Source organism: Nocardia sp. NPDC058244, from assembly GCF_042882065.1.
Lineage (GTDB): Bacteria > Actinomycetota > Actinomycetes > Mycobacteriales > Mycobacteriaceae > Nocardia.
The window spans coordinates 764,051-879,393 of record NZ_JBHVWX010000001.1 but is presented as its reverse complement, the minus strand read 5'-3'; the positions used below and the strand labels follow the sequence as shown (position 1 = coordinate 879,393).

94 protein-coding genes and 1 pseudogene (2 of these 95 running past the window's edge) are annotated in these 115,343 nt (G+C 70.1%); 41 read left to right on the top strand and 54 right to left on the bottom strand.

The genetic code is table 11. The features are described 5' to 3' along the window. Both cobM and ACFVW6_RS04260 read right to left on the bottom strand, forming a co-directional pair. Positions 1-597: the 5' portion of a precorrin-4 C(11)-methyltransferase gene (gene cobM / locus ACFVW6_RS04265; RefSeq protein WP_378823754.1), read on the bottom strand. 174 nt of this gene lie to the left of the window's left edge; 597 of the gene's 771 nt are visible here — the first part of the coding sequence; the start codon lies at positions 595-597; its stop codon lies off the left edge, out of view. Between the two features lie 211 nt (positions 598-808). Further along, positions 809-4,276 (bottom strand): Ig-like domain repeat protein, encoded by a 3,468-nt coding sequence (locus tag ACFVW6_RS04260; RefSeq protein ID WP_378823756.1) that lies wholly within the window; start codon positions 4,274-4,276, stop codon positions 809-811. 209 nt (positions 4,277-4,485) lie between these two features. Between ACFVW6_RS04260 and ACFVW6_RS04255 the strand changes: the two genes are divergently transcribed. After that, positions 4,486-5,217 (top strand): DUF3105 domain-containing protein, encoded by a 732-nt coding sequence (locus ACFVW6_RS04255; RefSeq protein WP_378823759.1) that lies wholly within the window; start codon positions 4,486-4,488, stop codon positions 5,215-5,217. Here ACFVW6_RS04255 and ACFVW6_RS04250 read toward each other — a convergent pair. Genes ACFVW6_RS04250 through ACFVW6_RS04240 form a run of 3 tightly spaced genes read right to left on the bottom strand, consistent with a single transcriptional unit; the run spans position 5,189 to position 7,509 of the window. Continuing rightward, a complete protein-coding gene (locus ACFVW6_RS04250; protein WP_365008204.1) occupies positions 5,189-5,614 on the bottom strand; it encodes a PPOX class F420-dependent oxidoreductase in 426 nt (141 codons plus the stop codon). The genes ACFVW6_RS04255 and ACFVW6_RS04250 overlap by 29 nt on opposite strands. A 51-nt stretch (positions 5,615-5,665) precedes the next feature. Continuing rightward, the gene (locus tag ACFVW6_RS04245; protein WP_357342696.1) at positions 5,666-6,283 is read right to left on the bottom strand and encodes a response regulator transcription factor; all 618 of its coding nucleotides are present in this window, start codon (positions 6,281-6,283) and stop codon (positions 5,666-5,668) included. Then, positions 6,280-7,509 (bottom strand): sensor histidine kinase, encoded by a 1,230-nt coding sequence (locus ACFVW6_RS04240; RefSeq protein ID WP_378823762.1) that lies wholly within the window; start codon positions 7,507-7,509, stop codon positions 6,280-6,282. Before ACFVW6_RS04240 ends, ACFVW6_RS04245 begins: the two co-directional genes overlap by 4 nt. Before the next feature lie 129 nt (positions 7,510-7,638). Here ACFVW6_RS04240 and ACFVW6_RS04235 point away from each other — a divergent pair, with 129 nt between their 5' ends. The 3 genes from ACFVW6_RS04235 to ACFVW6_RS04225 are packed head-to-tail and all read left to right on the top strand — an operon-like array spanning position 7,639 to position 9,856. Further along, the gene (locus ACFVW6_RS04235) at positions 7,639-8,691 is read left to right on the top strand and encodes an ABC transporter permease (protein WP_378823764.1); all 1,053 of its coding nucleotides are present in this window, start codon (positions 7,639-7,641) and stop codon (positions 8,689-8,691) included. Between the two features lie 11 nt (positions 8,692-8,702). Further along, entirely contained in the window at positions 8,703-9,413 is a 711-nt protein-coding gene (locus tag ACFVW6_RS04230; RefSeq protein ID WP_378823765.1) for an ABC transporter ATP-binding protein, read from the top strand. 50 nt (positions 9,414-9,463) lie between these two features. Beyond that, on the top strand, positions 9,464-9,856 hold the full coding sequence (locus tag ACFVW6_RS04225; RefSeq protein WP_357342688.1) for an NYN domain-containing protein: 393 nt from the start codon (positions 9,464-9,466) through the stop codon (positions 9,854-9,856). A gap of 20 nt (positions 9,857-9,876) precedes the next feature. Here ACFVW6_RS04225 and ACFVW6_RS04220 read toward each other — a convergent pair whose 3' ends face one another. Beyond that, positions 9,877-10,440 (bottom strand): helix-turn-helix domain-containing protein, encoded by a 564-nt coding sequence (locus ACFVW6_RS04220; RefSeq protein WP_355274630.1) that lies wholly within the window; start codon positions 10,438-10,440, stop codon positions 9,877-9,879. 137 nt (positions 10,441-10,577) lie between these two features. On the opposite strand from ACFVW6_RS04220, the gene ACFVW6_RS04215 reads away from it, so the two are divergent. The 10 genes from ACFVW6_RS04215 (at position 10,578) to ACFVW6_RS04170 (ending at position 23,133) form a co-directional block, all read left to right on the top strand. Continuing rightward, positions 10,578-12,185, top strand: a complete 1,608-nt coding sequence (locus tag ACFVW6_RS04215; RefSeq protein ID WP_355273643.1) for a carboxyl transferase domain-containing protein — start codon at positions 10,578-10,580, stop codon at positions 12,183-12,185. A 5-nt stretch (positions 12,186-12,190) separates the two neighbouring features. Beyond that, entirely contained in the window at positions 12,191-14,230 is a 2,040-nt protein-coding gene (locus ACFVW6_RS04210) for a biotin carboxylase N-terminal domain-containing protein (protein ID WP_378823768.1), read from the top strand. Then, positions 14,227-15,387 carry an acyl-CoA dehydrogenase family protein gene (locus ACFVW6_RS04205; RefSeq protein WP_355273648.1) on the top strand — a complete coding sequence of 387 codons (1,161 nt, stop codon included), beginning with the start codon at positions 14,227-14,229 and terminating at the stop codon, positions 15,385-15,387. Before ACFVW6_RS04210 ends, ACFVW6_RS04205 begins: the two co-directional genes overlap by 4 nt. Beyond that, positions 15,384-15,863, top strand: a complete 480-nt coding sequence (locus ACFVW6_RS04200; RefSeq protein ID WP_365008221.1) for a MaoC family dehydratase — start codon at positions 15,384-15,386, stop codon at positions 15,861-15,863. The genes ACFVW6_RS04205 and ACFVW6_RS04200 overlap by 4 nt, the downstream gene beginning before the upstream one ends. A gap of 71 nt (positions 15,864-15,934) precedes the next feature. Continuing rightward, a complete protein-coding gene (locus tag ACFVW6_RS04195) occupies positions 15,935-16,774 on the top strand; it encodes an HpcH/HpaI aldolase/citrate lyase family protein (protein ID WP_378823770.1) in 840 nt (279 codons plus the stop codon). A 97-nt stretch (positions 16,775-16,871) separates the two neighbouring features. Then, a complete protein-coding gene (locus tag ACFVW6_RS04190) occupies positions 16,872-18,815 on the top strand; it encodes an acetoacetate--CoA ligase (protein ID WP_378823772.1) in 1,944 nt (647 codons plus the stop codon). Positions 18,816-18,827: 12 nt separating this feature from the next. Next, on the top strand, positions 18,828-20,054 hold the full coding sequence (locus ACFVW6_RS04185; RefSeq protein ID WP_355273659.1) for a TetR/AcrR family transcriptional regulator: 1,227 nt from the start codon (positions 18,828-18,830) through the stop codon (positions 20,052-20,054). A gap of 102 nt (positions 20,055-20,156) precedes the next feature. Continuing rightward, positions 20,157-20,396: a helix-turn-helix domain-containing protein gene (locus ACFVW6_RS04180; protein WP_378823774.1), complete on the top strand. Its 240-nt coding sequence runs from the start codon at positions 20,157-20,159 to the stop codon at positions 20,394-20,396. Next, on the top strand, positions 20,389-21,621 hold the full coding sequence (locus ACFVW6_RS04175; protein WP_378823776.1) for a type II toxin-antitoxin system HipA family toxin: 1,233 nt from the start codon (positions 20,389-20,391) through the stop codon (positions 21,619-21,621). The genes ACFVW6_RS04180 and ACFVW6_RS04175 overlap by 8 nt, the downstream gene beginning before the upstream one ends. 204 nt (positions 21,622-21,825) lie before the next feature. Continuing rightward, on the top strand, positions 21,826-23,133 hold the full coding sequence (locus ACFVW6_RS04170) for a DUF1254 domain-containing protein (protein ID WP_378823778.1): 1,308 nt from the start codon (positions 21,826-21,828) through the stop codon (positions 23,131-23,133). Positions 23,134-23,143: 10 nt separating this feature from the next. On the opposite strand, the gene ACFVW6_RS04165 is transcribed toward ACFVW6_RS04170, so the two are convergent. From ACFVW6_RS04165 to mftA, 9 genes are all read right to left on the bottom strand, one after another. After that, complete coding sequence (locus tag ACFVW6_RS04165; RefSeq protein WP_378823779.1) at positions 23,144-24,007, bottom strand: hypothetical protein; 864 nt, start codon at positions 24,005-24,007, stop codon at positions 23,144-23,146. Between the two features lie 24 nt (positions 24,008-24,031). Further along, positions 24,032-24,247 carry an MbtH family protein gene (locus ACFVW6_RS04160; protein ID WP_218719668.1) on the bottom strand — a complete coding sequence of 72 codons (216 nt, stop codon included), beginning with the start codon at positions 24,245-24,247 and terminating at the stop codon, positions 24,032-24,034. 27 nt (positions 24,248-24,274) lie between these two features. Then, positions 24,275-27,373 (bottom strand): AMP-binding protein, encoded by a 3,099-nt coding sequence (locus ACFVW6_RS04155; protein WP_378823780.1) that lies wholly within the window; start codon positions 27,371-27,373, stop codon positions 24,275-24,277. Further along, on the bottom strand, positions 27,373-45,153 hold the full coding sequence (locus ACFVW6_RS04150) for a non-ribosomal peptide synthase/polyketide synthase (RefSeq protein ID WP_378823781.1): 17,781 nt from the start codon (positions 45,151-45,153) through the stop codon (positions 27,373-27,375). The genes ACFVW6_RS04155 and ACFVW6_RS04150 overlap by 1 nt, the downstream gene beginning before the upstream one ends. A gap of 469 nt (positions 45,154-45,622) precedes the next feature. After that, positions 45,623-46,720 (bottom strand): GAF domain-containing protein, encoded by a 1,098-nt coding sequence (locus tag ACFVW6_RS04145; RefSeq protein ID WP_357342664.1) that lies wholly within the window; start codon positions 46,718-46,720, stop codon positions 45,623-45,625. A 384-nt stretch (positions 46,721-47,104) separates the two neighbouring features. Beyond that, positions 47,105-48,559, bottom strand: a complete 1,455-nt coding sequence (gene mftG / locus ACFVW6_RS04140; protein ID WP_378823782.1) for a mycofactocin system GMC family oxidoreductase MftG — start codon at positions 48,557-48,559, stop codon at positions 47,105-47,107. A gap of 10 nt (positions 48,560-48,569) precedes the next feature. After that, a complete protein-coding gene (mftF, locus tag ACFVW6_RS04135) occupies positions 48,570-49,967 on the bottom strand; it encodes a mycofactocin biosynthesis glycosyltransferase MftF (protein ID WP_355273679.1) in 1,398 nt (465 codons plus the stop codon). 139 nt (positions 49,968-50,106) lie between these two features. Beyond that, a complete protein-coding gene (mftC, locus tag ACFVW6_RS04130; protein WP_378825588.1) occupies positions 50,107-51,600 on the bottom strand; it encodes a mycofactocin radical SAM maturase in 1,494 nt (497 codons plus the stop codon). Positions 51,601-51,602: 2 nt separating this feature from the next. Beyond that, the gene (gene mftA / locus ACFVW6_RS04125; RefSeq protein WP_355273682.1) at positions 51,603-51,707 is read right to left on the bottom strand and encodes a mycofactocin precursor MftA; all 105 of its coding nucleotides are present in this window, start codon (positions 51,705-51,707) and stop codon (positions 51,603-51,605) included. A 174-nt stretch (positions 51,708-51,881) separates the two neighbouring features. On the opposite strand from mftA, the gene mftR2 reads away from it, so the two are divergent. Both mftR2 and ACFVW6_RS04115 read left to right on the top strand, forming a co-directional pair. After that, the gene (gene mftR2 / locus ACFVW6_RS04120) at positions 51,882-52,520 is read left to right on the top strand and encodes a mycofactocin system transcriptional regulator MftR2 (protein WP_218719662.1); all 639 of its coding nucleotides are present in this window, start codon (positions 51,882-51,884) and stop codon (positions 52,518-52,520) included. A 37-nt stretch (positions 52,521-52,557) separates the two neighbouring features. Next, positions 52,558-53,613: a 2Fe-2S iron-sulfur cluster-binding protein gene (locus ACFVW6_RS04115; protein WP_378823784.1), complete on the top strand. Its 1,056-nt coding sequence runs from the start codon at positions 52,558-52,560 to the stop codon at positions 53,611-53,613. A 13-nt stretch (positions 53,614-53,626) separates the two neighbouring features. Here the strand turns inward: ACFVW6_RS04115 and ACFVW6_RS04110 are convergent, their stop codons facing one another. From ACFVW6_RS04110 to ACFVW6_RS04095, 4 genes are all read right to left on the bottom strand, one after another. After that, positions 53,627-54,367 (bottom strand): DNA alkylation repair protein, encoded by a 741-nt coding sequence (locus ACFVW6_RS04110; protein ID WP_378823786.1) that lies wholly within the window; start codon positions 54,365-54,367, stop codon positions 53,627-53,629. Between the two features lie 116 nt (positions 54,368-54,483). Further along, positions 54,484-55,248, bottom strand: a complete 765-nt coding sequence (locus ACFVW6_RS04105; protein ID WP_378823787.1) for a glutamate racemase — start codon at positions 55,246-55,248, stop codon at positions 54,484-54,486. A 58-nt stretch (positions 55,249-55,306) separates the two neighbouring features. Then, positions 55,307-55,516, bottom strand: coding sequence for a hypothetical protein (locus ACFVW6_RS04100; RefSeq protein WP_355273697.1), 210 nt, complete (start codon positions 55,514-55,516; stop codon positions 55,307-55,309). 100 nt (positions 55,517-55,616) lie between these two features. Next, positions 55,617-56,816 carry an NAD(P)/FAD-dependent oxidoreductase gene (locus ACFVW6_RS04095; protein ID WP_378823789.1) on the bottom strand — a complete coding sequence of 400 codons (1,200 nt, stop codon included), beginning with the start codon at positions 56,814-56,816 and terminating at the stop codon, positions 55,617-55,619. Positions 56,817-57,065: 249 nt separating this feature from the next. Between ACFVW6_RS04095 and ACFVW6_RS04090 the strand changes: the two genes are divergently transcribed. After that, positions 57,066-57,422, top strand: coding sequence for an SPW repeat protein (locus ACFVW6_RS04090; protein ID WP_355273703.1), 357 nt, complete (start codon positions 57,066-57,068; stop codon positions 57,420-57,422). Continuing rightward, the gene (locus ACFVW6_RS04085) at positions 57,422-58,039 is read left to right on the top strand and encodes a TetR/AcrR family transcriptional regulator (RefSeq protein WP_357342652.1); all 618 of its coding nucleotides are present in this window, start codon (positions 57,422-57,424) and stop codon (positions 58,037-58,039) included. The genes ACFVW6_RS04090 and ACFVW6_RS04085 overlap by 1 nt, the downstream gene beginning before the upstream one ends. A 9-nt stretch (positions 58,040-58,048) precedes the next feature. On the opposite strand, the gene ACFVW6_RS04080 is transcribed toward ACFVW6_RS04085, so the two are convergent. Next, positions 58,049-59,551 carry an MFS transporter gene (locus ACFVW6_RS04080; RefSeq protein ID WP_378823792.1) on the bottom strand — a complete coding sequence of 501 codons (1,503 nt, stop codon included), beginning with the start codon at positions 59,549-59,551 and terminating at the stop codon, positions 58,049-58,051. Positions 59,552-59,653: 102 nt separating this feature from the next. Between ACFVW6_RS04080 and ACFVW6_RS04075 the strand changes: the two genes are divergently transcribed. Continuing rightward, on the top strand, positions 59,654-60,604 hold the full coding sequence (locus tag ACFVW6_RS04075) for a helix-turn-helix transcriptional regulator (protein ID WP_378823795.1): 951 nt from the start codon (positions 59,654-59,656) through the stop codon (positions 60,602-60,604). Here ACFVW6_RS04075 and fusA (ACFVW6_RS04070) read toward each other — a convergent pair. Beyond that, complete coding sequence (fusA, locus tag ACFVW6_RS04070; RefSeq protein ID WP_378823796.1) at positions 60,553-62,637, bottom strand: elongation factor G; 2,085 nt, start codon at positions 62,635-62,637, stop codon at positions 60,553-60,555. The two genes, ACFVW6_RS04075 and fusA (ACFVW6_RS04070), sit on opposite strands and share 52 nt — an antisense overlap. Positions 62,638-62,954: 317 nt before the next feature. Here fusA (ACFVW6_RS04070) and ACFVW6_RS04065 point away from each other — a divergent pair, with 317 nt between their 5' ends. Together ACFVW6_RS04065 and ACFVW6_RS04060 are read left to right on the top strand one after the other, a co-directional pair. Next, the gene (locus ACFVW6_RS04065) at positions 62,955-63,383 is read left to right on the top strand and encodes a PPOX class F420-dependent oxidoreductase (protein WP_365008261.1); all 429 of its coding nucleotides are present in this window, start codon (positions 62,955-62,957) and stop codon (positions 63,381-63,383) included. Positions 63,384-63,529: 146 nt separating this feature from the next. Continuing rightward, the gene (locus tag ACFVW6_RS04060) at positions 63,530-63,844 is read left to right on the top strand and encodes a nitroreductase/quinone reductase family protein (protein ID WP_378825591.1); all 315 of its coding nucleotides are present in this window, start codon (positions 63,530-63,532) and stop codon (positions 63,842-63,844) included. Between the two features lie 9 nt (positions 63,845-63,853). Here ACFVW6_RS04060 and ACFVW6_RS04055 read toward each other — a convergent pair whose 3' ends face one another. Further along, positions 63,854-64,669, bottom strand: coding sequence for an alpha/beta fold hydrolase (locus ACFVW6_RS04055; protein WP_378823798.1), 816 nt, complete (start codon positions 64,667-64,669; stop codon positions 63,854-63,856). A gap of 260 nt (positions 64,670-64,929) precedes the next feature. Here ACFVW6_RS04055 and ACFVW6_RS04050 point away from each other — a divergent pair, with 260 nt between their 5' ends. Next, complete coding sequence (locus tag ACFVW6_RS04050; RefSeq protein ID WP_378823801.1) at positions 64,930-65,445, top strand: carbohydrate-binding protein; 516 nt, start codon at positions 64,930-64,932, stop codon at positions 65,443-65,445. Between the two features lie 81 nt (positions 65,446-65,526). Here the strand turns inward: ACFVW6_RS04050 and tuf are convergent, their stop codons facing one another. From tuf to hppD, 7 genes are all read right to left on the bottom strand, one after another. After that, entirely contained in the window at positions 65,527-66,717 is a 1,191-nt protein-coding gene (tuf, locus tag ACFVW6_RS04045) for an elongation factor Tu (RefSeq protein ID WP_355273724.1), read from the bottom strand. 114 nt (positions 66,718-66,831) lie between these two features. Beyond that, on the bottom strand, positions 66,832-68,934 hold the full coding sequence (gene fusA, locus ACFVW6_RS04040) for an elongation factor G (RefSeq protein ID WP_378823804.1): 2,103 nt from the start codon (positions 68,932-68,934) through the stop codon (positions 66,832-66,834). A gap of 150 nt (positions 68,935-69,084) precedes the next feature. Further along, complete coding sequence (gene rpsG / locus ACFVW6_RS04035) at positions 69,085-69,555, bottom strand: 30S ribosomal protein S7 (protein ID WP_019049358.1); 471 nt, start codon at positions 69,553-69,555, stop codon at positions 69,085-69,087. Position 69,556: 1 nt separating this feature from the next. Further along, the gene (gene rpsL / locus ACFVW6_RS04030) at positions 69,557-69,931 is read right to left on the bottom strand and encodes a 30S ribosomal protein S12 (protein WP_019049359.1); all 375 of its coding nucleotides are present in this window, start codon (positions 69,929-69,931) and stop codon (positions 69,557-69,559) included. 273 nt (positions 69,932-70,204) lie between these two features. Next, on the bottom strand, positions 70,205-70,759 hold the full coding sequence (locus tag ACFVW6_RS04025) for a DUF3558 domain-containing protein (protein ID WP_378823806.1): 555 nt from the start codon (positions 70,757-70,759) through the stop codon (positions 70,205-70,207). Continuing rightward, on the bottom strand, positions 70,756-71,283 hold the full coding sequence (locus ACFVW6_RS04020) for a DUF3558 domain-containing protein (RefSeq protein ID WP_378823808.1): 528 nt from the start codon (positions 71,281-71,283) through the stop codon (positions 70,756-70,758). Before ACFVW6_RS04020 ends, ACFVW6_RS04025 begins: the two co-directional genes overlap by 4 nt. A gap of 31 nt (positions 71,284-71,314) precedes the next feature. Next, on the bottom strand, positions 71,315-72,460 hold the full coding sequence (gene hppD / locus ACFVW6_RS04015) for a 4-hydroxyphenylpyruvate dioxygenase (protein ID WP_355273736.1): 1,146 nt from the start codon (positions 72,458-72,460) through the stop codon (positions 71,315-71,317). Positions 72,461-72,602: 142 nt separating this feature from the next. Here hppD and ACFVW6_RS04010 point away from each other — a divergent pair, with 142 nt between their 5' ends. Next, positions 72,603-73,118 carry an Lrp/AsnC ligand binding domain-containing protein gene (locus ACFVW6_RS04010; protein ID WP_355273739.1) on the top strand — a complete coding sequence of 172 codons (516 nt, stop codon included), beginning with the start codon at positions 72,603-72,605 and terminating at the stop codon, positions 73,116-73,118. A 4-nt stretch (positions 73,119-73,122) separates the two neighbouring features. Here the strand turns inward: ACFVW6_RS04010 and ACFVW6_RS04005 are convergent, their stop codons facing one another. From ACFVW6_RS04005 to ACFVW6_RS03965, 9 genes are all read right to left on the bottom strand, one after another. Continuing rightward, positions 73,123-73,758 carry a GntR family transcriptional regulator gene (locus tag ACFVW6_RS04005; protein ID WP_378823811.1) on the bottom strand — a complete coding sequence of 212 codons (636 nt, stop codon included), beginning with the start codon at positions 73,756-73,758 and terminating at the stop codon, positions 73,123-73,125. Positions 73,759-73,765: 7 nt separating this feature from the next. Beyond that, positions 73,766-74,758, bottom strand: a complete 993-nt coding sequence (locus ACFVW6_RS04000; protein ID WP_378823813.1) for an isopenicillin N synthase family dioxygenase — start codon at positions 74,756-74,758, stop codon at positions 73,766-73,768. An 11-nt stretch (positions 74,759-74,769) separates the two neighbouring features. After that, complete coding sequence (locus ACFVW6_RS03995; RefSeq protein WP_378823815.1) at positions 74,770-75,939, bottom strand: nitrate ABC transporter substrate-binding protein; 1,170 nt, start codon at positions 75,937-75,939, stop codon at positions 74,770-74,772. A 27-nt stretch (positions 75,940-75,966) separates the two neighbouring features. Further along, positions 75,967-76,815, bottom strand: a complete 849-nt coding sequence (locus ACFVW6_RS03990) for an ABC transporter permease (RefSeq protein WP_378823817.1) — start codon at positions 76,813-76,815, stop codon at positions 75,967-75,969. Further along, positions 76,815-77,600: an ABC transporter ATP-binding protein gene (locus ACFVW6_RS03985; protein WP_355273754.1), complete on the bottom strand. Its 786-nt coding sequence runs from the start codon at positions 77,598-77,600 to the stop codon at positions 76,815-76,817. The genes ACFVW6_RS03990 and ACFVW6_RS03985 overlap by 1 nt, the downstream gene beginning before the upstream one ends. 112 nt (positions 77,601-77,712) lie before the next feature. Then, positions 77,713-79,026: an amidohydrolase family protein gene (locus ACFVW6_RS03980; protein ID WP_378823819.1), complete on the bottom strand. Its 1,314-nt coding sequence runs from the start codon at positions 79,024-79,026 to the stop codon at positions 77,713-77,715. Positions 79,027-79,154: 128 nt separating this feature from the next. After that, complete coding sequence (locus tag ACFVW6_RS03975; protein ID WP_378823820.1) at positions 79,155-80,267, bottom strand: winged helix DNA-binding domain-containing protein; 1,113 nt, start codon at positions 80,265-80,267, stop codon at positions 79,155-79,157. 59 nt (positions 80,268-80,326) lie between these two features. Further along, positions 80,327-81,301, bottom strand: a complete 975-nt coding sequence (locus tag ACFVW6_RS03970) for an NADPH:quinone oxidoreductase family protein (RefSeq protein WP_355273763.1) — start codon at positions 81,299-81,301, stop codon at positions 80,327-80,329. A 56-nt stretch (positions 81,302-81,357) separates the two neighbouring features. Beyond that, positions 81,358-83,016 carry a protein kinase gene (locus ACFVW6_RS03965; protein ID WP_378823823.1) on the bottom strand — a complete coding sequence of 553 codons (1,659 nt, stop codon included), beginning with the start codon at positions 83,014-83,016 and terminating at the stop codon, positions 81,358-81,360. Between the two features lie 142 nt (positions 83,017-83,158). On the opposite strand from ACFVW6_RS03965, the gene ACFVW6_RS03960 reads away from it, so the two are divergent. After that, positions 83,159-83,932 (top strand): acyl-ACP thioesterase domain-containing protein, encoded by a 774-nt coding sequence (locus tag ACFVW6_RS03960; RefSeq protein ID WP_355273769.1) that lies wholly within the window; start codon positions 83,159-83,161, stop codon positions 83,930-83,932. A gap of 33 nt (positions 83,933-83,965) precedes the next feature. On the opposite strand, the gene ACFVW6_RS03955 is transcribed toward ACFVW6_RS03960, so the two are convergent. Beyond that, positions 83,966-85,633 (bottom strand): FAD-dependent oxidoreductase, encoded by a 1,668-nt coding sequence (locus tag ACFVW6_RS03955; protein WP_378823825.1) that lies wholly within the window; start codon positions 85,631-85,633, stop codon positions 83,966-83,968. A gap of 158 nt (positions 85,634-85,791) precedes the next feature. On the opposite strand from ACFVW6_RS03955, the gene ACFVW6_RS03950 reads away from it, so the two are divergent. Next, on the top strand, positions 85,792-86,283 hold the full coding sequence (locus ACFVW6_RS03950; protein WP_355273775.1) for a histidine phosphatase family protein: 492 nt from the start codon (positions 85,792-85,794) through the stop codon (positions 86,281-86,283). 11 nt (positions 86,284-86,294) lie between these two features. Here ACFVW6_RS03950 and ACFVW6_RS03945 read toward each other — a convergent pair whose 3' ends face one another. Then, complete coding sequence (locus tag ACFVW6_RS03945; RefSeq protein ID WP_355273778.1) at positions 86,295-86,498, bottom strand: hypothetical protein; 204 nt, start codon at positions 86,496-86,498, stop codon at positions 86,295-86,297. 48 nt (positions 86,499-86,546) lie between these two features. Here ACFVW6_RS03945 and ACFVW6_RS03940 point away from each other — a divergent pair, with 48 nt between their 5' ends. The 6 genes and pseudogenes from ACFVW6_RS03940 to ACFVW6_RS03915 all read left to right on the top strand — a co-directional run bounded on the left by ACFVW6_RS03940 (position 86,547) and on the right by ACFVW6_RS03915 (position 90,333). Further along, positions 86,547-86,915, top strand: coding sequence for a VOC family protein (locus tag ACFVW6_RS03940; RefSeq protein ID WP_218719632.1), 369 nt, complete (start codon positions 86,547-86,549; stop codon positions 86,913-86,915). 89 nt (positions 86,916-87,004) lie between these two features. After that, positions 87,005-87,472, top strand: coding sequence for a MerR family transcriptional regulator (locus ACFVW6_RS03935; RefSeq protein ID WP_378823830.1), 468 nt, complete (start codon positions 87,005-87,007; stop codon positions 87,470-87,472). After that, positions 87,469-88,485 (top strand): aldo/keto reductase, encoded by a 1,017-nt coding sequence (locus ACFVW6_RS03930; RefSeq protein WP_378823831.1) that lies wholly within the window; start codon positions 87,469-87,471, stop codon positions 88,483-88,485. The genes ACFVW6_RS03935 and ACFVW6_RS03930 overlap by 4 nt, the downstream gene beginning before the upstream one ends. A gap of 55 nt (positions 88,486-88,540) precedes the next feature. Then, positions 88,541-89,002, top strand: a pseudogene (locus tag ACFVW6_RS03925) (carboxymuconolactone decarboxylase family protein); the annotation flags it as partial. A 15-nt stretch (positions 89,003-89,017) separates the two neighbouring features. Further along, positions 89,018-89,347, top strand: a complete 330-nt coding sequence (locus ACFVW6_RS03920; RefSeq protein WP_378825593.1) for a GNAT family N-acetyltransferase — start codon at positions 89,018-89,020, stop codon at positions 89,345-89,347. A gap of 5 nt (positions 89,348-89,352) precedes the next feature. Next, entirely contained in the window at positions 89,353-90,333 is a 981-nt protein-coding gene (locus ACFVW6_RS03915) for a pirin family protein (RefSeq protein ID WP_378825595.1), read from the top strand. A 37-nt stretch (positions 90,334-90,370) separates the two neighbouring features. Here ACFVW6_RS03915 and ACFVW6_RS03910 read toward each other — a convergent pair whose 3' ends face one another. After that, a complete protein-coding gene (locus tag ACFVW6_RS03910) occupies positions 90,371-90,850 on the bottom strand; it encodes an SRPBCC family protein (protein ID WP_355273790.1) in 480 nt (159 codons plus the stop codon). Beyond that, positions 90,847-91,179, bottom strand: a complete 333-nt coding sequence (locus ACFVW6_RS03905; RefSeq protein WP_357342625.1) for a metalloregulator ArsR/SmtB family transcription factor — start codon at positions 91,177-91,179, stop codon at positions 90,847-90,849. The genes ACFVW6_RS03910 and ACFVW6_RS03905 overlap by 4 nt, the downstream gene beginning before the upstream one ends. Before the next feature lie 125 nt (positions 91,180-91,304). Between ACFVW6_RS03905 and ACFVW6_RS03900 the strand changes: the two genes are divergently transcribed. Beyond that, the gene (locus tag ACFVW6_RS03900) at positions 91,305-92,558 is read left to right on the top strand and encodes an FAD-dependent oxidoreductase (RefSeq protein ID WP_378823834.1); all 1,254 of its coding nucleotides are present in this window, start codon (positions 91,305-91,307) and stop codon (positions 92,556-92,558) included. Between the two features lie 122 nt (positions 92,559-92,680). Then, positions 92,681-93,301, top strand: a complete 621-nt coding sequence (locus tag ACFVW6_RS03895) for a hypothetical protein (RefSeq protein WP_378823835.1) — start codon at positions 92,681-92,683, stop codon at positions 93,299-93,301. A 4-nt stretch (positions 93,302-93,305) separates the two neighbouring features. On the opposite strand, the gene ACFVW6_RS03890 is transcribed toward ACFVW6_RS03895, so the two are convergent. Then, positions 93,306-94,148, bottom strand: a complete 843-nt coding sequence (locus ACFVW6_RS03890) for a helix-turn-helix transcriptional regulator (protein ID WP_355273800.1) — start codon at positions 94,146-94,148, stop codon at positions 93,306-93,308. Between the two features lie 101 nt (positions 94,149-94,249). Here ACFVW6_RS03890 and ACFVW6_RS03885 point away from each other — a divergent pair, with 101 nt between their 5' ends. After that, complete coding sequence (locus ACFVW6_RS03885) at positions 94,250-95,266, top strand: aldo/keto reductase (RefSeq protein ID WP_378823837.1); 1,017 nt, start codon at positions 94,250-94,252, stop codon at positions 95,264-95,266. Positions 95,267-95,327: 61 nt separating this feature from the next. Further along, on the top strand, positions 95,328-96,014 hold the full coding sequence (locus ACFVW6_RS03880; RefSeq protein ID WP_378823839.1) for a hypothetical protein: 687 nt from the start codon (positions 95,328-95,330) through the stop codon (positions 96,012-96,014). Here the strand turns inward: ACFVW6_RS03880 and ACFVW6_RS03875 are convergent. Then, a complete protein-coding gene (locus tag ACFVW6_RS03875) occupies positions 96,011-96,541 on the bottom strand; it encodes a CGNR zinc finger domain-containing protein (RefSeq protein WP_378823840.1) in 531 nt (176 codons plus the stop codon). The two genes, ACFVW6_RS03880 and ACFVW6_RS03875, sit on opposite strands and share 4 nt — an antisense overlap. 38 nt (positions 96,542-96,579) lie before the next feature. On the opposite strand from ACFVW6_RS03875, the gene ACFVW6_RS03870 reads away from it, so the two are divergent. Together ACFVW6_RS03870 and ACFVW6_RS03865 are read left to right on the top strand one after the other, a co-directional pair. Next, entirely contained in the window at positions 96,580-97,572 is a 993-nt protein-coding gene (locus ACFVW6_RS03870) for a DMT family transporter (RefSeq protein WP_378823842.1), read from the top strand. Positions 97,573-97,730: 158 nt separating this feature from the next. Next, on the top strand, positions 97,731-97,979 hold the full coding sequence (locus ACFVW6_RS03865) for a hypothetical protein (RefSeq protein ID WP_378823845.1): 249 nt from the start codon (positions 97,731-97,733) through the stop codon (positions 97,977-97,979). A 21-nt stretch (positions 97,980-98,000) separates the two neighbouring features. On the opposite strand, the gene cynS is transcribed toward ACFVW6_RS03865, so the two are convergent. Further along, positions 98,001-98,450 (bottom strand): cyanase, encoded by a 450-nt coding sequence (gene cynS / locus ACFVW6_RS03860; protein WP_378823846.1) that lies wholly within the window; start codon positions 98,448-98,450, stop codon positions 98,001-98,003. A gap of 156 nt (positions 98,451-98,606) precedes the next feature. On the opposite strand from cynS, the gene ACFVW6_RS03855 reads away from it, so the two are divergent. Genes ACFVW6_RS03855 through ACFVW6_RS03845 form a run of 3 tightly spaced genes read left to right on the top strand, consistent with a single transcriptional unit; the run spans position 98,607 to position 100,181 of the window. Continuing rightward, entirely contained in the window at positions 98,607-99,434 is an 828-nt protein-coding gene (locus tag ACFVW6_RS03855) for a formate/nitrite transporter family protein (RefSeq protein WP_378823848.1), read from the top strand. Between the two features lie 49 nt (positions 99,435-99,483). Further along, the gene (locus tag ACFVW6_RS03850) at positions 99,484-99,855 is read left to right on the top strand and encodes a type II toxin-antitoxin system RelE/ParE family toxin (protein ID WP_378823850.1); all 372 of its coding nucleotides are present in this window, start codon (positions 99,484-99,486) and stop codon (positions 99,853-99,855) included. Beyond that, positions 99,852-100,181: a helix-turn-helix transcriptional regulator gene (locus ACFVW6_RS03845; RefSeq protein WP_357342615.1), complete on the top strand. Its 330-nt coding sequence runs from the start codon at positions 99,852-99,854 to the stop codon at positions 100,179-100,181. Before ACFVW6_RS03850 ends, ACFVW6_RS03845 begins: the two co-directional genes overlap by 4 nt. A 51-nt stretch (positions 100,182-100,232) precedes the next feature. On the opposite strand, the gene ACFVW6_RS03840 is transcribed toward ACFVW6_RS03845, so the two are convergent. From ACFVW6_RS03840 to rplJ, 6 genes are all read right to left on the bottom strand, one after another. Beyond that, on the bottom strand, positions 100,233-100,766 hold the full coding sequence (locus tag ACFVW6_RS03840) for a hypothetical protein (RefSeq protein WP_378823852.1): 534 nt from the start codon (positions 100,764-100,766) through the stop codon (positions 100,233-100,235). A 105-nt stretch (positions 100,767-100,871) separates the two neighbouring features. Next, entirely contained in the window at positions 100,872-104,825 is a 3,954-nt protein-coding gene (locus ACFVW6_RS03835; protein ID WP_365008327.1) for a DNA-directed RNA polymerase subunit beta', read from the bottom strand. Between the two features lie 100 nt (positions 104,826-104,925). Beyond that, positions 104,926-108,426 carry a DNA-directed RNA polymerase subunit beta gene (locus ACFVW6_RS03830; RefSeq protein WP_355273827.1) on the bottom strand — a complete coding sequence of 1,167 codons (3,501 nt, stop codon included), beginning with the start codon at positions 108,424-108,426 and terminating at the stop codon, positions 104,926-104,928. 531 nt (positions 108,427-108,957) lie between these two features. Then, positions 108,958-110,028, bottom strand: a complete 1,071-nt coding sequence (locus tag ACFVW6_RS03825; RefSeq protein ID WP_355273829.1) for an ABC transporter ATP-binding protein — start codon at positions 110,026-110,028, stop codon at positions 108,958-108,960. Positions 110,029-110,271: 243 nt separating this feature from the next. Then, positions 110,272-110,658, bottom strand: a complete 387-nt coding sequence (gene rplL, locus ACFVW6_RS03820) for a 50S ribosomal protein L7/L12 (RefSeq protein WP_355273832.1) — start codon at positions 110,656-110,658, stop codon at positions 110,272-110,274. Positions 110,659-110,718: 60 nt separating this feature from the next. After that, entirely contained in the window at positions 110,719-111,249 is a 531-nt protein-coding gene (rplJ, locus tag ACFVW6_RS03815) for a 50S ribosomal protein L10 (RefSeq protein WP_218719611.1), read from the bottom strand. 402 nt (positions 111,250-111,651) lie between these two features. Between rplJ and ACFVW6_RS03810 the strand changes: the two genes are divergently transcribed. Further along, the gene (locus ACFVW6_RS03810) at positions 111,652-113,262 is read left to right on the top strand and encodes an MFS transporter (RefSeq protein ID WP_378823858.1); all 1,611 of its coding nucleotides are present in this window, start codon (positions 111,652-111,654) and stop codon (positions 113,260-113,262) included. A 78-nt stretch (positions 113,263-113,340) separates the two neighbouring features. Here ACFVW6_RS03810 and rplA read toward each other — a convergent pair whose 3' ends face one another. The 3 genes from rplA to nusG all read right to left on the bottom strand — a co-directional run. After that, positions 113,341-114,054 carry a 50S ribosomal protein L1 gene (gene rplA, locus ACFVW6_RS03805; protein WP_336084266.1) on the bottom strand — a complete coding sequence of 238 codons (714 nt, stop codon included), beginning with the start codon at positions 114,052-114,054 and terminating at the stop codon, positions 113,341-113,343. An 80-nt stretch (positions 114,055-114,134) separates the two neighbouring features. Then, positions 114,135-114,569 carry a 50S ribosomal protein L11 gene (gene rplK / locus ACFVW6_RS03800; protein WP_019049397.1) on the bottom strand — a complete coding sequence of 145 codons (435 nt, stop codon included), beginning with the start codon at positions 114,567-114,569 and terminating at the stop codon, positions 114,135-114,137. A gap of 239 nt (positions 114,570-114,808) precedes the next feature. Then, on the bottom strand, positions 114,809-115,343 hold the 3' portion of the coding sequence (gene nusG / locus ACFVW6_RS03795; RefSeq protein WP_355273838.1) for a transcription termination/antitermination protein NusG. Its footprint extends 260 nt past the window's final position; only the last 535 of its 795 coding nucleotides appear in the window; the start codon falls outside the window, past its right edge; the stop codon is at positions 114,809-114,811.

Here is a 115,343-nt window from a genome sequence, read left to right as displayed (position 1 = left end):
CAGCTGTTCGGGCTGGCTGGCGCGGTAGACGACGGCGACCGGGCAGTCGGGGCCGTACTCGTCGATCAGTTCCTTCGCGAGGACGCGGACGCGGGTGATCGCGAGGTGCAGGACCAGGGTGGCGCCGGTGGCGGCGAAGGCGGCCAGGGCCTCGCCCGCGGGCATCGCGGTCGAGCGGGCCTGGGTGCGGGTGAGGACGACCGATTGGACGACCTCGGGGACCGTCAGCTCGGTGCCCAGCGCGGCGGCCGCGGCGGCGTAGGCGGGGACGCCGGGGGTGATGTCCCAGGGGACGCCGACGGCGTCGAGGCGGCGGATCTGCTCGGTGAGGGCCGAGTAGATCGACGGGTCGCCCGAGCAGAGCCGGGCGACGTCGTGCCCCGCCCGGTGGGCGCGCACGAGGTGGCCGGTGATCTCGTCCAGGTCGAGGCGCTGGGTGTCGATCAGCTCGGTGCCGGGCGCGCAGTGGGCCAGCACCTCGGGGTCGAGGTAGGTGCCCGCGTACAGGCAGACCGGGCTGTCGCGCAGCAGGCTCACCGCGCGCACCGTGAGCAGGTCGGCCGCGCCGGGGCCCGCCCCGATGAAGTGCACCGTCATGCCAGCAGCGTAGATCGCGGGCCGCCGGTTCCCGCCCGCGGTACCGGGCCGTGCGCGACCGTGGGACGTCGGCCGGTGGGTCGGTGGGCAGGCCCGGCCCGGCGCTGTCGGCCACGCGGTCCGGTCCACCGCCGCCGGCCCGACCCGTGGCCCACGGTAGGCGGCCGATGCGGTCGCCCGGTTCACCCGAATCGGAGGAACCGCGGCACGGTCAGCGCGCCCCCGGCCGCACGAAGGTCGACGCGAGCTGCAGATTGTTCCTCGGGTTCAGGTCGGTGCCGGTGCTCGACACGTGCAGGAACGAGGTGATCAGCGCCAGCCGCCGTGGTGCCTCCAGCACGACGGTGAAGGTCCTGGTCTCGCCCGCCTCCAGGGTGGCGAGGCGGAACCGGACGTGGGTCGGCTGCGTCTCGCCGCCGCCGGGATCGATCAACCTGCTCCAGCCCTGGGTCGACAATCTGGCCTCGACGCCGGTCGCCTGCCGACCGCCGACATTGCTGACGGTGACCGTCGCCGTCACCCGCTCGCCCGGGTCGGCGGTGCGCGGCACGTCGAGGCGGACGGCGACATCGCCGGGATGGTCGCCCGGTGACTGGCCCGCTCGCAGCACCCACAGCGTCGTCGTGCCGCGGCTCGGCGCGACGCCGGTGGCCGCGTCGCCGGAGTAGTCGGCGGTGACCAGGTGGGTGCCGAAGCCGAGGTGGGAGACGTCGACATCGCGGGCGATCGCGCGGCCGTTGTCGACGGGAACCGGCGCGCCGAGCGGCTTTCCGTCGGCGGCGAACTGGACGGTGCCGGTGTCGACCTCGCCCGCGGGGTCACGGGCGACGGTCGCGGTGAGGTCGAGCTGTTCGAAGAAGGTGACCGGGTTGTGGTTCGCGGTCACCGTGGTCGTCGAGGTCGCGGTGTAGACGGTGAGGTCGGCCTCGGTCCGCGACTGGGCGTAGACGTCGTCGCCGAGATAGTGCGCCTCGACCGTGCCCGCACCGGCGCGCAGCGGCGGTGAACCCGCCGTGCCGTCGGCGGCGAGGGTGACCGGGTCACCGAGCGGCGCACCGTTCTGGGCGAACTGGATGGCGCCGGTGGGGGTCGGCGCGTCCGGCTGCGGCGTCGGCACGGTGACCGTCGCGCCGACGACCGCACCCGCCAGCACCGGTGGCGGCGGCAGCGTCAGATGGATCTCGGTGGGTACCTTCACCGACTGCACCAGCAGGCCGACGCTGCCGAACACCGGCGCGAAGACCCTGGTCGGGTCGTCGGCGAGGTAGGTCGCCAGCACGTGGTGGGTGCCCGGTGACAAGCCGCTGATCGCGGGCAGCGTCACCACCCCGTCGACCAGCTCGATCGGTCCCGGTGTCGCGACACCGTCGATCTCGAAGCGCACATGCCCGGCCGGTGTGCCGAAGGCCGGTGTGGTGCCCGGCCGCTGGCCGACCTTCGCGCTGAAGCTCACCGGCTCACCGACCTGCGAGATCTGGTCGGGCGCGCTCGTGGTCACCTCGATCTCGGTCGGCACCTGGTCGTCGTGCAAGCGGAACACGGTGCCGCCGATCAGGTGGGCCGGGTCGTCGGTGGCCGCGGCCTGGACCAGGAAGCCGCCGGTCAGCTCGCCCTGCTGGGCGGCGGGCAGCGCGGTCAGGTTCACCTCGGCGAAGCCGTCGGCGTCGGTGCTCACCCGGGTGCTCTCGCCGCCGTCGGCGAAGACCGCGGCGCGCGGTTGCCCGGCGGGCATCGAGAAGGTGATCGACTTGCCCGCCTGCGGTCCGTGGATCGCGTCGACGAACCGCACCCGCAGCGGCTCGGCGAACGGCTGCCCCGAGTACGCGCTCTGGCTGTTGCCCGAGATCAGTTCCACCCGGCTGCGTTTCGACGGGATCGGGACGATCAGCTGCACCTTGCCGTCGTTGAGCCGGTCGCGATTGCCATAGCTGCCGTCGGGACCGTTGTAGAAGTGCGGCCGCTGCCCGGCGACCGGGACGACCATCGACTGGCCGCCCCCGCCACCACCGCCACCGCCGTCGTTCCCGTCCTGGGCGCCGTGCCCCTTGCCGCCGCCGTGGCTGCCGCCCCCGCCGCCACCGCCGCCACCACCGGTGGAACTGCCGGTCGCGTGGCCGCCGTCGACGCCGCGCTCACTGCCGCCCTCGCCGCCGAAGCCGCCACCGAAGCCGCCGCTGGTGCCGTCGCCGGGGCGCGGACCGCCGCTGCCACCGTCACCGCCGCCTGCGCTGAAGCCGTCACCGCCGCCACCGCCGCCGCCACCCGCGACGACGACGGGCTCGCTCTCGCGCGACGGCCTGGTCCCGCACTCGGCCGCGTTCTGGCTCACCGCCGACGCCCCGCCGCCGCCCGCGCCGCTGTAGGAGGCGCTGGAGTCGGCGGTGCCGCGCGCGCCGCCCTTGCCGTATCCCCAGCCGCCGCCCGACCCGCCGTAGCGACCGACGTCGATCTTCAGTTGCTTGCGTTCCTGCACGGCGATGACCGCCTGCACGCCGCTGCCGGCGCCGCCGGTGCCGACATCGCCGTAGTCGTGGCCGCCGCCCGCGCCCGCCGCGCCGAGCACGTCGGCGAAGATCTCGTCGACGCCGTCACCGACGCAGTAGTACTGCGCGGCATCGCCGTGCACTCCGAAGGTCGTCGTCCGGACGCCGTCGGCGGAGGTGAGGAACAGGACGTAGCCGTCGCCGGAGACCGAGGCCGTGGTCACGCTCGCCTTCGACAGGCTCGATGACGCGTAGGACGTCCCGCCACCACCGCCCGCGCCACCCGCACCCGGCGCCGCGTGCGGGCCGTGCGAGATCGGGGTCTGCGGCCCCGCGGCACCACCGCAGCCGCCGCCCTGACCGTCGCCACCCTGGTAACCGCCACCGCCACCACCGCCGCCCCCACCGCCGCCGGTCGTGTCGAAGGTGTGGCCGGCGCCGCCCGCGCGGGGACCGCCGCAGGTGAGGCCGCTCGGTGTCGTGCCCGCCGGATTGTTCTCGCCCGCACCGCCGGTCCAGGGCGACCCTTCCTGCCAGCCGACCGCCGCGCTGCCGTCGCCGCCGTTCCCGCCGTCGCGCCGGGAGCCGCCACCGCAGTAGAAGAAGGTCGAATCCTGCACCGGCGACACCGAATAGCAGTCGGGCGCGTTGCCGCCAGCGCCGCCGCCACCGCCCGCGACCAGCACCGGCGTGTTGTCGGCGCCGAGCACCGCCGAGGCGCCACCGCCACCGCCGCCGTCCCAGCCGCTCGAATACACCGTCCCGAAGTTGGTGACCTGATCGACCGCCTCGCCCCTGGCCCCACCCGAGGCGTACGGCGAGAACCCACCGTTCGCCCCGCCCGCGCACCCGACCTGGACCTGGAACTCCTGCTCCGGCGTCACCCGCAGACCACCGCTGACCTGACCGCCGAGCCCACCGATCCCGGTGAAATTCGGGTTCGGCGTCTGCCCCTGACCGCCGACCGCCTCGATATAGAGGCTCGTCGTCCCGGCGGGCACCCGGTAGGTCTGCGACCGCGCGCTGCAATAGAACACGTCGATCGCGAGTCCGGACTCGGGATCGTCGAAGTGCTCGGACGCGCGCTCGACGGGCGGACCGGGCGGCTGCGACTGCGCGAGTGTCGCGGTGCCGACGACCAGCACCGCGCCGAGGGTCGCGGCCAGCCAGGCCCGTGTCGCAGTTCGTCCGGCCATGCCAGAGCTCCGTTCGCCAGCGCCGTTGCCTACGAAACTTGACGAAACGGTAGCGGTGGTGCTGGCCTCGACCCGGCAGCGACGCGCGTTTTTCCGCTGGTCATCGGGGTTGTCGACGGCGCGATCCGGCAGGCGGGCGGTGCCGCGAGCGGCGGGCAAGTAAGTTCGGACCCGACGGCGACGGCCGACACGACGACAGGGGAACCGCGGTGCGGAATTCGGACACGACCACCGGCGCGCGCCGCGCCGCCACGGCGGGCATCGCGGTCGCCGCGCTCCTCGTCGCCGGCTGCGCGACCGCCGACAAACTCGACGGCACCGCCGTCGCCGCGACGGATGCCTTCGTGCCGAGCGCGGACAACCAGGATCCGTCCCGCGAGATCCCCGGTGTCGAGATCACCGAGTTCCCGCCCGGGCTGCACGTGACCAGCACGCAGCGGGTCGCCTATCCCGTGATCCCGCCGCTGGGCGGTCCACACGACAGCCGGTGGGCGGCCTGCGACGGCGTCGTCTACGCGACGGGTGTGCGCACCGAGAACGTGGTGCACTCGATGGAGCACGGCGCGGTGTGGATCGCCTACAACCCGGACAGGGTGAGCGCCGAGGACCGCGCCGCGCTCGCCGCGCGGGTGACCGGCAAGCCGTACACCCTGATGTCCCCGATCCCCGGCATGGCCCATCCGATCTCGCTGCAATCGTGGGGCCATCAGCTCGAGCCCGACAGCGCCGCCGATCCCCGGATCGACCAGTTCATCCTCGCCCTGCGCGAGAACCCCTACACCACCCCGGAACCGGGCGCGACCTGTTCGTCCCCGCTCTTCGACCGCACCAACCCGCCGCCGTTCGACCCCACCGCGCCCGGCCCCGACGCCGTCGACCCGAACAGCGACGGCGGCACGGCCCCCGGCCTGCCTACGCCGTCACCTGGAAGTGGGCGATGATCTTGGTCGGCCGCACCCGCACGACCAGCTCCCCCGCCACCCCGTTCCGCTTGCCGAACTCCTCGGCCTGATCCGGACCCATGTAGCGCGCCGCGATCTCGGTCGCGGTGCGCACCAGCTCGTCGAGGTCCTCGGACAATGTCACCGTCCCCTGCACCTCCACCAGCGCGTACGGCGGTTCCTCCAGATCCACGCACAGCGCCACCCGCGGATCCCGCGCGAACGCCCGCCCCTTGGCCGTGTTCTTCCCGGTGTTGAAGACCAGCTCGTCCCCCTCGACGATGAACCACACCGGCGTCACCAGCGGCCGCCCGTCGGCACCGGTGAACGCCACCTTGCCGGTTCGTGTGCCCTGGGAAAGGAATGCGCGCACCTGGGGATCAGCGAGTGAGGCCATGCGATCAGGGTAGGCGGATGTCCGGGCGAACTCGGGCTGCGACCGCGCGTGTCAGATGGCGCCCTGTTCGCGGGCCGTGGCGACGGCCGAGGTGCGGGACTTGACGCCGAGTTTGGCGTAGATGTGGACCAGGTGGGATTTGACCGTGGTCTCGCTGAGGAACAGCTGTTTGGCGATGTCGCGGTTGGACAGGCCAGCGGCGACCAGCCGCAGGACCTCGACCTCGCGGGGGCTCAGGGTGGTGTCGGCGCGGCGGACACGGGTCATCAGGCGGGAGGCGACCGTCGGGGACAGGACGCTCTCGCCCGCGGCGGCCGCGCGGACGGCGGCGAGCAGTTCGGCAGGCGGGGTGTCCTTGAGGAGGTAGCCGACGGCGCCCGCTTCGATGGCGCCGAGGATGTCGGCGTCGGTGTCGTAGTTGGTGACCACCAGGACGTTCGGCGGGGTGGGCAGGGCGCGCAGATCGGCGGTGGCGGCGGCGCCGGAGCGGCCGTCGCCGAAGCGCAGGTCCATCAGGACCAGGTCGACGGGGTCGGCCGCGCAGAACGCCACGGCCGCCTCCGCGTCGGCGACATCGCCGACCACGGTGATGTCATCGGCCGACTCGAGCAGGGCGCGCAGCCCGGCCCGCACGATCGCGTGGTCGTCGGCGAGCAGCAGCCGGATCACGCGACCGCTCCCAGCGGGAAGGACACGGTGACCGCGGTGTGGCCCGGCTCGGATTCGATCGTCATCCGGCCGCCCTGCTGCTCGACGCGGCTGCGCATGGCCGCCAGGCCGAACGCCCCGGCGCGGGGTCCGGCCAGCACGGCGGGGTCGATGCCGACGCCGTCGTCGACGATGTCGAGATGCACGTCGGTGTCGTCGTAGGTGAGGGTGACCCGCATGCGCCCGGCCCCGGCGTGCTGGACGACGTTGGCGACGGCGCTCTGCGCGATCCGCACCAGCGCCGCCTCCACCGGCATCGGCAGCCGCTCCGGCTCGCCCTCGACGAGCAGCTGGGTCGACAGCGCGGCCGACCGCGCGCGCTCGCAGATCCGGTCCAGCGCTTCGGCCAGCGACTGCCCGTCCAGCGCGGCGGGCGACAATTCGTCGATGAGCCTGCGGGTTTCGGCCAGGTCCTCGGCGGCGGTCTCGCGCGCGAGCCGGATCCGGTCCAGCGCAGGATGATCCGGCGCCGCCTGCTCGGCCGCGTGCAACAGCAGCTGGATACTGCTGAGCCCCTGCGCGACGGTGTCGTGGATCTCCTTGGCCAGCCGTTCGCGTTCGGCCAGTTTGCCCGCGGTGCGTTCCTGTTCGGCGAGAATCGCTCTGGTGCCGAGCAATTCGTCGATCAGCCGCTCGCGCTCCACCGCTTCGCGATACAGCGCCTGATAGCCCAGCCCGATGCCGATGGCGACCAGCGCGCCGAGCACCGGCCCGACCACCGCGCCCACCGACCAGCCCCGGTGCGCCGCGAATCCGACGACACCGACCGCCGTCGCCAGCACCACCGCGAGCAGATTCCACGGCCGCGGCAGCAGATGCAGGTAGAGGAAGAACAGGCCGAAGGCGAGATACACCGCGTCCGGCGTGAGCCCGAGCAGCGCCAGCCACAGCACGGTCAGCGCGGCCAGCCACACCCCCACCACCCGCGAATCCCAGCCGGCCGCGTCGGCGGCGCGGACCGAGGCGGGGACGCCGGCGGCGACCCGATCCCCCGCACGCCGGGGCAGCTCGGTGCCCGCGAAGTAGACGGCCAGCCAGACCACGGTCAGCACGACGACTCCCACACCGTGCCCACCCCCGCCGGGTAGCAGCGCCCGCACCGCGACCACCACACCCAGCACCGTCACCAGCACATGCAGGCCGAGCCGCAGCGTGGTGACCACCGGGGTCAGGGGGGACGAGTGCACCCGACCAGCTTATGTGCGGCTACCGGACCGGCATCCATCGAAAGGTGTAAACGCGGACAGACCTTGGGTGGAGCGCGTTTCGTGCGCCGGTGCGATGGCGGGACGGCCGTCGACGGCGAGAGTGGAGGCATGTTCGTCGCACTCCGAGACCTGCGCGCCGCCCGCGGCCGCTTCCTGCTGATCACCACCGTCGTCCTGCTGGTGGCGGTGCTGGTCAGTTTCCTGAGTGGGCTCACCGCCGGGCTGGCGCACCAGAACATCTCCGCGGTGCAGGGCCTGCGCGCCGACCAGGTGGTCTTCGCCGAGACCGGCGCCGATCCCTCCTTCGATTCCTCGGTGCTCACCGAGGAGCAGATCGCGCAGTGGCGCGCGCTGGGCGGGATCGAGGTCACCCCGGTGGGCATCTCCCGGGCCCGTGCCGAGCACGCGGGCGCGAGCCCGGAGCAGGTCGCGCTGTTCGGCGGCGACCCATCGGCGTTCAGCAATCACCCTGCTACCGCACCGGGCGCGGTAGTGCTGAGTTCCGGCGCCGCCCGCGAACTCGCCGCGGGCACCGGCGACACCGTGGTGCTGGCCGGGCACGAGTTCACCGTCGCCGACGTCGCGGGCGACGAGTGGTACAGCCACACCCCGGTGATCTGGACGAGCATGGCCGACTGGCAAGCCGCCAGCCCCCGGGCCGGCGCGGCGACCGTGCTCGCCGTGCTCGGCAACGACCCGCGCAACGGCATCGACGCCGAAGCCGGGACGCACACGGTGCCCGCGGCGAACGCGGTCGAGGCGATCGGTTCCTACCAGGCCGAGAACAGCTCGCTGACCCTGATGACGGTGCTGCTGTTCGCCATCTCCGCGCTGGTGATCGGCGCCTTCTTCACCGTGTGGACGGTGCAGCGCCAACCCGACATCGCCACCTTGAAGGCGCTCGGCGCGACCACCGGGTCACTGGCCCGCGACGCGCTGGCCCAGGCGGCGATCGTGCTCGTCACCGGGGTCGCGCTCGGGCTCGGCATCACCACGGTGGCCTCGCTGTTCCTCGGTGACGCCATGCCGTTCGTGCTGTCGCTGTCGACGACCCTGGTGCCCGCGGCGGCCCTGATCGCGCTCGGCCTCGTCGGCGCCGCGGTCGCGCTGCGCTTCCTGTTCACCACCGATCCGCTGACCGCGCTCGGCGCGACCCGCTGAAGGACCTCCCCATGGCACTCACCCTCACCGACGTCACCCTCACCTACCCCGACGGCGCGGGCAGGCTCACCGCCCTCGACCGGGTGAACCTGCACGTCCCCGGCGGCACCATCGCCGCCGTCACCGGCCCGTCCGGCTCGGGCAAGTCGAGCCTGCTGGCGGTGGCGGCGACGCTGATCCGGCCCGACGCGGGCGCCGTCGTCCTCGACACCGACACGGGCAGCACCGATCTCGCGACGCTGAGCAGGCGCGCGGCGTCGACGGTCCGCCGCACCGCGATGGGCATCGTCTTCCAGCAGCCGAACCTCATTCCCGCGCTGACCGCCCTCGAACAGCTGGAGGTCACCGCGCATCTGGGCGGCAAGCGGCGGACCAGCCGGGCCGAAACCAGAACGCGCGCCACCGAACTGCTCGCCGCGGTCGGTCTCGCCGAGCACGCGGGCAAGCGGCCCGCCCAGCTCTCCGGTGGCCAGCGCCAGCGCGTCAACATCGCCCGCGCGCTGATGAACGACCCGGCTCTGCTCGTCGTCGACGAACCGACCAGCGCCCTGGACACCGAACGCGGCGCCGCCGTCCTCGACCTGATCACCACCATCGCCCGCGCGCACCGGGCCGCGACGATCCTGGTCACCCACGACCCCACCCACCTGCACCGGATGGACGCGGTCTACCGGATGACCGACGGACGCCTGCGCCCGGTCGAGGTGCCCGCGACCGCCTGATCCGGCGCGCCCGGCGAGCGCCGATCGCCCGCCGGGGGCAGACTGGACCGATGAGCGATCCGACCCAGCTGATCGTGGTCGACGCGGCCAATGTCATCGGCGCCAACGCCGACGGTTGGTGGCGCGACCGCGCGGGCGCCGCCCGGCGGCTGCTGTCGAGCATCGCGGACCTGACCACCCGGCTCCCGGCGTCGACCGCGGTGACTGTCGTCCTCGAGGGCGCCGCCAAGGCGGCCGCCGACGGCGCCGAACCGACCGCCCCTCGGCTGACCGTCGTGCTGGCCGACCGCTCCGGCGACGACAAGATCGTCGACGTGGTCGCCGAGGCCACCGGCTACGACCGGGTCACCGTGGTCACCGCCGATCGGGAACTGCGCCGCCGGGCCGACGCCTACGGCGCGGATTCGGTCGGCCCGCACTGGCTGCTGCGCCAATTCGACTGACCGGCGGGCTGTTCCACCGATCAGACCGGTGACGGCGCCAGCGCGGCCAGCGCCATCTGCCGTAGCACCGGCCTGGCCTTGCTCGCCCGCGCCGGCGCGGCGCTGTGCGGGGTGGAGTTGATCAGCCCGAAGGCCGCGTGGGCCTGCACGCGGGCGGTGTCCTCGGCCAGGCCGGGATGCACCTCGCGCAGCACCTGCACCCACACCTCGACGTACTGCCGCTGCGTGCGGCGCAGGGTGCGGCGGTCGGTGGCGGGGACGTTGTCGAGGTCGCGGTCCTGGATGCGGATGAGCTCGGGATCGTCGAAGGCGAAGTCGAGGTGGAAGTCGACCAGCCCGACCAGCGCTTCGGCGGGCGACGCCGCCGCGGCCACGACCGCGCGCCCACCGGCGAGCAGCCGCTCACTGACCCCCACCAGCAGCTCGACCAGCAGCGCTTCCTTGTTGGCGAAGTGCCGGTAGACAGCGGGTCCGCTGATCCCCACGGCCGCGCCGAGATCGTCGAGGCGCACGCCGAAGAAACCGCGATCGGCGATCAACCGGGCGCCCGCGTCGAGCAACTGCTCGCGACGCTGGGCTTTCATCAGTTCGCGCCGGGTCACCGGGGCGGGCTCGACCGTGGCCAACCTCGACTCCCTTCCACCGGGTCTGGACAACTTGGTTAGTCAAGATTAACCTGAATTTCAGTTATTGGCGATTAACCGGATGGCAGGATGGCGGGATGACGGTTACGCACGACCTCGACAACGGCCCCACGACCGCGACAAGCAACCGGGACGCGCACCGCGCCCTGGTCGACGAGCTGCGCGAGCGGCTGGCGACGACGGCGCTCGGCGGCCCGCAGAAGTCGCGCGAGCGGCACGTGGCCAGGGGCAAGCTGCTCCCCCGCGAGCGGGTCGACCAGCTGCTCGACCCGGGCAGCCCGTTCCTCGAGCTGTCCCCGCTGGCGGGCAACGGCATGTACGGCGACGAGTGCCCCGGCGCGGGCGTGATCGCCGGCATCGGCCGCATCGCGGGCCGCGAGTGCCTGGTGCTGGCCAACGACGCGACGGTCAAGGGCGGCACCTACTACCCGATCTCGGTGAAGAAGCACCTGCGCGCGCAGGAGGTGGCCGCGCAGAACAACCTGCCGTGCGTGTACCTGGTGGACTCCGGCGGCGCCTTCCTGCCGCGCCAGGACGAGGTGTTCCCCGACCGCGAGCACTTCGGCCGCATCTTCTACAACCAGGCCAACATGAGCGCCAAGGGCATCGCCCAGATCGCGGCGGTGATGGGCTCGTGCACCGCGGGCGGCGCCTACGTGCCGGCGATGGCCGACGAGGCCGTCATCGTGCGCGACCAGGGCACCATCTTCCTCGGCGGCCCGCCGCTGGTGAAGGCGGCGACCGGCGAGGTCGTCACGGCCGAGGAGCTCGGCGGCGGCCTGCTGCATTCGCGCACCTCCGGCGTCACCGACCATCTGGCCGACGACGACCGCGACGCGCTGCGCATCGTCCGCAAGATCGTCGGCACGCTCGGCCCGAAGCCCGAGGCGCCGTGGGAGGTGCTGCCGAGCACCCCGCCCGCCAAGCCGGAGGACGAGCTCTACGACGTGGTCCCGGTCGACCCGCGCACCCCCTACGACGTGCGCGAGGTGATCGACCGGATCGTCGACGGCGAGGCCGGCTTCCACGAGTTCAAGGCCGAATACGGTAAGACCCTGGTCACCGGGTTCGCCCGGATCCACGGCCACCCGGTCGGCATCGTCGCCAACAACGGCGTGCTGTTCGCCGAATCCGCCATGAAGGGCGCGCATTTCATCGAGCTGTGCGACAAGCGCAAGATCCCGCTGCTGTTCCTGCAGAACATCACCGGCTTCATGGTCGGCCGCGACTACGAGGCGGGCGGCATCGCCAAGCACGGCGCGAAGATGGTCACCGCGGTGGCCTGCGCGCGGGTGCCGAAGCTGACCGTGGTGATCGGCGGCTCCTACGGCGCGGGCAACTACTCCATGTGCGGACGCGCGTATTCGCCGCGCTTCCTGTGGATGTGGCCGAACGCGCGGATCTCGGTGATGGGTGGCGAGCAGGCCGCCTCGGTGCTGTCGACCGTGCGCGGCGAGCAGCTCGACAGCGCGGGCAAGCCGTGGTCGGACGAGGACCAGGAGGCCTTCAAGGCCCCGATCCGGGAGCAGTACGAGACCCAGGGCAACCCGTACTACGCGACGGCGCGGATCTGGGACGACGGCGTCATCGCGCCCACCGACACCAGAACCGCGCTCGGCCTTGCCCTCTCGGTGTGCGCGCAGGCGCCGCTCGAGCCCGTTTCCTACGGCGTCTTCCGGATGTGAGCGACATGCTGAACAAATCCCACCCCGTCGACTTCGACACCGTCCTGGTCGCCAATCGCGGCGAGATCGCGGTGCGCGTCATCAAGACCTTGCGCGCCATGGGTATTCGCTCGGTCGCGGTGTACAGCGACGCCGACGCGGGCGCCCGCCACGTGCGCGAGGCCGATGTTGCGGTGCGCCTCGGGCCCGCCCCGGCCCGCGAGAGCTACCTGTCGATCGAGAAGGTCGTCGACGCCGCGATCCGCTCGGGCGCCCAGGCGGTGCACCCCGGTTACGGCTTCCTGTCGGAGAATTCGGCGTTCGCCGCCGCGCTGGCCGACGCGGGCATCGTGTTCCTCGGCCCGCCGGCCAAGGCGATCGAGGTGATGGGCGACAAGATCACCGCCAAGAACACCGTCACCGCGTTCGGCGTCCCGGTGGTCCCCGGCATCGCCGAGCCCGGCCTGACCGACGAGCAGTTGATCACCGCCGCGGCCGAGGTCGGCTACCCGGTGCTGGTGAAGCCGTCCGCCGGTGGTGGTGGCAAGGGCATGCGCCGGGTCGACCGGGCCGAGGACCTGCCCGCGGCGCTGGTCAGCGCGCGGCGCGAGGCGGGCGCGGCCTTCGGCGACGACACGCTGTTCCTGGAGCGCTTCGTCACCCGGCCCCGGCACATCGAGGTGCAGGTCCTGGCCGACAAGTTCGGCAATGTGGTGCACCTGGGCGAGCGCGAGTGCAGCTTGCAGCGCAGGCATCAGAAGGTGATCGAGGAGGCGCCCTCGCCGCTGCTCGACGCCGCGACCAGGGCCAGGATCGGCACCGCGGCCTGCAATACGGCGCGCAGTGTCGACTACGTCGGCGCGGGCACCGTGGAGTTCATCGTCTCCGCCGACCGGCCCGACGAGTTCTTCTTCATGGAGATGAACACCCGCCTGCAGGTGGAGCATCCGGTGACCGAGCTGGTCACCGGGGTCGACCTGGTGGAATGCCAGGTCCGGGTGGCCGCGGGCCAGAAACTGGGCCGGAGCCAGGACGAGATCCACCTGGTCGGGCACGCGATCGAGGCGCGCGTCTACGCCGAGGATCCGGGCCGCGGCTTCCTGCCCACCGGCGGCACCGTGCTCGCGCTCGCCGAGCCGAGCGGCCCCGGCGTTCGGGTCGACTCGGGTCTGTCCGAGGGCACCGTGGTCGGCAGCGACTACGACCCGATGCTGTCGAAGGTGATCGCCCGCGGCACCACCCGCGCCGACGCCCTCGGCGCGCTCGACCGCGCGCTGGAACAGACCGTGCTGCTCGGCGTGACGAGCAATATCGAGTTCCTGCGGTTCCTGCTCGCCGACGAGGACGTGCAGGCGGGCCGCCTCGACACCGCGCTGCTGGACCGCCGGGTGAGCGATTTCCGGCCCGCCGCGGTGACCGACGACGAGTTCGTCGCCGCCGCGGCCCATCACTGGCTGCGCCGCTGGCCCGCATCCGGCGGCGACCCGTGGTCGACCCCGTCGGGCTGGCGGCTCGGCGCGCAGGCCCCGACCTCGATCCGGCTCGCGGCCGGTGACCAGGTGCGCCACGTCTTCCTCACCGGCACACCGGAATCGGCGACGGTCCGGATCGACGACGACGAGCCGCGGTCGCTGTCGGCCGCGCCGAGCCCCGACGGCCTCGTCCTCACCCTGGACGGGCTGCGCCGCGCGTTCCGCGTGGCCGAGGCCGACGACCAGCTGTGGGTCGGTCACGCGGGCAGTGTCGCCGTGCTGCGGGAAGTCGCCGAGGCGAGTGTGCGCGGCGACGCCGCCCATGTCGGCGACGCCGAGATCCGCAGTCCCATGCCGGGTTCGGTGATCGCGGCCCCGGTCGCCGACGGCGCGACCGTCGCGGTCGGTGATCCGGTGATCGTCATCGAGGCCATGAAGATGGAGCACGCGCTCACCGCCCCCGTCGCGGGCACCGTCGAGGTGCTGGTGGCGCCGGGCGCCCAGGTGAAGCTGGACCAGGTGCTGGTCCGCGTCGTCGCCCACCCTGTCGAAACCGCTGTCGAAGAGACCGAGCGCGAAGGAACCAACGCATGACCGACTACCTGTCCACCGGCTCGCTGCCGGACGAATACCGCCAGCTCGCCCTGACCGTGCGCGACTTCGCCCAGCAGGTCGTCGCGCCGGTCTCGGCGAAACACGATGCCGAGCACAGCTTCCCGTACGAGGTCGTCGCTGGCATGGCCGACATGGGCCTGTTCGGCCTGCCGTTCCCCGAGGAGTTCGGCGGCATGGGCGGCGACTACTTCGCCCTGTGCCTGGCGCTCGAGGAGCTCGGCAAGGTCGACCAGAGCGTGGCCATCACCCTCGAGGCCGGCGTCTCGCTGGGCGCGATGCCGATCTACCGCTTCGGTGACGACAAGCAGAAGAACGAGTGGCTGCCCCAGCTCACCAGCGGACGCGCGCTGGCCGGCTTCGGCCTCACCGAACCCGACGCGGGCAGCGACGCGGGCGGCACCCGCACCACCGCCGTCGAGGACGGCGAGAGCTGGGTGATCAACGGCGCCAAGCAGTTCATCACCAACTCCGGCACCGACATCACCCGGCTGGTCACCGTCACCGCGGTGACCGGGCAGACCGGCGGCAAGAAGGAGATCTCCACCATCCTGGTGCCGACCTCCACCCCCGGCTTCGTCGCCGAACCGGCCTACAACAAGGTCGGCTGGAACGCCTCCGACACCCACCCGCTGAGCTTCACCGACGTGCGGGTGCCGACAGAGAACCTGCTCGGCGAGCGCGGCCGCGGCTACGCCAACTTCCTGCGCATCCTCGACGAGGGCCGCATCGCCATCGCCGCGCTGGCGGTCGGCGCCGCGCAGGGCTGCGTGGACGAGAGCGTGCGCTACGCCGGTGAGCGGCAGGCGTTCGGGCAGGCCATCGGCCGCAACCAGGCCATCGCGTTCAAGATCGCCCGGATGGAGGCGCGCGCCCACGTCGCCCGGACCGCCTACTACGACGCGGCCGCGCTGATGCTGGCGGGCAAGCCGTTCAAGAAGGCCGCCTCGATCGCCAAGATGGTCGCCAGCGAGGCCGCGATGGACAACGCGCGCGACGCCACCCAGATCTTCGGCGGCAACGGCTTCATGAACGAATACCCGGTGTCCAGGCACTACCGTGACAGCAAGATCCTGGAAATCGGTGAGGGCACGACGGAGGTGCAGCTGATGCTGATCGCTCGGGAGCTGGGTCTGTGACCGAACGCAGAGTCGTCCAGCGGGGGCTGTGGTTCGAGGAGTTCGAGATCGGCACGATCTACGAGCACCGGCCCGGCCGCACCATCACCGAGGCCGACAACGTCCTGTTCACCACGCTGACCATGAACACCCAGGCGCTGCACCTGGACGCGAACTTCGCCGACGCGCAGCCGCCGTTCAACCAGCGGCTGGTGAACTCGATGTTCACCCTGTCGACGCTGGTCGGCCTCTCGGTCGCCCAGCTCACCCAGGGCACCCTGGTGGCCAATCTCGGGTTCTCCGAGATGTCGCTGCCGGCCCCGCTGTTCCACGGCGACACCATGTACGCCGAAACGCTGGTCACCGACAAGCGCGAATCCAAGAGCCGCCCGGGTGAGGGCATCGTCGGCCTCACCCACACCGCGCGCAACCAGGACGGCGTGATCGTGGCGAAGGCCGTGCGGCAGACCCTGGTCCGGAAGGCACCGACGGCATGAGCGGTCGGCGCCCGGAGGAACTGCCGTGCCGCACCATCCCCGGGCGCCCCGGCCCACCGGAAGGACACAGCATGACGATGACCGGAGACAGCGTGAACCCCTGGGAGCCGACCGGACCGGCCTGGCTGTTCTGTCCGGCCGACCGGCCCGAGCGCTTCGCCAAGGCCGCCGCGGTGGCCGATGTGGTGATCCTCGATCTCGAGGACGGCGTCGCCGCGGGTGACAAGGCCGCCGCCAGAAAGGCGCTGATCGAGACCCCACTCGACCCGCGGCACACCGTGATCCGCGTCAACGCGGTCGAGACCGAGGAGTACGCGGCCGACCTGGCCGCCCTCGCGCAGACCGCCTACCGGCGGATCATGCTGCCCAAATGCGAGTCGGCCGAGCAGGTCAGGAGCCTGGCGGGCTACGAGGTGATCGTGCTGATCGAGTCGCCGCTGGGCGCGGTGCGGGTGGCCGAGTCGGTCGCCGCCGAGAACGCCATCGGCGTGATGTGGGGCGCCGAGGACCTGGTCGCCGGACTCGGCGGCAATTCGAGCAGGCACGCCGACGGCAGCTACCGCGACATCGCCCGGCACGTGCGCTCGACGAGCCTGCTGGCGGCCAAGGCCTTCGGCCGGTTCGCCCTGGATTCGGTGTTCCTCGACATCAAGGATCTGGAAGGGCTCGCGGTGGAGACGCTGGACGCGGTGGCCGTCGGCTTCGACGCCAAGGTGGCCATCCATCCCAGCCAGGTCGCGGTGATCCGCGAGGGCTACGCGCCCGATCCGGAGGAGATCGGCTGGGCGCGCCGCGTGCTCGCCGAGGTGCCGAACCACCGCGGGGTCTTCGCCTTCGAGGGCCGCATGGTCGACGCACCGGTGCTGCGGCACGCGGAGCGGATCGTCCGCCGGGCCGAACTGCCCGGCTGAGCAGCACCCGGCGCGCGGGACGAATATCGCCCGACGCGCCGGGGTAATCATCGGCCGGACCGCCCCCGGCCCGCGCCAATCCACAGGAGGACCTCCGATGCAACCGCAATGGGAACCGACCGCCCAGGACATCGCGTCGGCACGGATCACCGACTTCGCCGCGTTCGTCAGCGGCCGGACCGGCGAGCAGTACCCCGACTACCAGGCGCTGTGGCAGTGGTCGGTCGACGACATCGCCGGCTTCTGGCAGGCGCTGTGGGACTACTTCGAGCTCGGCCCGATCGCCGACGGCGTGCTCGGCGACCGGGCGATGCCCGGCGCGCGGTGGTTCCCGGGGACGCGGCTGAACTATGTCGACCAGGTCGTCCGGCAGGCGCGGTTCGATCGGCCCGCCGTGCTCGCGCTGAGCGAGGACGCCGAGCCGCGCGAGATCTCGTGGAGCGAGCTGATCGAGCAGGTCACCGCGTTCGCGGCCACCCTGCGGGCCCAGGGCGTCGAGGCGGGCGACCGGGTGATCGGCTACCTGCCGAACATCCCGGAGGCCATCGTCGCCTTCCTCGCCACCGCGAGCATCGGCGCGGTGTGGAGCGCGTGCGGCCAGGACTACTCGGCCAAGGCGGCGCTGGACCGGCTCGGCCAGCTCGAGCCGACCGTGCTGGTCACCGCCGACGGCTACCGGTTCGGCGGCAAGCAGCACGACAAGCGCGCCGACATCGCCGCCGTGCGGGACGGGCTGCCCGGGTTGCGCGCGACGATCGCGGTGTCGCAGCTCGGACTCGAGGTGCCCGGCGCGGTCGCGTGGTCGGACGCGGTCGCCGATCCAGGGCAGGGCGTGATCGAGACGACCGCGGTCGACTTCGATCATCCGCTGTGGATCGTGTTCTCCTCCGGCACCACCGGCCTGCCCAAGGGCATCGTGCACGGACACGGCGGCGTGCTGCTGGAACATCTGAAAGCCGTTGCCCTGCAATCCGATATCGGGCCCGACGACGTCTTCTTCTGGTACACCAGCCCCAGCTGGATGATGTGGAACTTCCAGATCGCCGGCCTGCTCACCGGCGCGACCGTGGTGACCTACGACGGCAGCCCGACCGCGGGTGGCCCGGACGCGCTGTGGCGCCTGGCCGCCCAGGTCAGCGCCACCGTGCTCGGGACCAGTCCCGGGTATGTCCTCGGGTGTATCAAGGCGGGGTCGGTGCCGCGGACCGACCACGATCTGTCGGCGCTGCGCAGTGTCGGGATCACCGGGTCGGCGCTGCCGGAGTCGAGCGCGCTGTGGCTGAACGAGAACGCGGGCGAGCACGTCCAGGTGAACTCGATCAGCGGCGGCACCGACGTGGTGTCGGCGTTCATCGGCGGCGTGCCCACCGTGCCGGTGTGGCCGGGCGAGCTGTCGGCGCCGTATCTCGGGGTCGCGCTGGACGCCTTCGACGAGGCGGGCGCGCCGGTGCGCGGTGCGGTCGGCGAGCTGGTGGTGACCGAGCCGATGCCGTCGATGCCGGTGCGCTTCTGGCGCGACGAGGACGGAAAGCGCTACCACGACGCCTATTTCGACACCTACCCCGGCGTGTGGCGGCACGGCGACTGGATCACCCTGACCGAACGCGGCAGCGTCGTCGTGCACGGCCGTTCCGACTCCACCCTCAACCGGCACGGCATCCGGATGGGCAGCGCCGACATCTACCAGGTCGTCGAGCAGTTCCCGGAGATCGCCGAGGCCCTGGTGATCGGCGCCGAACAACCCAACGGCGGCTACTGGATGCCGCTGTTCGTCGTCCTCGCCCCCGGCGCCGCCCTCACCGACGACCTGAAGACCCGGATCGGCACCGCGATTCGCACCGAGGTCTCGCCCCGCCACGTCCCCGACGAGATCCGCGAGGCCCCCGGCATCCCGCACACCCGCACCGGCAAAAAGCTGGAAGTCCCGATCAAGAAGCTCTTCCAGGGCGCGGACGCGGCCCGCGTCGTCGAACGCAGCGCCGTCGACGACCCGTCCCTGCTCGACTGGTATGCCCGGATCACCCCACCCCACAAGGCCTAATACACTTCTGGCATGAATGTCGGCGAGTCTCGTGGTGCGCGTGGATCGGTAGTCGGCGGAGCGAAGGACGGTGTGCGACGGCGGCCGAAGAATCGGCGCGCGCAGATCGCGGCGACCTCGGCGATGGCGTTCGGCGCGGCCGGCTATCACGGGGTGAGCATGGAGGACATCGCCGCCGGGCTGGGGATCAGTTCGGCGGCGCTGTACCGGCACTACCCCAGTAAGTACGCGCTGTTCCGGGAGGAACTGCTGCGGGTCGGGGAGGCGTTCACCGCCTCGATCACGGTGTCCGATGACGGGTCACCGATCGCGGCGGAACGGTTGCGGCACATGCTGACCGGGCTCATCGGCGCGACGGTGGAGAACCGCGGCACGGTCACCCTGGTGCGCTGGGAGAGCCGCTATCTCGAGCCCGCCGACCGGCTGGTGCTCGACGAGCAGCGGGCCTCGGTGCTGGTCGCCCTGGACGAGCAGCTGGCGGTGCTGCGGCCGGAGCTGACCGCACCGGATCTGCGGATGCTGTCCACCGCCATGTTCGGCGTGATCACCAGCATCGCCGACCATCACGCCGCGCTGCCCGCCCGCACGCTGAACCGGCTGCTGAGCGCGGCCTGTCTCGCGCTGGCCGGGGACGAATTGCCGCCCGCGGCAGCGGTTTCCGAACAGGCGACCCAGGTCGAGATCCCGGAGTCGTTCAAACACGAACTGCTGCTGCGCAAAGCGGTCGAGCTGTTCCACGAGCGCGGCTACCCGAACGTGAGCGTCGAGGACATCGCCTCGGCCGCGGGTCTGTCCGCGGCCTCGGCGGTGTACCGGTTCTACCGCGGCAAGAGCGACATCCTCGCCGCCGCGTTCCGCCGCGCGGCCGACCGGGTCTCCGGCGCGATCGGCCCCGCCGTCGCGGGCACCCCCGACAGCGGCGCCGCGCTGGACGTGCTGATCGCCCAGTTCGTCTCCGACACCTTCGACGAGCGCGCGCTGGCGGTCGTCTACTACGCCGAGTTCGGCCACGTCCCCGCCGAGGAACGCGCGGTCCTGCGCAATATCCAGCGCCTCAGCGTCCAGGAGTGGGCCCGCCTGGTCCGCGAGGTGCGCCCCGAACTCTCCGCCGCCGAAGCCCGCTTCCTGGTCCACGCCGCCTTCGCCCTCGTCATCGACCTGAGCCAGATCTACGGCCCCGACCCGATCGCCTGCCGAGCCCGCGTAGCCCACCTCATGCACCGAACCCTCCTCGGCTGACCCAGCCGAAGCGGCCTGTTGACTACCAAAACGTAGTCAACAGAGAGAACTACGATAAGGTAGTCGATGGGATTGACTACCGAATCGTAGTCGGGAGGCAGCATGGCGTACACCGGCAAAGTCACCGGCCCGGAATCACTGGGCCGCATCTTGCAGCAGGCACGCCTGCTCAGCGGCCTGAGCCAGCGCGAACTCGCCGAACGGCTCGGGACCAGCCAGCGCTACATCTGGGAGATGGAGGCAGGTAAACCGTCGATCTACACCGACCGATTGTTCGCCATGATGCGCGAGACCGGCATGCACCTCACCGCCACGATCGACCCGGCGGCCGCGGATGACTGACCTCGTCGTCGAGCTCTACGGCACCCGGATCGGCACACTGACCGGCAGCCATCAGGATTTCGAGTTCGTGGCCGATCCCGCGGCGGTCACCGCTTTCGGCCTCGACAGCACCATCCTGTCGCAGGCCATCCCCTTCGCGATCGTCCCGACACGCTCGGGAAAGGGCCGACGCCAGAACTTCTTTCGCGAACTGCTCCCGGAAGGCCGGATGCTCACCCGGCTGGCACAGGAAGCCGGTCTCGCCGAGCGGGACACCATCGGACTTCTGCGCCGCTACGGTCGCGACGTGGCGGGCGCGCTGCAGATCTGGGATCCGGAGGTCCCCGGTGAGCCGAAAGAACCTGGACTCGAGGCGCTGTCCGATGCCGGTGTGGCACACCTGCTCACTCATGTCGGCGACTACCCGCTGGGGAACAAGCCCATCGGCGGCAAGACCTCCCTGGCCGGAGTGCAGGACAAGATCGTGCTCGCGCGCACGGATTCAGGGTGGCATCGAGTCGTCGACGGCTACCCGTCGACCCACATCCTGAAGCCGGGATCCCGCGACTACCCGACATCGATCTATGACGAGGAGTACGGCGCCAGGATCGTCCGGGCAGCCGGGCTCGCCGAGTTCCACACCTGGATAGCGGAATTCGACGAAGTTCCGGCGTTGGTGGTCGAACGTTACGACCGTGCCGACGACGCGCCCGGAGGCCGGATCCACCAGGAGGACTTCAACCAGGTTCTCGGCGCGACGGGCGACCAGAAGTACCAGCGGTTCGGCGGCCGGGTGTCCCTCGCCCGGATAGCGAAGGTCTTGTCGACCACTGTCGGCCGCGAATCGGTCGTCCGGCTGCTGCGCATGACAACGGCCGCTGTGGCCGTGGGGAATCTGGATATGCACGCCAAGAACATCTCGCTGTTGCACCCACCCGGCGGTGCCGCCGAGCTGGCCCCGGCCTACGACTTCGTGCCGCAGGTCCACCTTCCGAACGACGGAGAGATGGCATTGGCCATCGATCAGGAGTACCGGCACCAGGCGATCACGCGGGCGCACCTGGTCGCCGAAGGACGGCAGTGGGGATTGCGGGATGCAGATGAGCATGTCGCTCGAGCGCTGGACGACGTCCTCGCGACCGTCGAGACCGAGCGGCCACACCCCCGCGCCTTCCCCGGCGTGCGGTCGGAGATCAGCCGATTCACCGACAACCTCCGCGCGGGCCGCGCCGCGGGTGACCGCTGACCTGCGGAATTCACCCGTTGTGTGTGAGGGCGGGGGGTGGTGGGGTGTTTACGGTGGGCGTTCGAGGTGTCGGACGGAGCGTGTATGGGTGGTCGGGCAGGTGGCGAGGGTGGGCTGAGTCGGCGGCGCTTGCTGGGGTTGGGGGCGGCGGTGGGGGTGGCGGCGGTGGTGCCCGGGTGCGGGGGTGGGGAGCCGGTGCGCTCGGTGGTCACGTCGACGGGGGCGCCGGATGTGCTGGAGCTGGCGACCGAGGCGTATGTGTTCGGCTATCCGATGATCATGCTGGACATGATGCGGGCGGCGAGTGGGCCGACCAACACCTTCGATCACAGCGTGCTGCCCGATCCGCTGGATCGCGGGGTGGCCCGGCTCAGCCATGACATGGTGTATTCGCAGGCGTGGCTGAATCTGGCGGACGAGCCGCTGGTGCTGCAGATCCCGGGGATGGAACCGGACCGGTACTGGCTGTTCCAGCTGCTCGACGGGTGGGGCAACACCGTGCACGATCTGAGCAGCGAGCAGCCGCGCACGGGGGCCGACGCCGAGGGACCGCCGTACACCTATGTCATCGCTGGTCCGCGCTGGACCGGGTCGCTGCCGCCACACACCACCCTGCTGCACATGCCGTCGGAGCTGGCGACGATCGTCGGCCGGATCCAGATCGACGGCGTCGCCGACGCGCCGCGGGTCAACCACTGGCAGGAGCAGATCCGGCTGGTGCCCGCGGGCGCCTGGCAGCGCCGCGAGTACGACGCGACGATCAGCAGGGTGCACCCGATCGACCGCGGGCCGGAGCCGCCGGTCAAGCGGATCGCCGCGCTGGACGGACGCACCTATCTCAATCGGCTGTGCCGGTTGATGGTCGCCGATCCGCCCGCGGCCGCCGACGCGCCGCTGATGGATCAGCTGGCCGCGATCGGGGTGGTCCCCGGCGGCACCGTCGACAACGAACCCGTCGACGTGCTCGACGAGGCGGCCCGCCGGGCCCACCGCCGGATCGCGGGCTGGACCGATCCGAACGCGCGCCGCGTCAACGGGTGGGAGATCCCCGTCGACCTGGGCACCTTCGGCACCGACTACCTGCGCCGCGCGGCGACGACGATGCGCTCACCGGGCAAGGCACCCCTGCGCGACGTGCTCTACGCCGAACTCTGGGCCCCGACCACCGACGACGCGGGACGACCCCGCCGCTACCGCATCCGCTTCGAGCCCGGCCGGTGGCCGCCGGTGGCCGCCTTCGCCGCGATCACCGCCTACGACCCCCAGGGCTTCCTGGTCCCCAACCCGGCCGCGATCTACTCGGTCGGCCACGCCCCGCCGGTGGTGGCGGGCCCGGACGGCACGGTGGAGATCGCCGTCCAGCACGCGGACCCGCGCCCCGGCACACCCACCGGGAACTGGCTCCCGATCCCGGACTCCGGCGAGTTCTCCCTGACGATGCGCCTGTACGCGCCCCGCGCGGCCGCGATCGACGGCGACTGGGAACCGCCACCGATGACCCCGGTGGCGTGATCGCGGCACCTCAGCCGATGGTGGCCCGCACCGGGACGGACGCAGCCGGGGCCGTGAACACCGCGACGTAGTAGTCCGGGACGACGCAGACGACCGGTTCGGTCGCGGTCAGCACCGGGCGCAACCGTTCCGCCGAAAAGGCAAGGTAGGCACCGTCGTTGTGGCATCCGGTGAGGACGAAGGCGAACGCGCGATCACGCGCGGCGCGCTGCGACACCACCGAGTTCACCCGATGGGCCACGGTGGCATCGAGCCCGGCGGTGAACGCGGCGAGCTGATCCGGCTGCGAGACTTCCACACCGCGCGGCGCGGCGCCGAGCGTGATGCGCTCGAGATGGGCGAGGGTCGCGGGACCGGGCGGATCGGGACGATCACCGCCGAGCCGGGTGTTCGCGGGCACCTCGTCCTTCGGTAGCGCGAACACCGCCAGAATGTCCCAGGGCGCCGCGCATTCCGGCGGCGGATTGTCCGCGCCGGTCAGCCGGACGGAGTAGTCCGCGGTGCCCTGGGTGGTCAGCTTGGCGCCGTCACCGGGCGAACACCCCGCGCCCCAGGAGAAGGCGAGCAGCGCTTCGGTCCCGAGGTCGCGGCGCGACAGCTGATCCGCGAGCCGACCGGACCCGTCACCGGGGAACCGCCCGACGAACTGGTCGATATCGGCCTGCGACCGCAGAATCGTGTGAACATCGGGCAGTCCCCGGTCGGACTCGAACACCACCGGTTCGGCGTGCTCGACATCGCGGGCGGTGGACGTGCGCCGTCGCGGATCGGAGTCCGCCGACGACGCGAACAGCGCCCCCAGGTACCCGCCTGCCAGCAGTCCCACCAGCAGCGCCACCACGATTCCGGTCCGGTTGTTCGTCGTACTCCCCATACCCCACTGTACGTAGGGCGGCGGTCAGCCCTCGTTGGCCATCGCGGCGATGAGGGAATTGGGGCGCATGTCGAGCCAGTGGGATTCGACGTACTGGAGACAGGAGGTGCGGGTGGCGGCGCCGAAGGCGACGGTCCAGCCGCCGGGCACCGCGGCGAAGGTGGGCCAGAGGGAGTGCTCCCCCTCGGCATTGACCAGCACGTAGAACTGGGCGTTCTCGTCGTCGAACGGATTGCTCATCGGATTGCCTTCCTGAGGGGGTGGGGGTCAGCTCGCGGCGCGCTCGGCGGGGGTGCTGAGGTCGAACGAGTCGCTCGGGGCGTCGGGGTCGCCGGTGAGCAGACCCAGGGCGCGGGAGAAGCGGCGCAGCAGGGTCGCGGCGGCGCGGTCGTCGAAACGGTCTGTGCTGTATTCGAGTTCGAGGCCGAGATTGCCGTCGGGGTCGGCATGGGTGGAGACGATGAAGTGCACGCCGTCGGCCACCGTCGGCCCGTCGAAACGCAGGGCGGTGAGTTCGAGGCCGGGAACGCCGAACGCCTCGGCGCCGGTGTCGAGGTAGCTCAAGGTCACCGCGCCGAGCGGCCCGGCCAGCGCGCACGACTCGCTGGTCGCCGCGGTGGCCGAGGACACCACGGGATCCGGTTCGGCGCACAGGATCTCGGACAGCGTGGTCGCGCCCGCGACGGCCGTGCCCGCCTGCCAGGCCAGCAGCACCGTCATCGCGGCCCGGACGACCGCGAACGGCGGAACCGCGTGCCGCCGCGACAGTTCGGTGATCCGCGCGCCGATCCCGGCGCCGATCCTGGCCCGCATGCTCGCACCGTGGCCGAGCAGCGATTCCAGCGCGCCCACGGTCGCCGCGCCGGCGGCGCCGAGGCGGACGAGCGCGGCGGTGGTGCCGTCGATCTCCCAGCGCGCCAGCTCCCCGGTGCGGAACATCCGCTCCCCCGGGATGCCGAACGGGTTGGCGACGAACCGGTCCGAGGTGGCGCGCGGATCGTCGCGATAGCCGCGAGCCAGCTGCGCGCCGGACAGGTACAGCTCACCGGCGACGCCGGGACTGGTCGGGCGCAGCCGCGCGTCGAGCACGTAGACCCGGCGATTCCATTCCCTGACCCGCACCGGCGGGGGCTCCGGGGTGTCCGCGCCGGGCGCGGCGGGATAGGTAAGGGTGACCGTGGCCTCGGCCCTGCCGTAATCGTGGTGCAGCCGAGCGCCGGTCACCGCGCCGAAGGCACGCACCTCGGCCGCGCTGAGCGGCGCGCCGAGGACGACGACGCTGCGCAGCGAGCCGATCGCGGCGCGCAGGCCCGCGCGGTGCACGTGGTCGGTGAACGCGGCCAGCCGCGGCGGCGTGAAATCGGCGGCGGTGACGCCGTAGTCGGCGACCAGGCTCGCTAACCGCACGGGGTCGGGCGGTTCGGTCAGGACGACGGTGGCACCGACCCGCAACGGCAGCACGTAGCCGTGCCATTCGGTCACCTCGCCGATGGCGGCCTGGTGCAGGTACACATCGCGCCCGGTGAAGCCGTGCCTGCCCTGCATGCCGGTCAGCCGGTGCACGGCGGCGATGTGGCTGATGGTGATGCCCTGGGTCGCGCCGTGCGGGTACAGCACGAAGGCCGGGTGTTCCGGCAGCACCGGGGTGCGCCGTTCGGCCCTGGTGATCGGCTCGTCGGAATAGTCGGCGAGCGCCACATCGTCGATCACGACGGACGGAATGTCGTACACCGCACCGTGATCGCGCGAGCGCACGGTGAGCACCAGCGCCGGGTTCGCGACCGGCGGCAGCACGGCGGGACTGCTCGCGGTGTCGACCGGCACCACGGCGCCACCGGCCTTGAGCACGGCGTACATCGCCACCACCAGTTCGACCGAGCGCGGAACATCGACCAGCACAGCCGATTCCGGCCCGACTCCGAGCGCGTTCAGGTGCCGGGCCAGCTGGTTGGTGCGCCGGTCCAGGTCACCGTAGGTGATGATCGAGGCCGCGCCGCCCGTGCTCGGGGCGTGCACGACCGCCGGGTCGAAAGGGGTCGCGGCGGCCTGCGCTTCGAACTCGTCGAGCAGCAGCTCGCCGGGCAGTCCACCGTGCGGCGCCGCGGTGACCTCGTCGGGGTCGACGCGGCCGACGAACTCGAGTTCGGCGGTCCAGCCGTCGCCCGGCGGCCTGCGCCGCACGAGGTCGCCGGTGGCGAACATCCGGTCGTCCACCGGGCCGATCGGGTTGGCCAGGAAGGTGGCGGCGGTCGCCTGCCGCCCGAGGTACCCGCGCGCCAATTGCACACCGGAGACGTAGAGTTCGCCGATCTCGCCGTCGGGGACCGGGCACAGCTGCTCGTCGAGGATCAGCAGCTCGACATCGTCGGCGGCCGAGCCGAGCGGGACCGACTCGAGGTCGGCGCCGGTCACCTCGTGCGCGACGACCTCGCCCGCGGTCTCCGGCCTGCCGTAGACGTGCCAGAGGGTCGCGCCGCTCACCGCGCGCAGGGCGGCCGCGGTCTTCGCGGGCAGCGGGGCGCCGCAGCTCAGGACGATTCGCAGCGAGTCGAGCCGTTCCTCGGCGTCGGGCAGCGCGGCGAGCGCGGCGAGCTGCTCGGGGGCGAAACAGGCCGCGGTGGCGCCGGTCTCGGCGATCGAGCGGGACAGCGTGTCGCTCGTCGGCAGCACCAGGGTGGCGCCGGTCTGCAGGGCGAGCAGCAGCTCCCCCACGCTCGCCTGCTCGCTCAGCGGCGCGTGCCAGAGCACCGCGTCGCCGGGGCCGAGACCGCAGAGGCGCTGGCGCCACACCGAATTCGCCTGGGCGGCACGGTGTCCGACGACCACAGCGCTCGCGCCCGACACGTCGACGATCAGGTAGGCCGGATTGTCCGCGCCGGGCCCTGGCAGGTCGTCGGCGCTGAGGTCGGCGGCGGGCTCGGCGTCGATCCCCAGGACCGGGACGCCGGCGGGATGGGCCACCTCCGGCGCGGTGATCACCAGGACCGGCGCGGCCAGGGCGACGGTGCGCTGCCGCACGTCGGCGGGGGCGTCCGGATCGAGCAGGACGAACGCGCCGCCCGCCGCGATCACCGCGTGCACGGCGACGACCAGGTCGGCCGATCGCGGCAGCGCCACCGCGACCGTGGTCTCCGGCCCGACCCCGCGGGCGGCCAGGCAGACCGCCAGCGCGTCGACCCGTTCGCCCAGCTCGCCGTAGCTGAGCTCGGTCGCGCCGTCGCGCACCGCGACGGCATCGGGATCCTGGCGGATCTGGGTGGTGAAGGCGGCGAGCAAGGTGGCGGGATCACGCCTGCGCTCGTCCGCCGGGTCACGCAGCAGCGCGTCGAGCGAGACAGCCGCCGTGACCGAATCCGTGTGCGACATCAGAGTTGTCCTTCCGAGTCGTCAGCCGACCCCGACCGGGCGATCACCGCGGCGGCATCGGTCACCAGTGTTTGCAGAGTGGTGGTGAGTCCGGACGCGCCGAGTGCGGCGAGCACGCCGGGCACCAGCCCGGCCAGCGCGACGTTCACCAGCGCTTCGGGTTTCATCGCGGCGCCCATCGCCTTGCTCACCGCGGTGAGCTTGGCGTCGAGCGTTCCGAACGAGATGGCGTGCTCGCCGTGGGCGAATGCCACGGTCGCCGGCGCGAGCCGAGCCGCCGAGCCGACGAGGCCCGGGAGATCGGCGATGGTGTACGTGCGCGGACGCGGGGTCTTCTCCGCGTCGGTGCGCACATCGATCGCCCGCACGGGGACGGCCGGGTCGGCCGCGACGGCCGCGAGGACCTTGCGGAGCCGCTCGGCCAGAATCCGGACGGTCGAGGCGTCGAAAAGGTCGGTGGCGTACCCGAAGTGCACGTCGAGCCCGTCGAGCGCACCGGCCGCGTCGTAGCGCTGCAACGCGGTCAGGTGCAGGTCGAACTTGGCTTCGCCGAGTCCGGGGTCCAGGGTCCGCACGTGCAGGCCGGGGAGTGCGATGCCACCGGGCGGCATGTTCTGGAAGGTGAGCATCACCTGGAACAGCGGGGTGTAGGCGGCCGAGCGGGTCCGGCCCATGGCGTCGACGACCTGCTCGAACGGCACGTCGGCGTGCGCGAGAGCGGCGAGGTCGCGCCGCCTGGCCTGGGCCAGCAGATCGGTGAACGGCGCCCGCGAGTCCACCTCGGTGCGCAGGACGACGGTGTTGACGAACATGCCGACCAGGTCGTCGAGTTCGCGGGCACCGCGCCCGGCCACCGGCGCGCCGATGGTGATGTCGGCGCTGCCGGACTGCTTGGCCAGCAGCACCGCCAGCGCGCTGTGCACCAGGGTGAACAGCGTGGTGCCGTGCTCGCGTGCGACCTCGTCGAGGCGCCGGGTCAGCGTCGCGTCGATCTCGAACTGCTCTGCCGCGCCGCGCATCTCGCGCCGGGTGGCGCGGGGTCGGTCGGTGGGCAGCGCGAGCAGTTCGGGTGCGCCGGACAGTTCCCTGGTCCAGTAGGTCAGCTGCTGGGTGAGCACGCTGTCCGGGTCGGCGTCGGTGCCGAGCAGCTCGTGCTGCCAGGCGCTGAAGTCGCCGTACTGGATCTCCAATGGGGCCCAGCCGGGTTCGCGGCCCTCGCTGCGATCGACGTAGGCGCGCACCAGGTCCCGGGTGAGCGGCGCGATCGAGTAGCCGTCGGCGCTGATGTGGTGCACCACGACGACGAGGACGTGGTCGTCCGCGCCGAGCCCGTAGAGCGCCACCCGCACCGGCGGCGCGGCGGTGATGTCGAACGGCTGGGACACCAGGGCGGTGATCCTGGCCTCGACGTCCGCGGCGGCGACCGGGATCGGGGTCAGTTCGACCGCGGCGGACCAGGCGGGCAGCACCTGCTGGACCGGCCCCGCCGCCGTGTCGGGGTAGCGGGTGCGCAGGGTGTCGTGCCGCGACAGCAGGTCGCCGACCGCCGATTGCAGGGCGGGCAGGTCGAGTTCACCGGTCAGCCGGATGGCGGCCGGGATGTGATAGGCCGCCGACTGCGGTGCCAGCTGGTGCAGCACCCACATGCGTTGCTGCGCGGGCGAGAGGACCGCGGGTCCGTCGCCGGTGCGCCGGGTCAGCGGCGGGCGGGCGAGCGAGCGGTCCAGGCCGCCGAGCCGCTCGGCCAGCGCGGCCACGGTCGGGGCGTCGAACACCTCGGCCACCGGCACCTGCGCGCCGAGCGCGGCACCGAGCCGGGCGGCCAGCCTGGTCGCCATCAGCGAGTTGCCGCCGAGGGCGAAGAAGTCGTCGTCCAGGCCCGCGCTCGCGCAGCCGATCACCTCGGCGAAGGTCCGCGCGACCAGCTGTTCGGCCGCGGTGACCGGCGCGCGGAAGACCGCGTCGCCGAACTCCGGCTCGGGCAGCCTGGCCCGGTCGACCTTGCCGTTGGCATTGAGCGGCAACGACTCCAGCACCACCAGGGCAGCGGGCACCATGTACGCGGGCAGTTCGGCGGCGAGTTCACCGCGCAGTTCCGCCGCGATCGCCTGCTCGTCGCCGGGGGTGAGATCGGCGACCGCGGCATAGGCGATCAGCCGCGCCCCGGCCCGCTCGTCGGTCTTGGCCACGGCGACCGCCGCGCGCACGCCTTCGCACCGCAGCAGCGCGGTCTCGACCTCGCCGAGCTCGATCCGGAAGCCACCGATCTTCACCTGGAAGTCGGCCCGCTCGAGGTACTCCAGGGTGCCGTCGGCGCGCCACCGGACGATGTCGCCGGTGCGGTACATGCGGGAGCCGGACCGACCTGTCGCCGCGAAGGTTCCGAAGGGGTTGGCGACGAAGCGATCTGCGGTCAGCGCTTGGCGACCGTAGTAGCCACGGGCGAGCTGGTCACCCGCGAGGTACAGCTCACCGGCCACACCGACGGGGACCGGCCGCAGGCGGGCGTCGAGGACGTAGAGCGCGCTGTTCCAGGCCGGAGTGCCGATCGGCACGACGTGCGAGGGATCCTGCGCCACTTCGTATTCGGTGATCGAGACGGCAGCCTCGGTCGGCCCGTACAGGTTGTGCAGGCGGGCACCGGTAGCGCGGGCCCGGAACTCGGTGGCCGTGGCGGCGGGCAGCGCCTCACCGATGGCCAAGACCGCGCGCAGCGACTCCGGCAGGGCCGGTGTGGCCTCGGCGGCCAGCAGCATGCCGACCAGCGACGGCACCGCGTGCAACACGGTGACGCCGTGCCGGGTCATGGTGTCGCGCAGCCGATCCGGATCGCGTTCGTCGCCGGGCCGGGTGACGACCAGCGCCCCGCCGGAGGTCAGCGGCGACCAGAACTCCCAGACCGACAGGTCGAAGGTGGCCGGGGTCTTGAGCAGCACCCGGTCCGCGCCGGTCATCGCGAAGCGGTCGTGCAGCCAGGCGAGCTGGTTGACGATCGCCGCGTGCGGCACCGCGACACCCTTGGGCAGGCCGGTCGACCCCGACGTGAAGATCACGTACGCGGGATGGGCGGGCCGCAGTGGCGCGATGCGCTCGGCATCGGTCACCGGTGCGTCCGAAAGCTCCGACAGCGCAGTGTGATCCAGCTCGAACACCGGCACGTCCACGGTGATCGGCAACCCGTCGGCGGCGGTGGTGAGCACGCACAGCGGTGCCGCCGTCTCGACGATGTAGGCGATCCGGTCGACCGGATGATCGGGGTCGATCGGCACGTACGCGCCGCCGGCCCGCACCACGGCGTGCATGGCGATCACCAGGTCCGGCCCGCGCCGCATGGCCAGCACGACCGTGCGTTCCGGGCCGACGCCCTCGGCGATCAGCAGCCGGGCGATCCGGTTCACCCGCGCGTCGAAGGCGGCGTAGTCCAGCGACGTGCCGGTCGCGGCGTCGACCAGGGCGAGCGCGCCGGGGGTGGCGGCCGCCTGCCGCGCGCCGAGCTCGGCCAGGGTGACCGGCTCCACCGGATGCGCGGTGGCGTTCCAGGTGTCGAGCAGCAGCGCGCGGTCGGCACCGAGCAGATCGAGATCGCCGACCACGGTTTCCGGTGCGACGGTGACGGATTCGAGGATGCGGCGCAGCTGAGCGGCGAACCGCTCGGCGGTGCTCGCGTCGAACAGGTCGCTCGCGTAGCCGAGCGCCATCTCGATGCCCGCGGGCGCGCCGTCGGCCGTGTAGTGGTCGAGGGCGAACAGGTGCAGGTCGAATTGCGCGACACCGGAATCGAATTCGATGTCCGAGATGGTCAGGCCGGGCAGCTCGAGCTGCCCGCGCTCGTGGTTCTGGAACGAGTAGCCGACCTGGAACAGTGGGTGCCTGGCGGTGGAGCGAGCGGGGTTGAGCACCTCCACCAGGCGCTCGAACGGGACGTCGGCGTGCGAGAACGCGGCGATGTCGGCGGTGCGGGCGGCGGCGAGCAGGTCGGTGAACGGCGCGTCGCCGGCGACCGGCGTGCGCAGCACCAGCGTGTTGACGAACATGCCGATGACCTCGTCGAGTTCGGCTTCGCCTCGGCCCGCGTTCGGCGTGCCGACAGCGATGTCGGCGGTCCCCGAGAGCCGGGCCAGCAGGGCGGCGAAGGCCGCGTGCACCACCATGAACAGCGTGGCGCCGTTGCCACGGCCGAGGGCGACCAGGGCGGCGTGCAGATCGGCGTCGACGGTGAAGCTCACCTTGTCGCCGCGCAGGCTCTGCCGGGCCGGTCGGGGCCGGTCGGTCGGCAGGGTCAGCTGGTCGGGCAGCCCGGCCAGCTGGGCCTGCCAGTAGCCGACCTGCTGGGCGGCCACGGAGTCCGGGTCGGCCTCGTCACCGAGCAGCTCCCGCTGCCACAGCGCGTAGTCGGCGAACTGCACGGCGGGCGGCGTCCAGCCGGGCGCGGTGTCGGCCAGCCGCGCGGTGTAGGCGCGCATCAGGTCCGCGACGAACGGCGCGATCGACGAGCCGTCGGCGGCGATGTGGTGCAGGACCGCGGCGAGCACGAACTCGTGCTCGGCCGCGGCTCCCACCTGGAACAGGCGCAGCCGGACCGGGATCTCGGCGGTGACATCGAAGGTGGTGGCGGCCAGCTCGGCGATCGCGCCGGGCAGGTCGGCCGCGGTGACGGCGACCGGCTCGAGCACCGGAACCGCCTGTGCGGCAGGGCTGATCGCCTGTACCGGCGCGCCGTCGACCTCCGGGTACACCGTCCGCAGCGATTCGTGGCGGGCGACCAGATCGGTCACCGCCGCCCGCAGCGCGGCGACATCGAGGTCACCGGACAGGCGCAGCGCGAACGGGATGTTGTAGGCGACCGAGGCGCGGTCGAAGCGGTTGAGGAACCACATCCGCTGCTGGGCGGGCGAGAGCGGCAGCTGCTCCGGGCGGGCCCGACCGACCAGCGCGGGCCGGTCGACCTTCGCCTGCGCGTCCACCGCGGCCGCCAGCTCGCCGACGCGCGGCGCCTCGAACAGCGTGCGCACACCGACCCGGCGATCCAGCGCGGCGCCGATCCGGGCGACCGCCTTCGCGGCGAGCAGCGAGCTGCCGCCCAGCGCGAAGAAATCGTCGTCGGCGCCGACCGGCTGATCGTCGGCGCCGGTGCGGCCGAGCACCTCGGCGTACACCGCGGCGATGATCTCCTCGGTGACCGTGGCCGGCTTGCGGTAGACGGTGGTCTCGAAGACCGGCGCGGGCAGCGCGGCCCGGTCCAGCTTGCCGTTGACGGTCAGCGGGATCCGCTCGACCGGCACGACCGCCGCCGGGAGCATGTGCTCGGGCAGCGTGCGGGCCAGTTCCTGGCGGATGGCCGCCGCGTCGATCCGGCCGGTGTCGGGACCGGCGACCAGGTAGGCCACGATCCGCGGCTCGTCGACCAGATCGGTGCGCACCAGCACCGCGACCTCGCGCGGCGCCACCGAGCTGTGCAGCAGCGCGGCCTCGATCTCGCCGAGCTCGACGCGGAAGCCGCGCAGGTTGACCTGCTGATCGGCCCGGCCCAGGTATTCCAGATCGCCGTCGGCGGTCCAGCGGGCCAGGTCACCCGAGCGGTAGGCGATGCTGCCGGGGGCGCCGTAGGCATCGGCGACGAACCGGCTCGCGGTGAGGTCGGGCCGGGCCAGGTAGCCGCGCGCCAATTGCGCGCCGGAGACGTAGATCTCGCCGGGCACGCCGACCGGCACCGGCCGCAGGCGCGAATCCAGCACGCGCACCGTCAATCCCGCGAGGGCGCCGCCGATGACGCTGGCCGACCCGGTCTCCGGGGTGATCTCCCGGTAGGAGGCGTGCACCGTGGTCTCGGTGATGCCGTACATGTTCACCAGCCGCGGCGAGCGCGGGTACCTGGCGAACCAGCCGGTCAGCCGCTGCGGTTCCAGCGCCTCACCACCGAAGATCACCGTGCGCAGGGCGTAGTCACCCGGCGTGGTGGCCAGGTCGGCGGCGATGAGCTGGTAGAACGCGGACGGGGTCTGGTTGAGCACGGTCACCCGCTCCGCCAGCAGCAGCTCGCGGAACTGCTCGGGCGAGCGCGAGGTGTAGTAGTCGACCAGCACGATCGAGCCGCCGGTCAGCAGCGCGCCCCACAGTTCCCAGACCGAGAAGTCGAAGGCGTAGGAGTGGAACATCGTCCACACGTCCGACGGGCCGAAGCCGAAGTGGCGCTCGCTGTTGTCCAGCAGCGCGAGCACGTTCGCGTGCGGGATCACCACGCCCTTGGGGCGGCCGGTGGAGCCGGAGGTGTAGATGACGTACGCGGTGTTCGCGGGGACCAGCGGCGCGCGCCGGTCGGTCGCCGCCAGCGGCGTGGCCGCGAAGCCGGTCAAGTTCTCGGCGGCGGGGTCGATCACCGGGCCGCCGAACCAGTCCCTGGCCAGCCCGGTGGCCGTGTTCGCGATCGCGCACAGCGGGCGGGCGTCGTCGAGCACGTACTCGATGCGGTCGGCCGGGTAGTTCGGGTCGATCGGCAGGTAGCCGCCGCCCGCCTTGAGCACGGCCAGCAGCGCGACAGCCAGTTCCACCGAACGCGGAAGGGCGACGGCCACCAGGGTTTCCGGGCCGACACCGGCCCCGGCGAGGCGCCGGGCCAGCCGGTTGGACCAGGCGTCGAGCTGGTCGTAGGTGAGCGTGGCGCCCGCGGCCTTCACCGCGACGGCGTGCGGGTGGCGCGCGGCGATCGCGGCGAACCGGTCCAGCATGGTCTCGGCACCGGTGGCGACCGCGTCGCCGGTGGTGGCCCAGTCGTGCAGCATGCGCTGCTGCTCCTCGGCGCTGAGCAGCTGGATGTCACCGACGACGACGGTCGGATCGGCGACCACCGCGGCCAGCACCTGGGTGAACCGGCGGGCCAGCACGGCGATGCTGCCCGCGTCGAACAGGTCGGTGGCGTAGGCGATCTCGATGACCATGCCGTCGGCGCGGCCGTCGACGTCACCGGCTTCGGTGAGGGTGAACTGCAGGTCGAACTTCGCCACCGCGGCGTCGATGTCGATCGGCGCGACCCGCAGCCCGGCGGCGGTCAGCGCGGGCACGGTGAAGTTCTGCAGCACCAGTGCCACCTGGAACAGCGGGTGGCGGTTGCGCGCCCGCGCCGGATCGACGGCGTCGACGATCTGCTCGAACGGGACGTCCGCGTGCGAGAGCGCGTCGAGGTCGCCCGCGCGCACGGCGTCGAGGGTGGTCTCGAACGCGGCGCGCGGGTCGATCTGGCTGCGCAGCACCAGGGTGTTGACGAACATGCCGATGAGCCCGTCGAGGGCGGCCTCGCCGCGGCCGGCGACCGGGGTGCCGATGGCGATGTCGCTGCCGCCGGAGAGCCGGGCCAGCAGCACGGCCAGCGCGGCGTGCACGGTGCTGAACAGGGTGGCCTCGTGCTTGCGGGCCAGCTCGCGCAGCTCGCTGTGCAGATCGGAGTCGATCTGGAAGCGGTGCACCCCGCCGTGGAAGCTGGACTCGGCCGGGCGGTGCCGGTCGGTCGGCAGCTCCAGCTGCTCCGGCAGACCGGCGAGGCCGCGCCGCCAGAAGGCCAGCTGCGCGTGCGCCAGGGAGTCGGGATCGGCCGCGTCGCCGAGGTTCTCGTCCTGCCAGAGCGCGTAATCGGCGTACTGGATCGGCAGCGGCGCCCAGTCCGGGGCGCTGCCGGTGCGGCGGGCGGCGTAGGCGGTCATCAGGTCGGCGGCCAGCGGACCGAGGGAGAAGCCGTCGGCGGCGATGTGGTGCACCACCAGCACGAGCACGTGCTCGTCGTCGACCGCGAACAGCGCCGCGCGCAGCGGGATCTCGGCGGTGAGATCGAACCGCACCGCCGCGCGGGACCGCAGCAGCGCGGGCAGTTCGGCCGCGCTGACCGGCTCGGGCCGCAGCGCGACGGGCGCGGCGTCGGCGATCAGCTGGGCGGCGCCGTCGGGGCCGTCCGGGTAGCTGGTGCGCAGGGTCTCGTGCCTGCCGATCAGATCGGCGAGCGCCGCCTCGAGCGCGGTGATGTCGAGCTCGCCGGTCAGCCGCAGGGCGACCGGGATGTTGTTCACGGCATCGCCCGAGCCGTCGGCGTCGGCGAGGTAACGGTTGAGGAACCACATCCGGCGCTGCGCGGCCGAGAGCGGAATCCGCTGCGGGCGTTCACGGGTGGTGAGCTCGACCCGTCGCCCGGTGCCGCGCAGCGCGGTGCAGCGGGCGGCCAGCTCGACGACGGTCGGCGCGTCGAAGAGCAGCCGCACCGGCACCTGGGTGTCGAGCGCGGCGCCGAGGCGGGCCGCCACCTGGGTGGCGTTGAGCGAGTTGCCGCCGAGGGCGAAGAAGTCGTCGTCGAGGCCGACCTCCCGGTCGGCGGGGAAGCCGAGGACCGCGGCGAAGACCCCGGCCACGATCTGCTCCACCTCGGTGACCGGGGCGCGGAAGACCGCGGCCGCGAACACCGGTGCGGGCAGCGCCTTGCGATCCAGCTTGCCGGAGGCGTTGAGCGGGAACTCGTCGAGTTCGACGAAGGCGGCCGGGACCATGTAGGCCGGGAGCGTGCGGGTGAGCGAGGCGCGCACCCCGTCGACGTCGAGGTCGGCGGCGGGAACCAGGTAGGCCACCAGCAGGTCGTCGCGGACGACGACCGCCGCCTGCCCGACCTCGGTCAGCCCACCGAGCGCGGCCTCGATCTCGCCGAGCTCGATCCGCAGACCGCGCAGCTTCACCTGGAAGTCGGTGCGGCCCAGATACTCCAGCTCACCGTCGGCGGTCCAGGTGACCAGGTCACCGGTGCGGTACATGCGCTCGCCCGAGGCGAACGGGTCGGCGACGAAGCGGTCGGCGGTCAGGTCGACCCGGCCCGCGTACCCGCGCGCCAGCTGGGCACCGGCCAGATACAGCTCGCCGGGAACGCCGACCGGCACCGGCCGCAGCCTGCCGTCGAGGACGTAGACGCGGGTGTTGTGGACGGGCTCGCCGATCGGCACCGAGACGACATCGGCCGGGGTCACCTCGTGGAAGGTGACGTCGACGGCGGCCTCGGTCGGCCCGTAGAGGTTGTGCACCGTGGCCCCGGTCAGGGCGTGCAGCCGGTGGGCGGGAGCGGGCGGCAGCGCCTCACCGGAGGCGAACACCATGCGCAGCGCGGCGCACCGGTGATCACTCGCCGACGCACCGTCGATGGCCGCGACGAACACCGACAGCATCGACGGAACGAAGTGCGCGACGGTCACCGACTCGGCGTCGATCAGCTCGGCCAGGTAGGCCGGATCGCGATGTCCGTCGGGGCGGGCCAGCACCAGCCGGGCACCGATCTGCAAGGGCCAGAAGAACTCCCACACCGACACGTCGAAGGTGGCCGGGGTCTTCTGCACCACGGTGTCGGCCGCGGTGAGCCGGTAGGCGTCCTGCATCCACACCAGGCGGTTGACGATCGCGGCGTGCGAGACCACGACGCCCTTGGGCCTGCCGGTCGAACCGGAGGTGAAGATCAGGTAGGCGGCGTTGGCCGGGGTCAGGGTGGCGAGCCGGTCGGCGTCGGTGATCGGCGCGGCCGGGTAGTCGGTGGTGTCGAGCTGTTCGAGCTCGAGCACCGCGACGGAACTCGTCTCGGGGAGGTCGAGTCCGTCGACCGCGCGGGTGAGCACGCACACCGGCGCGGCCGCGTCGATGACGTGCGCGAGGCGCTCGGCCGGGTGCTCGGGGTCCAGTGGCACGTAGGCGCCGCCCGCGGCGAGCACGGCGTACATCGCGACGACCAGGTCGGTCGAGCGGCGGATGCCGAGGGCGACCGTGCGATCGGGCCGCACGCCGATCGAGATCAGCAGGCGGGCCAGGCGATGCACCCGCTCGGCGAACTCGCCGTAGGTGAGGGACTCACCCTCGAAGGTCAGCGCGGTCGCGCCCGGGGTGCGCGCGGCCTGCGCCGTGAACAGCGAGACCAGCGTCATCGTCTCGTCGACCGGGTACGCGGTGGCGTTCCAGGTGTCGAGGATCCGGGTGCGCTCGGCGGCGCCGAGCAGGTCGATGTCGCCGATCACGACGCTGGGATCGGCGGTCACCGCTTCCAGCACCCGCAGCAGGCGGGTACCGAAATCTGTGATGGTCTGCGCGTCGAACAGGTCGGTCGCGTACTCGAAGCGGGCGAGCAGGCCGTCGGTGGTCTCGCGCAGCGTCAGCTGCAGGTCGAATTTGGCGGTGTGGGTGTCGATCTCGATCTCGGCGGCGGTCAGGCCGGCCAGTTCGAGCTCGGTCCTGGTGTTGTTCTGGAAGTCGAGCATCACCTGGAACAGCGGGTGCCGGGCGGTGGAGCGCTCGGGGTTGAGCGCCTCGACCAGCCGGTCGAAGGTGACATCGGTGGCGGCCAGCGCGCGCAGATCGCCGTCGCGGACCGTGCCGACGAGGTCGGCGAAGGTGGCGGCCGGGTCGACCTGGGTGCGCAGCACCAGGGTGTTGACGAACATGCCGACCAGCTCGTCGAGCGCCTGGTCGCCGCGACCGGCCACCGGCGTGCCGATCGAGATGTCCTGCTGCCCCGACAGTTTCCCCAGGGTGGCGGCGAACGCGGCGTGCAGCACCATGAACAGCGAGGCGTTGGCCTCGGCGGCGACGGCGCGCAGCCGCTCGGTGAGCGCGGCGGACACCGCGAAGGTGTGCCGGGCACCGCGACCCGAAGCGACAGCGGGGCGGGGGCGATCGGCGGGCAGCGCGAGCAGATCCGGCAGATCGGCGAGTTCCGCTGTCCAGAAATCGATCTGGCGCGACATCGGCGAATCCGGGTCGTCCTCGGCGCCGAGGGCGGCGCGCTGCCACAGCGCGAAGTCGGCGTACTGCACGGGCAGTGGCGTCCATCCCGGCTCGGCACCGGACAGGTGGGCGGCGTAGGCCACCATCACATCGCGGGTGAGCGGCGCGACCGACCAGCCGTCGGCCGCGATGTGGTGCAGCACCAGCACGAGGACGTGCTGCTCGGCGCCGAGGCGCAGCAGGTGCAGGCGGACCGGCGGTTCCTGGTCCACCGCGAACGGCACCGCGGCGAGGGCGCGGACGCGGTCGTCGAGCGCGGCCGGGTCGACGGCCTCGGGCTCGAGCGCGATGGTCAGCTGCTCGGCGTCGAGCACCTGCTGGAAGGGGATGCCGTCGACGGCCGGGTAGCGGGTGCGCAGCGCCTCGTGGCGGGCGAAGACGGCGGCGACCGCGGCGGTCATGGCGGCGTGGTCGATGGTGCCGGTCAGCCGGATCGCGGCGGCGATGTTGTCGGCGACGGAGTCGGCGTCGAACTGGTTGAGGAACCACATGCGCTGCTGCGCGTAGGACAGCGGAATCCGGTGCGGCCGTTCCCCCGCCACCAGCGGCGGGCGGATCGCGGTGGTCTCGGCCGAGCCGAGCGCGGCCGCGAGGCCGGTGACGGTCGGTGCTTCGAACAGCGTCTTCAGCGACACCGCGCGGCCGAGCGCGGCGCCGAGCCGGGAGGCCACCTGGGTGGCGACCAGCGAGTTGCCGCCGAGGGCGAAGAAATCGTCGTCGGCACCCACCCGCTCGACACCGAGCACTTCGCCGAAGACCTGCGCCACCACGGTCTCGACGCCGCCGGCGGGCGCCCGGAAGGCGCGCGCGGCGAAGACGGGTTCGGGCAGCGCGCGGCGGTCGAGCTTGCCGTTCGGGGTGAGCGGCAGCGCGTCGAGCAGCACGAACGCCGACGGCACCATGTGCGCGGCGAGGCTGCCGCGCAGGGTCGCGGTCAGTTCGGCGCCGAGGTCGGCCGATGCCGCGTCCGGCACCACGTAGGCCACCAGCTGGTCTCCGCGATGCGCGTCGGCCCGCACCAGGACGACGGCCTGGCGCACCGACGGCTGGGCCAGCAGCGCGGCCTCGATCTCGCCGAGCTCGATCCGGAAACCGCGCAGCTTCACCTGGTCGTCGTTGCGGCCCAGGTACTCCAGGGTGCCCGCGTCGGTCCAGCGGACCAGGTCACCGGTGCGGTACATGCGCGCGCCCGGCTCCCACGGGCAGGCGACGAAGCGGCCCGCGGTGAGCGCGGCCCGGCTGCGGTAGCCGCGGGCCACCTGCGCGCCGGCGACGTACAGCTCACCGGCGACACCGGCGGGCACCGGCTGCAACCGGTCGTCGAGCACCCACTGCGCGATGCCGCGCAGCGGCGTGCCCAGGGTCAGCGGCGAACCCGCGGTCAGCGGGGCGCTGATATTGGTCGCGACGGTCGTCTCGGACGGGCCGTAGGCGTTGACGAACGCGCGGGGCACGGTGCCGCCGGTCCAGCGGGCGACCAGATCGGGCGGGCACGCCTCGCCACCGACCATTACCATCCGCAGGTCGTCGAGCTGTTCGGGATCGAGCACCGCCAGACCGGAGGGGGTCATCAGCGCGTGGGTGACGCGCTCCGCGGCCAGCAGCTGCGCCAGTTCGGCGCCGACGTGGCGGCCCATCGGCGCGATCACCAGCGTGGCGGCCGAATTCACCGCGAGCAGCAGCTCCATCACCGAGATGTCGAACGACGGCGACCCGACCTGCAGCACCCGCGCGTCGGCGGTGCCGAACATGCGCGCGGACTCCTCGGCGGCGAACCCGGCGATACCGGCCTGGGTCACCAGCACGCCCTTGGGCAGGCCGGTGGAACCGGAGGTGTAGATGACGTAGGCCAGGTGCGCGGCGCGCAGCGGGCGCACCCGATCGGCGTCGGTGATCGGATCGCTGGAGCGGGCGGCGCACTCGGCCATCAGCTTCAGCTCGTCGAGCACCAGCCAGTCGGTGGGGCCGGGCAGCGCGGACTGCGCCTCGGACACCGTAAGACCGACTCGCGCGCCGGAATCGGTCACCATATGGGTGATCCGATCGAGCGGGTAGCTCGGATCGACGGGCAGCCAGGCCGCGCCGGCCTTGGCGATCGCCCACACGGCGAGCACCGATTCGACGGAGCGCGGAATCCCGACCGCGACGATGTCGTCGGGGCCGACCCCACCGTCCACCAGCACCCTGGCCAGGCGCGAGGACGCCCGGTCGAGTTCCCGGTAGGTGAGGGCACGGTCGCCGTCGGTGACCGCGATCCGGTCCTGGTCGGCCGCGACGGCGGCGGCGAGCAGGTCGGGCAGCAGGCCGGTCGCGGTGACGGGCGCGCCGCGCATGCCGGTGAGGCGGGCGTACTCGGCCCGCGACAGCAGCGGCAGTTCGCCGACGGGAGTGGCGGGCGCGGCGACGGCCGCGGCGAGTAGTCGGGTGAACCGCGCGCCCAGCTCGACGATCTCGGCGTCGTCGAACAGGTCGGTGGCGTAGAGGACGACGGCGTCGATGCCCGCGGGTTCGCCTGCCGCGCCGCGCCTTTCGTCGAGGGTGAACTGCAGGTCGAACTTGGTGATGTCGAGCTCGATCTCCCGCACCGACACCGGCGAGCCGCCCAGCTCGAAGCTGGTGTCCAGGCCGGCCTGGAAGTTCAGCGCCACCTGGAACAGCGGATGCCTGGCCTGCGAGCGCGCCGGGTTGACCACGTCGACCAGCCGGTCGAACGGGACGGTGGCGTGCGCGAAGGCCGCCAGGTCGGTCTCGCGGGTGTGCTCGAGCGCGGCGGTGAAACTCGCGGCCGGGTCGATCTCGGTGCGCAGCACGAGGGTGTTGACGAACATGCCGATCAGATCGTCGATCGCCCGGTCGCCGCGGCCCGCGACGCCGGTGCCGATGGCGATGTCGGTGCCGCCGCCGATCCGGGCCAGCAGCACGGCCAGCGCCGTGTGCAGCACCATGAACAGCGACGCGCCCGCCTCGGTGGCCAGCTCGGCCAGCTGCCGGTGCAGGCCGGCACCGATGGTGAAGCCGGTCCGCGCGCCGCGCAGGCTCGGCGTCACCGGCCGCTGGCGGGCCGACGGCAGTTCCAGCTGATCCGGCAGACCCGCCAGTGTCCTTTCCCAGAAGGCGATTTCGCGCGACGCCAGCGACTGCGGATCGGTCTCCGCGCCCAGCAGTTCACGCTGCCACAGGGCGTAGTCGGCGTATTGGACGCTCAACGGCGCCCAGCCGGGCTCGAGCCCGACGGCCGCCGCCTGGTACGCGGCGAGGACATCGCGCACCAGGACCCGGAGCGACACACCGTCGGCCGCGATGTGGTGCAGCACGACCGCCAGCGCGCACTCGCCCGCCGGGTCGGCCGCCTCGCCCGCGACGACGAAGATGCGCGCCCGGAACGGCGCCTCGTGTTCGAGATCGAAACCGGCGGCAGCGAATCGGGCGAGCTCGGCGTCCAGCTCCGCGGCGGCCACCGTGGTCGGCTCGTCGATGCGGACGATCCCGGCGTCGCGCACGACCTGTTCGGCCACCTCGCCACCGGGCACGTCCACCGCGGGGAACACGGTGCGCAGCGCCTCGTGCCGGTCGACGACCGCGTGCAGCGCCGCGACCAGCGCGGACAGATTCGCGGTGCCGCGCATCCGCACCACGAACGGCATGTTGTAGCCGGGGGCGGAAGGATCGAAGCGATTGAGGAACCAGATCCGCTGCTGCGCGGGCGAGAGCGGGATCAGCGCCGGGCGCGGGCCCGCCGCGAGCACCGGCAGCTGAGCGGTGACACCGGCGTCGGCGCGCTCGGCGACCGCGGCGGCCAGCCGGGCAGGTGTGGTCGCGCCGAACAGGTCGCGGACACCGAGCCGGAGACCGAGATCGGCACCGAGGCGGGCCGCCACCTGGGTGGCGACCAGGCTGTTGCCGCCCAGGGCGAAGAAGTCGTCGTCGCGGCCGACCCGGTCCAGGCCGAGCACCTCGCCGAACACCCTGGCCACCGACTGTTCGACCGGCCCGACGGGTTCGGCGTAGGCGACGACGACGCGGGCGGGCGCGGGCAACGCCTTGCGGTCGAGCTTGCCGGAGGCGTTCACCGGCAGCGCGTCGAGCAGCACGAACGCGGCGGGCACCATGTACGCGGGCAGCGCGCGCAGCGCGGCCTCGCGCAGCAGGTCCACCGCGACCGCGCCCGGCTCGGCCTCCACCACATAGGCGACCAGCTGTTCGCCGACACCCGCGTCGTCGCGCACGACGACGACGGCGCGCACCGCGCCCTCGACCCCTTCGAGCACGGCCTCGATCTCGCCGAGCTCGATCCGCAGGCCGCGCAACTTCACCTGGAAATCGGTGCGGCCCAGGTATTCCAGTTCACCGTGGGTGGTCCAGCGGACCAGGTCGCCGGTGCGGTACATCCGCTCGCCCGGCGCGCCGAGATCGGCGACGAACCGCCCGGCGGTGAGCTCGGGCCGTCCGACGTAACCCCGGGCGAGCTGTACCCCCGACAGATACAGCTCACCCGGAGCCCCGACCGGTACCGGCCGCAGCCGCGAGTCGAGAACATGGAGCCGGGTGTTGAACACCGGCGCGCCGATCGGCACCGTGGTCCGGTCCGCGTCGTTCACCTCGTGGAAGGTGACGTCGACCGCGGCCTCGGTCGGGCCGTAGAGATTGTGCAGCCGCGCGCCGGTGAGCAGCCGCAGCCGCTGCGCCAGGGCGGCGGGCAGCGCCTCGCCGGAAGCGAAGACCAGCCGCAGCGAGGTGCGCTCGGCGATCTCCTGCTGCGCCAGAAAGGCTTCCAGCATCGAGGGCACGAAATGGGCGACGGTGACGCCGTACTCGGCGATCACACCGCGCAGGTAGCCGGGATCGCGATGGCCGTCCGGCTCGGCGAGCAGCAGCGTCGCGCCGATCTGCAAGGGCCAGAAGAACTCCCACACCGAGACATCGAAGGTCATCGGGGTCTTCTGCAACACCACGTCGACCCCGTGCAGCCGGTAGATCTGCTGCATCCACACCAGCCGGTTGACGATCGCGGCGTGCTCGACCGCGACGCCCTTGGGCAGGCCGGTGGAGCCGGAGGTGAAGATGACGTAGGCGGGATGCCCCGGACGCAGCGGCGCGGTGCGCTCGGCGTCGGTCAGCGGCGCGTCGGCGTAACCGGTGAGGTCGAGCGCGTCCACGGCCAGCACCGGCAGCGCGTCGGCGCCGGGCGCGCCGTCGCGCGTGGTGGTGAGGACCACGGCCGGGGCGGCGGTAGCCAGGATGTGCGCGATCCGCTCGGCCGGGTGATCCGGGTCGATCGGAACGTAGGCCGCGCCGGCGGCGAGCACCGCGTACATGGCGACGACCAGCTCCGGCGACCGCCGGATGCTCAGCGCCACCAGTGCTTCCGGGCCGATCCCGTCGGCGCGCAGCCGCCGGGCGAGCCGGTTGACCCGCTGCGCGAGCTCGCGGTAGGTCAGGGTCGCGGTGTCGTCACCGGCCATCCGCACGGCGACCTCGTCGGGGGTGCGGGCGACCTGGGCCTCGAACAGCGCGGGCAGCGTCGCGGCCGGCACCGCGCGCTCGGCCAGCGCGGCGGCGACGTCGAAGCCGGTCGCGTTCCAGATCTTGGTGCTGACCTGCAGTTCCAGCTCGGTCGCGACCTCGATCGCGCCGATCGCGGTGTCCAGGTCGGCGGCGGCGAGACGCTCGAGGAAACCGAGGAAGCGGGAGTGGTGCCGGGCCAGCGTGTCCGGGTCGTAGAGGTGCGGGTTGGCCTCGAAGTCGACGTGCACGCGATCGCGGTCGCCGTAGTAGACGTTGAGGCTCAGGTCCTCGATCGGGCCGGTGGACAGCACCCGGTAGCGGCCGGTGGTGGTGCCGAGGGTGAGGTCGCTGCGGAAGAGCATGAAGTTGGCGAGCGGGCCGAACAGCGCGCGCCGGGCGGGACGGCCGTCGTCCTCGGCGTCGCGGCGGATGTCCTCGGCGCGGTAGCGCTGATGCCGCAGCGCGCCCGCCACCTCGACGCGGGCCGCGCGCAGCAGTTCGCCCCAGGTGGTGGCCGCGCCCGCCGCGCCGGTGGGCAGGCGCAGCGGGACGATATTGGACAGCATGCCCGCCGAGCGGCGCATCACCGCGGTGGTGCGCGCGGTGACGGGCAGGCTGAGCACCGCGTCCGGGCGGTCGGTGAGCCGGCCGAGGTAGGCCGCGAAGGCCGCGAGCAGCACCGCGGAGATGGTCGAATCATCGCTGGCGGCAATGGTTTCCAGCCGGTCGACAAGCTTCTCCGAGAGCCGTCCACCGGTCACCAGGTTGATCGCGGCGCGGGGCGCGGTACGGCTGTCGAGGCTGGTCGGGCTGTCCAGGCCGGCGATGCGCTCGGCCCAGTGCTCGCGGTCGTTGGCGAAGCGGGTGCTCTCGCGGTAGCGCTGTTCGCCGTCGACGAGCTCGGCCAGGTCGCCGGGAACCGCCGCCTTGGCCTCGGTCCCCAGGATCCGGGCGGTGTAGAGCTCGGCGATGCGCTGGGAGTTGGTGAAGGCGCCGTAGCCGTCGAGCACGATGTGATGTCCGCGCAGGTACCAGAACCAGCGGGCCTCGCCGACGCGCAGCACCGCGCCCGCCACCAGGCGGTCGGTGAGCAGGTCGAGCGGCGCGCCGAACTCCGCGCGCATCCACTCGTGCGCGGCGGCGACGGGGTCGTCGTGGTGGCGCAGATCGATCAGCGGCAGTTCGCTCTCGACCGGGATGGTGTGGTCGACGACCTGGTAAGGGACACCGTCGGATTCGCCGATGCGCACCAGTGGGGAACCGTAGGCGTGCGCGGCCTCGGCCGTGACCTGTTGCAGCACAGCCGCATCCAGTTCACCGGTGATGTCGACGTACTGGGCGATGGTGATCGGGACCTCGGGGTCGAGCAGCTGCGCGTACCAGACTCCCAGCTGGGCCGGTGTCAGCGGGAACGGTGCCGACGCCGTGGCGGCGACCTCCGCTTCCTGCGGTCGCGCGCTGAACCCACCCAACTCCGTACCGTGCACCAGAGCCTCCTCGAATCGCGAAAAAAAGCAGAGGCGAACCGTTTTCGGGCAGCACGAAGACACCTTGGTACTCCGTGGAGCGAGAAATTCGCCTATGAGCGCGGTGGGCGCAACCGCCCCGCTCGCGCAGGATCCCCGACAGATCATGTGGACGAGATCGACGGTCCTCCTGGACCGCCGGCGCGACGAACCGGTCTGTCCGTCGCGGGGTGCCTAGCTGTTGATCGTTCCTCCAACATCGCGGCCGCGGCCCGAACCTCGCGCCTCGGCTATGTCACTTACATCACATGGCTGCCTGTCCATGCATTGCAGACACTAGGCGGTCAGTTAATAAAAAGGAACTTTTTCCGATAAAAAACTCGGACAAACGTCCAGTCTCTCCGGGGAGGTTGCCACGACCTGGGCATCAGTGTGTGCCACACCACATCTTCGGCAGATGTGTGAGCTACCACACTTTCAGAACGGGAGACTATGAGCCGAAACGTTGCATCTGCGTTGCATCGGTACCCAGGCGCCGATCGAGCACCCGGATCTTGGCCTCGATCTGCGCATACAGGGGCGAATCGCGGTCGACGGTGGACCGGTACGCGGCCCACGCGGCGGCGTCGTCGCGGCCTTCCGGGCCCGCGGTCCACCGGCGCAGCACGCCGGGATCGGCGGAAGCGAGCACCGCGGTGCGCAACCGCACCCGAAGCTCGTCGCGGATGTCGCAGATGCCCGGAGCCGACGATCTCGGGAGCACCGGACCGGCGTACAAGCGCAATGCGGATTCGATATCACCGGAGTCGAGCGCGGCCCGCAGGGCCTCCACATCGGTTGCGACATGGACGCGCAGACGGTAGGGGCGCGATCCGACGACCGACGCGCCGATCACCGACCGCAGGCGCGACATCGCCGCGCGGATGGTGCCGTTGTCCAAATCGGTGTCGTCGAGCAGCAGCGCCAGATGATCGGCGCCGAGCCCCTCGGGATGTTCGGTGAGCAACAGCAGGATCTCGGCGTGCCGCTGGGACAGCGACACCCGCTCCCCCGCCACCGTCAATTGCGGCTGGCCGAGTCCGAGGACCTCGAGTCCGAGCCGGGCCGGTTCGCTATCGGCGGCCTGCTGGCCGGCGCGGCCGGGCTCGGCCGCGGGCACCCCGCGACCCGCCCGCATCGCCCGCAGCACCAGGTCCATCTCGGCCGCCGTCGCCGCGGCCTTGACCAGAGCGAGGATTTCAGGCTTGGCCACCCGCATCCCGCCGGCAATCATCAGCACGCCGATCAACCGGCCGTCCGGCTCGTGCACTGGGGCCGCCGCGCCGGTGATCTGATGCATGCGATGGAGGAAATGTTCGGGTCCGTGAATCCACGTCGCCCGGCCGGTGCGCACGACGAGACCGACCGCGTTCGTCCCGATCCGGCGCTCGCTCAGATCGTCGCCTTCGCGCACGCCGATCTCGGCGGCGGCGGCGACCTGTTCCGGATGACCGTGCACCGACAGCACCCGGCCGAACTGGTCGGCGACCGTCACGATCAGTCCAGCCCGCGCCGCGTCCTGGACCAGCAGTTTGTCGATGAGTGGCATCAGCGCGGCAATGGGATGAGCATCCCGGTAACGCACCAGATCGGCACCACGAAGACCGCGACCGTCGAGTATGTCCGTCGGATCGATTCCACCACGCGTACTGCGCAACCAGGACTCGAGAACGAGCGGACGCAACAGGCCGGCCAGCTGGGTCAGCTGGTCACCACCGGCACTGAGAAAACCATGGGCCTGTGCGGCATAGGCTTCCAGAGCTCCGAGCTGTGCGCCCGACTCTGCCGCCTGCCGTGGGGGCCGCCCACCTGCGAGATTGCTGACCATTTGCCTTTCTTTCCCGCTACAAACTGTACCGGTGAGTTATCGGCAGTCTCGTCAGAAGTGTGGGTTTGTCCCGCAGGTCACATTGTGGTAGCAGATGTCACTTCGTCACACCCGGTGTCGACGGGCTATCACTGTGGCGAGCAGCACTGTCGCGGCCTGTGGGCCGCGGCCCAACGGGACGGGCACGATCGACAGATCGGCCACGGTCAGGCCCGCGATGCCGTGTACCCGGCCGAGGTCGTCGACCACGGCGCGCGGGTCGTCGGCGGGGCCCATCCGGCAGGTGCCCGAAAGGTGCTGGGACGTCCCCAGATGCGAGCGTAGCCAGGCGTCGTCGATGGTGCCGAGCGGCCGCTCGAGGATCCGCGCGGCGACCTCGACCCCGGCGCGCAGCCGGTCGCGGTCGGCGGCGGTGCGCAGATAGCCCTGGTCGATCCGGGCGGGCACGGCCGGGTCGGCGGAGCCGAGGGTGAGCGTGCCGGTCGACTCCGGACGCATCAGCGCGACGCCGAGCCTGCGCAGGCCCGGCGTGAACATCGGGGTATACGGACGCAGTTCGAGGTCGCCGAGTTCCAGGACGTATTCGAGGGCGACCGCGCTCGTCGCCGGCGCGGGGCCCGGGTACTCGACGCCGATCTCCGGATGGTCGGTGCACCACCGCCCCACCGGCGCGGGCAGCACCACCGGCACGCCGAGCGAACGCAGCAGTGGTTCCGGACCGATGCCCGAGCGGAGCAGCAGCGCGGCCGATTCCACCGCGCCCGCGCACAGGATCACCCGGTCGGCGTAGGCCGTGCCGCGTTCGCGACCGCGCGCCCACTCGACGCCGACCACCTCGGCGCCGCGCACCACCAGACGGGTCACCATCGTCGCGCCCGCGATCGTGAGGTTCGGGCGGGCGAGCGCGGGATAGAGATGGGTGAACGCGGGGCCCGCTCGGCGACCGTCCGTGATCGCCAGCGGCACGCGTCCGAAGCCCACCGCACCCGGTGGGTGACCGGGAATCTCGACCCCGGCGGCGCGAGCTTCCCGGCCCGGGGGGCGCGCTTCGGGGCGGGCGTTCAGGTCGGCGATCTCCGTGAAACCCATCGCCGCGCACCGCGCAGCGAAGTCCACGCTGACCGGAGCCGGGTCGGCCGTGCGGCGGATCGGGATCGGGCCCGTGGCGCCATGACCGGGCGCGGCGCCGAAATCGTGGTCGGTCTCCACGTCGCGGAGAAAGGGCAGCACGGCGTCGAACGACCAGCGCGCGCTCCCGGCCGCCGCGCTCCACGCCGCGAAGTCGGCGGCGGACGGACGGACGAAGTAGCTGCCGTTGATCGCGCCCGAACCGCCGATCAGCTTGCCCCGCACGATATCTCCCGGGTACCGCCACACCACGGCGGATTCCGGGCCGACCGGCAGGTGCCCCGGATCGAGCAGCCGAACGGGTACCTCGGCGGCCGAGGCCCAGACCGGTCCGGCCTCCAGCACCCGCACCGTCCGCGCGGGGTCGGCGCTGAGCTCGGCCGCGACCACACAGCCCGCCGACCCGGCGCCGACGACGAGAGTGTCCGTCACGCGGGCGAACTCAGCGCGGCGGCACGCTCGGCTTGAGCGCCTCGAAGCTGCGGGCCCTGATCACGCCGAGCCACAGGCCGCTGCCGTAGGCCACGTCGTCGAGCCGCTTGTAGGCGACGTACCGCACCGGGTCGAGGCCGCCCGCGTCGCGGTGGGTGAACCAGTCGGCCAGACCGTCGGCCAGCGCCATGGTGATCGCGATCTTGCGGATCCGCCGCGAGGCGAGCACCGCGATCAGGGTCACCGGCCAGTAGTCCCGGCACATCGCCGAAGCCAGCCGCCACATCCCGGCGAAGTAGCCGCGCGCCAGATACACCGCCGCGATGCGCGTCGGATTGTCCAGTTCGGTGAACACCCGCCGCATCCGGACGAGCGCGGTGGCCAGCGTGACCAGCCCGCCGAGCAGGCCCCACTTGGACAGCGTCGCGAACAGGATGCTCGCCAGCACCGTCCAGGTCGGCACCGACAGCGGCGTGACCATGCCCGCGTGCCGCTTGCTCAGCGGCGCGGCGCCGGTGCCGTAGAACAGCCTGCGGCCGAACCAGGCCCGGAAGGCCACCCGGTGATCGTGGGCGACGTGCGCGGCGGGCTCGTAGCGCAGCCGCCAGCCCGTCCGTTCCAGCCGCCAGCACAGGTCGACGTCCTCGGCCACCTGCATCGACTCGTCGAAGCCGCCCTCGCCGAGCAGCGCGGCGCGCCGGGTCAGCAGGGCCGCGCTCGGGACGTAGGACACGACACCGCGCGCGTGCACCGCGGACTCGCGCCTGCCCAGATCGAGCGAGGACCGGGTGTGCTCGTAGCGGGCCAGCGCGTTGGATTCCTTGTCCAGCGCGACGATCCGCGGCGCGACCAGCGCTACCTGCGGATCACTGAAGTGCCCGAGCATGACCTCGAGCCAGCCGCTGCGCGGCACCACGTCGGAGTCCAGGAACGCGACGAAGCCCGTTGTCGCCGCCCGTAATCCGGCATTGCGGGCGGCGGCCGGGCCGAGCGGGGACTCGTGCCGCAGCACGGTCACCTGCCCGCGGCCCTGCCGGGGCGGGATCAGCACCGGCTCGTCGGAACCGTCGTCGACGACGATCACGTTGTGCCCACGCAGGGTGGCCAGCAGCCGCATCAGCCCGTCGGCGTTGTTGTACAGCGGGATGACGACGGTGACGTCGTCGAGCGAGGGCAGCAGTCGCGGCCGCGGGTTCGCCACGCCGGAATCGAGCAGCCGGCGGGCGACGATCGCGGACTTGGTGTCGGTCACCTCCAGGTACCCGTCGCCGATCAGCTCGGCGGCCTCCGGGGCCAGGCGCATGATCCGCGCGGGCGATCCACCGATCAGGATCCGACCCCCGGAAAATGCGCGTACCCGTGGATCGATCCGTACCCCGAAGCCGTCGGGCAGACGATCATGGCGCATTCCTCGCATGCTATTCGCACTCGAGCTCGCAGACATCATCACCCCACAAAAAAGGAGGAAAGTCCGCCAGAAATGCCGCCGTGACCGAAAACCGGGCGCGTCAACAAGATCGGCAGCGCACTTTCGGCAACCGGCCTGTCTATCCGAGTGGACTCTCGTTGCACGCCTTGGCAGGAGCGCGCTTGACCGTCAACGGCAGCGAGACCCGACCACGGGTACGAACCGGGCGCGAATGGTCGACCGCGGGTCGCGGAATCGTGCGCCCCGGCATCGACAGCGCCGCTTCGCCGTAGCCCTGCACGCATTCCGGGTCGGGACCGTTGGCGGGCAGGCCGGTGAAGAACTTGGCCGCCATGCAGCCGCCACGGCACGCGTCGTAGTGCGAGCACTTGGTGCACGCGCCACCGTCGACCGGCTCGCGCAGCTCGGCGAACAGTTCAGAGGTAGTCCACACCGCGTCGAAACCACCGTAGGCGACGATGTTTCCGGCCTTGAACCGGTCGTGAATGGCGAACGGGCAGGCGTAGACGTCACCGACCGGATCGACCAGGCACACCACCCGGCCCGCGCCACACATGTTCAGGCCGGGCAGCGCGGAACCGAACGCGGACAGGTGGAAGAACGAGTCGCCGGTGAGCACGCCCTCGCCGTTGGCGACGAGCCAGTCGTAGAGCTCGCGCTGCTGTTCGGGCAGCGGGTGCAGTTCGTCCCAGACGTCGGCGCCGCGGCCGGACGGACGCAGCCGGGTCAGCCGCAGGGTCGCGCCGTAACGGTCGGCGATGGCCTTGAATTCGTCGAGCTGGGCGATGTTGTGCCGGGTCGCGACGACCGAGAGCTTCGCGTCCTCGAAGCCCGCGTTGTGCAGGTTCTCCAGGGCGCGGATCGCGGTGTCGTAGGAGCCGGGACCGCGCACGGCGTCGTTGACCGCGGCGTCGGCGCCGTCGAGCGAGATCTGCACGTCGACGTAGTCGCTGGCGGCCAGCCGCGCGGCGACCTCCTCGTTGATGCGAACGCCGTTGGTGGAGAACTTGACCCCGACGTGGTGGGCGGTCGCGTAGTCGACCAGTTCCCAGAAGTCGGGCCGCACCGTCGGCTCACCGCCGCCGATGTTGACGTAGAAGATCTGCATGCGCTCGAACTCGTCGATGAGCGCCTTGCACTGCTCGGTGGTCAGCTCGTTCGGATCGCGGCGACCCGACGAGGACAGGCAGTGCACGCAGGACAGGTTGCACGCGTAGGTGAGTTCCCAGGTGAGACAGATCGGCGCCGCCAGACCGGATTCGAACCGGTCGATCAGCTTGCCGCCCTGGGTGGTGTCCGTGGAGGCAGGCAGGCTCACCGGCGTGACCGGCGTGACCGGGCCCGGCGCGGGCACGATCATGTCGGTGTCGGCCAGCTGTGCCAGCGCCTTGATGTGCGCGTCGGACACGCCGACGCCCTTGGCTCGCAGCGCGTCCCGCACCGAGGCGTGGGCCGGCAGCGACTGCACCACGTCGACCAGATCGCGGCTCTTGAGGAACGAGAGCTTGCGGGTGCCGAAGTGGTACAGCAGCGCACCGAAGGACTCCGGGCGCAGCGAGACGCGCGGATGCAGCGCCCAGCGGGTGTCGAGATCGAGCACGCCTGCCTCCATGGTCAGTACACGCCGCACATGCCGTCGATGCTGACCTCTTCGATCAGCGTCTCGGTGACCAGGTCGGCGTCGGATTCGACGGTCGCAGGCGTTGCGTTCTCGGGCATGACTACCTCCATTGTGTTGCCGGTCACCGCCGACTTTAACGTCAGTGACTGCCATAAAGGGCGGAATTCGAAAATCTCGATGGCCGCGAGCGCCTCGGCGCACCCCTCTAGACTTCCGGGAGCAGGACGGGAACGGGCCGATGAGCCCGGTGGCAGTAGAGGTGAGGCGGAAGCTTGCGTAACCACGGAGGGGCAGGGAGCGGCGCGCATTCCACACTCTCGGAGTCGGAGATCGTCGAGGCGGCGCTGCGCGTCGTGCGCGAGGACGGCGTGGAGAAATTGTCGATGCGCAGACTCTCCCGCGAGCTCGGCGTCTCGCCGATGGCGCCGTACTACTACGTCGCCGACAAGCGGGAACTGCTCGATCTGGTGGCCAGCGCGGCGCTGCTCGGGGTGCGCAAGCCCACCCGCGAGTCGGGGCCGTGGCAGGAGCGCCTGCGCGACCTCATCGATCAGATAGACGATAAACTGCGCAGGCATCCCGGCCTGGGCGACATCCTGCTCGAGCAGATGCTCGGCAAGCAGCTCGACCTGATCGACGCGGTGATGGAGATCCTGTTCGACGCGGGCTTCAGCGACCGCAACGTGCTGGCCGCGTATGCGACCATCCACACCTACCTGTTCGGGCGCAGCCGGGTGAATCCGCGCGACCGCTCCGCCCCCGCGGACGTGCTGTTGCCCGAGGCGGTGGCGCGGGCCACGAAGTACATGGCGGACCTGCGCGGCAAGTACTCCTACGACTTCGGGATGGAGGTGCTGGTCGCCGGTCTCGAGGCACAGCTTGCCCTGCAGGCGCGTCCCGACCTAGCATGAAACTGAAACACGTTCTAGTTTTGTTCGAGAGGACGACATGACCACAGTCGAGGTTCCGCACGGTTCGCGCTCGGTGGTGCTGCGGGTCGCCGCGGTGATCACCGAAACGGCCGACACCCACTCCGTGGTCTTCGAGGTGCCCGCCGACCTCCGCGAACGCATGGCCTACACCCCGGGCCAGTTCCTGACCCTGCGCATCCCCAGCGACCAGACCGGCTCGGTCGCGCGCTGCTACTCGCTGGCCAGCTCGCCGTTCACCGACGATCTGCCCAAGGTGACGGTCAAGCGCACCGAGGGCGGCTACGGCTCGAACTGGCTGTGCGACAACATCTCCGCCGGTGACGAACTCGAGGTGCTGCCGCCCTCGGGCGTGTTCACCCCCAAGAACCTCGACGAGGACCTGCTGCTGTTCGGCGCGGGCAGCGGCATCACCCCGGTGATGTCGATCCTGAAGTCGGCGTTGTCGCAGGGCAACGGCAAGATCGTGCTCGTCTACGCCAACCGCGACGCCGACTCGGTGATCTTCGCCGACGAACTGCGCGACCTGGTCGGCAAGCACCCCCAGCGGCTGTCGGTCATCCACTGGCTGGAACCGCTGCTCGGCCTGCCCACCGCCGACATGCTGGCCACCCTGGTCGCCCCCTACACCGCCTACGAGGCGTTCATGTGCGGCCCGAAGCCGTTCATGGACCTGGTCCACGACGCGCTGGCCACCCTCGAGGTGCCGCGTGCCCGCACCCACGCCGAGGTGTTCAACTCGCTGGCGGGCGATCCGTTCGCCGACCACGCCCCCGTGGAGATCTCCGACGAGGAGGCCGCCGACGCCGCGACCGTCGAGGTGGAGCTCGACGGGCAGGTGCACGAGCTGTCCTGGCCGCGCAAGCAGACCCTCGTCGACATCATGCTCGACAAGGGCCTGGACGTGCCGTACTCCTGCCAGGAGGGCGAGTGCGGCTCCTGCGCCTGCACCGTGCTCGAGGGCAAGGTCGAGATGGGCAACGCCGAGATCCTCGACCCCGAGGACATCGAGAACGGCTACATCCTGGGCTGCCAGGCCCGGCCGGTCACCGACCACCTCAAGATCCAGTTCTGAGCGGGCGGGCCGCCTAGCGCATCGCGCGGTAGGCGGCGCGTTCCTCCGGGGTCAGGTGCTCGACGGCGTAGCTCAGCGCGGTCCGGCCCATCCGGGCGGCATTCGCGTCGAGGAAGCCGGTGAGGACCGCGGGATCGACGCGTTTGCCGATCTCGCGCAGCATCCAGCCGAGCGCCTTCTGGATGAGGTCGCGGCGGTCGTCGAGCAACTCGCTCGCCAGTTCCAGCGTGGTGCTCGGATCGCCCGCCTTGATGAAGGCGAAGGTGGACAGCAGCGCCACCCGGCGCTCCCACAGCGAGTCCCGCCGCGCCAGGTCGAACAGCAGGGCGCGGTCCTTGTCGAGCAGCCACGGGCCGACGATGTTCTCGGCGGAGGCGTCGACCAGATCCCAGTTGTTCACCCGGCCCCGGCGCACCGCGTCCAGGTAGAACTCGACCATCTCCGCGCGCGCCGCGTCGTCGCGGGTGCGCGGTTTCGACGCCGCGGCGAAGCGGGCGTTCAGGACGAACAGCGCGGCCAGGCGTTCCTCGTGCACCGGGCTGTCGAGCAGATCGCCGATCTGCTTCAGCGCAAGCGTGCCGAACTGTTTGGCGACCTTGCGCGTGGCGGGGACACGGACGCCGAGGAAGACATCACCCTCGCCGTACTCGCCCGCACCGGTCTTGAAGAACCGTTGCAGGTGGATGGCATCGGCGGGGTCGGCTTGCTCGGCGAGCGCCGCCCGCACCTGCGCGGCAGTGGGGAGCTCGGACACAGGGCACCTCCGGCGTCGGGGAATTCCCTCGCATTCAACACCGGTAGGCCGACAGATCCGCACCGACATCCGGCAGGCGTCGGCGTCTTCCGTCACCGGCGCTCGTGGGGATGGCTTCAGCCGGGCAGCGCGCCGACGACGCGGCCGGACTCGAAAGTGGCGGCGCTGCTGGGCAATTCCCCCGGCCTGCCGCTGGTGCGTACCGTGACGCTGCCGCTGCCGGTGGTCGGGCGACCCAGTTCGTCCATCTTGCGGATCGTCTGGGCGGCGACGGCCTGGGCACTGTCGAACAGGCGGACACCGTCCGGTAGCGCGCCGATGATGGCATCGATGACCAGCGGATAGTGCGTACAGCCGAGGACGACACCCTCCACGTCGGCGGGTGTGCGGGCGGCGGCGTCGGCGATGGAATCGGCGATGGCCGGCAGGTCGCCGCGGTCGATGGCGTCGGCCAGGCCGTGGCAGGCCACCCCGACCACCTTCGCGTCACCGGCGAACCGGGCGATCAGATCGGCCTGATAGCGGCTGGCGGTGGTCGCCGCGGTGGCCCACACGGCCACCGACCGGCACTGGGCCGCCGCGGGCTTGATCGCGGGCACGGTCCCGATCACCGGCACCGCATCGCCCACCTCGGCCCGCACGTGCGCCAGCGCCGTCACGCTCGCGGTGTTGCACGGCAGCACGATCACTTCGGCGCCGAGTTCGAGCGCCTGCCGCGCCGCGCCGAGCACCCGCTCGACCACCCAGTCCTCCGGCTTGGGCCCCCAGGGCGCGCCGTCGGGGTCGAGCAGGAGCAGCAGATCCACGTCGGGACGCATTGTGCGCAACCACGCCGCCGTCGGCAGCAGGCCGAGGCCGGAATCGATAAGCGCGACGATCACGGGGTCCACCGTATTACAGGCCGCCGAATCGCCCTGTCGCGCCCGTATCCCCGCCCGGCTACACCAGTTCGATCTCGTCGAACCCCACCGTCAGGGTGTGCCGCCGTTCCCGCAGGACACCGCCTTCGCGGTGCACGCTCCCCTCCGCGAATTCCAGCCGCACCGTGGCGCGGCGGACATCGACCTCCTTGACCACACCGCAGACACCGCTGAACGGGCCCTCCGGGAAATAGACGACATCACCGGCCGAGTACTCGGTAAACCCCACGGCGCCACAGTAATCCAGGCCGGTGACAAGTTCGGCGGCCTCGGCCGGTTCTGTGCCGCCGTCCCGACGAATCGGCGGGGCGGCTGTGAACCTTGCCGGATCAGCCCGCGGCGGCGAGCAGATCGGCGACCGGGGTGTCGGTGGCCAGCTTGGCGCGCAGCTTCATCACCTGACCGGTCAGGCCGGCGCCGAGCACGGCGGTGAGGATGCCGTCGCGGGAGTAGTAGACGAGGAACTTGCGGCCGTCGTCGCTGACCACGGTGACGTCGTCGGCGGGCGACGGGGTGCCCAGCGCCTGGATCTTGACGTCGTACTGGTCGCTCCAGAAGTACGGCACCCGCGCCGCGGTCGGGGCCGCACCGCCGAGCATCGCGGTGACCAGCAGCTTCGCCTGCTCACCCGCGCTGGTCCAGTGCTCGACGCGCTTGCGGACGCCGGTGTCGTGCTGCCAGGCGGCGACGTCGCCGACCGCCCAGACGGCCTCGGCGGAGGTGCGGCCCACCTCGTCGGCGAGCACGCCGCCGCCGGCGGACGGCTCGGCCAGTTCGATGCCGGAATCGGCCAGCCAGTCGGTCACCGGGACCGAACCGACCCCGATCACCACCAGATCGGCCTCGACCTCGGTGCCGTCGGTGAGCAGCGCGCCGCGCACCCGGCCGGAGTCGTCGGACCGCAGCGTGTCGACGCCGACGCCACAGCGCAGGTCGACGCCCTCGGCGCGGTGCATGCGACCCACCAGGCCGCCGATCTGCTCGCCGAGCACCGAGGCCAGCGGGGTCGGCTGCGGCTCGACGAGGGTCACCTCGATCCCCGCGGCACGGAAGCTGGCGGCCAGTTCACAGCCGATGAAGCCGGCGCCGATGATCAGCGCCCGGTTCGCGCCGTCCAGTTCGGCGCGCAGGGTCTGCGCGTCCTCGTGCGCGCGCAGCACGTGCACGCCCGCCACCTCGGGCAGCCCGGGCAGCCTGCGCGGCCGCAGACCGGTCGCGATGATCAGCTGGTCGTAGCCGAGCGCGCTGCCGTCGGCGAGGGCGATCGTGCGGGCGGCGGTGTCGACACCGGTGACCGCGGTCCCGAGGCGCAGCTCGATGTCCTTCTCCGCGAAGAACTCCGGCGGACGCAGGGTGGTGTCGTCGGTCTCGCCGCGCACGAACTGCTTCGACAGCGGCGGGCGGTCGTACGGCGGGCGCGACTCGTCGCCGAGCAGCAGCACGCCGCCCTCGTACCCGGCCCGGCGCAGTTCCTCCGCCGTGCGCAGACCTGCCAGACCCGCTCCGACGATCACGATGGGCGCGCTCATACCTGTGTCCTCTCGGCATGTGCGGCGCCCGCCGCGCTCACGCGAGCCACCGCCGCCGGGAGCGACCGCCCATGCCATGTCCTTGTGTCGCGGGCCACTACGGCCCCCCGAATGTTTGTACCAGTGCGCCCCGCCACAGGTGATACCCACGTCGCAACGCAACCGTGCCGGTACCGATATCGACCGGGCGGTCAATCAGGAGTAGACCGAGGTCAGAAGTATTTTTCGTCTCTCGAGGAGGCAGTTCCCATGTTCACAGACAGCCGCGCACAGGATCTTCTCGCCGTCGTGCTCGGCGCATTCACCGCGCTGTCGCCCCTGTGGGTCGACACCAACGACAACGCCCGCTGGACCCTCATCGTGCTCGGCGTCCTCATCGCCGCGGCCGGACTGGTCCAGATGGCACGGGCGAGCATGACCGGCGCCGACTACGCGATGGGCCTGTTCGGCGTCCTGCTGTTCATCTCGCCGTGGGCGATGGACTTCACCGCGTTCAGCGGCGCATCCTGGACCGCATGGGTGGTCGGGGTAGTGACGGCGGTGGTGGCGGTCGCCGCGCTGCCGGCGATGAACGAGCGCCTGCACAAGATGGCTCCGCATCACTGATGCCGGGCCGACGCGTCGGGCGCCGCAACGCGAAACGCGATGGCGACGCCCGGCAACTCATTCTGGATGCCGCCGAGAACCTGTTCGCCGCACAGGGATTCGACGCCACCCCGACCGCGGCGCTGGCCGCGGCCGCCGGTGTGCCCAAGGGCCTGGTCTTCTACTACTTCCCCACCAAGAACGCGATCCTGTCCGCGCTGATGCGCGAACGCGTTCCCACCCAGCCGCTCGACGACCTCGACGCCGTCGTCGCCCCCGGTGATCCCGCCACCAGCCTGGTCAACCTCGACACCGCGATCAATCTGCGCGATCACCACTCCTCGGTCCTGCGCGTGATCATGTGGCGCGAGGCCGACACCCACCCCGACGTCCGGCGCACCCTGCGCAACCTGCGCGACCAGCTCCTCGACGCCACCGCCCGCGTCCTGCAGGCCAGCGTGCCGACACCGGTGCGCCCGAGCACCCTGCACGCGTGCGCCTCGGCCTGGGTCTCGGCCATGTTCGCCATCGCCAGCACCGACCGCCTGCACGCCCTGGACGGCGTCCCCGTGCCGACCCCCGACGATCTGCTCGATGTCGCCCAGGTGGTGGCGGCGGGGATGACCCAGCTGGGCTGAGGATCGTCCTCAGCCCAGCGCGGCCACCCGCTCGTCACCGGTCACCCCGACCGTGTCCCTCCTGCCCCGCAGGACCCGCACGGCCACCACACCCAGCACTACGTGCAGGATCGCCGCGACCGACGCGACCGCGCGTAGTCCCGTGACGAATGCGCCGCGCGCGTCTTCAAGTACCGGGGCACCGATCCCGGCCAGCCGCACTGTCTCGCCGAGCGTCGGCGCGAGATCGGGTCCGGCCAACCGGAACACCAGCGCGGCCAGCGAGCCGAAGACCGCGATCCCGAACGCGTTGCCCAGTTCGTTGCCGGTCTCGGCGAGCGCCGCGGCCGACCCGGCCCGCTCGGGCGGCACCGCCGCGACGGCGATCTCGGCCACCACACTGAACGAGATCCCGTAGCCGATACCGGCGACGGCGGTCGCGGCGATGTACCAGCCGCTGCCGCCCGTGTCGTCGGCGAGCAGCAACAGCGCCAGCCCCGCCGCGATGCAGAAATGCGCGCTGATCAGCGCGTTCGACGGGCCGATCCGGGCGACCACGGCCGGTGTCACGACCGCGGCCACGGTGAGCACGACAGCGCCGGGCACCGCGAGTGCCGCGGCGTGGGAGACCGTGAGCCCGAGCACGGATTGCAGGTAGGTGCTGGCGAGATAGGCGGTCGCCGACCACGCCGCCAACGGCAGGAACCCGGTGACGATCGCGATCGCGAACACCGGATTGCGGAACAGCCCGAAGTCGACGAGCGGGTGCGCGAGCCGGAACTGCCTGCGCGCGAACCATCCGAGCAGCACCACACCCGCCACCCCGGCCACCGCTGCGGCCACCGACGGACCGGCCGCGGCCGCGTGCTTCACCGCGTACATGGTGAGCAGCAGCCCGGCCGCCGAGGCGAGCACACTCGCCACGTCGACCCGGCCGGTCGACGGTGCCCGCACCTCGCGCAGCAGGATCGGCGCCAGCAGCAGGAACACCAGCAGCACCGGCAGATTGAGCAACAGCACCGAACCCCACCAGAATCTGGTGAGGAGTTGCCCGGCCACGATCGGCCCGATCGCGAAGCCCGCGGCGAAGGTGGCGGCGAAGATCCCGATGGCCTGCGCCCGCGCGCGTGGATCGGCGAACAGGGTGCTCAGAATGGCCAGCGCCGACGGCAACAGCGTCGCCCCGGCCACGCCCATCAGCACGCGCAAGCCGATCAGGATCTCCGCGCTCGGCGCGAAAGCCGCTGCCGCCGAGGCGATGCCGAAGACCGCCGCGCCCACCAGCAACAGCCGCAACCGGCCGTACCCGTCACCGATCGCGCCGAAGGCGATCAGCAGCGAGCCGACCGCGAAGCCGTAACTGTCCAGGATCCACAGGGATTGGTCCGCGGACGGGGTGAGCGCGTCGGTGATCGCGGGCATGGCCAGGAACAGCACCGAACCGTCCATGGCGACCAGCAGCACCGGGCCGAGAATCACCAGCAGGCCGAGCCAGGCCCGCAGCGGTGTGGGTGGGGGGTCGAGTCGAGTCATACCCCGAATCTGCGGTGGTCCGCGCCCGGCAACCAGCCCCGGTGATGGGTACACCTCGCGGGGATACCCGGCGGCCCGCGCTCCTGCCTACGATCGGAAGGCATGGAGCTGGAAAGCCTCGGCACGTTTCTCAAGGCCCGCCGCGACCGGGTCACGCCCGAGCACATCGGGCTGCGGACCTACGGCGCGACCCGCCGGGTTCCCGGCCTGCGCCGCGAGGAGCTGGCCCAGCTCGCCGGGGTCAGCGCCGGGTACTACACGCGGCTGGAGCAGGACCAGGCGGGCACGGCATCGGCGCAGGTCATCGATGCCATCGCGCGGGTACTGCGGCTGGATGCCGCCGAGACCGCGCACCTGCACAATCTGGCCGGATCGCCCGCCACGCCGCGGCTCACGCGGGCCGAGCCGGAACGCGCGCACCCCAGGGTCCTGGCCCTGCTCGACGCGCTCGGCGAGAGCATGCCCGCCGTGATCCTCGGCCGCCGCGGTGACGTCCTGGCCTGGAACCGCACCGGGCACGCCCTGTTCGCCGATCACCTGGACTTCGCCGCGCCCGCCGACCCAGATGTTCGGCCGTCGATCCCGCGCATGTTCTTCCTCGATCCGCTCAGCCGGGACCGGCACCGCAACTGGTCCGAGCTGGCCCGCGTCCACGTCGCGTACCTGCGACTCACCGCGGGCCGCTACCCCACCGACGCGCACCTGGCCGAACTGATCGGTGAACTCGCCATGCGCAGTGCCGAATTCGCGACGCTGTGGGCCGAGGGGGAAGTCGCCGATTGCACCGTCGGCGCGATGCGCCTGCACCATCCCACCGTCGGCGCTGTCGATGTCGACTACCAGGTGTGGTTGCAGCCGGACAGCCCCGACCACCGGCTCGAGGTCTACACCCCGCGCGACGCGAGCTCCGCCGACGCGCTGCGGCTGCTCGCCCGGACGACAGCGCGAGCGGCCCGAGCCGGTGACGCCGTATCCGTGGATACGACGCCACCGGTCTCTCGTCAGCCGCGCGCGATGATCGACTCCGCGACACCGGCCGGAACCGGCGCGTAGGAGTCGAACACCATGGCGTAGGTCGCCCGGCCCCGGGTCTTCGAGCGAAGATCCCCGATGTAGCCGAACATCTCCTGGAGCGGAGTCAGGGCCCGCACGACGCGCGCGCCCGACCGCTCGGTGAGCTCGGTGACCCGGCCGCGCCGGGCGTTCAGATCACCGATCACCTCACCGAGGTACTCCTCCGGGGTGACGACCTCGACGGCCATCACCGGTTCCAACAGCACCGGCTTCGCCCGCGCGACCGCGGCACGCACCGCCGCCGCACCGGCCAGCCGGAACGCCAGGTCCGACGAATCCTGCACGTGGGCGGCGCCGTCGAGCAGCGTCACCCGCACGTTCACCAGGGGGAACCCGGCGAGCGCGCCGACCCGCAGCGCGTCCTGCGCGCCCGCGTCGACCGCGGGGATGTACTCCCGCGGCACGCGCCCACCGGCCACCCGGCTCTCGAATTCGTAGACCGCGCCGTCCTCGGCCACGTGCGGCGCCACCGCGAGCACCACCTTGGCGAACTGCCCGCGCCCGCCCACCTGCTTGCGGTGGGTGTACTCGAACTGCTCGACGGCGGCGGTGATGGTCTCGCGATAGGCCACCCGTGGTGCGCCGATCTCGGCCTCGACCCGGAACTCCCGGCGCATCCGGTCGACCAGGATCTCCAGATGCAGCTCGCCCATGCCACCGATGACCGTCTGCCCGGTCTCGGCGTCGACCTGCACGGTGAACGTCGGGTCCTCCTCGGCCAGGCGCGCCAGGGCGGTGCCCAGCTTGTCCTGGTCCGCGCGGGTCCGCGGTTCGATCGAGACCGCCAGGACGGGTTCGGGGAAGACCATCGACTCCAGCACGACCGGCTGGTTCCGATCGCACAGGGTGTCGCCGGTGCCCGTCTCCTTCAGGCCGATGACAGCGCAGATCTGCCCGGCCTGCACCTGATCGACGGCGATCTCGGTGCTCGAATGCATCTGGAACAGCTTGCCCAGGCGCTCCTTTCGTCCAGTGGTCGAATTCAGTACGGTCGCACCGGGTTCGGCGCGGCCCGAGTAGACCCGCAGGTACACGAGCTTGCCGAAGAACGGGTGCAGCGCGACCTTGAACGCCAGCGCCGCGAACGGCTCGGCGACATCGGGTGCGCGCTCGATGTACTCGCCCTCCGGCGAGAACCCGTGCACGGCGACGACATCCAGCGGCGACGGCAGGTAGTCGACGACCGCGTCCAACAGCGGCTGCACGCCGACATTGGCCAGCGCCGAACCGCACAGGACCGGGTAGGCGCGCGCGTCGATCGTCATCGTGCGGATGGCGGCCTTGAGCACGTCGACCGGGATCGGCGCACCGGCGAGGTAGCGCTCCAGCACCGCCTCGTCGGCCTCGGCGACCGCGGCCACCAGCGCCTCGCGGTGCAGTTCGGCCTCGACGCGCAGCTCGTCCGGGATCTCGACGATCTCGAATCGCGCGCCGCGGTCGGTGTCACCGCGCCACACCTTCGCCGTCATCTCGACCAGGTCGACGATGCCGTCGAACGTGCTCTCGGCGCCGATCGGCAGCTGGATCACCAACGGCCGCACGCCGAGTCGCTCCGCGATGGTCCGCACGGTGAACGCGAAGTCCGCGCCGAGCTTGTCCATCTTGTTCACGAAACAGATCCGTGGCACGCCGTAGCGATCGGCCTGCCGCCACACCTGCTCCGACTGCGGCTCGACGCCTTCCTTGGCATCGAACACGGCGACCGCGCCGTCGAGCACCCGCAGCGACCGCTCCACCTCGACGGTGAAGTCGACGTGGCCGGGGGTGTCGAGGATGGTGATCTCGTGCTCGTTCCACCGGCAGGTGGTGGCCGCGGCGGCGATGGTGATGCCGTGCTCGCGCTCCTGGATCATCCGGTCCATGGCGGCGGTGCCGTCGTGGACCTCACCCAGGGTGCGGGTGACGCCGGTGTAGAACAGGATGCGTTCGGTGGTGGTCGTCTTGCCCGCGTCGATGTGGGCGGCGATGCCGATATTGCGCAGGCGGGCGAGGTCGGTCCGTCTCGTGGTCATGGGAATCCCCCAGTACGTCAACTAGTTCGGTCGAAGAAGTCGACGCTCGCCAGTTACGCGTTCCACCGGACGGCACGGGCATCGAATCACGCGCCGCCCCACCGGCGCCCGAGGACCCGATGCGAACTAGCGCCGCGACAGCGGACGTACCGTAACCATGACCCAGTTCTACGCGCCCGGAGCGGGCCTGTCGACGGGTTTTCCGGAGGGTGCGGGCATAAATCCACCGGCACGGCAGTTCGTCTCGACGAGGGGACATCGCCGTTCGGAGCGGTGACCTCGCCCAGCGTGTCAGCCCACCCAGAGGAGACCCACCGATGACAGCGGCATTCGACCCGCACGATCTGCTCGCGGCAGCGAAGCTCGGCGTCCTCGCCACCATCAAGGCGGACGGACGGCCCCAGCTGTCCCCCGTCACCCCCTACTACGACCGCGAAGCCGGGGTCATCTACGTCTCGATGACCGAGGGCCGCGCCAAGACCAGCAACCTGCGCCGCGACCCCAGGGCCGCCTTCGAGGTGACCGCGCCCGACGGCTGGTCCTGGGCCACCGCCGAAGGCAGCGTCACCCTGACCGGGCCCGGCACCGATCCCGACGGGCCGGAGGTCGCCGCCCTCGTCGACTACTACCGCGCCGCCGCGGGCGAACACCCGGACTGGACCGAGTACCGCGAGGTGATGGTCGCCGATCGCCGGGTGCTCATGGCGCTGACCGTCGAGCACGTCTACGGCGCCAAGATCCGCTGATCACCGGAACCGCCTCGGCGCCAAGAACTCTCAGGGCACTGCCAGAGCGGCTCGGTACCGTGGGCGAGACCAGCCCGTTCGTCGTCATCATCAGGCAGGAGAAATCGTTGAGTCAGGAATCGTTGTTGCACCGGGTCGTGCGGGGGATGAACGCCGGCGTGGTCGCGCTGACCGAAGCCCCCGTCGTCGGGAAGTTCCTCGGTAAGGCGTTCGCGCAGGTCAGCTACGTCGGGCGGCGCTCGGGGCAGACCTTCAGCACCCCGGTCAACTATCGCCGCTCCGGGGACGAGTACATCATCGGCGTCGCGCTGCCCGACAAGAAGAAGTGGTGGCGCAACTTCCTCGGCGAGGGTGGCCCGGTCACCCTGCGCATCGACGGCGTCGACAAGCCCGGCCACGCGGTGACCTACCGCGACGACCGCGGCCGGGTCACCGTCCGCGTCCGGCTCGCCCCGGCCTGATCCCGCCGCTCAGCCGCCCGGCGTCGTCAGGAACGCGGTGACGTCGGGCGCGAAGCGCTCGTGCTTGATGGCGCCGAGGTGGTTGGTGTCCGGGTAGACCACGAGCCGGGCGTCCGGGATGCCGTCGGCGGTGTGCCGGAAGGTGTCGACGGAGTAGTACTCGTCCCGGTCGCCGCCGACCACCAGGGTCGGGGCGGTGATGTCGGCCAGTCGGCCGTCGAGGTCGAAGGTGTCCTCGGCCCGCACGAAGGCGAGGGTGTCGGCCGGATTCTTCGGCCGCACCAGCGGATCGGCCAGCCACGCGACCGCCCCCGCCAGCCGCGCCTTGACCGGCGAATCGATCCCCTGGGTAGCCAGGTGCTGCAGCGACCGCTTGCCCGCGGCCGCGGCCGTCGCGTATTTCATCTGCGATGCCCTGGCCGCGTCCTCGAGCCGATACCCCGACGAGGCGACCACCAGCTTGCGCACCGCCGCCGGCTGATCCGCGGCGAGCTGCAAGGCCAGCGACCCGCCCGAGGAGATCCCGAGCACGTCCACCGGCGCACCGAACTCCGCCAGCAGCCCCTCCGCGTGCTCCCGCGCGATATCGGCCATCGTGGTCCCCGCCGCCATCCCCGGCGCCCGATTCACCGCGTACACCCGAAAGTTCCTGGCCAGCGGCGCCATCGTCGTGACCTCCGCCCGCCGCACCAACCCCGTCGGATTGGCATGATCCGGCATGAACCACCGCAGGAACACCAGCGTCGGCCCCTCCCCGAACGCCAGATACGGCATCCCCCGCCCGAGCACGCCCTCAGTGACTTCGAACCCTCGCACCACCGCCACGCCACCCTCCACTCCATCGGAAACACCAGCCCCGCACGCTACCGAGCTCGCCGCTGCCACACGATGACCTCCCGGGTCACGGACGCCCCAGCCGCTCACGCCCTCTGGCCGAAACGCGTCCGAATATCCACTACAACAACGACTTTCAGACATCTCGGGTCGAAATTGTCGATCTTGAAAGACGCCGACGTGTACCAATCGAAGTGGCAGCGATCCGGCTGCCGACGAGGTTCGCCTCGGTGAGCAAAACAAGGACGACGATGAAGTACACACGTGCCTGGAGTATCGGCTTCGCCGCCCTCGGATCTGCGATGGCGGCGGCCCTGGTGGGGGTAGCCCCGGCACAGGCCAATCCGATCAGCATGACGGTCTCGAGCAACGACGTCTATGTCGGCCAGGCCTACACCCTGACGATCACCTGCGACTTCCGATCGACCGTAGCGGTCATCGACAACGGCGAAGTCCTCGGAAACACACCTGTCGCGCCTGGCGAGAACCTGATCGCCACCGCACAGTGGACACCCACCTCGGCGGGCAAGCACACCCTCGTCGCCGAGGGCTGCATGAGCGCCTTCCAGACCAACACCCCGATCCAGATCGAGGTGCAGGTCAAGGAAGCGCCACCGGCCACGCCCGCCTGGCAACTGGGCGCCACCTATCAGGTCGGCGACAAGGTGACCTACGACGGCGCCGAGTACCAGTGCCGCCAGTCCCACACCGCCCACGCCCCGAACTGGACCCCGCCCAACACCCCGGCCCTCTGGCAGAGACTCTGACCATCCACCGGTGGCCTTGAACGCCGAACGGCGCCGCTCCCGGGGGGAGCGACGCCGTTGCGGTGTCAGTCAGTCAGAGACTCACTTGATGATCTTCGTGACGCGACCGGCGCCGACGGTGCGGCCACCCTCACGGATCGCGAAACGCAGGCCCTCGTCCATGGCGACCGGCTGGATCAGCTTGACGGACATCTCGGTGTTGTCACCGGGCATGACCATCTCGGTGCCCTCGGGCAGGGTCACAACGCCCGTCACGTCAGTCGTACGGAAGTAGAACTGCGGACGGTAGTTGTTGAAGAACGGGGTGTGGCGGCCGCCCTCGTCCTTCGACAGGATGTACGCCTGGCCCTCGAACTCGGTGTGCGGGGTGGTGGTGCCCGGCTTCACGACGACCTGGCCACGCTCGACATCTTCGCGCTTGATGCCACGAACCAGCAGACCGACGTTGTCGCCCGCCTGGCCCTGGTCGAGCAGCTTGCGGAACATCTCGATACCGGTGACGGTGGTCTTGGTGCTCTTCTCGCGGATGCCGACGATCTCGACTTCCTCGTTCACGTTCACGATGCCGCGCTCGACGCGACCGGTGACGACGGTGCCACGACCGGTGATCGTGAAGACGTCCTCGACCGGCATCAGGAACGGGAGCTCGGTCTCGCGGACCGGGTCCGGGATCGACTCGTCGACGGCGTTCATCAGCTCGAGGACCGCGTCGGCCCACTTCTGGTCACCCTCGAGGGCCTTCAGGCCGGAGACACGCACGACCGGCGCGTCCTCGTCGAACTCCTGCGAGGCCAGCAGCTCGCGGACCTCCATCTCGACGAGCTCGAGGATTTCCTCGTCGTCGACCATGTCCGACTTGTTCAGCGCGACCAGGATGTAGGGCACGCCGACCTGACGGGCGAGCAGCACGTGCTCGCGGGTCTGCGGCATCGGGCCGTCGGTGGCGGCCACGACCAGGATCGCGCCGTCCATCTGGGCGGCACCGGTGATCATGTTCTTGATGTAGTCGGCGTGACCGGGGGCGTCGACGTGCGCGTAGTGGCGCTTCTCGGTCTGGTACTCGACGTGGGAGATGTTGATCGTGATACCACGAGCCTTCTCCTCCGGCGCCTTGTCGATCTGATCGAACGCGAACGCGGCGTTCAGATCCGGGTACTTGTCAGCCAGCACCTTGGTGATCGCCGCAGTCAGCGTGGTCTTGCCGTGGTCGACGTGACCGATGGTGCCGATGTTGACGTGGGGCTTCGTCCGCTCGAACTTCGCCTTCGCCACTGTTGTCCTCCTGGACTAGTTAGTGCGTGCTTTTTTGCAGCAGTGCGGTTATTAAGGGGGGTCGTGCTGACGCCCGGTTGCCGGGGCCAAGCGTACTTGGCCCCGGCAAGCGAATTACTCGCCGGTCGCCTTGGCGATGATCTCCTTGGACACGTTGGCCGGAACCTCCGCGTACTGGGCGAACACCATGGAGTAGTTCGCGCGACCCTGGGTCTTCGACCGCAGGTCACCGATGTAGCCGAACATCTCCGAGAGCGGAACCAGCGCCTTGACGACACGGGCACCACTGCGTTCCTCCATGGCCTGGATCTGGCCACGGCGGGAGTTGAGGTCGCCGATCACGTCGCCCATGTAATCCTCGGGCGTGATGACCTCGACCGCCATGAGCGGCTCGAGGATCACCGGACCGGCCTTACGGGCCGCTTCCTTGAGGGCCTGCGAGCCCGCGATCTTGAACGCCATTTCCGAGGAGTCGACGTCGTGGTACGCGCCGTCGAGCAGGGTGACCTTCAGGTTCACCAGCGGGTAGCCGGCGAGCACGCCGTACTGCATGGCGTCCTGGGCACCCGCGTCGACCGACGGGATGTACTCACGGGGCACGCGACCGCCGGAGACCTTGTTCTCGAACTCGTAGTGCGCGCCGTCCTCGCCGACGAAGGGCTCGACCGCGATGATGACCTTCGCGAACTGGCCGGAGCCACCCGTCTGCTTCTTGTGCGTGAACTCGAGCTTCTCGACCGGCTTGGTGATCGTCTCGCGGTAGGCCACCTGCGGCTTACCGACGTTCGCCTCGACCTTGAACTCGCGCTTCATGCGGTCGACGAGGATGTCGAGGTGGAGCTCGCCCATGCCGCCGATGACGGTCTGGCCGGTCTCGGCGTCCAGCTTGACCGAGAACGTCGGGTCTTCGCGCGCCAGCTTCTGGATCGCGGTGCCGAGCTTCTCCTGGTCGGACTTGGTCTTGGGCTCGATCGAGACCTCGATGACCGGGTCCGGGAACGTCATCGACTCGAGGACGACCTGGTTCTGCGGGTCGGAGAGGGTGTCACCGGTGGTGGTGTCCTTCAGACCGATCACGGCGTAGATGTGGCCGGCCGACGCGGTGGTGACCGGGTTCTCCTTGTTGGAGTGCATCTGGAACAGCTTGCCCAGGCGCTCCTTCTTGCCCTTGGTCGAGTTGACGACCTGCGAGCCGGAGTCGACCTTGCCCGAGTACACGCGGACGTAGGTGAGCTCACCGAAGAACGGGTGCACCGCGATCTTGAACGCCAGCGCCGCGAACGGCTCGTCGACGTTCGGCTTGCGGGTGACGAGCTCCTCTTCCTTGCCCGGGATGTGGCCGGTGGTGGCCTCGACATCCAGCGGGGAGGGCAGGTAGTCGATGACCGCGTCGAGCATGGGCTGCACGCCCTTGTTCTTGAACGCGGAACCACACAGCACCGGGTACAGCTCGGAGTTGACCGTCATCTTGCGGATGGCGCCCTTGATCTCCTCGACCGAGAGCTCCTCGCCGCCGAAGAACTTCTCCAGCAGGGACTCGTCGGACTCGGCGACGGTCTCGAGCAGCTCCTGGCGGTACTGCTCGGCCTTGTCCTTGAGATCGGCCGGGATCTCGACGACCTCGTACTCTTCGCCGAGCTTGGTCTCGCCCTTCCAGACCTTGGCGTTGTTCTCGACCAGGTCGACGATGCCCTCGAAGTCGTTCTCCGCGCCGATCGGCAGCTGGATGACCAGCGGCTTGGCACCGAGACGGTCCTTGATGGTCTGCACCGTGAAGTAGAAGTCGGCGCCGAGCTTGTCCATCTTGTTCACGAAGCAGATACGCGGCACGTCGTACTTGTCGGCCTGACGCCACACCTGCTCGGACTGCGGCTCGACACCCTCTTTGCCGTCGAACACGGCGACCGCACCATCGAGCACGCGCAGCGACCGCTCCACCTCGACGGTGAAGTCGACGTGCCCGGGGGTGTCGATGATGTTGATCTGGTTGTCTTTCCAGAAGCAGGTGGTAGCGGCGGAGGTGATGGTGATACCACGCTCCTGCTCCTGCTCCATCCAGTCCATCGTGGCCGCGCCGTCGTGGACCTCACCGATCTTGTACGTGATACCGGTGTAGAAGAGGATGCGTTCGGTAGTGGTGGTCTTGCCCGCATCGATGTGGGCCATGATGCCGATGTTGCGGACCTTGTTCAGGTCGGTGAGCACGTCCTGTGCCACGGAAATCTTCCCCGCTCGTTAGCTAGTTGGAATTCTCGGGAACGACCCTGGTTCGGGTCGTCACAATGTCAACGCCGGGGGCGGCACCGAAGTGCCGCGTCCCGACTGAAAGCCTTCCGGCGCCGACACTAGCGACGGGCCGGGCGGCAATCACCAGCGGTAGTGCGCGAAGGCCCGGTTCGACTCGGCCATCTTGTGGGTGTCCTCGCGACGCTTCACCGAAGCGCCGAGGCCGTTGCTGGCGTCGAGGAGCTCGTTGGCGAGACGCTCGACCATGGTCTTCTCGCGACGGGCGCGGGAGTAGCTGACCAGCCAGCGCAGCGCCAGGGTGTTGGCGCGGCCCGGACGGACCTCGACCGGCACCTGGTAGGTGGCGCCACCGACACGGCGGGGCTTCACCTCGAGGGCGGGCTTGACGTTGTCCAGCGCACGCTTGAGGGTGACGACCGGGTCGGTGCCGGTCTTCTCACGCGCCTGCTCGAGAGCACCGTAGACGATGCGCTCGGCGGTGGACTTCTTACCGTCCAGCAGGATCTTGTTGACCAGCTGAGTGACCAGCGGCGACCCGTAGACCGGGTCGTTGATCAGCGGACGCTTGGGTGCGGGGCCCTTGCGTGGCATATCAGCTCTTCTCCTTCTTGGCGCCGTAGCGGCTGCGGGCCTGCTTGCGGTTCTTCACACCCTGGGTGTCCAGCGAGCCACGGATGATCTTGTAGCGGACACCGGGGAGGTCCTTCACACGACCGCCACGGACGAGCACCATCGAGTGCTCCTGCAGGTTGTGGCCCTCGCCGGGGATGTACGCCGTGACCTCGACTGCGCTGGTCAGGCGAACACGCGCGACCTTACGCAGCGCGGAGTTCGGCTTCTTGGGGGTGGTGGTGTACACGCGAGTGCACACACCACGACGCTGCGGGCTCCCCTTCAGGGCCGCAGTCTTGGTCTTGGAGACCTTGTCGCGGCGACCCTTGCGGACCAGCTGGTTGATGGTTGGCATAGACCGGCTTTCCTTATTGGTAATTGCGGCTGTCGGAACACATGTCTTCAGTTCATCGAGCTTTCACTCGCACGTCCGACCGTGTTTCCGTTTACCCGCGGTCGGGCGTGTCGCGCGCAGCTCAGGGCCCTTTTTCTGGGCACGCTGGAACGTTCCGGCCGCTCTCGCTGGCCTACGTTCACGCACGAACTTGCCCGTAGCAATCCGGGCACAGGGATCCACGATACCCGCGTGCCCGAATCCGGGTCAAAGCGGGGTGGCCCGTCAAGGCTTCTACCGGGCCAGATCCAAGGTCAGCTCCACCAATTTCTGGGCGGCGGCGCACGGATCCGGATGGGCCGAACCGGGTTTGTAATTGATCCACCAGCCGACGACCCCGACATCGGCGGCCGGGGCGGTGACGCCGCAGGAGTCGTTGTCGTTCGGCCTGCGCACCTGCAGCGCCCTGCGGCCCTGCACGGTGATGTCGCCGGTGAGGTAGCCCAACTTGTCGTTGGTGGTCTTCTCGTTGTTCAGCGTACCCATCTCGTACCAGTTGAGCGTGGCCATGGCACTGCCGCCGGGGGCGTCCTCGATGTTCCACATGCAGACGGCGCCGCTGAACGAGGTGTTCACGTAGTCGGCGTTGCCGACGATCTCGCCGATCTTCTCGGGCGCGACCACCTCGCACTCGCGCAGCAGCTTGTCGAAGTTGGTGTTGATCGACTCGTCGCCGCCACCGCTGCCCAGCGGCTGCGCGGTGCCGGGAACCTTCGCACCACAGCCGGCCAGCGCCGCGGTGAGCACCAGCGCGGACGACAGGGCGACGACGATCCGGCGCGCGCTCACTGCAGCCGTCCCACGGTCAGTTCGGCCAGTTGCCTGGCCTTGTCGCACGGATTGCCCGCGGGCGCGAACGCGCCGTACGACATCGACCACTCGAAGAAGTCGTCGTCCAGCTGAACGGCGAGATCACAGATCGAGCCGTCGGGGTCGAGGGCCTGGAAGCCGGGACGCCCGCCGACATCGATGGCCTGCGGGTTGCGGCCCACATTGGACACCCAGGCCTTCTCCCGCTCGATCGGACTGCCGCGGTAGGAGGCGAACGTCACACTGGGCGAGGACAATCCGGCCGACTCCCAGTTGCAGCCGGTGGCGTTCTTGTAGACCCGCGAGAGCTGGCCGATACCGGCCATGGTGCGCACCTCGTCGTCGGTGACGTGGCCGCACTCACCGACGAACGGGCCGAGCGAGGCCACCTTCGGTGGTGGTCGCATCGGGCCGGTCGGCGCATCGGAGTCGCCCCCCGATCCGCACGACGTCAGCACGACAACCAGAGCCATGCCGGTGATGATCGCCGAGGGGATCCGCATGCCATGAACTGTAATGGCAACGCCGCGGCACTCACAGGTTGCCGCGGGCCTCCTGCTCGCGTTCGATGGCCTGGAAAAGGGCCTTGAAATTGCCCTTTCCGAAGCCGAGTGAGCCGTGTCGCTCGATGAGTTCGAAGAAGACCGTGGGGCGGTCGGCGACGGGGCGGGTGAAGATCTGCAGCAGGTAGCCGTCCTCGTCGCGGTCGACGAGGATGCCGCGGCGCTGCAGCTCCCCCACCGGGACGCGCACGTGCCCGATCCGTTCGCGCAGTTCGGGGTCCTCGTAGTAGGCGTCGGGGGTGGGCAGGAATTCGACGCCCTCGGCGCGCAACGCGTCGACGGTGGCGATGATGTCGCCGGTGGCCAGGGCGATGTGCTGGACGCCGGGGCCGCGATAGAACTCGAGGTACTCGTCGATCTGGGATCGCTTGCGGCCCACGGCGGGTTCGTTGAGCGGGAACTTGACCCGGTGGTTGCCGTTGGCGACGACCTTGCTCATCAGCGCGGAGTACTCGGTGGCGATGTCGTCGCCGACGAACTCGGCCATGTTCGTGAATCCCATGACGCCGCGGTAGAAGTCGACCCAGCGGTCCATCATGCCGAGCTCCACATTGCCGACCACGTGATCGATCGCCTGGAACAGCCGGGCGGTGCGCCGCTGATGGGTGGAGGTGCGCGTGACGTAGCCGGGCAGGTACGGACCGTAGTACCGCGACCGGTCGACCAGCGTGTGCCTGGTCTCGCCGTAGGTGGCCAGCGCCGCGGAGCGGACGGTGCCGAATTCGTCGGTCGCGTCGTGTGGTTCGACCAGGATCCGCGCGCCGTGGTCGCGGGCCCAGGCGATGCAGCGGTCCACGTCGGGCACCTCGAGCGCGATGTCGACGATGCCGTCGCCGTGCCGGTCGTGATGGGCGACGAGCGGGCTGTCCGGGTCGACCGCGCCCTGCACGACGAAGCGCGCTCCCCCACTGCGCAGCACGAACGCCTTGTGGTCGCGATTGCCGGTCTCGGGACCGGAGTACGCCTCCAGCCGCATCCCGAACGCCGACTGCAGGTAGTGCGCGCTCTGGGTCGCGTTGCCGACTACCCACACCAGCGCGTCCCACCCGATCACCGGAAACGGATCGACACTGTCGTCGTGCTCGATCAGCCCGACGAGCTGCTGCTCAATGGTCATGACCAAGGAAATCCCGCCCCGGCCGAGCTAGGCAACTACACCGCCGAACCCTGAACAGGCTGACACGAGAAGCCACCGATCCCCCGCCGATGGTGGACAATTTGAATAGCACCCGACCGCGGACGGCACGGAGGTCTCCCGCATGCGCACGCCGGCGAAACTGGACGAACTCGATCTCGCGATCCTGACCGCGATGCACACGTATCAGAAGGCCGGAATCCTCGAGCTGTCGCGCCGCACGAAGGTCGCGCGGGCCACCGTGCAGGCGCGGATCAACCGGATGGAGGAGTCGGGGGTGATCGCCTCCTACGATCCGCAGATCGACGTCACCGCGGCCGGATTCGATGTGCAGGCCTTCGTGACGCTCGAGATCGCGCAGGGCGCGCTCGACACCGTCAGCGCCGAGCTCGCGGCCATTCCCGGCGTACTCGAGGCCTACGCGACCACCGGTTCCGGCGACGTGCTGTGCCGGATCGGCGCCGACTCGCACGCCGGTCTGCAAGCGGTGCTGCTCAGCATCGACCGGACCGGTTCGGTGGTGCGTTCGCACAGCGTGATCGTGCTGTCGACGGTGATCGCGCGGCGCACCATGCCGCTGCTGCGCACGCTCACCCCGGCGGGCACCGCGAAGGCGCCAGCCTACCGCGAGCCGCGCTGAACCGTCACTGCCTGCCCAGGCGGGTCAGCAGGCCGTGCACATGCGCCTCGGCGGCCGCGCGGGCCGACTCGGGATGCCCGGATTCCAGCGCCTCGACGATGCGCCGGTGTTCGCGCAGGGCGACGCGGCGGTTGCGGGCCGAGCACCACAGGTCACCGCGGTAGAGGTGGGCCTTGGCTTCCAGCCGGGCCAGTTCGTCGACGACGCAGCTGTTGCCGGAGGCGTCCCGGATGAAGGTGTGGAACTCCAGGTCGAGCTGGGCGTCGCGGGCCGCGTCGGTCGCGTCGTCGAGGTTGGCCTCCTGGGCCGCGATGATGCTCGCGAGCTTGTCCAGGTCGGCCTCGGTGAGCCGGGTGGCGGCGGCCGCGGCGGCGAGCCCGTCGAGCGCGGCACGGACCGCGAGGACATCGCGGATCTGCGCCGCGTCGACGGCGGCCACCTTCGCGCCCGCGTGCGGCGCGCTGACGGCCAGCCCCTCGTAGATCAGCTGCTGCACCGCCTCGCGGACGGGGCTGCGGCTGACCCCGAGCTGGGTCGCCAGCGCGGGCACGCTGAGCGATCGGCCAGGGGCCAGCTCGCCGGAGAGGACCATCTGCCTGATCTGCCGGTGCACCGACTGGCCGAGCAGCGCGGAGTTCATGCGCCGATTATCCCTGGGGCCGGTAGTTCGCCTGTACCCGCTGTGCCAGGAAGTCGGCGGCGGTGACGGGCGGGTACTTGCCCGCGGGGCCCTGGATGATCGCGTCGCGATCGGCCTGGGCGAAGTAGGCGATGCTGTAGCGCTCACCCTGGTACTCGCCCTCACCCGGGCTGCGGACGCGGTGGAAGTTCGACGGCAGCAGGTCGTCGCTCCAGCGGGTCAGCATGTCCCCGATATTGCAGGTGATCAGGCTCGACGACGGGGTGATGGAGGTCCATTCCTGCTCGTCCATCTCCTTGCCGGGGCACACCTGCAGCCCGCCCTGCCCGTCGCGCTGGAACAGCAGGGTCAGGCAGTCGAAGTCGGTGTGCGCGCCGGCCCGCCAGCGGCCGGGGACGCCGCGCAGTTCCGCGGGCACCGCGAAGTAGTGCAGCAGGCGCAGCGCGCTCTGGTAGTCCGGCGAGGCGGGATCGTGCGCGGCGGTGAAGTGGTCGCGGGGCAGGCCGAGCCGGTCGGCGAAGCAGGACAGCACCCGCATCGCCACCGCCCAGGCGCGTTCCTCGAAATCGAGGACGCGAGCACGGAATCCGGCGAGTTCGGTCTCGCTGGGCCAGAGCTGGTCCATGTGCGGCCGGGTGATCTGGTAGGACTCCTTCTGGTCAGGTACGCCGATCGACGGCCGCACCTGGCTCAGGCTCTCCCACCCCGCGTTGTTCTTCTTGACCAGCGGATACTGCCCTTTGACCGCCTCGGGCAGTGCGAAGAAATCGGCTGTCGCGCCGAACATCTCGTCGATCAGGTCCTGCGGGATGCCGTGGCCGGAGAGCTGGAAGAAGCCGATCTCGGTGGCGGCGGCCCACAGCTCCTCGGTGATCTCGGCGCGGCGGTTCTCGAAGTCGGTGAGGTCGACGACGCGGATCTCGCGGGCGTCGGTCTCCTTCCCGAGGCCGCCCATCTGCTTCTCGCGGGAGACCTCGGGCAGGTCGTAACTGGTGGTCATGGGGTGACTCCTTATCCGGTGACGGAGATGGCGGGATCGAGGAATTCCTTGGTGACCAGGTCCTTCGCGGTCAGTCCGGTCGGCACGTTCGCGCCGCCCTTGCGCAGGATGGGGCCGAATTCGTCGATGATGCGCTGGACGCGGGCCTCGTCGAAACTGCCGAGGACACCGTCGGTGTCGTTGCCGATCAGGCCGCCGTCGATGAGGGCCGTCGACCCGAACGCGGCCAGTTCCGCGCTGTAGGGGTTGAGTTTGGGGTTCTTCGACACCACGTCGACGACGACGTCGTTGACCGGTGCGGGATCGGCCTTGAACCGCGCGGTCGCCTGCTGGATCATCGGCACCAGCTTCTGCAAGCAGGGCCGCAGTTCGGCGAGCTTGTCGGCGCGCACGTTCACGGTGCGGGCGTAGCCCTCGTAGCCGACGTCCTTGAGCAGCTGATAGGCGACGGGCTTGTTCCAGGCCCGCACCTCGTGCTCGTAGGTGAAGGGCTCGGCATTGGCGAAACCCTGCTGGGCGAAGGACGGATCGGTGACGAACCGCGACGGGGAGTTGTCGTAGGAGGCGTCGACCTGGCTCTGCTGCACCAGCCCGCGAGCGACCAGCCAGTCCGGGTACAGCTGTCCCTTCGACACCACGATCGGCTTGCCCGACTTGCCGATATCGGCGATGCCCTGCCACTCGGGGTGCGTCTTCGGATCCCACATCAGCATCTGCGGACTGTTGCGCAGCAGCGTGGTGACCGCGACGATCGGCTGCTGACCGGCGGCGGCGATGGCGTGCTCGGAATGAGCCAGCCCCAGCGTGATGCTCTGGTCGACATACATCTGCGACGGCACCGTCTGGAAGCCGATCGCCGGGCCGCCCGCCCGGATCTCCAGCTTCACCCCCGTGTCCTTGCCGTCGGCGACCAGCGGTCCGGTGATCTTGTTGTTGTCGGCGTCGACCCGGTAGCCGGGACCGAGCAGGCCGAAGATCGGCCCGGAGTCGGTCTCGGGCGCCCACTGCAACTGGACGACGACGGTGCTCGGGCAGGCCCCGGCGAGCTGCTGCTCGGCGGGCGCCGGTTCCAGTGCGACGGCGGGACCGTCGGCGGTGTCGTCGGAACAGGCGGTCGCGGCGCCGGCCAGCAGCACGGCGAGCGCGGCGATGCCGACGCGCCGCAGGGGAAGTGTCTTCATGGTTGATCCTCTGTGCAGGGGGACGAGCTAGTGCGCGGAGTTGTGCCAGCGGCCGACGCTGACCTTCTGCACCACGGTGAAAACGGTGAACACGAGCACGCCGAACAGCGCGGCCAGCAGCAGCGCGCCGATCAGGTCCTCCGATTGCAGGCGGGCGCGGTAGGTGTCGAGCAGGGTGCCGATGCCGGGTTTGCCCTGCGCGAAGAACATGTCGCCGATGATCGCGCCGGTGACCGAGAGCCCGGCGGCGGTGCGCAATCCGGTCAGGGTCGAGGGCAGCGCGGCGGGCAGTTGCAGCGACCAGAGCCTGCGCAGCCTGCCCGCCCGGCCGAGGGTGAACAGTTCCTGGAGGTTGGCGTCGACGGATTTGATGCCGAACAGGGTCATCGCGATGATCGGGTGGATGGCGATGAGCACGCAGACCGTCGTGCGGGCGGCGAAACCGTAGCCCAGCCACAGCCCGATCAGCGGCACCACCGCGAGCACCGGAATAGCCTGCAGGACCACGGCATACGGGTAGACGACCTGTTCGATCGGCTTGGCCTGGCTCATCAGCACCGCGATGGCGACACCGAGCACCGCCGAGATCAGCAGCCCGGTGAGCGCGACGCGGGCGGTGACCGCCAGCGCCTCGACCATCACCTCGAGCTTGGCCGGGTCGGCGAGGGATTGGCCGAACACGACGTGCGGCGGCGGCAGCAGGAACCGGCGGCTCTCGCTGAGCACCAGCATCGACACCGCGTACCAGGCGGCCAGCGCCAGCGCGATCGACACCGCGGGCGCGACGAGCACGCGGGCGAGCTTGCGGAGCTGTGGCACCGGCAGGACCGGGCGCGAACGGGCGGGAGCGACGGCGCGGGCCGCGATACTGACCATCAGGCAGCCTCTTTCAGCGAGCGCGAGACGCGCGAGACGAGTTCGGTGAAGGCGGGGTCGAAGCGCAGCTCCCGGTCCCGCGGGTACGGCAGGTCCACGTCGATCACCTCGTGCACGCGGCCGGGCCGGGCCGACATCACCACCACCCGCGAGGCCAGGAACACCGCCTCGGAGACCGAGTGGGTGATGAACAGCGCGGTGAAGGCGTTGTCGCGGTAGAGCCGCAGCAGTTCCTCCTGCATGTTCAGCCTGGTCATCTCGTCGAGCGCGCCGAACGGCTCGTCGAGCAGCATCAGCCGTGGTTCCAGCGCGAGCGCCCTGGCCAGCGAGACGCGCATCCGCATGCCGCCCGAGAGCTGGTGCGGCAGCTTGTTCGCGAAGTCGGCGAGACCGACCGCCGCGATGGCGCGCTCGACCCGCTCGCGGCGCACCGCCCGGTCGACCCCGGCCAGCTGGGCCGAGAGTTCGACATTGCGGCGGACCTTGCGCCACGGCAGCAGGGTGGCCTCCTGGAAGATGAAGCCGATCGAGTCCGTGCGGACCGCGACGGCGCCCGTGCTCACCGCTTCGAGGCCGGCGGCCAGGCGCAGCAGCGTGGACTTGCCGCAGCCGGACGGGCCGACCACCGCGACGAATTCGCCCTCGCGGAGGTCGAGGTCGATCTCGGTCAGGGCGAGCGTGCCCTCGTCGCCGCCGAATCGCTTGCCGACGCCGGCGAAGGAGACCTCCAGGCCGGACAGCAGCGTCCTCGCGTCGGCGTCGTTCACCGTGTCGTAGAGCGTCACCGTGATCACCTTCCCCTGCGGGTTGTCGATGTTGCGTGCAACTTGTGATTGAGATCAGTGTGAATTGCCAGAATTACATGCAATGTGTTGTTCGTTTCCGGTGTATTAACAATCAGCGCATGCGAAGCAGGCGCGATGCGAGGTCCTGCGCGTCGACCCGGGTGCTGACGCCGTCGCGGAGCACGGCCTCGCCGTCGACCCAGACGGTGTCGATCACCCGGGGTGACGCGGCGGTGAGCAGCGTGGCGCCGGGGTCGAGCACCGGCAGACAGGCGAAGTCGCGATCGAAGCGGACCAGGGTGAGATCGGCGCGGTCACCGACGGCGACGCCGGTGCGGGTCGGCCTGCCGAGGACGCGGCCCGCCGCGCCGGTGGCCATGTGCAGCATGTCGGCGAAGCCGAGCAGGTCGGCCCGCTTGGTGGCCGCACGCTGTAGGAACGCGCCGAAGCGCAGCGCCAGCAGCATGTCCTGGGTGTCGTTGCTTGCGGCGCCGTCGACGCCGAGCGTCACGTCGACGCCCGCGGCCAGCAGCTCCGGCACCGGGGCGACGCCGCTGCCGAGACGCATATTGGAGACCGGGTTGTAGGACACGGCCACACCGCGCTCGGCGAAGACCGCGCGGCCGTGCGCGTCGAGGTTGACGCAGTGCACCGCCAAGGTGCGGTCCCAGAGGAAACCGCTCGCGTCGAGGTAGTCGACGGCACCGGCGCCTGCATGCAATCGGCACATGTCGTCGTCGGTGGTGGTCTCCAGAACATGTATCGACACCGTCTTGCCGGTCGCCTTGGCGTATTCGCGGGTGGCGGCCATCCCCTCCGGGGTGAGGCAGCGGGGGTTGGGCACGGCCAGCGCGGTGGTGATCCGGGTGCCGCGCAGCTGCGCGTCGAGGGCGTCGACGTGGGCCAGCGCCTCGTCCAGCGGCTGCAGCAGGCGCGGATCCAGGCCCCACTTGCGGGTACTGTCGGCGCGATCGGCGATGCCGCGACCGAGCACGACCCGGATACCGAGCTCGTCGAGCGCCCGGATCATCGCCTGGTGGACCGCGTCCGACGGGTTCGGCCACAGGTGCTCGACCACCGTGGTGACCCCGCCGCGCAGCAGTTCCAGGCCACCGGCCAGGGCCGAGAGATAGGTCTGCTCCGGCGTGGCCGCGACCGTGAACTCACCGACGCAGCGCAGCCATTCGAGCAGTGGCAGCCCCTCACCGGCACCGCGCAGCACGGCCTGTTGCAGGTGGGTGTGGGTGTTGACGAAGCCGGGCAGCAGATAGCCGGAACCGCCGTCGAAACGGGGCAGACCAGCGTGTTCGGGACCGGCCGCCAGGGCGACGACGACACCGTCGCGGACGACGACCTCGCCGGGCGCCCAGCCCTGTTCGGTGTAGACGGTGACGTCGGTGATGACAACGGACGCGGGGGAACCCATGCGCGCACCTCTTCTGCGGATGCGGCTGGTTCGCCCGCCCGGTTCGGCGGAGCACGTCGTCCGTTGCAGCCATGAACGTCGTGGCACCGACCCTAGGAAGCCGGTGTTGCCACGGCGTTAAACGCGTGTCACGGCCGGACGTCCGCGCCGGGCGCCAGGATCTCCACGGCGGGCGTCGATTCCGGCTCGAGGAAGGCGAGCAGCGCCGCGGCCTCCGCTTCGACCTGCGCCGCTTCGGCTTTCGTCCAGGCGCGGACCGGGCTGATCCGCAGGCGCGCGGTGCCGGACTTCACGAAGACCTTGTACATCCCGGCGAGGAAGCCGTCGATGAGCACCGGGGAGACCCAGGAGGCGAAGGCGCGCAGCGGCGGCGCGGAATCGTCGCCGAGGACGCGGCTGCGGTCCTGATGGGACAGCAGCAGGTTGTCGTACCAGCCGAGCAGGCGGACCGGCGCGGGCTGATCGGGGTCGGCGAGGGTGAGGTCGGCGGCGTCGTAGAGGGTGCGGCCGCGTTCGTCGGTGTAGGTGCGGACCCGGTCACCCAGCGCGGCGACGGCCTGCTTCATGGCGGGCAGCCGGGACCAGGTCTGCATGTCCATCGTGCTGGCGGGCCCGAACGCGCGCAGGTAGCGCAGGATCAGTTCGGCCACCGGATAGTCCGGGTCGAGCGGGGCGCCCAGCCAGGGTTCGACCCGCGACCACACCGGCCTGCTGTTGTCGCGCCAGCGGCCGCGCGGCGGGGTCTGCAGGACCGGGAGCTGGTAGAGCCAGGTCTGCACGACCGGGCCCGGATCGCGGTCGGGATAGAGCCTGGCCGCCTCGGTGCGCAGGTCGGCGGCGGGCATCGGCGCGTCGCCGAGCACGGATTCGCCGTGCGCGCGCAGCTCCTCGGGATCGAGACCGACCATCGCCCCGTAGTTGAAGCCCTTGCGGAACGGCACCTTCTCCAGTTCCGGCTGGATGTGCGGCGCGATCCGCAGCGCGTCCGGCGGGGTGACCAGGTGAATGGTGCCGCGCATCAGGGTGATCCGCACCAGCGACCGATCCTCCAGCCCGGCCGACACCGTCGCCGGATCGAAATCGGTGATCCGGCTCCACAATCCGACGAACGGCGGCGGCACATCCTGGGCCTGCAGGCCGACGAGGTGATCGCACATCTGCGGGGTGCTCAGCGTCGAGCGCTCCAGCAGGTGCTGACGCGCGAGCAACGTCCGGTTCAGCACCCGATTCGACAGCTGCATGCGACTCCTTCGACGGCCCGGTGACGAGGTGGACGATACTGGCCCACCCCGACCCGCGCTCAGCGCAGCTGGACGACGACCTTGCCGGTGGCGGTCCGGTTGTCCAGCGCCGCAACGGCTTCGGCGGTCTTCTCCAGCGGGTACAGCACCGGCTCCGGCGCGGGGATGGCACCGGAGGCCAGCAGCGGCTCGACCTCGGCCCACTGTTCGGCCAGGTAGGTCGGGTGCGTCATCACCCACTCGCCCCACGCGGCCCCGACCACCTCGACGTTCTTGAGCAGCAGCCGGTTCACCTTCACGGTCGGGATCTCGCCCGCGGTGAAACCGACCACCAGCAGCCTGCCGCCGCCGGCCAGCGAGCGGACGCTGTCGGTGAAGCGGTCGCCGCCCACCGGGTCGAGCACGATGTCGACGCCGCGGCCGTCGGTGAGCTCCTTCACCGCGGCCAGCCAGCCCTCGGTCAGCACGACGTCGGTCGCGCCGTTGGCCTTGGCCACCTGCGCCTTCGACTCGGTGCTCACCACGGCGATCACCCGGCCCGCGCCCAGCGCCCTGGCCATCCGCAGGGTGGAGGTGCCGATGCCGCCCGCCGCGCCGTGCACCAGCACCGTCTCGCCCTGGGCGATCCGGCCGCGCTTGGTCAGGCAGAAGTGCACGGTGAGGTCGTTGAACAGGATGCCGGCGCCGGCGTCGAGCGAGACGTTGTCGGGCAGCTTGAACACGGCGTGCTCGGGCGAGACGGCCACCTCGGCGACGGCGTTGCCGAGCATGGTCAGCGCGGCGACCCGATCACCGGGGCGCAGCGCCGAGCCCTCCGGCGCCTCGCGCACCACGCCCGCCACCTCGCCGCCGACGACGAACGGCAGGCCCGGCTTCATCTGGTACAGGCCGCGCGTCATCAGCACGTCCGGGAAGGCGATGCCCGCGGCGTGCACGTCGATCAGGACCCCGCCGGGATAGGCCACCGGCTCGGGCAGGTCGACGATCTCGATCGCCGACGGACCATCCAGCTTGCCGACCTGGGCTGCGCGCATTTTCCAAAACCTCTCTCGGTGACACCCTCTACCGCGAACATATCCCGGCGGGCCGATCAGCGATGGGCGAATTCCGTCACCGACTCGCTGGCCAGCACGGATCCACCCTTGACGATGGTGAGCCCGGCGGGGCTGAGCTGATACTGCGTGCCGTCGGTCGGGTTGGTGGCGGTGAAACCGCCGCCGCCGGTCGGCACCGGGTCGTCGAGTTCGATGCCGAGGCTGTCGCTGGCCCTGGCGCCCTTGTAGTAGTAGCGGTTGTCGCCGGTATGGCAGATGACCACGCGCGAACCGGTGGTGCGCGCGATCGTCATCGCGGCGTCGTTGTCGTTGCAGCGTGGGCTGTTCAGGAAGCCCTGGCCGTCGGCGCCGCTGACACTCGATTGCAGCGGCGGCACCGTCGTCCTGGTCGGGCTCGGCACGACCCGCGTGGTGGTGACGGTCTGGCTGACCGTGTCGATCACCGGCGGCGGGACGAGCTCACCGGTGGTCGTGATCGGCGGATCGGCGATGGTCTTCTGCTTGTCGTCGCCGACGCTCAGCATCACCCACACCGCGGCGCCGACCACAGCCACCACGATCAGCGCGCCCAGCGCCCCGGCCAGGATCGGCGTCGACGAACCGCGCTGCGGCGGCAGCGGCAACGGTGCGGACGGATGCGTGTACCCGCCGACCCGGGTGGGCTGCTGCGGGGCGCCGACCTGATAGCCCGGCGGCGGCGTCCACTGCGGCTGCGGACCGGAGACCTGCGGAACCACCACCTGGGGGCCGGACACGGTCGGCGGTGGCGGCGCGCCGGTGTCGTAGGACCGGGGCCCGGTCACCGGGCCGACCACGGTCGCGGCCGCCACCTGCGGACCGGGCGCGGTGCGCGGGGCGGCCCGCTCGCCCTGCACCAGCGCCGCGCGGGCGGCGCGGGCCAGGTCACCGGGGGTGGCGTAGCGCTGCCCCGGCCGCTTGGCCATGCCGCGATCGATCACCGGATCGAAGAACTCCAGCGCCGGGTCGACGGCGCTCGGCCGCGGCGGTGGCGCCATCTGATGCGAGCCGATCGCGCCCGCGAGGCTGTTCACCGGGTACGGGACCCGCCCGACCAGCGCCTCGTAGAGCACACAGGTGAGCGCGTAGGTGTCGACGGCGGCGGTCAGCGGCGCGTCCTCGAAGCGTTCCGGCGCCATGTAGGCCATCGAGCCGACGGCACTGCCGGTGCTGGTCAGCTGCGGATCGGAGTCGGTGTGGGCGATGCCGAAGTCGACCAGGTAGGCGAACATGCTGCTGGTGAGCAGGATGTTGGCTGGCTTCACGTCGCGGTGGATCAGGCCGATCTCGTGCGCGGCGTCGAGCGCGGCGGCGATCTGCTCCACCACCTGCACCGCCTCGCCCGGCGTCAGCCTGCCGTGCCGCTGCAGGCGGTCCTTGAGATCGGTGCCCTTGACCAGCCGCATGTCGATGTAGAGGACGCCGTCGACCTCGCCCCAGTCGTGCACCGGGATGACGTGCGGTTCCTGCACACTCGCCATCGCGTGCGACTCCCGGCGGAATCGCTGCACGTAGACGGGGTCCCTGGCCAGCTCGCGGTTGAGTACCTTGACGGCGACAGTACGACTCTTGGAGGTGTCGTAGGCCTCGTAGACCTCCCCCATACCGCCGACTCCGAGGAGTCTGCGCATTTCATAGCGCCCGAACATCGAGCCCGCCATCGCCCCGCCGGCCATTCCTGCAGGCTACCGGGAGCCGGTGGAATCCGATACCGCTTGCCCCGGCTCCGCGTGAGGGTGTGATCTGCGCCCCGTAAAGTCGTCAGCAGAACTACGCAAGAAGTCGCGGCACACCTGGTGCGCCGTGCAAGGAGCACACGTGTCACTCGAACAGCCACTGGCCCCGCTTCCCCAGGAGGGCATGGGTTTCGCCGCGGCGTGGCCCGTCCGGGCTGGCGACGTGGATCCCTATCACCGGCTGCGCTTCGATGCCGTGGCGCGCTACCTGCAGGACATCTCCTGGGACGAACTCCATCAGACGGCCCTGCACCGCACCGACCCCACCTGGATCGTGCGCCGCACCGTCATCGATGTCCTCCGGCCGGTCACCTGGCCCGATCAGGTGCACCTGACCCGCTGGTGTTCGAGCATGTCGACCCGGTGGACGAACATGCGCACCCGGATCACCAGCGACGGCGGCGGCCTGATCGAGACCGAGGGCTTCTGGATCAACCTCAGCGAGTCCAGCAACCTGCCCGCCCGGATCAGCGACGAGGGCCTGGCCTACCTGGCCCGATCCACCGACGAGCACCGGTTACGCTGGCGGCCCTATCTCACCGATCCGGCGCCGCGCGAATCCGACACCGATCTGCCGTTCCCGGTGCGCGCGACCGATATCGACCAGTACAACCACGTCAACCACACCTGCTACTGGCAGGCGGTCGAGCAGTTCCTGGTCGACTACCCGAAGCTGGTCGCCGGACCGCACCGCGCGGTCATCGAATACGTGGCCCCGGTGCTGGCCCGCGAGCACATCACGGTGCGCGGCCGCTACGAACCGGGTGACCGGACCGGCCGCCCGGTGCTGCGGCTGTGGTTCGTGGTCGGTGGGATCACCACGACCGTCGTCCGGATCATGCCGCTGCCGGACTAGCCCCGGCCCGCCGCGCGGACCGGGGCCTTCCGGCTAGCCCTTGGCCGCTTTGAGCAGGTCGGCGCGGGTGGTGAACTTGACCCGCGGCCTGCCCGCCGCCTTGCCCGCCGCCTTCTCGGCCTGGTCGATGGTCTTCCAGCCCTTGCGGTCGACCAGCTCCGGCTGCCGCTGCGCGAGCAGGGCCTGCAGCGCCGCCCGGTCACCGGTCGGCGCGGTCAGCTTGCCCGCGATGAAGTCGGCGATCAGCGCCTCCACCGTCTCCTCGGCGTCGACCCGGTTGGAGCCGATCACCCCGCGCGGACCGCGCTTGATCCAGCCGGAGACGTACACGCCCGGCACCGGCTCGGTCGCCTCGATGACGCGGCCGTGCTCGCTGGGCACGGTGCCGCGCCGCTCGTCGAACGGCAGGCCCGCGATCGGCACGCCGCGGTAACCGATCGAGCGCAGCACCAGACCGGTGTCCAGCGACTCGGTGCGGTCGGTGGCGGTGGCCACCAATTGCCCGTTCTCCTCGGTCAATTCGTTGTGCGCGAACTCGATCGAAGTGGCCTTGCCCTCGCCGTGCACGGCGGTCGGCGTGGTCAGGTAGCGGAAGACGATCCGCTTGTGCGCCGGGTCGTGCTCCGCGGTGGCGTACTCCTGCGCGAGGGTGTACTTCAGCCGCAGCGACGGCTCGATGTTCGGGTCGTCCAGCAGGGCCTGGCTGTGCGGGTCCAAGGCCATGTCGGCCGGATCGACGACGACGTCGACACCCTTCAGGTGCGTCAGCGACAGGAACTCCGGGGTGCTGTAGGCGGCCTGCAGCGGGCCGCGCCTGCCGAGGATCACCACCTCGCGGATGTTGCTGTTGCGCAGCGCGTCCAGGGCGTGGTCGGCGATGTCGGTCTTGGCGAGCTCGTCCGGGTCGACGGTGAGCACGCGGGCGACGTCGAGCGCGACGTTGCCGTTGCCGACGATCACCGCGCGCTCGCCGGACAGGTCGAACTCACGATCGGCGAAGTCGGGGTGACCGTTGTACCAGGCGACGAACTCGGTCGCCGAGTGGCTGCCGGGCAGGTCCTCGCCGGGCACGCCGAGCTTGCGATCGCTGGACGCGCCGACCGCGTAGATCACCGCGTGGTGGTGATCGAGCAGTTCCTGGTGGTCGATGTGCTGCCCCACCTCGACGTTGAGGTAGTACTGCAGCGTCTCGCGGCGGAAGGCCGAGTCGAACATGTTCGCCACGTTCTTGGTGCCCGCGTGGTCGGGCGCGACGCCCGCCCGCACCAGACCCCAGGGGGTCGGCAGCCGGTCGAACATCTCGACCTCGACGTCGCTGCGGCGCAGCAGTTCGTCGGCGGCGTAGCAGGCGGCCGGGCCGGCGCCGACGATCGCGACGCGCAGGGTGCCCAGTTCCTTGGGCGGACGGGTCGGGGTGGCCAGCGGATCGAAGTTCGACTCCAGCGGGTGGCGCTGGAAGTAGGCGGCGTTGATCTCGCGGTACCTGGCCAGCGAGGCGAGCAGGTCGTCCTCGGAGAAGATGGCGTCCACCGGGCACGCGTCGACACAGGCTCCGCAGTCGATGCAGGTGTCGGGGTCGATGTACAGCATCTCCGCCGTGGCGAACTCCGGCTGATCCGGAGTCGGGCGAATGCAGTCGACCGGGCACTCGGTGACGCAGCTGGCGTCGTTGCAACAACGCTGCGTGATGACGTAGGCCATAGTGTGCAGATCCTCGAAATGTGTGGTCGGTGGCTCGAGACGTCGTCCGGAGCGGGCCCGCGGCGGGTGTGCCACGAACACATCTACGGTGACGCAGCTTTCAGTGTGCCTCGAGTGTGACCGCGACCTCACCCGCGGTCGGGATTACGGTGGTTCCCATGGTGGCGACCCTCATCCTGATGCGGCACGGAAAATCGGCGTACCCCGACGGAGTCGGCGATCACGCCCGCCCGCTGGCGCCGCGTGGGCAGCGGGAGGCGGCCCTGGCCGGTGCCTGGCTGCGCGACACCCAGCCGCCGATCGACGCGGTGCGCTGCTCGACGGCCACCCGGACCAGGCAGACGCTCGCCGCGACCGGGATCGACGCGCCGGTGGAGTACACCGACGACATCTACGAGGCGAACCCGCACACCCTGATCGAGCTGATCCAGCTCACCGACGATGCCGTCGGCACCCTGCTCGTCGTCGGCCACGTGCCCGGAATCCCGTGGACCGCTTGGGAACTCGCGGCCAATCGCGACTCCGATCAGGCGACCGAGCTCAGCCGCAAGTTCCCCACCTCGGCGCTGGCCGTGCTCGAGTTCGACCGGCCGTGGGCACAGCTGGACCCGGGTTCGGGTGAACTCACCTTCTTCCACGTTCCGCGCTGAGGCGGCCGCGGCTACTTGAGCAGCTTGCCGCCGACGACGATGCCGACCCCGAGCAGGGCGAGCAGCACGAAGGCGACGAAACCGTTCGTCAGCCACCACACCACGCCGAGCACCAGCACCACCGGCGCCACCGCGATCGCGGTGATCACCGGGCTCTCCTTGACCGTCTCCCAGGCCGATCGGGCCCTGACGCGGTCGATGTTCTTACCAGCCATGTGATCCAGACTACGTTTCTGTCGGCCACCGGTGCCATGCTGAACGGCATGGATTGGAAAATCGAACTCGTTGCCATCCCGGTCACCGACGTCGATCGGGCCAAGGACTTCTACACCAGCATCGGCTTCAACGCCGATCACGACCACACCCCGAGCCCGGACATCCGCTTCGTCCAGCTCACCCCGCCCGGTTCGGGCTGCTCGATCTGCATCGGCCGCGGCCTGACCAGCGCCGCCCCCGGCAGCGTCGAGGGCATGCAGATGGTCGTCCCCAGCGCGCAGCAGGCCTACGAACAGCTCGTGGCCGCGGGCGTGGAGGCCAGTCCGGTGCAGGACATGGGCTGGGGCCTGTTCACCTTCTTCGCCGACCCCGACGGCAACCGGTGGGCCGTGCAGGAGCTGCCGAAGTACAACTGAATTCGCTCGTCCCGCGAGAATAAGTCTTGCTTGGAGCGCACTCCAGGTGGATAGCGTCGACTGGGTTCCACGAGAAAGGGACGAGCACGATGGATCAGGACGCGGCCCTGCGCGCCACCACCGCCGGGGACGACGATCGCGAACGCCCGCGATACTCGATCGGCCAGGTCGCCGAGCGATCGGGCCTCAGTCGCGACACCCTGCGCTGGTACGAGCGGATCGGGCTGATGGGCTATGTCGGCCGCGACCACACCGGCAACCGGCGCTTCAGCGACCGCGACCTGGAGTGGCTGGAGCTGATCAGCCGGTTGCGGCTGACCGGTATGCCGGTGGCCGACATGATCCGCTACGCCGAACTGGTCAGGGCGGGTGAGCAGACCTACCCGGAGCGGCTCGCGATGTTCCGGCAGACCAGGTCCGACGTGCTCGACAAGATCGCGGAACTCCAGCAGACCGTGGCCGTCCTCGACTACAAGATCGCCATCTACGAGGGCAGATCCGAGACCGATCGGCCGGCCACGCTCACCGCGCACACGAGCGAAGGAACCGATACATGAGCACCACCGCGACGCTGCCGACCACCGCCCTCGGCACCGACGGCCCGCTGGTCGGCGTGCAGGGTCTGGGCTGCATGGGCATCAGCGAGTTCTACGGCGAGACCGACGAGGCCGAGTCGCGCGCCACCCTCGAGCACGCGCTCGAACTCGGCGTCACCCTGTTCGACACCGCCGACATCTACGGCTCGGGCCACAACGAGGAGTTCCTGTCCGGGTTCGTCCGCGCGCACCGCGACGAGCTGGTGATCGCCACCAAGTTCGGCATCGTCCGCAAGGCCGACGACCCCGGCTACCGCGGCTTCGACAACTCCCCCGGCTACATCCGCGCCGCGGTCGACGCGAGCCTGCGCCGCCTCGGCATCGACACCATCGACCTGTACTACATGCACCGCCGCGATCCGCGGGTGCCGATCGAGGAGACCGTCGGCACGCTGGCCGAACTCGTCACGGCGGGCAAGGTCCGCGCGCTCGGGCTCTCCGAGGTGACCGGCGACGAGCTGCGGGCCGCGCACGCGGTGCACCCGATCGCGGCCGTGCAGTCGGAATGGTCGCTGTTCTCCCGCGACGTGGAGCGCACCGCGGTGCCCGCCGCCGCCGAACTCGGCGTGGCCTTCGTGCCGTACTCGCCGCTGGGCCGCGGCTTCCTCACCGGCGCCTTCCGCACCGCGAACGACCTCGGCGACAAGGACTTCCGCAGGTTCCAGCCGCGCTTCACCGGCGATAACGCCGAGCACAACGCCGAGCTACTCGCCCCGCTGGCGGCGATCGCCGAGGCCAACGGGATCACCTTGGCCCAGGCGGCGCTGGCGTGGGTGCACGCGCGCGCCGAGGCGCACGGCCTGCCGGTCGTGCCGATCCCCGGCACCCGCAAGCGCGCCCGGCTGGCCGAGAACGTCGCGGCGGCCACGGTGCGGCTCACCGCCGAGGAGCTCGCGACGCTGGAGCCGATCGCCGCGCGGGTGGCGGGCAACCGGTACGCCGACATGTCCTTCACCTCCGCGGGCCGGGAGTAACCGTCGGCGCGCCGCGGTCCGACGGGCCGCGGCGCACGGCGCTAGCATCGCCAGGGTGACCGAACGCCACGACCGCGTGTGGATCGACAAGCAGCATCCGGCGATCTTCAAGGCGCTCAGCGCGACCGCCGCCGAGATCCGCGCCGCCGCCGCGGCCGCGGGGATCGAGCGGCGGCTGATCGAGTTGATCAATCTGCGCGTCTCCCAGATCAACGGCTGCCCGTACTGCCTCGACGTGCACGAGCACGCGGGCCTGGGCGCCGGCTTGTCGGCGCAGGAGATCGCGGTGCTGCCCGCGTGGCGGCGCGGCGGCACGTATTCGGCCGCCGACCGGGCCGCGCTCGGGCTGGCCGAGGCCGTCACCACGCTGCCCGACGAGGAGCGCACCGATCGGGAATACGAGATCGCGCGCGAGCATTGGTCCGATGAACAGATCTCGGTGATCGTCTGGATCGCCGTCGCGATCGGCGCGTTCAACCGCGTGTCGATCCTGAGCGCGCACCCTGTTCCGGTGCGGAAGGAGCGCAAGAAGATGTCCGAGACCACCCCCGCCGCGTCGACCGAGCCGGAGCGCCGCGTCGCCAACAACCCGGCGAAGAACCGCTACGACGTGTTCTACGACGGCGAACTGGCCGGCTTCGCCGAGTACATCGAGCGCGACAACGACACCGATTTCATCCACACCGAGATCGACGGCGCCTACGCGGGCAAGGGACTGGGCGGCGTGCTCGCCCGCCAAGCCGTCGAGGACGTGATCGCGCGCGGCCGCACCATCACCGCGCACTGCCCGTTCATCCGCGGCTGGCTCGACAAGCACCCCGAGTACGACGCGCACGTCGTCGGCAAGGGCATCGCCAAGTGAGCGATATGGAGCTCGATCCCGCCGAGGCGCTGTGCGAACCGTCGCCGAGTCCGGGACCGATCACCGAGCTGTACCCCGCCAGGGAGGTACCGCTGGGTGGCGTGCGCGGCGTGTACGTGGAACGCACCCTGCCGCAACGTGATCTGCCGACCGTCGGCGCGTGGTGCTTCCTGGACCGGTTCGGCTCGCCGACCGTCACCCGGACCGGCGCGTCGCCCGACATCCTGCCGCACCCGCACATCGGCCTGCAGACGGTGACCTGGCCGTTCGACGGCCGGATCCGGCACCGGGATTCGGTGGGCTCCGATGTCGAGATCGAGCCGGGCCAGCTGAACCTGATGACCTCGGGTCGCGGCATCGCGCATTCGGAATTCGGCGTCCCCGGCGCGCACGCGGGCAACGGCCTGCAGCTGTGGATCGCCCTGCCCGGCACCGCGACCGGCGTCGAACCGCATTTCGAACAGCATCGCGAGCTGCCCGGGTACGAGGAACCCGGGCTGCGGGCCACCGTGCTGATCGGCTCGCTGGGCGGTGTCACCTCGCCGGCGCGGGCCTACACCCCGATCGTCGGGGCCGATGTCGTGCTCGACCCCGGCGCCGAGGTGCGGCTGCCGCTGGAACGCGCGTTCGAGCACGCGGTGCTGGTCATCGAGGGCACGGTCGTCGTGGACGGCACCGAGCTCACCGCCGGACCCCTGCTGTATCTGGGCACCGACCGGGCCGAACTGCGCCTGGCGAGCTCCGAGGGCGCGCACTTCGCGCTGATCGGCGGCGAGCCGTTCGCCGAGGAGCTGGTGATGTGGTGGAACTTCGTCGGCCGCAGCCACGACGAGATCATCGCGGCCCGCGATGCCTGGGAATCGCACGACACCAGCCGTTTCGCCGGGGTGGTCGGCCATCCGCCCGAGGAGCGGATCCCCGCCCCGCCGCTGCCGCCGCTGCGCTTGAAGCCGCGCAAGCGGGCCACCGGCTGCGCCCACCGCTGATCCGGCACCGCCTGTCGCGGCGCCGGATCGGCGATCGCTAGCGGCCCTCGGCCAGCAGTACGTCGAGGGCGCGGTAGCTGTCGTTGAGGCCGCCTTCCATCCCGGAGGCGAGCATGCCCGCGCATTCCTCGGCGGTGTGGAAGATGCTGTCGGTGACCACCCTGGTGCGGCCGTTGCCCAGGTCGACGAAGGTGGTCGAGTCGATCGAGATGTGCGCGGGCATGCCGTCCCATTCGAAGGACTGCACGATCCGCTCCTTCGGGGTGATCTCGCGGAAGCGGCCCTCGAATCCGTAGGACTCGTCGCCGTCGTGCTCGACGAAGCGCCAGTGCCCGCCCTTGCGGAATTCCCAGCGTTCGACGTCGACCACATGCCCGCGGCCCCACCAGCGCGAGAGCTGCTCGATCCGGCTGTAGGCGTTCCACACCCGGTCCAGCGGTGCGTCGAAATCGCGTTCGATGTGGACTTCGCGGTCCGAGGTCGAGGTGATGACCGCGTCGTTGGTCGTTGTGCTCATTGCTCTGGCTCCGTTCGTTCGAGGAATTCACCGAGACGGTCCATCCGGGCTTCGAGCATCTGCCGATAACCCTGCATCCAGGCCACCTCCCGGTCGAAGACGTGGTCGCCGATCCGGCAGTACCGGACCCGCCCACGCTTCTCGGTGACCACCATGCCCGCGTTCTCCAGCAGACCGATGTGCTTCTTGATGCCGGTCAAGGTCATCTCGAAGCGCTCGGCCAACTCGCTGATACTGGCGGGCCCACGCCCGAGTCGCTCGAGGATGCCCCGCCGGGTGGGGTCCGCGAGCGCCCCGAACGAGGCATCCAGGAAGTCATACTGAACCATCTAGTTCAGTATTGCGCGCCCACCTCCGGCCGTCAAGGGCTGCCCGGAATTTCCGAAAACCATGGACCGCGCCCGGATTCGCCTACTACGCTTTGTCGTAGACAATGGCGTTCGAGGGGGTACTGATGGACAAGACCACGTGCTGCATCGTCGGCGGCGGACCGGCGGGCACGATGGCGGGCCTGCTGCTGGCCAGGGCGGGCGTCGAGGTGACGGTGCTGGAGAAGCACCCCGACTTCCTGCGGGATTTTCGCGGCGACACCGTGCACCCGTCGACCGTGCGGCTGCTCGACGAACTCGGCCTCGGCCCGGACTTCGCCCGGCTGCCCCAGTCCGCGCTGACCAGGATGTGCATGTACGCGGGCGACCGGATGGTCGTCGCCGCCGATCTCACCCGGATCCCCGGCCGGTACCGGCACATCGCGATGGTCCCGCAGTGGGATTTCCTCGATCTGCTGGTCCGCGCCGCCGCCACCGAGCCGACCTTCACACTGCGCATGCGCTCGACCGTCACCGGACTGATCCACGAATCCGACACGGTCACCGGCGTGCGCTACCGCGACGCCGACGGCATCGAGCACACCTTGCACGCCGACCTGGTGCTCGCCTGCGACGGCCGCGATTCGGTGGCGCGCGAGGCCGCCGGCCTGCGTCAGCGGACCGAGGACGTACCGATGGACATGTGGTTCTTCCGCATCCCGAAATCCGCCGACGACACCGAGGGCGGCGCGGTACAGGCCCGCTTCACCAGCGGGAACTCCGCGGTGGCGATCGACCGCGGCGACTACTACCAGACCGGCTACATCATCGAGAAGGGCCGCGACGCGACGCTGCGCGCGGCCAACGACGTGGCCTGGCTGCGCGACCGGATCACCGAACTGTTCGGCTGGTCCGCCGAGGCGACCGCGGCGATCGGCTCCTGGGACGACGTCAAGCTGCTCGAGGTGACGGTCGGCATGCTCGACCGCTGGTACGTGCCCGGCCTGCTGTGCATCGGCGACGCCGCGCACACGATGTCGCCGGTCGGCGGTGTCGGCGTGAACCTGGCGATACAGGACGCCGTCGCCGCCGCGCGCCTGCTCGCCCAGCCGCTGCTCGACGGCGCGGTGGGCCTCGCCGACCTGGACAAAGTGCAGCGCAGGCGGATGCTGCCCGCGAGTTTCACCCAGCGTTCCCAACGCGGCGAGCACGACCTGCTCATCGCCCCCGCCCTGCGCGGGACCCTGCACACCGCTCCCCTCCCGCTGCGAGTCGTCGACGCGGTGCCGGTCCTGGCCGGGCTCACCGCGTACCTGGGCGGTATCGGCCTGCGCCCGGAACACGCACCGGCGTTCGCCCGTCGTCCACCCACGGCCGACCTGTCGTCCGCGGCCCGCTGACCATCGGCCCCACGCACGCGCGCGACAGTCCGACAACTTTCCGAAAAGCGTGCCAGCGGTTAGGTTTGCCGCGACGGACGGGACGATCGGCTCCCGGATGGGACAGCGGGAGGCTTGGCGGGATGAGGATCGGCACGGGGATCGGCGCGGCGCTGCTGGCTATGGGGGTCACCCTGGCGGGTACGGGAGTGGGCGCCGCCGAGCCAGGGCAGCCCGGCATCCAGCTGCGCGGCGTCGACAAGGACGTGAACTACCAGGTCGGTGTGTCCGAGGACCGGCGCGCCGTGGTGACCACGCTCGACGCGGGCCGGTTCCAGCTGGCGCACGACGCGAAGGTCGTCACCGTCACCGATGCCGGGGGCACGGTGATCGCCGCGCTGCCGATGGTCGTGCGGCTCGGCGAGCACGAGGTGCCGCTGACGCCCGCCATCGACGCGGCGGGCACCAGCCTCACCCTGACCCCGATCGGCGAGTCCGATACCCCGGTGCGCGACATCAGCGCCCAGGAACGCTTCTTCGCCGAGACCCAGCGGCTGCAGCCGGAGATCATCCAGGGCGCGGTGATCGGGGCCGCGATCGGTTTCGTCCTCGGGTTCCCGCTCGGGCTGTTCGTCCTCGATTTCATCACCGTGCCGGTGGCGACCGTGGCGGGCGCCGCGATCGGCGCGCTGGCCGGGTACGCGCTGGCGGGCGGGCAGCCCGCCGTCGACACCGCGCTCGCCTACGTCACCGGGGCGCCCTGACGCCTCACGCCGGGCTGAGCCGCTGGGTGCCGATCACCCGCAGCAGCGCCATCTTCTCCGCGGCGTCGGTGCCGGGCCGGGGCAGGTAGACCAGCAGGCGCTGGGCCGCGTTCCGGGTCACCAGCACCTCGCAGACGGTGTCGATCAGCCCCACCTCGGGATGGACGAAGCGTTTCGCGTCGGTGACCCGCACCGCCACTTCGTGTTCGTTCCACAGCGCCTCGAATTCCGGGCTGTTGCGCCGTAATTCGGCGATGTAGTGGGTGACCTCGGGGTCGTCGGCCCGGCGCGCCGCGGTGGCGCGCAGGTCGGCGACGTGGCTGCGGCCGAGCCTGCCCCAATCCTCTTCCGGGAAGACGGTTCTGGCGGCGGGATCGGTGAACCAGCGCCAGGCGTAGTAGCGATCGAGCCCGCTGCGGTCGCCGTGGTCGCCCGCCAGCAGGGTGTGCATGCGGTTCTGCACGAGCACCTCACCCAGCTCGGTGACCACCGCGGCCGGGGTGTCGTCGAGCTTGGACAGCATGTGCAGCAGCCCGGGGCCGACGTGCTTGTCCCGCAGCTCGCGGTCCGGCGACGGGTGCCCGCACAGGTGGAACAGGTGGTCGCGTTCGTCGGCGCTCAGGCGCAGGGCCCTGGCCAGCGCGGTGAGCACCTGGGTCGACGGACGCGGACCGCGCGCCTGCTCGAGCCGGGTGTAGTAGTCGGTCGACATGCCGGTGAGCAGGGCGACCTCGTCGCGGCGCAGGCCCGGCGTCCGGCGGCGCACCCCGGGCGGCAGGCCCACGTCGGCGGGCGTGAGCTGTTCACGATGCCTGCGCAGGAAGTCGGCGAGCTCGGTGCGGTCCATGCCTCCATGGTGCGCCGACCGCACGCCACCCAGCCAGGGACCGGCGATCCCCCGATGAACGCTCTCTGCCGCGCGCCGCCCGGCCCGCGCAGGCTGAGGTCATGACGAACTCCCCGCACACTCCCTCGACCACCCTCGGTACCGGCGGCCCCCGCGTCAGCCGCATCGGCCTCGGCGCGATGGGCATGTCCGGCATGTACGGCGCCACCGACGACCGCGAATCCACCGCCACCCTGCACGCCGCGATCGACGCGGGCATCACCCTCATCGACACCGGCGACTTCTACGGCGCGGGCCACAACGAGCTGCTGATCGGCAAGGCCATCGCCGAACGAGCCCGCGAGGACGTGCTGCTCAGCGTGAAGTTCGGCGCGCTGCGCGGCCCCGACGGCTCGTTCGCCGGCTTCGACGGCAGGCCCGCCGCCGTCCGCAATTCCCTCACCTACAGCCTCACCCGGCTCGGCGTCGACCACATCGACATCTACCGCCCGGCCCGGCTCGACCCCGATGTGCCGATCGAGGATACCGTCGGCGCCATCGCCGACCTGGTCGAGGCGGGCTACGTCCGCCACATCGGCCTGTCCGAAGTCGGCGCCGACACCCTGCGCCGGGCCGCCGCCGTGCACCCGATCGTCGACCTGCAGATCGAGTACTCGCTGATCACGCGCGGCATCGAGGACGAGATCCTGCCGGTGGCACGGGAACTCGGCGTCGGCATCACCGCCTACGGCGTACTCTCCCGCGGCCTGCTCAGCGACACCTTCCGCGCGGGTGGCGCGCCCGCCGACGCCACCGACTTCCGCACCCACAGCCCGCGCTTCCAGGGCGAGAACCTCACGCGGAACCTGCGTTTGGTCGACGCGCTCGCCGACATCGCCGCCGCACGCGGTGTTTCGGTGGCGCAGCTGGCGATCGCCTGGGCGCTGAGCCGGGGCACCGACATCGTCCCGGTGATCGGCGCCCGCACCAGGGCCCGGCTGAGCGAGACACTCAACGCCCTCACCGTCGCCCTCACCCCGGCGGAACTGGCCGCGCTGGAGGCCGCAGCCCCGGCCGCCGCGGTCGCGGGCGATCGCTACGCGCCCGCGCAGATGGCGGCGCTCGACAGCGAGCGCTGAGGACCGTGCGGACTCTCCGCTACCGTTGACGGAAGGAGAGTTCACACGTTGTGAGTGGGTGGTGAGAGACGTGTTCGACCCGCTGGCCGATATCGATCGAGCCCTGGCCGAGCAGGCGGGCTGGACCTGGTTCGACGACTACCTGCTGTACACGTGCGGAGTCGTCGAACTGCTCGCGGCGGGCCACGGCGACCGGATCCCGTCCACCGCGACCAGAGTCCGGCTCGGTCCCGGCGAGATCTGCTTCGCCGACGGCGGCGTCCAGTGGTTCACCTGGCGTGGACCGGGCACCGGCAAGTGGGTGCGCGGCCAGGTACGAGCCGACGGGCGGACCCCGCTCGGCGCCGTCGCGCACCTGGGCAACGCGGTGCGCAACGAGTCACGGCGGCTGCGGGCCGAGGCAGCGGCGCAACCGCGCTGGGTGGCCGAGCGCACCGGGTCGGCGATGATCTCCGATAGGCGGATCCACCTGGCCAATCCGGAGCGGTCGTTCTCGCTGCACTGGTCGGCGCTGGAGAGCGTCGACCTGACCGCGCCCGATCTGGTCGGCTGCCGGTTCCCCGACCGCGGCGGGACCATGCAGCAGTTGCAGATCCGGAGTGCTTGGGCGCCACTGATCTTCGTCACCGCGGCCCTGCGGCATTTCCCCCACCATCCCCTGCTGCGCACCGGGACGTGGCTGCCCGCCGGCTTCGAGGACAAGTGTCATCTGGCGGGCAAGAAGTGCCCGAAGGTGCGCTCGCTCTAACGCTGCCTGGCCCGATAGGCCGCGACCGCGTTGCGGTTGCCGCACGCGGTGCTGCAATAGCGGCGGGACCGGTTGCGGGACAGGTCGAGGACCAGGCCGTCGCAGGTGTCGTCGGCGCAGATCGACAGGCGGCTCAGGTCGTCGGCGCGGATCAGGTCGATCATGGCCATCGCGGTCTCGACGGCGATGCGGACCGGCAGCGGGGCCTCGGGCGGGACGGCGTGCACGTGGTAGTCGACGTCGCCGTGCCGGACCAGCTGCGGCACCGCGCGGTGCTCGGCCAGGGTCTCGTTCACCAGCACGACCGCGCTGTCCCGGTCGCTGGTGAGCATCCGGCGCAGCGGCGCGCGTAAGGCCCGGACCGCGGCCAGTTCCGCGGCGTCGCCGGTGTGCACACCGGTGTAGACGTGCCGCACGAAGAACTCGTCGAGCTGGGCGGCGCCGGTGAGGGTGTCGGGGTCCTCCGCGGAATTGACCAGTTCGACCGCCGCCAGCAGCGCCGCCTCGGTGTCATGAGCGAAAACCACGTTGACATATTACCGCAGCCTCCTTACCGTCATTAGTCATGGCGACTTTGACTCATGACGGACTGGCGAGCAGCCGGATCCGCACCGGCCTGCTCTTCGCGCTGGCCTCCGCCACCTCGTTCGGCCTGTCCGGCCCGCTCGCGCGCGGCCTGATGAACGCGGGCTGGAGCGCGGCCGCCGTGGTCGCCGCGCGGGTGCTGCTCGCCGGAGTCGTCCTGCTTCCCATCGCCCTCCCCCAGCTGCGCGGCAACTGGAATCTGGTGCGCGCCAACGCGACCCTGATCGGGCTGTACGGACTGCTCGCCGTCGCGGGCACCCAGCTGGCCTATTTCAACGCGGTCGCGCACATGGAGGTCGGCGCCGCGCTGCTGATCGAATACACCGCGCCGATCGCCGTCGTCGGCTGGATGTGGGCGCGCCACCGCCAGCGCCCCGGCGCGGCCACCCTCGCCGGCGCCGCGCTCGGCATCACCGGGCTGCTGCTGGTGCTCGACATCCTCGCCGGGGTGTCCACCGATCCCCTCGGCATCACCTGGGCGCTGGCCGCGATGATCGGCGCCGCGGCGTACTTCGTGCTCTCCGCCCAGGGCGGCGAGTTGCCCGGCACGGTGCTGGCGGCGGGCGGTCTGCTGATCGGTGGGGTCACGCTGGTCCTGGCCGGCCTGGTCGGCATCGTGCCGCTGCGCGCCACCACCGCGACGGTCGTTTTCGACGACTTCAGCACGCCATGGTGGGTGCCGATCCTGCTGATCGGCGTCGTCACCGCCGCGATCGCCTACGTCACCGGCATCGCCGCCACCCGCCGCCTCGGCTCGCGGCTGGCCTCGTTCGTCGCGCTCACCGAGGTGCTGGCCGCGCTGCTGTTCGCCTGGGCCCTGCTCGGCGAGGCGCCCCGCCCGATCCAATTGCTCGGCGGGGCGCTGATTCTCGCCGGCGTGATCATCGTCCGCCTCGGCGAACCCGAACCGCTGCCGGTCGGTGATCCCGAGGCACGGACCGTCGCCGAGGTGCCCGCGCGCCCCGAGGCCTGATCTACCAGCGGTAATCGAGGAACTTGCCGTCCAGGGTGATGACGACGCGGTCGCCGTCGGGGTGCGGGCGAACCCGCCGCCTACGACACACCTCGTCGGCAGTGTCCGACCGCCTCGATTCGGGTCGGCGACAACGATCGATCCGGCAAGCTCTACCGATGACCAACACTCAGGACGACGCACCGCACTGCCCGGAATGCGATGGCCCGATGATCCGGATCATGTACGGCTACCCCACCTTCGAGACATTCCAGGCCGCCGAGCGGGGCGAGTTCATGCTGGGCGGATGCTGTGTCACCAACGTCTCGCCGAAGTGGGGTTGCCGGCCATGCCAGGACCGCCAGGCAGAGCAAGAGCAGCGCGCGATCTTCGAACGGATCACGAACCGCCACCGAGATCGCGAGTAGCGGGATGCGCGCAGACCGCCCTTACCAGCGGTAGTCGAGGAACTTGCCGTCGAGAGTGATGACGACGCGGTCGCCGTCGGGGTGCGGGCGGCGGGCGATGTCGATGCTGAAGTTGATGGCGCTCATGATGCCGTCGCCGAATTCCTCGTGGATCAACGCCTTGAGCGCCGGGCCGTAGACCGAGACCGCCTCGACCAGGCGGTAAATGGTGGGATCGGCCAGTTGCGCCGGGTCGGCGCCGCGCGAGGGCTGCAGGCGCAGGCTCTCCGCCACGGTCTCGTCGAGATCGAGGAGCGCGCAGACCGCGGCCGCCTGCTCCTCGGTCATCGGGTGCTGACCGAGCAGGGCCGCCGTCGTCCAGACCAGCGGCGCGCCCAGCGATTCCGCGATGGCGGCCCAGGTCAGGCCCTTGCGGATGCGGGCGGCGACGACCAGGTCGGCGGCGGCGGACTTGCTCATGATCGGTTGCATTCGGGCTCCTCGGTCGGGGACCCCGCCAGCCTGCCATCCGCCCACACTCGACCGCCATAGTGGAATACCACTATTTACCGGGCGGCAACTTCCGGTGATCGCGAGGCAATCTCGACCGCGAAAACTACTGTGCTGGAAGCACTACGAAGGGGTCGTATGTCCTATCTCAAACCAGCGGACTTCGTCGAGAAGATGGTCGACGCGGGCGAAGCCAAGGCGTTCATGTCCACCAGGGACACCGTGATCCGCGCCTATATGGCGGGCGCGATCCTCGCCCTCGCCGCGGCGTTCGCGGTCACCATCACCGTCAACACCGGCCAGCCGCTGCTGGGCGCCGTCCTCTTCCCGGTCGGCTTCTGCATGCTGTACCTGCTCGGATTCGACCTGCTCACCGGCGTTTTCACGCTGGTACCGCTGGCCCTGCTGGACAAGCGCCGCGGCGTCACCGTGCGCTCGATGCTGCGCAACTGGGGCCTGGTCTTCGTCGGCAACTTCGCCGGCGCGTTCACCGTCGCCGTGATGATGGCGATCATCCTGACCATGGGCTTCTCCATGGACCCCAGCGCCGTCGGCCAGAAGCTCGGCGAGATCGGCGAGTCCCGCACCCTCGGCTACGCCGAATACGGCGCCGCGGGCATGCTCACCCTGTTCATCCGCGCCGTCCTGTGCAACTGGATGGTCTCCACCGGCGTGGTCGCCGCCATGATGTCCACCTCGGTCTCCGGCAAGGTCATCGCGATGTGGATGCCCATCATGCTCTTCTTCTACATGGGCTTCGAACACTCCATCGTCAACATGTTCCTCTTCCCCTCCGGCCTCCTCCTCGGCGGCGACTTCTCCCTCGCCGACTACCTCCTCTGGAACGAAATCCCCACCGTCGTAGGCAACCTCGTAGGCGGCCTCACCTTCGTAGGCCTCACCCTCTACGCCACCCACGCCCGCACCGCCCCCACCCGCCAACCCGCCGAGTCGACGACCGATTGACCACCACCCCAGCCTTCCGTGCACATAAGCTGAGACTTATACTTGCTGGGTGGAATGGGAGATCGTGCTACTCGAACCGGTTGACCGCTGGTTCATGAAGCTGTGCGAGTCCGACCCGGCCTCAGCAGCCTTGATCGAGCAGGCGTTGGACCGACTCGCCGCAGTCGGTCCCTCACTGGGCAGACCCCTGGTCGATACGCTCGAACACAGTCGGTTGAACAATTTGAAAGAGCTGCGCCCGGGCTCGCGTGGACGCTCGGAGATCCGGATGCTGTTCGTATTCGATCCGGATCGCCAGGCGATCATCCTGGTCAGCGGAGACAAAGCCGGGCGGTGGTCCCACTGGTACGACGACGCGATCCCGTTGGCAGAAAATCGCTATGCCGACTACCGCGTCGAGAAGGCGAAGGAGGAACGATGACTGGCGCACGCAATTGGCGTGAGGTGAAAGAAGAAGCCCACCGGTTGCATCCGGAACTGGCTGACCCCGAGGTTCAGGCGGCAGCAGCGGCACAGTTGGATGGCCGAATCGCCGGGCACCACCTCAAGGAGCTCCGTCAGACGATCGGCAAAACGCAAGCCGAACTCGCCACCGCTCTAGGTGTCAGCCAGGCGAGAATCTCGCAGATCGAGAACGGCGACCTCGCCGCCATGGAACTCGACACCCTCCGCGCCTACGCCCGCGCCCTCGGCGGTCACGTCGATATCAGCGTCAGCGTCGGACCACACACGATCAAGGTCGCCTGATGACCCCAATGCAGCAACGACGGCGCGCTGACGACAGGGCAGAGCAGGACGTTAGAGTTCCTCTACGGCGCTGACAGCCCGGGGGTCGATTGTGAGCCACTGCAGTCGCGGCCGACCACCGGTGCCGTCAAACTCGAGAAATACTCCGAATTTGTAGTCGAGTTGTTCCATGAGGTCGAAGATTTTCTCACGATCGGAGTCACGCTTCTTGTCGCCGCCTCGCCTTCCTACCATGGCCTCGAGCACCAAAAGGTTCGGCATCTCGGCACCATGACGCGGATCATGCACGATCAGATCGGGGAACCGACCAGAAAGCCTGATCCAATTCGCGCCATGGGTACAGTCAACAATTTTCTGTTCCAGCAACTTTCGCTTTGCCGCATCGCCCCGCCAGATTCGGTTGTACTCGACATCTGCACGCCACCGTTCATCGAACGGCTTCATCACGACTGTGAGAGCACCAGCGATGGCCGCCACAACAGTGCGTTCGTGCGCTCTGTCAGTGACCAGGTCTGGACGCTCCACCCATACCCGCCTAAGGGCTATTCGCAGCAGATCGGGAACCATGCGACTGACCGATGTCATGAACCTATCGTCTCATCGACAGCTCACACCCACGACGCTGGCAGGAAACCAGATCGGCCCCGCTCCGGGAAGGAGCGGGGCCGAATTGTTGTGCCTGCCTAGGACTTAGCGGTAGTCGCTGAAGCCGTAGTCGTCCAGCGGCACCGCGGCACCGGTGGAGGAGCCGAAGCTGTCCGGCGAGTAGTAGGTGTCGTCGTAGGACGGCACCGCGTACGCGGCGGCGCGGGCTTCTTCGGTCGGCTGCACCTGGATGTTGCGGTAGCGGTTGATACCGGTACCGGCCGGGATGAGCTTACCGATGATCACGTTCTCCTTCAGGCCGATCAGCTTGTCGGAGCGGCAGTTGATGGCCGCGTCCGTCAGCACTCGGGTGGTCTCCTGGAAGGAGGCCGCCGACAGCCACGAATCGGTGGCCAGCGACGCCTTGGTGATACCCATCAGCACCGGACGGCCGGAGGCGGGCTCGCCGCCCTCGGCCACCACGCGACGGTTCGAGGCCTCGAACTCGGCGCGCTCGGTGAGCGAACCGGGCAGGAACTCGGTCGCACCCGAATCGATGATCGTCACGCGACGCAGCATCTGGCGCACGATGACCTCGATGTGCTTGTCGTGGATCGACACACCCTGCGAGCGGTAGACCTCCTGGACCTCGTGGACCAGGTGGACCTGCACCTGACGGGGACCCATCACGCGCAGCACCTCGTGCGGATCGGCAGCGCCCTCGAGCAGCTGCTGACCCACCTCCACGTGGTCACCGTCGGCCAGCAGGCGCTCGGTGCCGTCGTCGTGCTTGAACACACGCAGACGCTGACGCTTCGAGAGCTTGTCGTAGACGACCTCGTCCGACCCGTCATCAGGGATGATCGTGATCTTGTAGAAGCGGTCGTCGTCCTCGAGCCGCACGCGACCCGAGACCTCGGCGATGGGCGCCTTGCCCTTGGGCACACGAGCCTCGAAGAGCTCCTGCACGCGGGGCAGACCACCGGTGATGTCGTCACCCGCGACACCACCCTGGTGGAAGGTACGCATGGTCAGCTGGGTACCCGGCTCACCGATGGACTGGGCGGCGACGATGCCGACGGCCTCGCCGATGTCGACCAGCTTGCCGGTGGCCATCGAGCGGCCGTAGCAGGTGGCGCAGACGCCGGTGCCGGTGGTGCAGGTCAGCACGGAGCGGACCTTCACCTCGGTGATACCGGCCTCGAGCAGCGCCTCCAGGGCCGGGTCGCCGAGATCGGCGCCCTTGGCCACGACGACGTTGCCGTTGGCGTCGACCGCGTCGGTCGCCAGGGTGCGAGCGTAGGTCGAGGTCTCGACGTGCGCGTCCCGGATGAGCGAGCCGTCGGCCTGCTTCTCCGCGATCGGCACGACGATGCCGCGCTCGGTGCCACAGTCGTGCTCGCGCACGATGACGTCCTGCGAGACGTCCACCAGACGACGGGTCAGGTAACCCGAGTCGGCGGTACGCAGCGCGGTGTCGGCCAGACCCTTACGAGCACCGTGGGTGTTGATGAAGTACTCGAGCACGGTCAGGCCCTCACGGAACGAGGACTTGATCGGGCGCGGGATGAACTCACCCTTCGGGTTCGTCACCAGGCCCTTCATACCGGCGAGGGTACGGGTCTGGGTGAAGTTACCGGTCGCGCCCGAGTCGACGATCGTGATGATCGGGTTGTCGGCCGGGTAGTGCGAACGCAGCGCCGTACCGACCTCTTCGGTCGCTTCCTGCCAGATCTTGACCAGGGCGTTGTTGCGCTCCTGGTGATCGAGCGCACCACGCTGGTACTTCTTCTCGATCTGATCCGCCATGGCCTCGTACCGCTCCATGATGTCGGCCTTCTCCGGCGGAACGAGCACGTCCGACATGGAGACGGTGACACCCGAACGCGTGGCCCAGTAGAAGCCGGCGTCCTTGAGCTTGTCGACGGTCTGCGCGACGACGATCATCGGGTAGCGCTCGGCCAGATCGTTGATGATCGTGGCCTGCCGCTTCTTCGGCATCGGCTCGTTGATGAACGCGTAGTCCGCCGGGAGCAGATCGTTGAACAGCACGCGACCCAGGGTGGTCTCGGCCAGCCACGCGTCACCGCGGTGCCAGCCCTCCGGGAACAGCTCCGCCTCGATCTCGCGCGGCGGGCGCTGCTCGGTGAGACGCACCTTGATCATCGAACGCACGGTCAGCTCACCGCGGTCGACGGCCATCTGGGCCTCGGCGGGCGAGGAGTACACGCCCGACTCCGGCTCGTCCTTGCCGCCGGCCTGGTAGGTGCCGACACCCTTCTCGTCGAGACGGGTCAGGTAGAACAGGCCGGTCACCATGTCCAGACGCGGCATCGCCAGCGGGCGACCCGACGCCGGGGACAGGATGTTGTTCGACGACAGCATCAGGATGCGCGCCTCGGCCTGCGCCTCCGCCGACAGCGGCAGGTGCACGGCCATCTGGTCACCGTCGAAGTCGGCGTTGAACGCCTCACACACGAGCGGGTGCAGCTGGATGGCCTTGCCTTCGACCAGCTGCGGCTCGAAGGCCTGGATACCCAGGCGGTGCAGGGTGGGCGCGCGGTTCAGCAGCACCGGGTGCTCGGCGATGACCTCTTCGAGGACATCCCACACCTGGGGACGCTGACGCTCGACCATCCGCTTGGCGGACTTGATGTTCTGCGCGTGGTTCAGGTCGACCAGACGCTTCATGACGAACGGCTTGAACAGCTCGAGCGCCATCAGCTTGGGTAGACCACACTGGTGCAGCTTCAGCTGCGGACCGACCACGATGACCGAACGGCCCGAGTAGTCGACACGCTTGCCGAGCAGGTTCTGACGGAAACGACCCTGCTTGCCCTTGAGCAGGTCGCTCAGGGACTTCAGCGGGCGGTTACCCGGACCGGTGACCGGGCGACCACGACGGCCGTTGTCGAACAGGGCGTCGACCGACTCCTGCAGCATCCGCTTCTCGTTGTTGACGATGATCTCGGGCGCGCCCAGATCGATCAGTCGCTTGAGGCGGTTGTTGCGGTTGATCACGCGGCGGTACAGGTCGTTCAGGTCGGAGGTGGCGAAACGGCCACCGTCGAGCTGGACCATCGGGCGCAGCTCCGGCGGGATCACCGGAACGGCGTCGAGCACCATGCCCATGGGCGAGTTGCCGTTGGCCTGGAAGGCCGCGACGACCTTGAGCCGCTTGAGCGCGCGCAGCTTCTTCTGGCCCTTGCCCGAGCGAATGGTCTCGCGCAGGTTCTCGGCCTCGGCGTCGATGTCGAAGTTCTCCATCAGCTTCTGGATGGACTCCGCACCCATGGCGCCGGTGAAGTACTCGCCGTAGCGGTCGACGAGCTCGCGGTAGAGCACCTCGTCGACGATGAGCTGCTTGACCGACAGCTTGGTGAAGGTCGTCCAGATCTCGTCGAGGCGGTCCAGCTCACGCTGGGCGCGGTCGCGCAGCTGACGCATCTCGCGCTCGCCGCCGTCCTTGACCTTGCGGCGCACGTCGGACTTGGCGCCCTCGGCCTCCAGCTCGGCCAGGTCGGCCTCGAGCTTCTGCGCGCGGGCCTCGAGGTCGGCGTCGCGCTGATCGGCGACAGCCTTCTTCTCGACCTCCATCTCGGCCTCGAGGGTGCTGAGCTCGTTGTGGCGCAGCTCCTCGTCGACACCGACGATGACGTAGGCGGCGAAGTAGATGATCTTCTCGAGATCCTTCGGCGCCAGATCCAGCAGGTAGCCCAAGCGCGACGGAACGCCCTTGAAGTACCAGATGTGGGTGACGGGTGCGGCCAGCTCGATGTGGCCCATCCGCTCACGACGCACCTTGGCGCGAGTCACCTCGACGCCACAGCGCTCACAGATGATGCCCTTGAAGCGGACACGCTTGTACTTGCCGCAGTAGCACTCCCAGTCCCGGGTGGGGCCGAAGATCTTCTCGCAGAAGAGCCCGTCCTTCTCCGGCTTGAGCGTGCGGTAGTTGATGGTCTCCGGCTTCTTGACCTCGCCATAGCTCCACTGGCGGATGTCTTCAGCGGTGGCCAGGCCGATCCGGAGTTCATCGAAGAAGTTGACGTCTAGCACGTAACTTCCTTTCCCCTGTTCGGGTCGAATTCGAGCAAAAGTTCACTAGTTGATCGTGCGCGGTGCGCGGTGCGGGACGAGCCCGCACCGCGCGTACCACCTAGTTCGCCAGATCGTCGACTGTGGCCGCTTCGTTCCTGGACAGGTTGATGCCCAGGTTCGCCGCGGCGCGCTCCAGATCCTCGTCGTCGCCGTCACGCATCTCGATCGCGGCGCCGTCCGAGGACAGCACTTCCACGTTGAGGCACAGCGACTGGAGTTCCTTGAGGAGCACCTTGAACGACTCCGGAATGCCCGGCTCCGGAATGTTCTCGCCCTTGACGATCGCCTCGTAGACCTTCACGCGGCCGACCACGTCGTCGGACTTGATGGTCAGGAGCTCCTGCAGCGTGTACGCCGCGCCGTAGGCCTGCATGGCCCAGCACTCCATCTCACCGAAACGCTGACCACCGAACTGCGCCTTACCACCCAGCGGCTGCTGCGTGATCATCGAGTACGGACCGGTCGAACGGGCGTGGATCTTGTCGTCGACCAGGTGGTGCAGCTTCAGGATGTACATGTAACCGACCGCGACCGGGTACGGGAACGGCTCGCCGGAGCGGCCGTCGAACAGGGTCGCCTTGCCGTTCTCGTCGACCATGCGCTCGCCGTCACGGTTCGGCAGGGTCGAGCCGAGCAGACCGGTCAGCTCCTCGTCGCGGGCACCGTCGAAGACGGGGGTCGCGATGTTGGAGTCGGCCGGGGCACCCAGCATCTCCTCCGGCAGGTTGGCCGCCCAGTCCGGGCGGGTGCCGTCGGTCGCCACGTCGACATTCCAGCCGGCCTTACCGATCCAGCCCAGGTGGGTCTCCAGGATCTGGCCGATGTTCATACGACGCGGAACACCGTGGGTGTTCAGGATGATGTCGACCGGGGTGCCGTCGGGCATGAACGGCATGTCCTCGGTGGGGAGGATCTTGCCGATGACGCCCTTGTTGCCGTGGCGGCCCGCGAGCTTGTCGCCGTCCTGGATCTTGCGCTTCTGGGCCACGTAGACGCGGACCAGCTCGTTGACACCGGGGGGCAGATCGTCGTCGTCCTCGCGCGAGAACACGCGGATGCCGATGACCTTGCCGGACTCGCCGTGGGGCACCTTCAGCGAGGTGTCGCGCACCTCGCGCGCCTTCTCACCGAAGATCGCGCGGAGCAGGCGCTCCTCGGGGGTCAGCTCGGTCTCGCCCTTCGGGGTGACCTTGCCGACCAGGATGTCGCCGTCGCGAACCTCGGCGCCGATGCGGATGATGCCGCGCTCGTCCAGGTCGGCCAGCACCTCGTCGGAGACGTTCGGGATGTCCCGGGTGATCTCCTCGGCGCCCAGCTTGGTGTCGCGGGCGTCGATCTCGTGCTCTTCGATGTGGATCGAGGTGAGAACGTCCTCTTCCACGAGGCGCTGCGACAGGATGATCGCGTCCTCGTAGTTGTGGCCTTCCCACGGCATGACGGCGACAAGAAGGTTCTTGCCGAGCGCCATCTCACCGTTCTCGGTGCAGGGGCCGTCCGCGAGGACCTGCCCCTTCTCCACCCGCTGGCCCTCGTCCACGATCGGACGCTGGTTGGAGCAGGTGCCCTGGTTCGAGCGGTTGAACTTGCGCATCCGGTAGGACTTGCGGCTGCCGTCGTCGGCCATCACGGTGACGTAGTCGGCCGAGACCTCCTCGACCACACCCGGCTTCTCGTTCACCACGACATCGCCGGCGTCGACCGCGGCGCGCAGCTCCATGCCGGTGCCCACGATCGGGGACTCGGAACGGATCAGCGGCACGGCCTGACGCTGCATGTTCGCGCCCATGAGGGCACGGTTGGCGTCGTCGTGCTCGAGGAACGGGATCATGGCCGTCGCGACCGACACCATCTGGCGCGGCGAGATGTCCATGTAGTCGACCTGCGCCGGGGTCACGAACTCGACCTCTTCGCCGGCGCGCCGCACAAGGACCTTCTCCTCGATGAAGCGGCCCTGCGCGTCGACCGGGGAGTTGGCCTGCGCGCGGACGTAGCGGTCTTCCTCGTCGGCGGTGAGGTACTTGACCTCATCGGTGACGGCGCCGTCGACGACCTTGCGGTACGGGGTCTCGATGAAACCGAACGGGTTCACCCGCGCGTACACCGACAGCGAACCGATCAGGCCGATGTTCGGGCCTTCCGGGGTCTCGATCGGGCACATGCGGCCGTAGTGCGACGGGTGGACGTCGCGGACTTCCAGGCCGGCGCGCTCACGGGACAGACCACCCGGGCCCAGCGCCGACAGGCGGCGCTTGTGGGTCAGACCCGACAGCGGGTTGTTCTGGTCCATGAACTGCGACAGCTGGGAGGTTCCGAAGAACTCCTTGATCGCGGCGACGACCGGGCGGATGTTGATCAGGGTCTGCGGCGTGATCGCCTCGACGTCCTGAGTCGTCATCCGCTCGCGGACCACGCGCTCCATGCGGGACAGGCCGACCCGGATCTGGTTCTGGATCAGCTCGCCGACGGTGCGCAGACGACGGTTGCCGAAGTGGTCGATGTCGTCGATCTCGACGGGGACCTCTTCGCCACCGGGGGCGGTCATCGAGCGATCACCGGCGTGCAGACGCACCAGGTACTCGATGGTGGTGACGATGTCTTCCTTGGTCAGCACCGAGGAGGTCACCGGCTCGTGCACGTGGATGCCGAGCTTCTTGTTGATCTTGTAGCGACCGACGCGCGCCAGGTCGTAGCGCTTCTCCTTGAAGAACAGGTTCTCCAGCAGGGTCTGCGCGGACTCCTTGGTCGGCGGCTCGCCCGGACGCAGCTTGCGGTAGATGTCGAGCAGCGCCTCGTCCTGGCCGGGGGTGCTGTCCTTCTCCAGGGTGGACATCATGATCTCGGAGAAGCCGAAACGCTCGACGATCTCCTCGGTGGTCCAGCCCAGCGCCTTGAGCAGCACGGTGACCGGCTGACGGCGCTTGCGGTCGATGCGCACGCCGACGGTGTCGCGCTTGTCGACGTCGAACTCCAGCCACGCGCCGCGCGACGGGATGACGCGCACGCTGTGCAGGTCCTTCTCGGTGCCCTTGTCGATGCTGTGATCGAAGTAGACGCCCGGGGAGCGGACCAGCTGCGAGACGACGACGCGCTCGGTGCCGTTGATGATGAAGGTGCCCTTGTCGGTCATCATCGGGAAGTCACCCATGAAGACCGTCTGGCTCTTGATCTCACCGGTGTTGTTGTTGATGAACTCCGCGGTGACGAACAGGGGCGCCGCGTAGGTCATGTCCTTCTCTTTGCACTCTTCGATGGAGGCCTTGACCTCTTCGAAGCGCGGATCGGAGAACGACAGGGACATCGAACCGGAGAAGTCCTCGATCGGCGAGAGCTCCTCGAGCACCTCCTCCAAGCCGCCTGCGAGACCGACGTCGCCGCGTGCGGCCGCCTTCTCACGCCAGTCGGGGGTACCGACCAACCAGGCGAACGAGTCCGTTTGTAGGTCGAGAAGTCCGGGCACCTCCAAGGGCTCACGGATCTTCGCGAACGAAACCCTCAACGGGGCTCCGGGGATTCCAGCCTTGGTCTGGGTGGAGACTGCCAAGATGCGTCCTTCCAGCACCTCACGCGCGTCGCGTGGTGGTCCGCGACCGTCGCTTGTCTGCTACGAATTCCGCTGGTTACAACCCGAACGAAACCCGAACAGGCAGCAGCGGAAGTAACACCGGAAGGTGGAACTTACGTGTGCGAATCAAGGTGTGGACAGGAGGCAGCCAGCGCAACGTCCAAACTTACACCCACATATAGAGGGGTGTCAACATACCATCCGTGCGACCGCTCACACGGCAAACGCGCCGAACTCCCGTGACGCTGGCCGCGTCGGTCGTTCTGGGCGCTGGGGCCCCTGCGCAGCTGACACTGCTGTGAATAGGGTGACGGTTCGCGCGCGCCTCGTCAAGTGGCGCGGCGCGGTCTGTCCGAGAAGTGAGATCGCCTGGCGCGCTGGGCATCCCCGGCCGGAACCGCGGCTATTTTACTCGCGACACGCCGAAGACGCCAACCCGGGAAATGCCCGTTCAGCGGCTGTTTTCCGACATGAACGCAGCGAGCCCCGGCCGTGACGGCCGGGGCTCGCTGGTATCGCCGGGTGCGCTCAGCCGTTGATCTGGCCGTGCGGAATCGTCTTGCTGTCGAAGGCCGCGGTGGGGTGCTCGCTGCCGTAGGCGGCCATCACCTGGGTGTCGTCGGACTGGTCCAGCGACTCGCGGATGGCGACCTGCGCCGCGTGCGGCAGGGTGTGCATGATCTCGCGCACCCGCGCCTGACGGCGGAACACGGCCTGGCGAACCGGCATGCCGGGCTCGGCCTTCATCTGCGGGATGATGCCCTCGATCTCCTCGGCGCCACCGTGGTGGTGACCGGCGTCGACGAGCGCCTGCTCGCGCGCCATCTGCGCCTCGTCCTTCTCCTCGGACATACCGATCGGGCCGATCATGCGGCCGTTGAGGAACTGCTTGACCACGGGCTCGTCGCTGGTCAGCAGCACCTCGCGGGGGCCGAACATGACCAGCTGGCGGCGGAAGAGCATGCCGATGTTGTCCGGCACGGTACGGGCCAGGTTGATGTTGTGCGTCACGATCAGGATCGTGGCGTCGATCTGCGCGTTGATGTTGAGCAGCAGCTGCGCCAGGTACGAGGTACGCACCGGGTCCAGACCGGAGTCGGGCTCGTCGACGAGGATGATCTGCGGGTCGAGGACCAGGGCGCGGGCCAGGCCGGCGCGCTTGCGCATACCGCCGGAGATCTCGCCGGGCAGCTTGCCCTCGGCGCCGAGCAGACCGGTCAGCTCGAGCTTCTCCATGACGATGCGCTTGATCTCGGTTTCCGACTTCTTCGTGTGCTCACGAAGCGGGAAAGCGATGTTGTCGAACAGATTCATCGAGCCGAACAGCGCGCCGTCCTGGAAAAGGACGCCGAACAGTTTGCGGATCTCGTAGAGCTCCTTGTTGGAGCAGGTGGTGATATCGGTGCCATCGATGAAGATGGAGCCGCGCTCGGGCCGCAACAGGCCGATCAGCGACTTCAGGAACACCGACTTACCCGTACCCGAAGGGCCGAGCAGGGCGCTCACCTCGCCCGAAGGGAGCGTGATCGACACGTCCTGCCAAATACGCTGCGACCCGAAGGATTTGGTAACACCCTCGGTCCTGACCTCGACGCCCACGCCTACCTCCATTGTTGCCTGCGAGCAGCCCACCCCGCTGACCGCGCGCTTACATCACGGCGGTGCGTCACGACACTGTGGGTCCGGTCACTGTATCCCATCAGTGAGACAGGGCACACCCTTCATCTGACTGAAGAGTAACCCACCCGGTTGATACAGCGCGTATCACCATCCCATGTCGGGATGAACAACAAACGGGCGGCCCCCGAAGGGACCGCCCGTTCGCGAACGCGAAGCGCCGAATTACTTGACGGCAACCTTGGCGCCGGCCTCTTCCAGCTTGGCCTTGGCGGCGTCGGCGGCCTCCTTGGTGACCTTCTCCAGGATCGGCTTCGGGGCACCCTCGACCAGGTCCTTGGCTTCCTTCAGACCCAGGCCGGAGACGATCTCACGGACCACCTTGATGACCTGGATCTTCTTGTCGCCGGCACCCTCGAGGATGACGTCGAACTCGTCCTGCTCCTCGGCGGCGTCAGCCGGAGCGGCGCCACCGGCGACCGCGGCGACGGCGACGGGGGCAGCAGCGGTGACCTCGAACTTCTCCTCGAACGCCTTCACGAAGGAGGACAGCTCCAGGAGGGTCATCTCCGAGAAAACGTCGAGCAGCTCTTCGGTGGACAGCTTGGCCATGATTGTTCCTTTCGGTAGTGAATGTCTGTTTGCGCGGGCGGTAACACCCACACGGGGGTATTACTCGGCAGCGCCTTCGGCCTGCTTCTTCTCCTGCAGCGCGGCGGCCAGACGGGCCACCTGACCGGCAGGAGCCGAGAACAGCCCGGCAGCCTTGGACATGTTGCCCTTCATCGCACCGGCCAGCTTGGCCAGCAGGACCTCGCGGGTCTCCAGGTCGGCGATCTTCTCGACCTCGGACACGGACAGCGCAGCGCCGTCCATGTAGCCGCCCTTGATGATGAGCGCCTTGTTGTCCTTCGCGAAGGTCTTGAGGGCCTTCGCGGCGTTGACCGGCTCACCCTGGATGAAGGTGATGGCGGTCGGTCCGACGAACAAGTCGTCCAGGCCCTCGACGCCCGCTTCCGCGGCCGCGAGCTTGACCAGGGTGTTCTTGGCGACGGAGTACGTGGCCTCGGCGCCGAGCGCGCGACGCAGCTCGGTGAGCTTGCCGACCGAAAGACCACGGTATTCCGTGACAACAGTGGCCGTGGAGTTCTTGAACTGCTCCGCGATCTCCGCGACAGCGGTGACCTTTTCAGGCTTCGCCATACTTCGCCTCCTCTCTGATGTCGGTTCGTGAACGCGCACTACCGAATTCAGGGGCCGGCGACAAAACTAACGCCCCGGACGCAAGGCGTACCGGGGCGCGAAAATATCGGCCTCAGCTCTCCCTGCGTGGGCCGCCGGCAATGTCGCCGGACCTTCGATCGACACGCGCAAGCGATATCGACGACCAACGGTCTTCGGTAGAACGAATGGGTAGTCATCGAACATGTCGATGACCGGAGTCCACTGTACCGGCACCGGCCCCGATCTGCCAAAACGCCCCCGGCGGTGCCGGATTCGCCGACTCTCGAAGTGACCCAGCTCACATTCGATGGTTCGAAGTGGCAGCAATCTCACCGGAAAGGTGTTACGTTCGGTGACAGTAACCTGCTTCACTTCTCAACTATGGCAACCTCCATAGTCGCTCCACCAGTGCTGCTGGACCGGCGTCCGCAGCGATTCCTCGCACTCGTCGTCATCTGCCTGGCCGAACTGCTGGTCGTCCTCGACAACACCATCGTCAACGTCGCCCTCCCCTCCATCGGCGTCCAGTTGCAGACCGGCGTCTCCGGCCTGCAGTGGGTCGTCGACGCCTACACCCTGACCTTCGCCGGACTGCTGCTCGCCGCGGGCAACCTCGGTGACCGCTACGGCCGCAGGCGGATCATGATCGTCGGCCTGATCGGCATCGCGGTGATGTCGGTCGGCGGCGCGCTCGCCGAGTCGATGACGCAGGTCATCGCGGCCCGCGCGGCGATGGGCGTCTTCGCCGCCGCGGTCTTCCCGGCCACCCTGGCCCTGATCATCAACATCTTCACCGACAAGCGCGAACGCGCGCTGGCCATCGCCGCCTGGACCGCGATGGCGGGCTTCGCCATCGCCATCGGCCCGATCTCGGGCGGCTGGCTGCTCGAACACTTCAGCTGGCACTCGGTGTTCTGGATCAATGTGCCGGTGGCCTTGGTCGCGCTGGTCGCGACGCTGATCTGGGTGCCGGAATCGCGCGCCGAACAGGTCGGCAGGCTGGATCTGCCCGGCATCTTCCTGTCGATCGCGGGCATCACGCTGGTGGTGTGGGCGATCATCGAGGCGCCGCACAACGGCTGGCTCTCACTCACCACGCTGTGCACCGCGACCCTCGGCGCCCTGCTGCTCGCCGCGTTCGTCGTCTGGGAATTGCGTTCCGCCGCACCGATTCTCGATATGCGGCTGTTCCGGAATCGCCGATTCTCGCTGCCCGCCTTGGCCATCGCGATCGGGTATTTCTCGATGTTCGGCTTCCTGTTCCTGATCACCCAGTATTTCCAGGGCGTGCGCGAATACACGCCACTCGAATTCGGTATCGCGTCTTTGCCGTTCGCGTTCTCGGTCGCGATCGGCGCGCCGGTGGCCACGCTGCTGGCACAGCGGGTCGGCACGACCGCGGTCCTGGTGATCGGCCTGCTGCTCACCGGGCTGGGGCTCTACCTCGGCGGCCAGGTCACCGTGGACAGCACCTACCTGATCGGGGTGCTGCCGTCGATGGTGTTCATGGCGCTGGGCCTCGGCATCGTGCAGGGCCCCGCGACGGAATCGATCATGTCCTCGCTCCCGCTGGACGAAGCGGGCGCCGGGTCGGCGGTCAACGACACCACCAGGGAGATCGGCGGCACCCTCGGCGTCGCCGTGCTCGGCTCGATCGTGGCCTCGTACTACACCAGCCGAATCGGTTCCAGAATCGACGCCATCCCGGTCGGCATCATGAACGAGCGGGAGAAGGAACTGGTCAAGGCGAGTCCGCTCAGCGTGCTCGAGCTGCGCAAACGCGAACTGGCCCCGTTCTTCGAGACCCAGCGCGAGAACCTCATCGTCGCGATGAAGTCCGCGACGCTGCAGGGCGCGCACACCGCCTCCCTCGTCGCCGCGGGCGCGGTGCTGGTGTGCGCGATCATCGTGGCGATCTTCCTGCCGTGGAAACCGCAGGGCGGCGATTCGGTGCTGCTCGGCTGGCGCACCAAAACCGACGACCAGAACTGACCCGGAAAAACCGCGAGGGTGGGAACGCAGTGCGTTCCCACCCTCGTGGTCGATCAGGAGCTACCTGTCAGTCGAAGCTCACGCATCCTCGTCGAGGAGGTTGCGGGTGCGGTTCGGGTCCACCGGGATGCCCGGTCCGGTGTTGGTCGAAACCGTGATCTTCTTGACGTAGCGGCCCTTGGCGGTCGACGGCTTCACACGCAGGATCTCGTCCAGCGCGGCGCCGTAGTTCTCCACCAGCTTGGCGTCGTCGAAGGACGCCTTGCCGATGACGAAGTGCAGGTTGGCCTGCTTGTCGACGCGGAAGTTGATCTTGCCGCCCTTGATGTCGTTGACGGCCTTGGTCACATCGTTGGTGACGGTGCCCGTCTTCGGGTTCGGCATCAGACCACGCGGGCCGAGGACACGCGCGATGCGGCCGACCTTGGCCATCTGGTCCGGGGTGGCGATCGCGGCGTCGAAGTCCAGCCAGCCGCCCTGGATCCGCTCGATCAGGTCCTCGGCGCCCACGGCGTCGGCACCGGCGGCCTCGGCCTCGGCGGCCTTCTCGCCGGCGGCGAACACGATGACGCGGGCGGTCTTACCGGTGCCGTGCGGCAGGTTGACGGTGCCACGGACCATCTGGTCGGCCTTACGGGGGTCGACGCCGAGACGAACGGCGACCTCGACGGTCGCGTCGGTCTTGGTGGTCGAGGTCTCCTTGGCCAGGCGCGCGGCGGCCAGCGGGGAGTACAGCTTGTCGCGATCGACCTTCTCAGCAGCGGCGAGATACGCCTTGCTTCGCTTTGCCATGATTCTCTGTCCTTAATGTTCTGGTGTCAGATGTGGTTTTCCGGGCCTGGCCGGCCCTCCCACATGGAGCGAGAGTTCGCTCAGCCCTCGACGGTGATACCCATCGAACGGGCGGTACCGGCGATGATCTTCGCGGCCTGATCGAGATCGGTGGCGTTGAGATCCTCGGCCTTGGTCTTGGCGATCTCCCGGACCTGGTCCATGGTGACCTTGGCGACCTTGGTCTTGTGCGGCTCGGCCGAGCCCTTCTGCACACCGGCGGCCTTGAGCAGCAGACGCGCGGCGGGCGGGGTCTTCAGCTTGAAGTCGAACGTCCGGTCCTCGTACACCGAGATCTCGACCGGGATGACGTTGCCACGCTGCGACTCGGTCGCGGCGTTGTACGCCTTGCAGAACTCCATGATGTTGACGCCGTGCTGACCGAGCGCGGGGCCGACCGGAGGAGCCGGGTTCGCGGCGCCGGCCTGGATCTGCAGCTTGATGATCCCGGCGAGCTTCTTCTTCTTGGGGGGCATCTTTCTTCCTTGGGTTTCGGGTTCCTTACGGTTGCCGTAAGCCTGTTGCGGGATCGCTCCCACGCCGGGTCCAAACCCGGCATTCGCGCACGACCACGACACCGGGCGGAAAACGCCTGGCGGGGGTCTACACACGAACTGTCACACTCTACCGAACCGCGCCGAAGCGGCCGCAGCCGGGAGGGTCGTTCAACGACAACGGCACCGCCGAGGCGGTGCCGTTGCGAAGCTGGTTCGAGCTAGATCTTGGAGACCTGGGTGAAGTTCAGCTCGACCGGGGTCTCGCGACCGAAGATCGAGACGAGCACCTTGAGCTTCTGCTGCTCGGCGTTGACCTCGCTGATGCTGGCGGGCAGCGTCGCGAACGGGCCGTCCATCACGGTCACCGACTCGCCGACCTCGAAGTCGACCTCGATGATCGGCTTGGCCGACACCTCGCCGGTGGACTCGGCACCGGTCGACGTCGTCGCCGCGGCGGCCGCCTTCTTCTGCTGCGCACCGGCCGGGACCAGGAACTTCACGACCTCGTTGATGGTCAGCGGGGTCGGCTTGGCGCCGGGGCCACCGCCGGTCATACCGACGAAACCGGTGACGCCGGGGGTGTTGCGGACCGCGCCCCACGACTCGTTGTTCAGTTCCATCCGGACCAGGATGTAGCCCGGCAGCACCTTGCGGTTGACGTGCTTGCGCTGGCCGTTCTTGATCTCGGTGACCTCTTCGGTCGGCACCTCGACCTGGAAGATGTAGTCCTCGAGGCCGAGGTTCTGCACGCGG

Coding starts and splice junctions, on each gene's coding strand:
- ACFVW6_RS04260 (WP_378823756.1), bottom strand. CDS start 4,276: ATGGCCGGACGAACTGCGACACGGGCCTGGCTGGCCGCGACCCTCGGC.
- ACFVW6_RS04250 (WP_365008204.1), bottom strand. CDS start 5,614: ATGGCCTCACTCGCTGATCCCCAGGTGCGCGCATTCCTTTCCCAGGGC.
- ACFVW6_RS04235 (WP_378823764.1), top strand. CDS start 7,639: ATGTTCGTCGCACTCCGAGACCTGCGCGCCGCCCGCGGCCGCTTCCTG.
- ACFVW6_RS04230 (WP_378823765.1), top strand. CDS start 8,703: ATGGCACTCACCCTCACCGACGTCACCCTCACCTACCCCGACGGCGCG.
- ACFVW6_RS04225 (WP_357342688.1), top strand. CDS start 9,464: ATGAGCGATCCGACCCAGCTGATCGTGGTCGACGCGGCCAATGTCATC.
- ACFVW6_RS04220 (WP_355274630.1), bottom strand. CDS start 10,440: ATGAAAGCCCAGCGTCGCGAGCAGTTGCTCGACGCGGGCGCCCGGTTG.
- ACFVW6_RS04215 (WP_355273643.1), top strand. CDS start 10,578: ATGACGGTTACGCACGACCTCGACAACGGCCCCACGACCGCGACAAGC.
- ACFVW6_RS04210 (WP_378823768.1), top strand. CDS start 12,191: ATGCTGAACAAATCCCACCCCGTCGACTTCGACACCGTCCTGGTCGCC.
- ACFVW6_RS04205 (WP_355273648.1), top strand. CDS start 14,227: ATGACCGACTACCTGTCCACCGGCTCGCTGCCGGACGAATACCGCCAG.
- ACFVW6_RS04195 (WP_378823770.1), top strand. CDS start 15,935: ATGACGATGACCGGAGACAGCGTGAACCCCTGGGAGCCGACCGGACCG.
- ACFVW6_RS04190 (WP_378823772.1), top strand. CDS start 16,872: ATGCAACCGCAATGGGAACCGACCGCCCAGGACATCGCGTCGGCACGG.
- ACFVW6_RS04185 (WP_355273659.1), top strand. CDS start 18,828: ATGAATGTCGGCGAGTCTCGTGGTGCGCGTGGATCGGTAGTCGGCGGA.
- ACFVW6_RS04180 (WP_378823774.1), top strand. CDS start 20,157: ATGGCGTACACCGGCAAAGTCACCGGCCCGGAATCACTGGGCCGCATC.
- ACFVW6_RS04175 (WP_378823776.1), top strand. CDS start 20,389: ATGACTGACCTCGTCGTCGAGCTCTACGGCACCCGGATCGGCACACTG.
- ACFVW6_RS04165 (WP_378823779.1), bottom strand. CDS start 24,007: ATGGGGAGTACGACGAACAACCGGACCGGAATCGTGGTGGCGCTGCTG.
- ACFVW6_RS04160 (WP_218719668.1), bottom strand. CDS start 24,247: ATGAGCAATCCGTTCGACGACGAGAACGCCCAGTTCTACGTGCTGGTC.
- ACFVW6_RS04155 (WP_378823780.1), bottom strand. CDS start 27,373: ATGTCGCACACGGATTCGGTCACGGCGGCTGTCTCGCTCGACGCGCTG.
- ACFVW6_RS04145 (WP_357342664.1), bottom strand. CDS start 46,720: ATGCCACTCATCGACAAACTGCTGGTCCAGGACGCGGCGCGGGCTGGA.
- mftF (WP_355273679.1), bottom strand. CDS start 49,967: ATGCGCCATGATCGTCTGCCCGACGGCTTCGGGGTACGGATCGATCCA.
- mftC (WP_378825588.1), bottom strand. CDS start 51,600: ATGGAGGCAGGCGTGCTCGATCTCGACACCCGCTGGGCGCTGCATCCG.
- mftA (WP_355273682.1), bottom strand. CDS start 51,707: ATGCCCGAGAACGCAACGCCTGCGACCGTCGAATCCGACGCCGACCTG.
- ACFVW6_RS04115 (WP_378823784.1), top strand. CDS start 52,558: ATGACCACAGTCGAGGTTCCGCACGGTTCGCGCTCGGTGGTGCTGCGG.
- ACFVW6_RS04095 (WP_378823789.1), bottom strand. CDS start 56,816: ATGAGCGCGCCCATCGTGATCGTCGGAGCGGGTCTGGCAGGTCTGCGC.
- ACFVW6_RS04090 (WP_355273703.1), top strand. CDS start 57,066: ATGTTCACAGACAGCCGCGCACAGGATCTTCTCGCCGTCGTGCTCGGC.
- ACFVW6_RS04085 (WP_357342652.1), top strand. CDS start 57,422: ATGCCGGGCCGACGCGTCGGGCGCCGCAACGCGAAACGCGATGGCGAC.
- ACFVW6_RS04080 (WP_378823792.1), bottom strand. CDS start 59,551: ATGACTCGACTCGACCCCCCACCCACACCGCTGCGGGCCTGGCTCGGC.
- ACFVW6_RS04075 (WP_378823795.1), top strand. CDS start 59,654: ATGGAGCTGGAAAGCCTCGGCACGTTTCTCAAGGCCCGCCGCGACCGG.
- fusA (WP_378823796.1), bottom strand. CDS start 62,637: ATGACCACGAGACGGACCGACCTCGCCCGCCTGCGCAATATCGGCATC.
- ACFVW6_RS04065 (WP_365008261.1), top strand. CDS start 62,955: ATGACAGCGGCATTCGACCCGCACGATCTGCTCGCGGCAGCGAAGCTC.
- ACFVW6_RS04060 (WP_378825591.1), top strand. CDS start 63,530: ATGAACGCCGGCGTGGTCGCGCTGACCGAAGCCCCCGTCGTCGGGAAG.
- ACFVW6_RS04050 (WP_378823801.1), top strand. CDS start 64,930: ATGAAGTACACACGTGCCTGGAGTATCGGCTTCGCCGCCCTCGGATCT.
- rpsG (WP_019049358.1), bottom strand. CDS start 69,555: ATGCCACGCAAGGGCCCCGCACCCAAGCGTCCGCTGATCAACGACCCG.
- rpsL (WP_019049359.1), bottom strand. CDS start 69,931: ATGCCAACCATCAACCAGCTGGTCCGCAAGGGTCGCCGCGACAAGGTC.
- ACFVW6_RS04020 (WP_378823808.1), bottom strand. CDS start 71,283: ATGCGGATCCCCTCGGCGATCATCACCGGCATGGCTCTGGTTGTCGTG.
- hppD (WP_355273736.1), bottom strand. CDS start 72,460: ATGACCATTGAGCAGCAGCTCGTCGGGCTGATCGAGCACGACGACAGT.
- ACFVW6_RS04010 (WP_355273739.1), top strand. CDS start 72,603: ATGCGCACGCCGGCGAAACTGGACGAACTCGATCTCGCGATCCTGACC.
- ACFVW6_RS04005 (WP_378823811.1), bottom strand. CDS start 73,758: ATGAACTCCGCGCTGCTCGGCCAGTCGGTGCACCGGCAGATCAGGCAG.
- ACFVW6_RS04000 (WP_378823813.1), bottom strand. CDS start 74,758: ATGACCACCAGTTACGACCTGCCCGAGGTCTCCCGCGAGAAGCAGATG.
- ACFVW6_RS03995 (WP_378823815.1), bottom strand. CDS start 75,939: ATGAAGACACTTCCCCTGCGGCGCGTCGGCATCGCCGCGCTCGCCGTG.
- ACFVW6_RS03990 (WP_378823817.1), bottom strand. CDS start 76,815: ATGGTCAGTATCGCGGCCCGCGCCGTCGCTCCCGCCCGTTCGCGCCCG.
- ACFVW6_RS03980 (WP_378823819.1), bottom strand. CDS start 79,026: ATGGGTTCCCCCGCGTCCGTTGTCATCACCGACGTCACCGTCTACACC.
- ACFVW6_RS03975 (WP_378823820.1), bottom strand. CDS start 80,267: ATGCAGCTGTCGAATCGGGTGCTGAACCGGACGTTGCTCGCGCGTCAG.
- ACFVW6_RS03970 (WP_355273763.1), bottom strand. CDS start 81,301: ATGCGCGCAGCCCAGGTCGGCAAGCTGGATGGTCCGTCGGCGATCGAG.
- ACFVW6_RS03965 (WP_378823823.1), bottom strand. CDS start 83,016: ATGGCCGGCGGGGCGATGGCGGGCTCGATGTTCGGGCGCTATGAAATG.
- ACFVW6_RS03955 (WP_378823825.1), bottom strand. CDS start 85,633: ATGGCCTACGTCATCACGCAGCGTTGTTGCAACGACGCCAGCTGCGTC.
- ACFVW6_RS03950 (WP_355273775.1), top strand. CDS start 85,792: ATGGTGGCGACCCTCATCCTGATGCGGCACGGAAAATCGGCGTACCCC.
- ACFVW6_RS03945 (WP_355273778.1), bottom strand. CDS start 86,498: ATGGCTGGTAAGAACATCGACCGCGTCAGGGCCCGATCGGCCTGGGAG.
- ACFVW6_RS03940 (WP_218719632.1), top strand. CDS start 86,547: ATGGATTGGAAAATCGAACTCGTTGCCATCCCGGTCACCGACGTCGAT.
- ACFVW6_RS03935 (WP_378823830.1), top strand. CDS start 87,005: ATGGATCAGGACGCGGCCCTGCGCGCCACCACCGCCGGGGACGACGAT.
- ACFVW6_RS03930 (WP_378823831.1), top strand. CDS start 87,469: ATGAGCACCACCGCGACGCTGCCGACCACCGCCCTCGGCACCGACGGC.
- ACFVW6_RS03920 (WP_378825593.1), top strand. CDS start 89,018: ATGTCCGAGACCACCCCCGCCGCGTCGACCGAGCCGGAGCGCCGCGTC.
- ACFVW6_RS03915 (WP_378825595.1), top strand. CDS start 89,353: ATGGAGCTCGATCCCGCCGAGGCGCTGTGCGAACCGTCGCCGAGTCCG.
- ACFVW6_RS03910 (WP_355273790.1), bottom strand. CDS start 90,850: ATGAGCACAACGACCAACGACGCGGTCATCACCTCGACCTCGGACCGC.
- ACFVW6_RS03905 (WP_357342625.1), bottom strand. CDS start 91,179: ATGGTTCAGTATGACTTCCTGGATGCCTCGTTCGGGGCGCTCGCGGAC.
- ACFVW6_RS03900 (WP_378823834.1), top strand. CDS start 91,305: ATGGACAAGACCACGTGCTGCATCGTCGGCGGCGGACCGGCGGGCACG.
- ACFVW6_RS03895 (WP_378823835.1), top strand. CDS start 92,681: ATGAGGATCGGCACGGGGATCGGCGCGGCGCTGCTGGCTATGGGGGTC.
- ACFVW6_RS03890 (WP_355273800.1), bottom strand. CDS start 94,148: ATGGACCGCACCGAGCTCGCCGACTTCCTGCGCAGGCATCGTGAACAG.
- ACFVW6_RS03885 (WP_378823837.1), top strand. CDS start 94,250: ATGACGAACTCCCCGCACACTCCCTCGACCACCCTCGGTACCGGCGGC.
- ACFVW6_RS03870 (WP_378823842.1), top strand. CDS start 96,580: ATGGCGACTTTGACTCATGACGGACTGGCGAGCAGCCGGATCCGCACC.
- ACFVW6_RS03865 (WP_378823845.1), top strand. CDS start 97,731: ATGACCAACACTCAGGACGACGCACCGCACTGCCCGGAATGCGATGGC.
- cynS (WP_378823846.1), bottom strand. CDS start 98,450: ATGCAACCGATCATGAGCAAGTCCGCCGCCGCCGACCTGGTCGTCGCC.
- ACFVW6_RS03855 (WP_378823848.1), top strand. CDS start 98,607: ATGTCCTATCTCAAACCAGCGGACTTCGTCGAGAAGATGGTCGACGCG.
- ACFVW6_RS03845 (WP_357342615.1), top strand. CDS start 99,852: ATGACTGGCGCACGCAATTGGCGTGAGGTGAAAGAAGAAGCCCACCGG.
- ACFVW6_RS03840 (WP_378823852.1), bottom strand. CDS start 100,766: ATGACATCGGTCAGTCGCATGGTTCCCGATCTGCTGCGAATAGCCCTT.
- rplL (WP_355273832.1), bottom strand. CDS start 110,658: ATGGCCAAGCTGTCCACCGAAGAGCTGCTCGACGTTTTCTCGGAGATG.
- rplJ (WP_218719611.1), bottom strand. CDS start 111,249: ATGGCGAAGCCTGAAAAGGTCACCGCTGTCGCGGAGATCGCGGAGCAG.
- ACFVW6_RS03810 (WP_378823858.1), top strand. CDS start 111,652: ATGGCAACCTCCATAGTCGCTCCACCAGTGCTGCTGGACCGGCGTCCG.
- rplA (WP_336084266.1), bottom strand. CDS start 114,054: ATGGCAAAGCGAAGCAAGGCGTATCTCGCCGCTGCTGAGAAGGTCGAT.
- rplK (WP_019049397.1), bottom strand. CDS start 114,569: ATGCCCCCCAAGAAGAAGAAGCTCGCCGGGATCATCAAGCTGCAGATC.